This is a genomic window from Mycobacterium sp. pUA109, assembly GCF_041287095.1.
GTDB lineage: Bacteria > Actinomycetota > Actinomycetes > Mycobacteriales > Mycobacteriaceae > Mycobacterium.
This window is the reverse complement of record NZ_JBGGKS010000004.1, coordinates 225,669-329,113: the sequence shown is the minus strand read 5'-3', so window position 1 is coordinate 329,113 and position 103,445 is coordinate 225,669. Positions and strand designations below refer to the sequence as shown.

The 103,445-nt window shown below is 69.0% G+C and carries 105 protein-coding genes, 1 tRNA gene, 1 other RNA gene and 1 pseudogene (1 of these 108 only partly in view); 56 read left to right on the top strand and 52 right to left on the bottom strand.

What is annotated here, in order from left to right; translation table 11 throughout:
• Positions 1 to 429 precede the first annotated feature (429 nt).
• From ACAG26_RS07275 to ACAG26_RS07240, 8 genes are all read left to right on the top strand, one after another.
• Positions 430 to 1,281: a restriction endonuclease gene (locus ACAG26_RS07275; RefSeq protein ID WP_370480755.1), complete on the top strand. Its 852-nt coding sequence runs from the start codon at positions 430 to 432 to the stop codon at positions 1,279 to 1,281.
• A gap of 345 nt (positions 1,282 to 1,626) precedes the next feature.
• The gene (locus ACAG26_RS07270) at positions 1,627 to 1,854 is read left to right on the top strand and encodes a hypothetical protein (protein WP_370480701.1); all 228 of its coding nucleotides are present in this window, start codon (positions 1,627 to 1,629) and stop codon (positions 1,852 to 1,854) included.
• On the top strand, positions 1,845 to 2,258 hold the full coding sequence (locus ACAG26_RS07265) for a PIN domain-containing protein (protein ID WP_370480700.1): 414 nt from the start codon (positions 1,845 to 1,847) through the stop codon (positions 2,256 to 2,258). Before ACAG26_RS07270 ends, ACAG26_RS07265 begins: the two co-directional genes overlap by 10 nt.
• Before the next feature lie 208 nt (positions 2,259 to 2,466).
• A complete protein-coding gene (locus tag ACAG26_RS07260) occupies positions 2,467 to 3,408 on the top strand; it encodes a hypothetical protein (protein WP_370480698.1) in 942 nt (313 codons plus the stop codon).
• 171 nt (positions 3,409 to 3,579) lie between these two features.
• Positions 3,580 to 3,786, top strand: a complete 207-nt coding sequence (locus tag ACAG26_RS07255) for an excalibur calcium-binding domain-containing protein (RefSeq protein ID WP_370480697.1) — start codon at positions 3,580 to 3,582, stop codon at positions 3,784 to 3,786.
• Positions 3,787 to 3,823: 37 nt separating this feature from the next.
• Positions 3,824 to 4,672 carry a formyltetrahydrofolate deformylase gene (purU, locus tag ACAG26_RS07250; RefSeq protein WP_370480696.1) on the top strand — a complete coding sequence of 283 codons (849 nt, stop codon included), beginning with the start codon at positions 3,824 to 3,826 and terminating at the stop codon, positions 4,670 to 4,672.
• Positions 4,673 to 4,762: 90 nt separating this feature from the next.
• Complete coding sequence (locus tag ACAG26_RS07245) at positions 4,763 to 5,491, top strand: DUF2652 domain-containing protein (RefSeq protein ID WP_370480695.1); 729 nt, start codon at positions 4,763 to 4,765, stop codon at positions 5,489 to 5,491.
• Positions 5,492 to 5,530: 39 nt separating this feature from the next.
• On the top strand, positions 5,531 to 7,141 hold the full coding sequence (locus tag ACAG26_RS07240) for an AMP-binding protein (RefSeq protein ID WP_370480694.1): 1,611 nt from the start codon (positions 5,531 to 5,533) through the stop codon (positions 7,139 to 7,141).
• Here the strand turns inward: ACAG26_RS07240 and ACAG26_RS07235 are convergent.
• A complete protein-coding gene (locus tag ACAG26_RS07235) occupies positions 7,122 to 8,009 on the bottom strand; it encodes an SAM-dependent methyltransferase (protein WP_370480693.1) in 888 nt (295 codons plus the stop codon). The genes ACAG26_RS07240 and ACAG26_RS07235 overlap by 20 nt on opposite strands.
• A 198-nt stretch (positions 8,010 to 8,207) precedes the next feature.
• On the opposite strand from ACAG26_RS07235, the gene ACAG26_RS07230 reads away from it, so the two are divergent.
• On the top strand, positions 8,208 to 8,642 hold the full coding sequence (locus ACAG26_RS07230; RefSeq protein WP_370480691.1) for an SRPBCC family protein: 435 nt from the start codon (positions 8,208 to 8,210) through the stop codon (positions 8,640 to 8,642).
• A 9-nt stretch (positions 8,643 to 8,651) separates the two neighbouring features.
• Here the strand turns inward: ACAG26_RS07230 and ACAG26_RS07225 are convergent, their stop codons facing one another.
• From ACAG26_RS07225 to ACAG26_RS07210, 4 genes are all read right to left on the bottom strand, one after another.
• Positions 8,652 to 10,244: a Na+/H+ antiporter gene (locus ACAG26_RS07225; RefSeq protein ID WP_370480689.1), complete on the bottom strand. Its 1,593-nt coding sequence runs from the start codon at positions 10,242 to 10,244 to the stop codon at positions 8,652 to 8,654.
• A 23-nt stretch (positions 10,245 to 10,267) separates the two neighbouring features.
• Positions 10,268 to 12,064 (bottom strand): serine/threonine-protein kinase PknD, encoded by a 1,797-nt coding sequence (locus tag ACAG26_RS07220; protein WP_370480686.1) that lies wholly within the window; start codon positions 12,062 to 12,064, stop codon positions 10,268 to 10,270.
• Between the two features lie 143 nt (positions 12,065 to 12,207).
• Positions 12,208 to 13,647, bottom strand: a complete 1,440-nt coding sequence (locus ACAG26_RS07215) for a 13E12 repeat family protein (RefSeq protein ID WP_370480684.1) — start codon at positions 13,645 to 13,647, stop codon at positions 12,208 to 12,210.
• Between the two features lie 149 nt (positions 13,648 to 13,796).
• Positions 13,797 to 14,300 carry a DinB family protein gene (locus ACAG26_RS07210; protein WP_370480682.1) on the bottom strand — a complete coding sequence of 168 codons (504 nt, stop codon included), beginning with the start codon at positions 14,298 to 14,300 and terminating at the stop codon, positions 13,797 to 13,799.
• Positions 14,301 to 14,561: 261 nt separating this feature from the next.
• On the opposite strand from ACAG26_RS07210, the gene ACAG26_RS07205 reads away from it, so the two are divergent.
• Positions 14,562 to 16,028, top strand: coding sequence for a peptidase (locus ACAG26_RS07205; protein WP_370480681.1), 1,467 nt, complete (start codon positions 14,562 to 14,564; stop codon positions 16,026 to 16,028).
• Positions 16,029 to 16,032: 4 nt separating this feature from the next.
• On the opposite strand, the gene ACAG26_RS07200 is transcribed toward ACAG26_RS07205, so the two are convergent.
• From ACAG26_RS07200 to ACAG26_RS07170, 7 genes are all read right to left on the bottom strand, one after another.
• A complete protein-coding gene (locus ACAG26_RS07200) occupies positions 16,033 to 16,722 on the bottom strand; it encodes a cutinase family protein (RefSeq protein ID WP_370480680.1) in 690 nt (229 codons plus the stop codon).
• A gap of 243 nt (positions 16,723 to 16,965) precedes the next feature.
• Entirely contained in the window at positions 16,966 to 17,241 is a 276-nt protein-coding gene (locus ACAG26_RS07195; protein ID WP_370480678.1) for a cytochrome C oxidase subunit IV family protein, read from the bottom strand.
• A gap of 1 nt (position 17,242) precedes the next feature.
• Positions 17,243 to 17,827: a cytochrome c oxidase subunit 3 gene (locus ACAG26_RS07190; protein ID WP_370480675.1), complete on the bottom strand. Its 585-nt coding sequence runs from the start codon at positions 17,825 to 17,827 to the stop codon at positions 17,243 to 17,245.
• 2 nt (positions 17,828 to 17,829) lie between these two features.
• A complete protein-coding gene (locus ACAG26_RS07185; RefSeq protein ID WP_370480673.1) occupies positions 17,830 to 18,570 on the bottom strand; it encodes a hypothetical protein in 741 nt (246 codons plus the stop codon).
• Positions 18,567 to 19,310: a hypothetical protein gene (locus ACAG26_RS07180; protein ID WP_370480671.1), complete on the bottom strand. Its 744-nt coding sequence runs from the start codon at positions 19,308 to 19,310 to the stop codon at positions 18,567 to 18,569. The genes ACAG26_RS07185 and ACAG26_RS07180 overlap by 4 nt, the downstream gene beginning before the upstream one ends.
• Positions 19,311 to 19,364: 54 nt before the next feature.
• A complete protein-coding gene (locus ACAG26_RS07175; RefSeq protein WP_370480670.1) occupies positions 19,365 to 19,976 on the bottom strand; it encodes a TetR/AcrR family transcriptional regulator in 612 nt (203 codons plus the stop codon).
• 87 nt (positions 19,977 to 20,063) lie between these two features.
• Complete coding sequence (locus ACAG26_RS07170) at positions 20,064 to 21,296, bottom strand: MFS transporter (protein ID WP_370480668.1); 1,233 nt, start codon at positions 21,294 to 21,296, stop codon at positions 20,064 to 20,066.
• A gap of 71 nt (positions 21,297 to 21,367) precedes the next feature.
• Here ACAG26_RS07170 and ACAG26_RS07165 point away from each other — a divergent pair, with 71 nt between their 5' ends.
• A complete protein-coding gene (locus tag ACAG26_RS07165; RefSeq protein WP_370480667.1) occupies positions 21,368 to 22,450 on the top strand; it encodes a dihydrodipicolinate reductase in 1,083 nt (360 codons plus the stop codon).
• Between the two features lie 55 nt (positions 22,451 to 22,505).
• Positions 22,506 to 24,182: an Hsp70 family protein gene (locus ACAG26_RS07160; RefSeq protein WP_370480666.1), complete on the top strand. Its 1,677-nt coding sequence runs from the start codon at positions 22,506 to 22,508 to the stop codon at positions 24,180 to 24,182.
• A gap of 6 nt (positions 24,183 to 24,188) precedes the next feature.
• Here ACAG26_RS07160 and ACAG26_RS07155 read toward each other — a convergent pair whose 3' ends face one another.
• The 3 genes from ACAG26_RS07155 to ACAG26_RS07145 all read right to left on the bottom strand — a co-directional run bounded on the left by ACAG26_RS07155 (position 24,189) and on the right by ACAG26_RS07145 (position 27,100).
• Positions 24,189 to 25,244: an SAM-dependent methyltransferase gene (locus ACAG26_RS07155; protein WP_370480665.1), complete on the bottom strand. Its 1,056-nt coding sequence runs from the start codon at positions 25,242 to 25,244 to the stop codon at positions 24,189 to 24,191.
• 147 nt (positions 25,245 to 25,391) lie between these two features.
• Positions 25,392 to 26,015 carry an MBL fold metallo-hydrolase gene (locus ACAG26_RS07150; RefSeq protein WP_370480663.1) on the bottom strand — a complete coding sequence of 208 codons (624 nt, stop codon included), beginning with the start codon at positions 26,013 to 26,015 and terminating at the stop codon, positions 25,392 to 25,394.
• Positions 26,015 to 27,100: an S-(hydroxymethyl)mycothiol dehydrogenase gene (locus ACAG26_RS07145; protein WP_370480661.1), complete on the bottom strand. Its 1,086-nt coding sequence runs from the start codon at positions 27,098 to 27,100 to the stop codon at positions 26,015 to 26,017. The genes ACAG26_RS07150 and ACAG26_RS07145 overlap by 1 nt, the downstream gene beginning before the upstream one ends.
• Positions 27,101 to 27,178: 78 nt before the next feature.
• Here ACAG26_RS07145 and ACAG26_RS07140 point away from each other — a divergent pair, with 78 nt between their 5' ends.
• The 3 genes from ACAG26_RS07140 (at position 27,179) to ACAG26_RS07130 (ending at position 29,741) form a co-directional block, all read left to right on the top strand.
• A complete protein-coding gene (locus ACAG26_RS07140) occupies positions 27,179 to 28,255 on the top strand; it encodes an alpha/beta hydrolase (protein ID WP_370480660.1) in 1,077 nt (358 codons plus the stop codon).
• Positions 28,256 to 28,266: 11 nt separating this feature from the next.
• Positions 28,267 to 29,091, top strand: a complete 825-nt coding sequence (locus ACAG26_RS07135) for a serine hydrolase domain-containing protein (RefSeq protein WP_370480659.1) — start codon at positions 28,267 to 28,269, stop codon at positions 29,089 to 29,091.
• A gap of 137 nt (positions 29,092 to 29,228) precedes the next feature.
• Positions 29,229 to 29,741: a DUF3145 domain-containing protein gene (locus tag ACAG26_RS07130; RefSeq protein WP_071030269.1), complete on the top strand. Its 513-nt coding sequence runs from the start codon at positions 29,229 to 29,231 to the stop codon at positions 29,739 to 29,741.
• An 82-nt stretch (positions 29,742 to 29,823) separates the two neighbouring features.
• Here ACAG26_RS07130 and ACAG26_RS07125 read toward each other — a convergent pair whose 3' ends face one another.
• Positions 29,824 to 30,747 (bottom strand): diacylglycerol kinase, encoded by a 924-nt coding sequence (locus ACAG26_RS07125; RefSeq protein ID WP_370480656.1) that lies wholly within the window; start codon positions 30,745 to 30,747, stop codon positions 29,824 to 29,826.
• A complete protein-coding gene (locus ACAG26_RS07120) occupies positions 30,744 to 32,333 on the bottom strand; it encodes an FAD-binding oxidoreductase (RefSeq protein WP_370480753.1) in 1,590 nt (529 codons plus the stop codon). The genes ACAG26_RS07125 and ACAG26_RS07120 overlap by 4 nt, the downstream gene beginning before the upstream one ends.
• Before the next feature lie 41 nt (positions 32,334 to 32,374).
• Between ACAG26_RS07120 and ACAG26_RS07115 the strand changes: the two genes are divergently transcribed.
• From ACAG26_RS07115 to ACAG26_RS07090, 6 genes are all read left to right on the top strand, one after another.
• Positions 32,375 to 32,953, top strand: a complete 579-nt coding sequence (locus tag ACAG26_RS07115) for a TetR/AcrR family transcriptional regulator (RefSeq protein WP_370480655.1) — start codon at positions 32,375 to 32,377, stop codon at positions 32,951 to 32,953.
• Positions 32,953 to 34,482, top strand: coding sequence for a glycerol-3-phosphate dehydrogenase/oxidase (locus ACAG26_RS07110; RefSeq protein ID WP_370480654.1), 1,530 nt, complete (start codon positions 32,953 to 32,955; stop codon positions 34,480 to 34,482). The genes ACAG26_RS07115 and ACAG26_RS07110 overlap by 1 nt, the downstream gene beginning before the upstream one ends.
• Positions 34,483 to 34,618: 136 nt before the next feature.
• Positions 34,619 to 35,245: a TetR/AcrR family transcriptional regulator gene (locus tag ACAG26_RS07105; protein ID WP_370480653.1), complete on the top strand. Its 627-nt coding sequence runs from the start codon at positions 34,619 to 34,621 to the stop codon at positions 35,243 to 35,245.
• 93 nt (positions 35,246 to 35,338) lie between these two features.
• A complete protein-coding gene (locus ACAG26_RS07100; protein WP_370480652.1) occupies positions 35,339 to 36,949 on the top strand; it encodes an FAD-dependent monooxygenase in 1,611 nt (536 codons plus the stop codon).
• A 120-nt stretch (positions 36,950 to 37,069) separates the two neighbouring features.
• Positions 37,070 to 37,768, top strand: coding sequence for a TetR/AcrR family transcriptional regulator (locus ACAG26_RS07095; RefSeq protein ID WP_370480651.1), 699 nt, complete (start codon positions 37,070 to 37,072; stop codon positions 37,766 to 37,768).
• The gene (locus ACAG26_RS07090; protein ID WP_370480650.1) at positions 37,761 to 38,534 is read left to right on the top strand and encodes a class I SAM-dependent methyltransferase; all 774 of its coding nucleotides are present in this window, start codon (positions 37,761 to 37,763) and stop codon (positions 38,532 to 38,534) included. Before ACAG26_RS07095 ends, ACAG26_RS07090 begins: the two co-directional genes overlap by 8 nt.
• Before the next feature lie 105 nt (positions 38,535 to 38,639).
• On the opposite strand, the gene ACAG26_RS07085 is transcribed toward ACAG26_RS07090, so the two are convergent.
• Positions 38,640 to 39,509 carry a LysR family transcriptional regulator gene (locus ACAG26_RS07085; RefSeq protein WP_370480649.1) on the bottom strand — a complete coding sequence of 290 codons (870 nt, stop codon included), beginning with the start codon at positions 39,507 to 39,509 and terminating at the stop codon, positions 38,640 to 38,642.
• Between the two features lie 106 nt (positions 39,510 to 39,615).
• Between ACAG26_RS07085 and ACAG26_RS07080 the strand changes: the two genes are divergently transcribed.
• The gene (locus tag ACAG26_RS07080) at positions 39,616 to 40,365 is read left to right on the top strand and encodes an SDR family oxidoreductase (protein ID WP_370480648.1); all 750 of its coding nucleotides are present in this window, start codon (positions 39,616 to 39,618) and stop codon (positions 40,363 to 40,365) included.
• A gap of 83 nt (positions 40,366 to 40,448) precedes the next feature.
• Here ACAG26_RS07080 and ACAG26_RS07075 read toward each other — a convergent pair whose 3' ends face one another.
• From ACAG26_RS07075 to ACAG26_RS07045, 7 genes are all read right to left on the bottom strand, one after another.
• Positions 40,449 to 42,953 (bottom strand): arylsulfatase, encoded by a 2,505-nt coding sequence (locus ACAG26_RS07075; protein WP_370480647.1) that lies wholly within the window; start codon positions 42,951 to 42,953, stop codon positions 40,449 to 40,451.
• Between the two features lie 260 nt (positions 42,954 to 43,213).
• Positions 43,214 to 44,635, bottom strand: a complete 1,422-nt coding sequence (locus ACAG26_RS07070) for an acyl-CoA carboxylase subunit beta (protein ID WP_370480646.1) — start codon at positions 44,633 to 44,635, stop codon at positions 43,214 to 43,216.
• 32 nt (positions 44,636 to 44,667) lie between these two features.
• Positions 44,668 to 45,930 (bottom strand): 3-oxoacyl-ACP synthase KasB, encoded by a 1,263-nt coding sequence (gene kasB / locus ACAG26_RS07065; RefSeq protein ID WP_370480645.1) that lies wholly within the window; start codon positions 45,928 to 45,930, stop codon positions 44,668 to 44,670.
• Between the two features lie 55 nt (positions 45,931 to 45,985).
• The gene (gene kasA, locus ACAG26_RS07060; RefSeq protein WP_370480644.1) at positions 45,986 to 47,236 is read right to left on the bottom strand and encodes a 3-oxoacyl-ACP synthase KasA; all 1,251 of its coding nucleotides are present in this window, start codon (positions 47,234 to 47,236) and stop codon (positions 45,986 to 45,988) included.
• Complete coding sequence (gene acpM / locus ACAG26_RS07055) at positions 47,233 to 47,535, bottom strand: meromycolate extension acyl carrier protein AcpM (protein ID WP_071027743.1); 303 nt, start codon at positions 47,533 to 47,535, stop codon at positions 47,233 to 47,235. The genes kasA and acpM overlap by 4 nt, the downstream gene beginning before the upstream one ends.
• 78 nt (positions 47,536 to 47,613) lie before the next feature.
• A complete protein-coding gene (locus ACAG26_RS07050; RefSeq protein WP_370480643.1) occupies positions 47,614 to 48,522 on the bottom strand; it encodes an ACP S-malonyltransferase in 909 nt (302 codons plus the stop codon).
• Positions 48,523 to 48,651: 129 nt separating this feature from the next.
• A complete protein-coding gene (locus tag ACAG26_RS07045; protein ID WP_370480642.1) occupies positions 48,652 to 49,947 on the bottom strand; it encodes a PucR family transcriptional regulator in 1,296 nt (431 codons plus the stop codon).
• 95 nt (positions 49,948 to 50,042) lie between these two features.
• Between ACAG26_RS07045 and ACAG26_RS07040 the strand changes: the two genes are divergently transcribed.
• Together ACAG26_RS07040 and ACAG26_RS07035 are read left to right on the top strand one after the other, a co-directional pair.
• Positions 50,043 to 50,273: a type II toxin-antitoxin system Phd/YefM family antitoxin gene (locus tag ACAG26_RS07040; protein WP_370480641.1), complete on the top strand. Its 231-nt coding sequence runs from the start codon at positions 50,043 to 50,045 to the stop codon at positions 50,271 to 50,273.
• Positions 50,270 to 50,653, top strand: coding sequence for a type II toxin-antitoxin system VapC family toxin (locus ACAG26_RS07035; RefSeq protein ID WP_370480640.1), 384 nt, complete (start codon positions 50,270 to 50,272; stop codon positions 50,651 to 50,653). Before ACAG26_RS07040 ends, ACAG26_RS07035 begins: the two co-directional genes overlap by 4 nt.
• Positions 50,654 to 50,879: 226 nt before the next feature.
• Here the strand turns inward: ACAG26_RS07035 and aceE are convergent, their stop codons facing one another.
• Complete coding sequence (gene aceE / locus ACAG26_RS07030) at positions 50,880 to 53,669, bottom strand: pyruvate dehydrogenase (acetyl-transferring), homodimeric type (protein ID WP_370480639.1); 2,790 nt, start codon at positions 53,667 to 53,669, stop codon at positions 50,880 to 50,882.
• A 185-nt stretch (positions 53,670 to 53,854) separates the two neighbouring features.
• Here aceE and ACAG26_RS07025 point away from each other — a divergent pair, with 185 nt between their 5' ends.
• The 4 genes from ACAG26_RS07025 to ACAG26_RS07010 all read left to right on the top strand — a co-directional run bounded on the left by ACAG26_RS07025 (position 53,855) and on the right by ACAG26_RS07010 (position 55,643).
• Positions 53,855 to 54,478, top strand: a complete 624-nt coding sequence (locus tag ACAG26_RS07025; RefSeq protein WP_370480638.1) for a hypothetical protein — start codon at positions 53,855 to 53,857, stop codon at positions 54,476 to 54,478.
• 77 nt (positions 54,479 to 54,555) lie between these two features.
• The gene (locus ACAG26_RS07020; RefSeq protein WP_370480637.1) at positions 54,556 to 54,978 is read left to right on the top strand and encodes a DUF3052 domain-containing protein; all 423 of its coding nucleotides are present in this window, start codon (positions 54,556 to 54,558) and stop codon (positions 54,976 to 54,978) included.
• A complete protein-coding gene (locus tag ACAG26_RS07015) occupies positions 54,978 to 55,439 on the top strand; it encodes a peroxiredoxin (RefSeq protein WP_370480636.1) in 462 nt (153 codons plus the stop codon). The genes ACAG26_RS07020 and ACAG26_RS07015 overlap by 1 nt, the downstream gene beginning before the upstream one ends.
• A 129-nt stretch (positions 55,440 to 55,568) precedes the next feature.
• Positions 55,569 to 55,643, top strand: a tRNA-Val gene (locus ACAG26_RS07010).
• 62 nt (positions 55,644 to 55,705) lie between these two features.
• On the opposite strand, the gene ACAG26_RS07005 is transcribed toward ACAG26_RS07010, so the two are convergent.
• A complete protein-coding gene (locus ACAG26_RS07005; protein WP_370480635.1) occupies positions 55,706 to 56,782 on the bottom strand; it encodes a phosphotransferase in 1,077 nt (358 codons plus the stop codon).
• A 116-nt stretch (positions 56,783 to 56,898) separates the two neighbouring features.
• On the opposite strand from ACAG26_RS07005, the gene ACAG26_RS07000 reads away from it, so the two are divergent.
• Entirely contained in the window at positions 56,899 to 57,534 is a 636-nt protein-coding gene (locus ACAG26_RS07000; RefSeq protein WP_370480634.1) for a TetR/AcrR family transcriptional regulator, read from the top strand.
• 10 nt (positions 57,535 to 57,544) lie between these two features.
• On the opposite strand, the gene ACAG26_RS06995 is transcribed toward ACAG26_RS07000, so the two are convergent.
• The 3 genes from ACAG26_RS06995 to ACAG26_RS06985 are packed head-to-tail and all read right to left on the bottom strand — an operon-like array spanning position 57,545 to position 59,646.
• On the bottom strand, positions 57,545 to 58,108 hold the full coding sequence (locus ACAG26_RS06995; RefSeq protein ID WP_370480633.1) for a hypothetical protein: 564 nt from the start codon (positions 58,106 to 58,108) through the stop codon (positions 57,545 to 57,547).
• Positions 58,109 to 58,112: 4 nt separating this feature from the next.
• On the bottom strand, positions 58,113 to 58,823 hold the full coding sequence (locus ACAG26_RS06990; RefSeq protein WP_370480632.1) for an adenosylcobinamide amidohydrolase: 711 nt from the start codon (positions 58,821 to 58,823) through the stop codon (positions 58,113 to 58,115).
• 10 nt (positions 58,824 to 58,833) lie between these two features.
• Positions 58,834 to 59,646, bottom strand: a complete 813-nt coding sequence (locus ACAG26_RS06985; protein ID WP_370480631.1) for an oxygenase MpaB family protein — start codon at positions 59,644 to 59,646, stop codon at positions 58,834 to 58,836.
• A gap of 35 nt (positions 59,647 to 59,681) precedes the next feature.
• Between ACAG26_RS06985 and ACAG26_RS06980 the strand changes: the two genes are divergently transcribed.
• Positions 59,682 to 60,638 carry a cobalamin biosynthesis protein gene (locus tag ACAG26_RS06980; RefSeq protein WP_370480630.1) on the top strand — a complete coding sequence of 319 codons (957 nt, stop codon included), beginning with the start codon at positions 59,682 to 59,684 and terminating at the stop codon, positions 60,636 to 60,638.
• Here the strand turns inward: ACAG26_RS06980 and ACAG26_RS06975 are convergent.
• From ACAG26_RS06975 to ACAG26_RS06965, 3 genes are read right to left on the bottom strand one after another with little or no spacing between them, the layout of a single operon-like run.
• Complete coding sequence (locus tag ACAG26_RS06975; RefSeq protein WP_370480629.1) at positions 60,620 to 61,429, bottom strand: SURF1 family protein; 810 nt, start codon at positions 61,427 to 61,429, stop codon at positions 60,620 to 60,622. The two genes, ACAG26_RS06980 and ACAG26_RS06975, sit on opposite strands and share 19 nt — an antisense overlap.
• Positions 61,429 to 61,920 (bottom strand): low molecular weight protein-tyrosine-phosphatase, encoded by a 492-nt coding sequence (locus tag ACAG26_RS06970; protein ID WP_370480628.1) that lies wholly within the window; start codon positions 61,918 to 61,920, stop codon positions 61,429 to 61,431. Before ACAG26_RS06970 ends, ACAG26_RS06975 begins: the two co-directional genes overlap by 1 nt.
• Entirely contained in the window at positions 61,913 to 62,563 is a 651-nt protein-coding gene (locus ACAG26_RS06965; protein ID WP_370480627.1) for an HAD-IA family hydrolase, read from the bottom strand. The genes ACAG26_RS06970 and ACAG26_RS06965 overlap by 8 nt, the downstream gene beginning before the upstream one ends.
• Before the next feature lie 60 nt (positions 62,564 to 62,623).
• Here ACAG26_RS06965 and cobC point away from each other — a divergent pair, with 60 nt between their 5' ends.
• The 4 genes from cobC to ACAG26_RS06945 are packed head-to-tail and all read left to right on the top strand — an operon-like array spanning position 62,624 to position 66,597.
• Entirely contained in the window at positions 62,624 to 63,661 is a 1,038-nt protein-coding gene (gene cobC / locus ACAG26_RS06960) for an Rv2231c family pyridoxal phosphate-dependent protein CobC (protein WP_370480626.1), read from the top strand.
• Complete coding sequence (locus ACAG26_RS06955) at positions 63,658 to 64,788, top strand: Nif3-like dinuclear metal center hexameric protein (RefSeq protein ID WP_370480625.1); 1,131 nt, start codon at positions 63,658 to 63,660, stop codon at positions 64,786 to 64,788. The genes cobC and ACAG26_RS06955 overlap by 4 nt, the downstream gene beginning before the upstream one ends.
• Positions 64,778 to 65,515 carry a zinc ribbon domain-containing protein gene (locus tag ACAG26_RS06950; protein ID WP_370480624.1) on the top strand — a complete coding sequence of 246 codons (738 nt, stop codon included), beginning with the start codon at positions 64,778 to 64,780 and terminating at the stop codon, positions 65,513 to 65,515. Before ACAG26_RS06955 ends, ACAG26_RS06950 begins: the two co-directional genes overlap by 11 nt.
• Positions 65,512 to 66,597, top strand: a complete 1,086-nt coding sequence (locus ACAG26_RS06945; protein ID WP_370480623.1) for a bifunctional RNase H/acid phosphatase — start codon at positions 65,512 to 65,514, stop codon at positions 66,595 to 66,597. Before ACAG26_RS06950 ends, ACAG26_RS06945 begins: the two co-directional genes overlap by 4 nt.
• A gap of 6 nt (positions 66,598 to 66,603) precedes the next feature.
• Here ACAG26_RS06945 and ACAG26_RS06940 read toward each other — a convergent pair whose 3' ends face one another.
• Positions 66,604 to 67,182 (bottom strand): helix-turn-helix domain-containing protein, encoded by a 579-nt coding sequence (locus ACAG26_RS06940; RefSeq protein ID WP_370480622.1) that lies wholly within the window; start codon positions 67,180 to 67,182, stop codon positions 66,604 to 66,606.
• Positions 67,183 to 67,282: 100 nt separating this feature from the next.
• Between ACAG26_RS06940 and ACAG26_RS06935 the strand changes: the two genes are divergently transcribed.
• On the top strand, positions 67,283 to 67,954 hold the full coding sequence (locus ACAG26_RS06935; protein WP_370480621.1) for a class I SAM-dependent methyltransferase: 672 nt from the start codon (positions 67,283 to 67,285) through the stop codon (positions 67,952 to 67,954).
• On the opposite strand, the gene ACAG26_RS06930 is transcribed toward ACAG26_RS06935, so the two are convergent.
• Together ACAG26_RS06930 and ACAG26_RS06925 are read right to left on the bottom strand one after the other, a co-directional pair.
• On the bottom strand, positions 67,920 to 68,630 hold the full coding sequence (locus ACAG26_RS06930; RefSeq protein WP_370480620.1) for a 2OG-Fe(II) oxygenase: 711 nt from the start codon (positions 68,628 to 68,630) through the stop codon (positions 67,920 to 67,922). The genes ACAG26_RS06935 and ACAG26_RS06930 overlap by 35 nt on opposite strands.
• A gap of 5 nt (positions 68,631 to 68,635) precedes the next feature.
• Positions 68,636 to 69,151 carry a TM2 domain-containing protein gene (locus ACAG26_RS06925; protein WP_370480619.1) on the bottom strand — a complete coding sequence of 172 codons (516 nt, stop codon included), beginning with the start codon at positions 69,149 to 69,151 and terminating at the stop codon, positions 68,636 to 68,638.
• A gap of 51 nt (positions 69,152 to 69,202) precedes the next feature.
• Between ACAG26_RS06925 and rnpB the strand changes: the two genes are divergently transcribed.
• Positions 69,203 to 69,612, top strand: an RNA gene (rnpB, locus tag ACAG26_RS06920) — RNase P RNA component class A.
• A gap of 23 nt (positions 69,613 to 69,635) precedes the next feature.
• Here the strand turns inward: rnpB and ACAG26_RS06915 are convergent.
• Positions 69,636 to 70,829 carry a tyrosine-type recombinase/integrase gene (locus ACAG26_RS06915; protein ID WP_370480618.1) on the bottom strand — a complete coding sequence of 398 codons (1,194 nt, stop codon included), beginning with the start codon at positions 70,827 to 70,829 and terminating at the stop codon, positions 69,636 to 69,638.
• Positions 70,830 to 71,026: 197 nt separating this feature from the next.
• On the opposite strand from ACAG26_RS06915, the gene ACAG26_RS06910 reads away from it, so the two are divergent.
• The 7 genes from ACAG26_RS06910 to ACAG26_RS06880 all read left to right on the top strand — a co-directional run bounded on the left by ACAG26_RS06910 (position 71,027) and on the right by ACAG26_RS06880 (position 78,196).
• Entirely contained in the window at positions 71,027 to 71,227 is a 201-nt protein-coding gene (locus ACAG26_RS06910; RefSeq protein WP_370480617.1) for a helix-turn-helix transcriptional regulator, read from the top strand.
• Positions 71,224 to 71,691, top strand: coding sequence for a hypothetical protein (locus ACAG26_RS06905; protein ID WP_370480616.1), 468 nt, complete (start codon positions 71,224 to 71,226; stop codon positions 71,689 to 71,691). Before ACAG26_RS06910 ends, ACAG26_RS06905 begins: the two co-directional genes overlap by 4 nt.
• Before the next feature lie 261 nt (positions 71,692 to 71,952).
• Complete coding sequence (locus ACAG26_RS06900) at positions 71,953 to 74,181, top strand: AAA family ATPase (RefSeq protein WP_370480615.1); 2,229 nt, start codon at positions 71,953 to 71,955, stop codon at positions 74,179 to 74,181.
• Positions 74,182 to 75,786: 1,605 nt separating this feature from the next.
• A complete protein-coding gene (locus tag ACAG26_RS06895) occupies positions 75,787 to 75,987 on the top strand; it encodes a hypothetical protein (RefSeq protein ID WP_370480614.1) in 201 nt (66 codons plus the stop codon).
• A gap of 70 nt (positions 75,988 to 76,057) precedes the next feature.
• Positions 76,058 to 76,843 (top strand): hypothetical protein, encoded by a 786-nt coding sequence (locus ACAG26_RS06890; RefSeq protein ID WP_370480613.1) that lies wholly within the window; start codon positions 76,058 to 76,060, stop codon positions 76,841 to 76,843.
• 700 nt (positions 76,844 to 77,543) lie between these two features.
• Entirely contained in the window at positions 77,544 to 78,014 is a 471-nt protein-coding gene (locus ACAG26_RS06885; RefSeq protein ID WP_370480612.1) for a hypothetical protein, read from the top strand.
• A complete protein-coding gene (locus tag ACAG26_RS06880; protein WP_370480611.1) occupies positions 78,011 to 78,196 on the top strand; it encodes a hypothetical protein in 186 nt (61 codons plus the stop codon). The genes ACAG26_RS06885 and ACAG26_RS06880 overlap by 4 nt, the downstream gene beginning before the upstream one ends.
• On the opposite strand, the gene ACAG26_RS06875 is transcribed toward ACAG26_RS06880, so the two are convergent.
• The 4 genes from ACAG26_RS06875 to ACAG26_RS06860 all read right to left on the bottom strand — a co-directional run bounded on the left by ACAG26_RS06875 (position 78,183) and on the right by ACAG26_RS06860 (position 80,692).
• Complete coding sequence (locus ACAG26_RS06875) at positions 78,183 to 78,827, bottom strand: PIN domain-containing protein (protein ID WP_370480610.1); 645 nt, start codon at positions 78,825 to 78,827, stop codon at positions 78,183 to 78,185. The two genes, ACAG26_RS06880 and ACAG26_RS06875, sit on opposite strands and share 14 nt — an antisense overlap.
• A 46-nt stretch (positions 78,828 to 78,873) precedes the next feature.
• Positions 78,874 to 79,338 carry a helix-turn-helix domain-containing protein gene (locus ACAG26_RS06870; RefSeq protein ID WP_370480609.1) on the bottom strand — a complete coding sequence of 155 codons (465 nt, stop codon included), beginning with the start codon at positions 79,336 to 79,338 and terminating at the stop codon, positions 78,874 to 78,876.
• A 168-nt stretch (positions 79,339 to 79,506) separates the two neighbouring features.
• Positions 79,507 to 80,241: a hypothetical protein gene (locus ACAG26_RS06865; RefSeq protein WP_370480608.1), complete on the bottom strand. Its 735-nt coding sequence runs from the start codon at positions 80,239 to 80,241 to the stop codon at positions 79,507 to 79,509.
• 184 nt (positions 80,242 to 80,425) lie between these two features.
• Positions 80,426 to 80,692, bottom strand: coding sequence for a DUF3761 domain-containing protein (locus ACAG26_RS06860; protein WP_370480607.1), 267 nt, complete (start codon positions 80,690 to 80,692; stop codon positions 80,426 to 80,428).
• A 363-nt stretch (positions 80,693 to 81,055) separates the two neighbouring features.
• Between ACAG26_RS06860 and ACAG26_RS06855 the strand changes: the two genes are divergently transcribed.
• The 3 genes from ACAG26_RS06855 (at position 81,056) to ACAG26_RS06845 (ending at position 83,279) form a co-directional block, all read left to right on the top strand.
• The gene (locus ACAG26_RS06855; protein WP_370480606.1) at positions 81,056 to 81,385 is read left to right on the top strand and encodes a type VII secretion target; all 330 of its coding nucleotides are present in this window, start codon (positions 81,056 to 81,058) and stop codon (positions 81,383 to 81,385) included.
• Positions 81,382 to 82,725 carry an NlpC/P60 family protein gene (locus ACAG26_RS06850; protein WP_370480605.1) on the top strand — a complete coding sequence of 448 codons (1,344 nt, stop codon included), beginning with the start codon at positions 81,382 to 81,384 and terminating at the stop codon, positions 82,723 to 82,725. Before ACAG26_RS06855 ends, ACAG26_RS06850 begins: the two co-directional genes overlap by 4 nt.
• Before the next feature lie 215 nt (positions 82,726 to 82,940).
• The gene (locus tag ACAG26_RS06845) at positions 82,941 to 83,279 is read left to right on the top strand and encodes a hypothetical protein (RefSeq protein ID WP_370480604.1); all 339 of its coding nucleotides are present in this window, start codon (positions 82,941 to 82,943) and stop codon (positions 83,277 to 83,279) included.
• A 298-nt stretch (positions 83,280 to 83,577) separates the two neighbouring features.
• Here the strand turns inward: ACAG26_RS06845 and ACAG26_RS06840 are convergent, their stop codons facing one another.
• The 3 genes from ACAG26_RS06840 to panB form a co-directional block, all read right to left on the bottom strand.
• Positions 83,578 to 83,829, bottom strand: coding sequence for a hypothetical protein (locus tag ACAG26_RS06840; protein WP_370480603.1), 252 nt, complete (start codon positions 83,827 to 83,829; stop codon positions 83,578 to 83,580).
• 498 nt (positions 83,830 to 84,327) lie between these two features.
• A complete protein-coding gene (locus tag ACAG26_RS06835) occupies positions 84,328 to 85,752 on the bottom strand; it encodes a CHAD domain-containing protein (RefSeq protein ID WP_370480750.1) in 1,425 nt (474 codons plus the stop codon).
• Positions 85,753 to 85,844: 92 nt separating this feature from the next.
• Positions 85,845 to 86,681 (bottom strand): 3-methyl-2-oxobutanoate hydroxymethyltransferase, encoded by an 837-nt coding sequence (panB, locus tag ACAG26_RS06830; protein WP_370480602.1) that lies wholly within the window; start codon positions 86,679 to 86,681, stop codon positions 85,845 to 85,847.
• Positions 86,682 to 86,875: 194 nt separating this feature from the next.
• Between panB and ACAG26_RS06825 the strand changes: the two genes are divergently transcribed.
• The 7 genes from ACAG26_RS06825 to ACAG26_RS06795 all read left to right on the top strand — a co-directional run bounded on the left by ACAG26_RS06825 (position 86,876) and on the right by ACAG26_RS06795 (position 97,449).
• Positions 86,876 to 88,270 carry a wax ester/triacylglycerol synthase family O-acyltransferase gene (locus ACAG26_RS06825; RefSeq protein WP_370480601.1) on the top strand — a complete coding sequence of 465 codons (1,395 nt, stop codon included), beginning with the start codon at positions 86,876 to 86,878 and terminating at the stop codon, positions 88,268 to 88,270.
• Positions 88,271 to 88,319: 49 nt separating this feature from the next.
• Positions 88,320 to 89,864 carry an alpha/beta hydrolase gene (locus ACAG26_RS06820; protein ID WP_370480600.1) on the top strand — a complete coding sequence of 515 codons (1,545 nt, stop codon included), beginning with the start codon at positions 88,320 to 88,322 and terminating at the stop codon, positions 89,862 to 89,864.
• Positions 89,865 to 89,970: 106 nt separating this feature from the next.
• Positions 89,971 to 91,497, top strand: a complete 1,527-nt coding sequence (locus tag ACAG26_RS06815) for an alpha/beta hydrolase (protein ID WP_370480599.1) — start codon at positions 89,971 to 89,973, stop codon at positions 91,495 to 91,497.
• A 20-nt stretch (positions 91,498 to 91,517) separates the two neighbouring features.
• Positions 91,518 to 92,858, top strand: a complete 1,341-nt coding sequence (glnA, locus tag ACAG26_RS06810; protein ID WP_071027263.1) for a type I glutamate--ammonia ligase — start codon at positions 91,518 to 91,520, stop codon at positions 92,856 to 92,858.
• Positions 92,859 to 92,887: 29 nt separating this feature from the next.
• Entirely contained in the window at positions 92,888 to 95,851 is a 2,964-nt protein-coding gene (locus ACAG26_RS06805; protein ID WP_370480598.1) for a bifunctional [glutamine synthetase] adenylyltransferase/[glutamine synthetase]-adenylyl-L-tyrosine phosphorylase, read from the top strand.
• 114 nt (positions 95,852 to 95,965) lie between these two features.
• Positions 95,966 to 96,595, top strand: a complete 630-nt coding sequence (locus ACAG26_RS06800; protein WP_370480597.1) for a PaaI family thioesterase — start codon at positions 95,966 to 95,968, stop codon at positions 96,593 to 96,595.
• Positions 96,592 to 97,449: a TIGR03619 family F420-dependent LLM class oxidoreductase gene (locus tag ACAG26_RS06795; RefSeq protein ID WP_370480596.1), complete on the top strand. Its 858-nt coding sequence runs from the start codon at positions 96,592 to 96,594 to the stop codon at positions 97,447 to 97,449. The genes ACAG26_RS06800 and ACAG26_RS06795 overlap by 4 nt, the downstream gene beginning before the upstream one ends.
• 69 nt (positions 97,450 to 97,518) lie before the next feature.
• Here the strand turns inward: ACAG26_RS06795 and ACAG26_RS06790 are convergent, their stop codons facing one another.
• The 6 genes and pseudogenes from ACAG26_RS06790 to ACAG26_RS06765 form a co-directional block, all read right to left on the bottom strand.
• The gene (locus ACAG26_RS06790; protein ID WP_370480595.1) at positions 97,519 to 98,670 is read right to left on the bottom strand and encodes an acyl-CoA dehydrogenase family protein; all 1,152 of its coding nucleotides are present in this window, start codon (positions 98,668 to 98,670) and stop codon (positions 97,519 to 97,521) included.
• Positions 98,671 to 98,679: 9 nt separating this feature from the next.
• Positions 98,680 to 99,102, bottom strand: a complete 423-nt coding sequence (locus ACAG26_RS06785; protein WP_370480594.1) for a DoxX family protein — start codon at positions 99,100 to 99,102, stop codon at positions 98,680 to 98,682.
• A gap of 9 nt (positions 99,103 to 99,111) precedes the next feature.
• Positions 99,112 to 99,669 (bottom strand): DUF732 domain-containing protein, encoded by a 558-nt coding sequence (locus tag ACAG26_RS06780; protein WP_370480593.1) that lies wholly within the window; start codon positions 99,667 to 99,669, stop codon positions 99,112 to 99,114.
• 308 nt (positions 99,670 to 99,977) lie between these two features.
• A pseudogene (locus ACAG26_RS06775) lies at positions 99,978 to 100,373 on the bottom strand (GNAT family N-acetyltransferase); the annotation flags it as partial.
• Positions 100,374 to 100,391: 18 nt separating this feature from the next.
• Positions 100,392 to 100,547 carry a hypothetical protein gene (locus ACAG26_RS06770; protein WP_370480592.1) on the bottom strand — a complete coding sequence of 52 codons (156 nt, stop codon included), beginning with the start codon at positions 100,545 to 100,547 and terminating at the stop codon, positions 100,392 to 100,394.
• Between the two features lie 146 nt (positions 100,548 to 100,693).
• Positions 100,694 to 100,849: a hypothetical protein gene (locus ACAG26_RS06765; protein ID WP_370480591.1), complete on the bottom strand. Its 156-nt coding sequence runs from the start codon at positions 100,847 to 100,849 to the stop codon at positions 100,694 to 100,696.
• Positions 100,850 to 101,790: 941 nt separating this feature from the next.
• On the opposite strand from ACAG26_RS06765, the gene ACAG26_RS06760 reads away from it, so the two are divergent.
• Both ACAG26_RS06760 and ACAG26_RS06755 read left to right on the top strand, forming a co-directional pair.
• Complete coding sequence (locus ACAG26_RS06760) at positions 101,791 to 102,129, top strand: hypothetical protein (RefSeq protein WP_370480590.1); 339 nt, start codon at positions 101,791 to 101,793, stop codon at positions 102,127 to 102,129.
• On the top strand, positions 102,126 to 102,356 hold the full coding sequence (locus tag ACAG26_RS06755; protein WP_370480589.1) for a hypothetical protein: 231 nt from the start codon (positions 102,126 to 102,128) through the stop codon (positions 102,354 to 102,356). Before ACAG26_RS06760 ends, ACAG26_RS06755 begins: the two co-directional genes overlap by 4 nt.
• A gap of 70 nt (positions 102,357 to 102,426) precedes the next feature.
• Here the strand turns inward: ACAG26_RS06755 and ACAG26_RS06750 are convergent, their stop codons facing one another.
• Positions 102,427 to 102,609: a YegP family protein gene (locus tag ACAG26_RS06750; protein ID WP_370480588.1), complete on the bottom strand. Its 183-nt coding sequence runs from the start codon at positions 102,607 to 102,609 to the stop codon at positions 102,427 to 102,429.
• A 257-nt stretch (positions 102,610 to 102,866) separates the two neighbouring features.
• On the opposite strand from ACAG26_RS06750, the gene ACAG26_RS06745 reads away from it, so the two are divergent.
• Positions 102,867 to 103,244: a hypothetical protein gene (locus tag ACAG26_RS06745; protein ID WP_370480587.1), complete on the top strand. Its 378-nt coding sequence runs from the start codon at positions 102,867 to 102,869 to the stop codon at positions 103,242 to 103,244.
• A 149-nt stretch (positions 103,245 to 103,393) separates the two neighbouring features.
• Here the strand turns inward: ACAG26_RS06745 and ACAG26_RS06740 are convergent, their stop codons facing one another.
• Positions 103,394 to 103,445, bottom strand: the 3' end of a protein-coding gene (locus ACAG26_RS06740) for a hypothetical protein (RefSeq protein ID WP_370480586.1). 152 nt of this gene lie beyond the right edge of the window; the window shows 52 of its 204 coding nt (coding positions 153-204); its start codon lies off the right edge, out of view — the gene reads right to left on this strand; its stop codon occupies positions 103,394 to 103,396.

The following is a 103,445-nucleotide window of genomic DNA, read 5'->3' as shown; positions in this document are numbered from 1 at the left end:
CGAATTCGCCCTACAGTGGACCACGACCCACCAACCCCAAGCCGCATAACGACTGGACCACCAAACGGGTCCCCCTCAGCGTATTTAGGGCGTACTACACTGTACCGGAGACGTACTGGCAACGCCCAGATTTGGCGCCTTGCAGGCGATATGGGGCGATTCAGCTAACCGTTTACGCTGGTCGCCGGGGCGGTGAAAAGGGACTCATAATCCGTTGGTCGCGGGTTCGAGCCCCGCCTGCCCCATCATGAAGCCTCACCATAAAGCACCTGTTCATTGCCGGTACATCGGCGGCCAGCGACCCGATTAGGGCCGCTTACCCCGGCGCATGGCGGGCCGGCGGCAGCGATGTCGGCGAGTTAGCTAGCTACTGCCTCGTACTCTGAGATGCTCTAACCCGTGACTACGACCGTGCCTCCGTATACCGACATGCTCTGGCCGACACTTCAGGCCGCCATCTCGCTCGGCGGTTCGGCGTCTATCGCGGAGTTAGATGAGGCGGTCATCGACCGCGAGCAGTTCTCACCCGAGCTGCAAGACGTATTACACGGCGATGGCCCGTCCACGGAGATCCAGTACCGGCTCGCGTGGGCCCGCACCTATCTCAAAGGGATGGGCTTGCTCACGAATAGCAAGCGTGGCGTTTGGACTGTGACCGAGGCTGGTCAAACCGCAACGCAAAACCAAATGATCCCACTGCATGCGGAGTTTGTCGCGGCCAGCAGGAGCAGGTCCAAGAGGTCGAAAAAACCGACCGCCGAGGTAGGTGCCTCCGCGGCGTTCGACAGGGCGGAGGCTGAGGTCGAGGACAAGTGGAAGGATGAGTTGCTAGAGACGCTCCTAGCGCTGTCGCCTGCTGCTTTCGAGAGGCTGGCTCAGCGTCTGCTTCGGGAGTCTGGGTTTTCTAGCACGGTCGTAACTGGTCGCAGCGGTGACGGTGGCATCGACGGCTTAGGTGTGTACCAGATTTCGCTTCTGAGTTTTCCGGTGTTCTTCCAGTGCAAGCGCTACAAGGGCAGCGTTACTGCCTCGGCGGTCCGCGACTTCCGAGGAGCGATGGCTGGGCGAGGTGACAAAGGGCTGCTCATCACCACAGGCACGTTCACGAACGACGCCAGGAATGAGGCAAAGCGCGATGGTGCTCCGCCGATTGACCTGATCGACGGAAATCGTCTTTGCGATTTGCTTAAGGAGTACGCAGTCGGTGTCACCACAAGTCAGCGTGTCGTCGAGGATGTGAAAGTTGAAGCCGACTACTTCGGATCCCTAGAACCCAAGTAGCGGGCGGCGGGTGATGCCAACAGTCTTCGGTTGAATGGTGCAACAGCCCTGGCAGCGGTAGGGCTACCGGCGAGCACGCCGGCCACGACCCTAGCGGACGGTAGGCCCATCCAAGAAAGAAACCGCGTGCCTTGCGTTTCAGCGGCCTAAGCCGGCCGGTCCGGCCAACTTTCCTAACCGCTGCTGTGCTGTCTGGAGTCGTGCCGAGCGTAACCGCGATCGCGGTCCAGGGACTCCCCGCGCGGTTGGGCCATAGCCTGCCTCGCGGATCGTCGATGTACATCAGCGGCTCGACAGAGGTAGCATCTGACCAGCCGATATCGTAGATATCAGGAGGTCGCGGGTATGGCTGATGTGTTGATTAGGGGACTATCGGATGCCGCCGTGGCGCACATCGACGCGGCGGCCGCGGCAAGGGGATTGTCGCGGCAGGAGTATTTGCGGCGGCGGTTCGAGACGGAGCGATCAGAGGGGCAGCCTGAGGGCAGGCTCACGCTCGAGGATATGCGGCGCGCGGCCGACGCAGCTGCCGATCTCGACAACCCGGAGGTGATGGAGGGTGCGTGGCGGTGAGCACGTGGCTGATCGATAAATCGGCCTACACCCGCATACCCGGCTCACTTGATGCCGAACTCTGGATCGACCGTATAGAACGCGGTCTGGTGCGAATCAGCACTGTGACTCGCCTGGAGATCGGATATTCTTTTCGCACCGCGGCGCAAGCTCGCCTTGAGGTGGTATCACCGCCATTGTCCCTGATGCCGGTGGAGTACCTAACGCCCGCCGCAGAAGACCGCGCCGTCGAATTACAGCTGCTGCTGGCCGATCGCGGCCAGCACCGTGCACCGTCGATCCCGGACCTTCTCGTGGCTGCCGCTGCCGAAACCGCGGCACTCACAATTCTCGCTGTTGACAAGGACTTCGACTTGATCGCGCAGATTTCTGGGCAACCCATCGAATGGCTGCGTCTGAACTAGGGAGGCCGCAGAGCCTTGGCCGCAACTCGGCGACCGCGTCGGGATCCCGTGCCATTGCCCGAAACCCAATTCCTGACAGATCCCGTGACTGCATGCCGAGCCGCGGCAGCTGCGCAAAGTTGATAAGTTCAATTCGCAGTCTGACCAGGTGATCAACTTGGGAAGCGGTATGCCCACGGCAACCACACCTGATCTTGGTGACCGTGTCATGATCACCGCTGTGGTTGACACACCTCGCACGCCGCCGCGCCCAGTGGATGTGACGGCGCTGCTGCCGGAACTGGCTGGCTATGCCCGGTTCACCACGCGGCTGCATCCGCGGCGTGGGGTGCCCACATGCCGGCAGAGTTCGATCGGTGGCCCGATGCTGTGGCCCGAGAACGAGCCATGGCCCACATGTGTAAACCCGTGGCAGTTCTGGGATATCACTGTCAGCGGTTCAGAGCCTGACGATTATCATCCGCATAGCGTCCCCAACCCGCTGGTTCCGGTATTGCAGCTGTTCGCCGATGACGCACCCACGATCCAGTTCCCGCACGGGACCGACCTGCTGCAAGTGCTGTGGTGCCCGGTCGATCACATCCACGTGCCGGGCCAAGAAGAAGTCTACGGCCCTGCGGTAACCGTGATCTGGCGAAATTCCGCCGACCTGCCCGATAGGGCTATCGACCCGCCAGCCCCGGCCGACTTCGAGAAGTTATTGATAGCCGTGCCGTGCGTCCTACACCCCGAAGAGGTCCTCGAGTATCCGCTAGACCTGCCTGAAGACCTCTGGAAGCGGCTCTACAGCCTTGAGGAGGCGAACTGGAACGACCCAGAAGAGTGCAGCGCCGACGTTAACCCGCTGTCCTATCAATGCGATCTATCGGTCGCACCGGGCAGCAAAGTGGGCGGATGGGCCCGCTGGCACGCCTCTGACCCGTACCCGATGCCGTGCGCCAGCTGCGGCCAGCACCTCGACCTGCTTGCCTCATTTGGTACTTACGAACGCGATGCCGGAAACGGCCACTGGAACGCCAACGATCTCGCCGCCACAGACAGCGGCTACGGCAGTGTCACGGGCATGATCCTGGGGCGGGGCGGCGACCTGCAAATCTTCTACTGCACGCGCAATCCCGGGCACCCAATCCACGTCCTCGTCCAGGGATAAAGCCGTCTTCGATCAGACCTGCCCGCCGCCGGCCGGCGGATCGACGCAGCCGTGACGGCGTCGCCGCGGCGACCCGCTAGCCCACAGATAGGCAAATTTGCTGAACCGCCGTGGTGACTACACGGCTCGGCTAATGTGCAACCGTCACTACGGCATCGAACAGGACCCCGCATGATTCGCGCATTGCTGATCGCTGCCGGCATCGTCGCCGGCGCGGCCATCGCCCCGCCGCCGTCGGCCGTCGCCGGCCCGCCCTATAGGAACTGCACCGAGGCGCACAACGACGGTCGCTACAACATCCCCCGGGACGACCCGGCCTACTCGCCCAAGCTCGACCGCGACGGCGACGGCTATGCCTGCGAGCCCAAGCCCAGGTGACACACCGTAGGCCCACCAGCTGACTAACGTGGCCCGCATGACTGACGCGTTCGTGCTGGCGTTCCGCTGCGACGACCGGCCCGGCATCGTCAGCGCGGTCTCCACCGCGCTGTACGAGCTGCAGTGCAATATCACCGACGCCCAGCAGTTCAGCGACCCGTTCGCGCAGCGGTTCTTTGCCCGGATCGAATTCACCACCGGCCAACGCGACGTGGACGCGGCGGCGCTCGCGCCGGTGCTGGACGCCTTGGACGCGGAGTGGACGTTGCGTGGCCGCGACGACCGGATGCGGGTGCTGATCCTGGTGTCCAAGCAGGACCACTGCCTGGTCGACTTGCTCTACCACTGGCGCACCGGTGACCTGACCATGGACGTCGTCGCGGTGGCGTCCAATCACCCCCGCGAGACGTTTCCGCGGGTCGACTTCGGCGATGTGCCGTTCCACCACCTGCCGATCACGCCGGCCACCAAACGCGAGCAGGAAGCCGAGATCCTCGGCCTGGTCAACGAGTATCGCGTCGACCTGGTGGTGCTGGCCCGCTACATGCAGATCCTGTCCCCGGAGCTGTGCGCCGCGTTGGCCGGCCGGGCGATCAACATTCACCACTCCTTCCTGCCCGGGTTCACCGGGGCCCGGCCCTACCACCAAGCCCACGACCGGGGCGTGAAAATCATTGGTGCGACGGCCCATTACGTCACCGCCGAACTCGACGAGGGGCCGATCATCGCCCAGGATGTCGAGGCCGTCTCGCACCGCGACACCCCCGCCGACCTGGTCCGCAAGGGCCGCGACATCGAACGCCGGGTGCTCGCCGAGGCGGTCGGGCATCACCTGACCGGGCGGGTGTTCCCCAACGGCCGCACCACCGTGGTGTTCCGGGACTGAGCCAGGGGAGCCGACCGGCCACACCCGTCGTCGGCCGGTGCGCCGTAACCCGCGGCGACCACGCCGGATCAGGACTACACTGCCGAGTTCATGGCCATCCGGCACGCGGTCCTCGTTATCGCCGATATCGGTGGATACACCCGCTACATGAATTGGAACCGGATGCATCTGGTGCATGCACAGCTGACAGTGGCGCTGCTGCTGGAGTCGGTCATCGACGCCGCCAAAGGCCTGAAGTTGGCGAAACTGGAGGGCGACGCCGCGTTTTTCTGGGCACCCAACGGTGACGCCAAAGTCATCGTCGGCGAGCGGCTGTCGCGGATGCACCAGGCGTTCCGCAACCGGCGCGAACAGATCAACCGGAACTACGACTGCGACTGCGCCAGCTGCGCGCAGCTGGAAAATTTGTCGCTCAAGTTCGTCGCCCACGCCGGTGAAGTGGCCGAGCAACGGGTGAAACGCCACACCGAACTCGCCGGCGTCGACGTCATCCTGGTGCATCGCATGCTGAAAAACCAAGTCCCCGTGCCGGAATACGTGCTGATGACCGATCCCGTGGCGCAGTGCCTCGACGACCGGTTTCGCCAGCGTTGCCTGCCGCTGGATCACGACTTCGAGGGCATCGGACAAACGCCCACCCACTACGTCGACCTCGCCGTCTCCGCCGCGGCGGTCGTCGCGCCCCCGAGCAGCGCCGCCACCCGGCTGGGGGACAAGCTCAAGCTGCGGTTCAACGCGGTGCCGTACCTGCTGGGAATCAAGGAGGCCTGTGCGGGCTTCCGCAACCTCGGCCGCGGCACCACCGAACTGCCGATCTGACCACGCCGGGCCAACCGGGGCGTCGCTATCATCCGACCCATGAGCACCGGCGGTCCAAGCGCAGCGGACTCGCCGGCCTTCACCGCCGAGGAGGTGGCCCGCTACCACGCCGCCGGCTGGTGGACCGACACCACACTGTCGCAGGTGGTGCACCGCAACGCGCAACGGACCCCGGATCGCATCGCCTATCTCGACCATACCGACGCCGCGCTGAGCTGGCGGGAATTCGACGACGCCGCCAACGCGCTGGCCGCCCAGCTGGCCGGGGCGGGGGTGCGCCGCGGTGATCGGGTGGCGGTGTGGCACGGCGACTCCGCCGCCATCCACGTGCTGTTCGTCGCGATCGAACGCTGCGGCGCGGTCGTCGTCGGCATCGGCGCCCGCGCCGGCACCCGGGAGGTCACCGCCATCCTGCGCGGCGCGCGCCCGACCATCCTGATCACCGATCCACCGCGGCATGAGCCCGCGGCGCAGGCCGCCGACCTACCGGTGCTGGTGCTGCGACCCGGCCCGACCCTGAACGTGGCCCCCGCGGCGCTGCCGCCGTACGCCGGCATCCGGCCCGACGAGGTCTTCCTGATCAACTCCACCTCCGGCACCACGGGGCTACCCAAGTGCGTCGTGCACACCCAAAACCGGTGGTACTACTTCCACCAGAAGGCCGTCGCCCACGGACGGCTCACCGCCGACGACATCTTCTTGCCGGTCATCCCCACGCCGTTCGGGTTCGGGCTCTGGACCAGCCACGCCACCCCGATCCACCTGGGCGCCACCGCGGTGCTGCTGGACCGCTTCAGCACCGCGGCGACCTGCCAGGCCATCGCCCAACACCGGGTGACCGTGCTGTGCTGCGTCAGCACCCAATTGACCATGCTGATGGCCGATCCCGCCCGCCGCGACTACGACCTGAGCTCGTTGCGCATCGTCTACACCGGCGGTGAAGCGTTGCCGTACCGGCCGGCGCGAGAGTTCGAAAACCTCACCGGCGCAACGATTCTGCAGTTCTACGGCTCGAATGAAACCGGGCTGCTCAGCGGTACCACGGTGCATGATCCGCCGCAGCGCCGCCTGCGCACCGCCGGCCGGATCGTGCCGGAGATGGCGGTGCGGCTGTTCGACGGCGACCAGGACGTCACCCCCACCGGGCGCGGCCAGCCCGCCTGCCGCGGCCCGGCCACCAGCCTGGGCTACCTCGATGGCACCGACCACGACCAGTTGTTTACCGCCGACGGCTGGATGCGCATGGGCGACCTCTGCGAGATCGACGCCGAGGGCTATTTGACCGTGACCGGCCGCACCTCCGACTTCATCCTGCGCGGCGGCAAGAACATCAGCGCCACCCAGGTCGAGGACGCCGCCACCACCCATCCGGCGATCGCGGTGGCCGCCGCGGTGGCGATGCCCGACCCGGTGTTCGGCGAAAAGGTGTGCCTGTACGCCGAGCGCACCGGGCCGCACACCCTCGAACTGGCAGACCTGATCGAGCATCTGCTGGGGCTGGGGGTGTCCAAGGAGCTGCTGCCCGAACGCCTGATCCTGGTCGACGAACTGCCCCGATCTTCCGGCGGCAAGATCGCGAAAAGTCAGCTCCGCGACGACATCCGGGCCCGGATACAGAAGGAATCCACCGCTAGCCGCGGACGGCCGTGAAGAATTTCTGCCGCAACAGCCGCTCGAAGGCCGGCGGCAGGTCGTGGAACGGACGGCCGTAGCCGTTGGCGGCCGCGGCCACCAAGTCAACCCCGGTGACCTCCCAACCCCGTTCGGCCAGCCACGCTTTCGTGTCGCGGCGCGGATCGTCGTACCAGAGGTCGGCGACGGCGGGCTGGGTGGAGTCTTGGCTGATCGTGACGATGCTGTCGGCGAACTCCCGCAGCTCGCCGGGCGCCGGCCCCAGCTCGGCGGCCACCCAGCTGCCGGCGACCGACAACTCGTGCAGCTTCGCGAACAGCGCGTCTTGGGCGGCGCCGGGCAAATAGGGCAGTAGGCCCTCCAGCGCCCAGGCCGTCGGCTGGGTCGGGTCGAAGCCGGCCGCGATCAGCGCGGCCGCCCAGTCGTCGCGCAGGTCGGTGGCGACGGTGACCCGGCGCGCGGACGGGACGGCGCCGCGTTCGTCGAGCACCCGCTGCTTGAACTCCAGCACCCGCGGTTGATCGACCTCGAACACGGCCGTCCCGGTCGGCCATCCCAACCGGTAGGCGCGGGAATCCAATCCGGCCGCCAGGATGACCGCCTGCCGCACGCCGCCGCGCCCGGCCTGGCGGAAGTAGTCGTCGAAGAACCGGGTGCGCACCCCGACCCACTGCGCATTGAACGCGGCGGCGCTGCTCAGGTCGGTGCCCGCCACGGCGGCGGCGAGGTTCGGCTCACCGGCGGCGGCCACGAAGCCGGCGGCGAACTCGTCGTGGGCCAGCGGCGGCTGCAGCGCGGCGTCCAGCGCCCGCGCCGCGCACACCGCCAACGCGGTGAAGCCGACGCTGGTCACGATGTCCCAGGTATCACCGTCAGTTCGCGCCACCACAGTCTCCTCATCCTTGGCGCACGGCCGCGTCGAGCCCCCATCGCCACATTGCGGGGGAAGCGCCAACGGCCATGAATTAGCGAGATCGTCTAACTAACCCTACGCTTCCGTCGCGAGTTCGGCACCTCGGCGCCACCGGCCCCCGGCGTTTAGCATGGGCGTGGACACCGCGGCTACCGCCAGGCAGGAGATCTGATGGTCGAGCTTCACGTCGAACGGACAATCGCTGCCGCCCCGGAACACGTCTTCGACTGGCTGGCCGACCCGGCCAGTTTGACCGCCGCCCCGCTGGTTTTCCGGGCGCGGTGGGCCAACGGCGTGGCGGGGCCCGGCGAGGGCGCGCTGCGGGAGGTGACCGGGCTGGGCGTCTGGTTCCGCGAACAGATCACCGCCTACGAGCCGCCGCGGTCCTACTCCTATCTGATCCTGCGGTCGTTCCCGCCGTTCGAGCACGAGGGCGGCACCTTGACCTTCACCCCGCGCGGCGACGGCACGCACGTCGACTGGCAGACCCACTACACCCATCCCCGCTACTCCGGCGGCCGGCTGCTCGAGCCGGTCAGCGCCCCGCTGCTGCGGTCGAGTTTCTCGGCGATCCTCGCCGGCTGCGCCAAGGCGCTGGAGACCTGAGGCCGGCCGCTAGTCGGTGTCGGCGGGGTCGAGCAGCCGGACTTCCTCCAGGTCCATCGCCGCCTGCAGCTCCCGTAACACGATGTCGTCGATGTGGTTTCGGTCGCGCAGCTCGGTGACCGCCCGGCGCTTGTGCTCCAGCACGCCCAGCCGCACCCGCCGCACCAACTCGTTGCGCTCAGCCACGTCGTTGGGTGTGGCGTCGTCGGAGTTGGCTGCCACCAGCGCGGCCTGATCCTCGTATTCCTTCTGCAAGCGGCGCAACAGTTCTGGGCCGACATCAAGTTCAGCGGCCACCTGCGGCAACGCGTCGAGGGCGGCCTCCACGGCGCGGGTGCGCGCCAACTGCAATTCGTCCGCGTGCGTGGCGTCCTCGGGTAGCCGGGCCCACCGCACCACCGCGGGCAGGGTGCTGCCCTGGACTAGGACGGTCACCAAAATCACCACGGATACCACGAAGATGATCAGGTTGCGGTCCGGGAACGGGGCGCCGCTGCGGGTGGTGAGCGGGACGGCCAGCGCCGCGGCCAGCGACACCGCACCGCGGAATCCGGCCCAGCTGGTCACGCTGCGTTGCCGCCAGTTGACCCGGCGGGTGCGCTGCACCGCGCGCCGGTCCACCGCGCGGATCAGCCCGGTGGTGATCTCGACCCAGGCGATCCGGCTGACGATCACCACACCCGTGACGGCCAGCGCCACCAGCACCGCGTGGCGCAGCCCGTCACCGACGTCGGCGATGCCGCGCACCGCGCCGGGGATCTGCACCCCAACGAACACCCACAGCGAGCCGTTGATCAGAAACGTCGCGATGTCCCAGAACGCGAATGACTGCAGCCGCGACCGCGCCCGGATCACCCGCGGCCCCACGTAGGTGAGGACCAGCGCGGACACCAGCACCGCGACCACCCCGCTGCAGTGCAGGGTTTGGGCGAGCAGGAACGCCGCGAACGGCGTCAGCACGCTCAGCGCACCCTCCTCCAGCGGCGCGTCAATGCGGCGGCGCAGCAGCGTCACCACCCAGCCGACCAGCAGCCCGGCGGCGATGCCGCCGAGATAGGAACCGACAAACCGTCCGACCAGGGCCGCCGGGCCGATCGCGGGGCTGCCGGTGGCCACGGCGACGGTCACCGCGAACAGCACCAGCGCGGTCCCGTCGTTGATGATGCTCTCGGCGCGCAGCACCGTCAGCGGCCGGCGCGGCAATTGTTTGGCCAGACCGGCCACCGCGGCGGCGTCGGTGGGGGACAGCACCGCGCCCAGCACCGCCGCCGCGTGCGGCTCCATGCCCAACGCCCGCGCCGTCCAGGACACCGCCACCGCGGTGGCGATCACCAGCCCGACACTGGACAACACGATCACGCGCAGGTTCGCGCGGATCTCGCGGAAGCTGGTGTTCATGCTTTCCCAGTACAAGATGGCCGGCAAGAACAGCAGCAGCACGATCTCGCCGTCGAGCCGGGTTTGGCCGAAGCGCGGGATCAGACCCAGCAGCGACCCGAGCACGATGAGCAAAACCGGTGGACCGACCCGATAGCGCTTGCCCAGCACGGTGCCCAGCACCACGGCGGCCACCAGCGCAACAACGACGACAAGACCAAACACGGGTCACATTCTCCCGTGGGCGGTCACTGCTGGCGCAGCGCCACCACTTCGTTGCTGTGGCCGGCGATGTAGACCGTGCCCAGATTGTCGACCGCTAACCCCCAGGGGTAGTCCAGCCCGGTGAAGGGCAGCGCGACTTGGGTGGTGGAGTCGGCGGGAAGTTTCAGCGCGCGGTTGTTGCCGCTGTCGGTGACGTACACCGCGCCCCGGTTGTCCACCGTCACACCGCCGGGCTCCTTGAGACCGGTGAAGGGCAACTCGGTGGGCGCGTTGGAGCCGGTGCGCAGCGACAGGACCCGATTGTTGCCGCCGTCGGCGACGTAGATGGTGCCGTTGTCCACCACCACACCGGTGGGCGCGTTGAGACCGATGAGCGGTAGCACCGTCTGCTGGTTGGAGTCGGTGTCCAGCGACACCACCCGATCGTTGTCGGTGTCGGTCACATACACGATGCGGCTGCTGTCCACCGTGATCCCGGTCGGGTTGCCGAGACCGCTGAAAGCCAGCTGGGTTTGGGTTGTCGAGCCGGCGCGCAGCATCACCACCCGTTTGTTGCCGGCGTCGCTGACGTAGACGTTGCCGCTGTTGTCGGCGGTCACCCCGGTGGGGTAGTTGAGGTCGGTGAACGGCAACGCCGCCGGGGTGCTCGAGCCCCCCGACAATGCCAGCACCCGATTGTGCAGGGTGTCGGCGACGTACACCGTCCCGCCGAAATCGACTGACAGGCCTTGTGGTTCACGCAGGCCGGTGAACGGCAGCGTGGTTTGGCGCTTCGCCGCCTCGCGATGGCCCATCGCGATGCTGACGACGGTGACGATGACCGCGATGGTGAGCACCGCGGCGCTGCTCAGGATCGCGGTTCGGCGGCGCCACCACGGCTGCGTCGGTGGCGGCGTGGGCGGGGTGAATGACTCCGGCAGCGGTTCCGCCGCTGACACCGCATGCCCGGCGCTGTGGTTGGGCAGTGGCTGCGGTGCGGACACCGGTGGTGGTGCCGCCGTCGGGGTGTCGACGGCGTCCAGCACGGCGCGCGCCAATTCCACGGCGCTGCCGTAGCGTTCGGCGGGGTTTTTCGCCATGCCCCGGGCGATCACCGCGTCAAAGCCGACCGGCAGCGCCGGATTGACGCTGGACGGTCGGGGCGGCGGGGTGGTCAGGTGGCTGCTGATCTGATGCTCGACACGGTCACCGGCAAACGGATGCTGGGCGGTCAAGCATTCGTACAGCACACAGGTCAGCGAGTAGACGTCCGAACGCGCGTCGATGGTGCGCTGGTCGGGACTGAACCGCTCCGGAGCCATGTAATGAAAGGTTCCGACGACCCCGCCGGCCGCGGTCAGGCCCAGTTCCCCTGCCGCGCGGGCGATCCCGAAATCGATGAGGTAGGCGAAGTCGTCGGTGTCCAGCAAAATGTTGGACGGCTTGACATCCCGGTGCAACAGCCCGGCCCGGTGGGTGGCGTGCAAGGCCTTGGCGACCTGGTCGATGATGTGGGCGGCACGCCGCGGGGGCAGCGGCCCACGGTCCAGGATGGACTGCAAGTCGCGGCCGTCGACCAGCCGCATGTCCACGAACAGGCGCCCGTTGACTTCCCCGTGGGTGTGGATCGGGATGACGTGGGGGCTGCTCAACCGGGCGGCGGCTTGCGCCTCGCGGCGAAACCGCTGCTGAAACAGGGGGTCCCGGGAAATCTCGGCGGGCAGGATCTTGAGCGCGACGATCCGGTCGATGACGGTGTCACGTGCCCGCCACACCTCGCCCATGCCGCCGCGGCCCAGCAACTCGATCAGCCGGTATTTCCCGAACTGGGATCCTTCCAACGAGTCCTCCAGCAACGACGGGCCGGCAACGATCCGTCCACCATAGCGGGTGCGCTGCGGCCGGTCTGGGGAGCGTACGCCGACGCGCCGGGTACAGCTAGTTGGATCGCCCACATTGAGCGCCCTATCTGCGCTGCAGCCAGCTAGGGGTCTTCGTCTTCGTCCCTGTTTTCATCGGCGTCGGTGTTGTTGAGGATTTCGTCCGGGTGGTGCAGGTGGTTGATTTGGGGTGGTGTGGTGCCGTCGGTCCAGGCCAGGCGGCCGGTGTCGGTGATGATGGTTTTCCAGTGGCCGTTGGTGGCGCCGCCGTGGTCGCCGCCGCAGGCGAAGCCGAGTTTGTCGGCGTCGGTGCGGCCGCCTTTGCTCCACTCCTCGGAATGGTGAACCTCACAGTGGTACCCGGGTTGGGTGCAGTTGGGCCGCGTGCACCCGCGGTCCCGCGCGTAGCAGATGATGCGCTGGTCGAGCGTGGCGATGCGGCGGCTGCGCCCGAGGTACAGCGGCCGTTCGGAGTGGTTGTCGAAGACGGCGAGGTAGTGAACGGAGTTGGCGGCCATCCGGATCAGGTCGCGCATGGGCAGCCGGGAGCCGCCGCCGGTGCGGGCGGGTGGCGGCATCGGGACGTCGGGGTCGGTCATGGCGTGCAGGGCTTGTTCGAGGTCGGCGAGTTTGGCCATGGCGATGACGGTGACCGGCACGCCGCGGTGGGTGCCGATCTTGCCGGATTCGATGGCGTGGCGCAGCGCGAGTTTGAGGGCGTCATGGTCGCGTTGGGGGCGCGAACGTAGATCGGGCTGGGCCGGGTCGGGTTGCTGTTGGTCGGGGGTGTGGTCGGGTCGACGGTGGCCGGGGCGCACGGCGGCGCAGATGGCTTCCAGATAGGCGCGGGTTTCCGGGTCGAGGCAGCCGGTCAGCCGGCTCATCCCATCGGGGCCTTGGCGGCCCAGGGTCAGGCTGCGACGCCGGGCGCGGTCGTCGTCGGTGAAATCACCGTCCGGATTGATGCACTCGGCGATTTTGAGCCCGGCGATGGCGACGAATTGGGAGTCCTGCTTTTGGGCGTAGCCGACCAGGCGGTGTTGGGCGGCGTCGCGCTCGGCGGCGGTGGTTTTGGCCGGCAGGTGGTCGAGGGCTTTGATGATTTCGCTGATGTGGTCGTCGCCGAGGTGGCCGGCTGCCACGGCAGCGGCGACGTCGGGGAGTTGGGCGGGCAGTGGAGGTCCGGTGAGGCTGCGGCGCGCGCAGATGCGGGCGGCCAGGCGGAAGCGGCGGCGGACTTCGCCGCGGGTGATGCGCAGCCGCTGCCACAACAGGTCCTGGACTTTGAGGTCCGGGGGTAGGGCGGGGTCGTCGAAACCATCGGCGGGGTCGGCGATTTCACCGAACATCCGGTATGACAGGGCCCGGTTGACGCGCTGCTGGGTTTCCAGGCGGTCGGCCATCTCGATCCGAAAAGCATTGCCCACCAGATCGGTGTCGGCGGCACGCAACCGGGCTTGGGCGGCGTCAATCAGGTCGAGGTCCGCGCGGACTTGGGCGCGTTGGGCTTCGGTGGGAAGCAGCACCTGGTCCGTGTGAGCCATACCACAAACCTACTCGAACAATCGTTCGAGCGCCACCCCAAGGCCGAGATTTGTGGAGAAACTTTTGCCGATGACCGATGGCCAAACCGTAACTGCCACAACGATATCGCCGGTGATATCGGCTCACGGCCACCGCGCGGCCCCTCGCGCTACGTGGCTCTCGGGCGGCTGATCTGCTCGGCGAGGATGTCGGCGTGACCGGCGTGCCGGGCGACTTCGGCGATCATGCCCAGATAGATGAACCGCAGGCTCACCGCGCCGACAAGGTGATGTTCGACGGTGTCGTCCAGGCTGTGGTCCGCGGCCAATTCATCCGACCGTCGGCATGCTGCAACGTATTCGGTGATCACGTCGGCCAGGGTTTCGTCGTCGCCGACGTAGAAGCTACCGTCGCCACCGGTGGCGTGGCCGTCGCACTCGTCGATGCTCAGGCCCGCCAGGGTTCGTTGGAACCAGATCCGCTCGGCTGCGGCGCAATGCTTGATCAGGGAAATGGGTGTGGTCAACGAGGAGACGAGTTTCTGGCGGGCTTGAGTGTCGGAGAGCTGCTGGACGGCGCGCACCAGCTCGGTCCGGTTGAGTTCGAGGGTGTTCTCCAGCAGTTCGCGTTCGCTGCCGGTGAACGGGCGACCAGGGTCGAGTGCGGCGGTCATGGTGGCGCCTCCTTGTGGTGGGTTTCTTTGTGGCGAAGCGATGGGGGTTTCCGTGTGAAGTAGTGCTCCGACGCGCCGACACCAGATTTGCGTCCGCTTCGCGCCGTGTGCTATACCGCCCGGGGTTGCGGCGTCCGGCCGCACGATGGACGTCATTGCGAGGTCGGGGTTGCTAGCTGTTGCCGGCGGGGTGCAGGCGAATGCGCCCCGATGTGGTCGCGCGTGCTCGCGGCCTGCGCGTGCCACGAAAACGGTGGCCGCGTGACGCGGCGACTTCCCCGTCGGCCCTGGGCCAAGCGGTTCGGCGTAGCGGCGGCGGTGGTCGGTGCCTGCGCGGCGCTGACGCTCAGCGGCTGTTCCAGCACCGTCGACGGGCGGGCGGTGTCGGTCCTCGACGATCCGTGGCGCGTCGGCGGGCTGCCGGTGACCGACGGGCACACCGGCCCCGTCGAGCATGCGTTGGCCCCGATCGGCACCGTGCAAAACACCGACGGCGGGGCCATCGACCGGCTGGCGCTGCTGTCGATCAATGACATCCAGGACTACTGGAAGCAAAACTACGCCGGCTTCACCGGCAGCTTCGCCCCGGTCGACACGCTCATCTCGTACGGCTCCAAAAACCCGACCGGGATGACGATCTGCGGTGTCAACACCTACCAGTACGTCAACGCGTTCTACTGCTATGGCCGCAACATGATCGCCTGGGATCGCGGCGTGTTGTTGCCGGCGGTCAAGGACTATTTCGGTGAGATGTCGGTCACCGCGGCGCTGGCGCACGAATACGGGCACGCGGTGGAAGACATGGCCCGGCTGGTCACCAAGTCCACCCCGATGCTGGTGGCCGAACAGCAGGCCGACTGCTTCACCGGGGCGTATCTGCGCTGGGTCGCCGAAGGCAAGTCGTCGCGGTTCACCCTGAACACCGCCGACGGGCTCGACGAGATCCTGGCCGGGCTGATCACGTTGCGCGACCCGCTGCTGGGGCCCCACGACAAGGCGATCGTCGGCGAGGCGCACGGCACCGCGCTGGACCGGATCAGCGCGCTGCAGCTGGGCTTCGACACCGGCGTCGGCCGGTGCGCCGCGATCGACACCGACGAGATCACCCAGCGCCGCGGCGACATGCCGATGTCGTTGCAGCGCGAACTCACCGGCGGCGTGCAGACCGGCGAAGTCGCGATCACCAAGGCCACCCTGGCGACGTTGATCGAGGCGCTCAACGCGACGTTCGACCCCGCCCGGCCGCCCAGGCTCGCCTACACCGACAGGACCTGCGCCGCCGGTCCCGCCGCGTACTGCCCGGCCACCAACACCATCGGCGTCGACCTGCCGGCGCTGCAGCACCTGGCGGTGGCCGCCGACGAGCTGGAGGACCGGCTGCTGCCGCAGGGCGACAACACGGCGTTGTCGGTGGTCATGTCCCGCTACATGCTGGCGCTGCAGCACCAGCGCGGCCTCGACCTCACCTCCGCCGAGGCGGCGCTGCGCACCGCCTGCCTGACCGGGGTGGGGCAGCGCAGCATGTTCGCCCCCGTCGCGCTACCGGACGGCGCCAGCCTGCGGCTCACCGCCGGAGACCTCGACGAGGCCGTCACCGGGCTGTTGATGAACGGGCTGGCCGCCAGCGATGTGGGCGGTGCCACCGTGCCGGCCGGCTTCACCCGCATCCAGGCGTTTCGGGCCGGGCTGGCCGGCGACGCCGAGCGCTGCTACCAGCGCTTCGGATGAGTGGTTACAGGTGGTTAGCGGCGTAGGCCGCGCCCCGTTCCACCAACCCGTCAGCCGCGTAGGAGTCGTGCGCGGCGAATTCCAGGCCGTCCGAGCACACCGGGTCGTTGGCCGCGCACAACTGCAGGGTCTTGCCCGCATACAGCGGCCCGATCACGACCGGCGGCTCGTTGAGGAAGTTCATCGCCCGGGCGTTCGGGGTGCCGAACAGCACGACGGCGGCGACGTGGGAGGCCACGTCGGGCTGCAGCGGCTTGGGCACGGTGGCCGGGTCGACCCCATCCGGGACCGCGTCGGAGGTGACGAAACCCATCACCGCCGCGCCCTGGGAAAATCCGCCGAGCACCATCTTGGTGTCGGGACAATCCGCGGCCATGGACTGCACGTGCGCGCCCGCATCCCGGACGCCGTCGACGCCGGTGGGCCAGTCGTTGGTGGCGGGGTAGTTCACCGCGTACACCCCGAGCGACTTGCCACCCAGCTTCGGGCGCAGCGCGTTGATGAACGCGTCCCCGGTCGGGCCGACACCCGGGTCCTCGCCGGTGCCCCTGGCAAACGTCACCTCCACGTTGGGGCACTCCGCGGCGGACGCCGACGGTGTCAACGGGCCGAGCAGCGCCCACGTCGCGCCCACGGCAGCGACGGTAAATCGGGCGATGTGGCGGGGTAACCCTGAGTGCGCGCGGCGGGTCATTGGTCGTCCTCCTGTTCCACGGTGCTAAACCCCAAGTCGCAGCCGCCAAACTGCGAGGGGAAAGCGCGCTATCGCGGTCGTCGCGACAACCCTGGCCGTAACCGCCGGCCGGCGGTTCATGAGTTGTCCGACGCCGCAAACACGTTGAGCGCGCCCACGGCGATTTACGTTACCGCTAGTTTCGGCGATGCGCTGCGCTTATGGGCCCGTGTTGCTGCACACAGTTGTACAAACCGGTGAACTTCACACCATATAAATCACCAGCACCACCGCCCACAGCACCGCGAGCCAGCCGTCGGTGGCCAGCCGCAACCACCGCGGCGCGCGGTGCACCTCCATGAAGTAGCGGATGACGAGTCGCCCCTTGACGGCGGCGAGCACCACCACGGCGATCGTGATCGGCACGCTGGCAGCAACCGTGCCGGTGCTCGCGTGACCGGGGGACAGCCACCAGGAGATCAGGGTGATCGCCGACAGCACGATCCAGGTGGCGGTGATGGTCCGCGTCGAGGCCGTCATGTCAGCGCATCACGTACAGCAGGCCGAAGATGACGATCCACAGCAGGTCGACCATGTGCCAGTAGGTGGCGCCGGATTCCACCAGCGACGCGCGGCGGCGTCGCGGGTTGCGCAATTCGCGCACCACGACGCCCAGGATCAGCAAGCCGAGCGCCACGTGGAACAGGTGCACGCCGGTGAGCATGTAGTAGAAGCTGAAGAAGGTGTTGCTGGTCAGGGTGTAGCCGTGCCGGATCTCCGAGGTCCACTCGTAGGCCTTGACCAGCATGAACAGCACCCCGCAGGCGCCGCCGAGGTAGGTCAGGGCGATCGCGCGTCGATGGTCGCCGGCCCGGGCGGCCAGCACGCTACGCGCCACGAACCACGAACTGGTCAACAGCACCAGCGTGTTGAGCACGCCGGCGTTGATGCTCAGCTGCTGTTGGGCGGCCAGGAACTCGTGGGGCCGCATCGCCCGGTACACCATGAAGATGACGAAGTAGGCGCCGAAGATGATGAGGTCGCCCAGCACCATCACCCACATGTGGCCGTCGCCGGGCAGGTGCGCGGTGTCCCGGCGGTCCGGGGCGGACTCGGTGCGGGTCATCGTCACTCCAGCGGCGCTTCGTGGAGGGGCTGGCGTTCGGTGGCCTTCTTGAGGAAGGCGATCACGCACATCAGCCAGCAGCCGAACACCACGGTGCCCATCCAAAACGAGATGGACCCGTTCCACGCGAACGGTCCGGCCTTGCAGGCAAACACCGGTACGGCCATGATCTCGGTGACGATCTGCCAGACGGTCACGTAGGCCAGCCATTTGGGGAAGATCTCGTTGCGGTCGTAGAGGATCGCGACGGCAAACGCGAAATACGCCGCCGAAAAGCAGCCCAGCGACCCCACATAGGACAGCAACCCCAGGTCGTAGAGCAGGGCCTGCAGCTGCGGGTCGCGGTCGGGGCGGTACACCGCGGTCAGGAAGCAAAACGCGACCAGCAGGCAGCCGGGCAGCGCGCCGACGCCCATCGCGCCGAGGTAGGTGTAGGACAGCACCGAGCCGACCGTCATGCGCTTCATGTGGTAGGCCACGATGCCGTTGGCCACCCCGGCGCCGCCCACGATCAGCACCAAGGCCGCGAAACCGATTTTGATGGTGGTGGCGTGCGCGTGGAAGAAGTCGACCATCTGGGTGGCGGTGACGTCGGGCCGCGGCGGGGGCATCACCCGCGCCAACGCGAAGAAGATCACCCCGAACGCGGTGTAGAACGCCGGCACGATCCAAAACACCAGCCACACATCGCGCTTACCGGCCGGGGCGGCGGTCGTCGACTCCGGGGTGACGGTGCGGGTCACGCGGCGACACCCGCGCGCACGGCTTGTCGGCGGACCGCGTCGCGCAGCACGAAGAACATCACGGCCACGAACACCACCAGCGCCCCGTTGCGCAGCCAGAACGACACCGCGCCGTTCCAGGCCAGCGGCCCGCTGGTGACGACGGCGGCGCCGACGGCCGGTGCCATGGCCGCCGCGGTGGCCACCGCGAAATGCCCCACCCAGCGGGCGAACACCGGGTCGGGCCCGTCATCGAAGTAGACCGCGGCCGCCAGCAGCAGGTTCTGGGCGACCAGGGCGCCGACCGGGGCGATCAGCAACATCCACGCCAGGTCGTTGAGCAGCAGCACCAGGTCCGGGTTGCGTTCGGGCCGGAACGCGGCGACCAGGAACACGATGTTGGACAACGCGAACAGCGTCGCCCCGCTGACCGCGGCGGTCAGGTAGCAGTAGGCGAACACGTGACTCTGGGTGGCCATCCGCTTCATCTGGACCACGATGACCATGAAGAACGGCAACAGCATCACCCCGCACAGGTCATAGGTGACCATCGAGAACCGGATCGCGCCGGTGTGCGCGCCGTAGAAGTCGGCGACCTGCGGGGCGGTCAGCTGCGGCGACATCGGCGGGACGAAACCCGGAAACGCCAGGAAGGCGATCAGGTACACCACACCGAACACCGGCGCCGTCCACACGCTGATCAACTGGGTCTTGACGTCGGCGGTCTGGGGCAGGTCTTCGGCCTCGGCAAGGATCTGCATGTCACCTCGCTGGCGGTTGTGGCGAACGGGCCAGGACCCAGGCTAGCCGATCGGCTAGTTGCCCACAATGGGGGCGTTGACCGGCAACTGCATCATGCGTTCGATCAGCGGGATCAGCACCGCGCACAACGTGGCGTCGTCGACGTCGTCGACCAGCGGATTGACCACGGTGCCCCCGATCGCCCCGGACAGCAGCGCCGCCGCGATCCGCGCCTCGGTGTCGTCCGGGGTGCCCAGCAGGATCCCGTACAGCCGGCTGATGAACTGCCGGAACGGCTCGTGCTCACCCAGCAGTCGCACGATGACCGGATCGCTTTGCAGGGTCCGCACCCAGCGCCGGCGCCGCACCGCCATCTCGACGACGTCGGTCAGCAGCGCCTTGCGCGCCGCCAGCGGCTCCGGTTGGGCTTCGGCGGCGGCCAGCGCCTCCTCCAGCGTGCCCAGTTCCCGGTCGGTGACCGCGATGACGATCTCTTCTTTGGTCTTGAACTGGTGGTAGACCGCGGCCTTGGTCACCCCGACGGCGTCGGCGATCATCTGCAGCGAGGTGCCGCTGACCCCGTGGTCGGCGATCAAATCCAGCGCGGCGTTCAGGATTCGGGTTTGGGCCGCAGAATAGGGGACACCGCCCAGCCGTTTCCGGTGCTCCGGCTTCTCGATGGGCATCGGCTCAGGGTAGCCCCGGCGTGCTGCCGTGCTTGAGATTGCGTCCCGGGCGGTAGATTCGCCACCGCCACGACCCTGGCCGCAGTCTCACCGGGCGGTGGCGGCGCGTCGGATCCGCAGCACGACCACGCCCCCGGCCAGCGCGAGCACCTGGATCGCGGCCACCGCCGCCACCACCGCGGCCGGGGACACGTCATAGAGCCACCCGGTCAGCGCGCCGCCGACCGCGGTGGCCACACCCAGCGCCGCCGCGAACACCCCGTAGGCGGTGGCCCGTCGCGGCGCCGGAACCAGGTCGGCGACCACCGCGCGCAGCGTCGACTCGGCGATCCCGACCGCCGCCCCCCACAGCAGCGCCCCGATGAGCACCGACCACACGGCGCCGGTGAACGCGAACACCGGCACCAGACCCGACACGACCGGCAGCGCGGCAAGGGTTTTGGCGCCGAACCGGTCGTAACCCCAGCCCGACACCAGGGCGGTCAGCGCGTCGACGCCCATCGCGGCGGCGTAGATCAGCGGCACCGCGGCGGCCGGCAGCACGCCGCGGATGACCATGTGAAACGACAGCAACCCGAAGGTGGCGAAGCCCGCCATGGTGACGGCGGTGAATCCGCAGTACCCCCAGAACACGGCGGGCAGCCCGTCGCGGAGCGCCGGCGGCGCAGCGGGGTCGGCGCCGGCCGGTTCGTAGCGGGCCGGATCCGGCACCCGCAGCCGCAGCCACACCAGCAGCGCCAGCGTCGCCGCGCCGGGCGCGGCCAGCGCCCCCAGCGCCGGCGCGTACTCGCCGCCGGTGACGGCCAGCACCGCGGCGACGGTGAGCGGACCGATCACCGCCCCCACCTGGTCGAGCGCTTCATGCACGGCGAAACCGCGACCCCGCCCGGTGACGCTGGCGGCGTGCGACAGCAGGGTGTCCTTGGCCGGGCTGCGCACCGCCTTGCCGACCCGCTCGGCGATCACCAACGCGGCGGCCACCCACAGCGTGCCCGCCACCCCCAGCAGCGGCACGGCGACCACGGTGAGCGCGTAGCCGGCGATGGTCCACGCCCAAAACCGTTGGGTGCGGTCGGTCAACGGCCCCGACACCAGCCGCAGCCCCAGCGCGGCGGCCTCCCCGACCCCGGTGACCACCCCGACCAGCAGTCCGCTGGCCCCCAGCGACGCCAACAGCGGCCCGGTGATCGAGCGGGCGCCCTCGTAGACGAAATCGGCGAGCAGGCTGACGACGCCGAACACCGTGACGAACCGCCACGCGCTCAACGCGGGGCCCGCGGCTGCGACCCGGCTCACCGGCGTCCGACCATGTGCACGCATTGATCGTAGAAGCCGCACCGCCCGCTTAAGGTGAAGCGCGAGCCGGGGGCCGCGACAACGGAAGGTGACGGATGTCCAACCGAATCCCCAAACGCATTGTGGTGTGGGGCACCGGCTTTGTCGGCAAGCTGGTGATCCCCGAGATCGTCAAACATCCGGAGTTCGACCTGGTGGGCGTCGGGGTGTCCAACCCGGACAAGGTCGGCCGCGACGTGGGCGAGATCTGCGGGCTGGCGCCGGTGGGCCTTGCCGCCACCGACGACGTCGACGCGCTGATCGCGCTGGAGCCGGACGCGCTGGTGCACTACGGCCCGACCGCCGCGCACGCCGAGGACAACATCGCGCTGATCACCCGGTTCCTGCGGGCGGGCATCGACGTGTGCTCGACGGCGATGACGCCGTGGGTGTGGCCGACGATGCACCTGAACCCGCCGCATTGGATCGAGCCGATCACGGCGGCCTGCGAGCTGGGCGAGTCGTCGTGCTTCACCACCGGCATCGACCCCGGCTTCGCCAACGACCTGTTCCCGATGACGCTGATGGGGGTGTGCGCCGAGGTGCAGCGGGTGCGCGCCTCCGAACTGCTGGACTACACCAACTACACCGGCGACTACGAAACCGAGATGGGCATCGGCCGCGCACCCGAATTCCGGGCGGTGCTGGAACACCCCGACGTGCTGATCTTCGCGTGGGGTGCGACGGTGCCGATGATCGCGCACGCCGCCGGCATCATGCTCGACGAGATCACCACCACCTGGGACAAATGGGTGACGCCCACCGAGCGCACCACCGCCAAAGGGGTCATCGCGCCGGGACAGGTCGCCGCGGTGCGGTTCACCATCAACGGCGTCTATCGGGGCCAGACCCGCATCCAGCTCGAGCACGTCAACCGGATCGGGCACGACGCCGCCCCGGACTGGCCGTCGGGCAACCAGGACGACGTGTACCGCGTTGAGATCGACGGCACCCCCAGCATCGTCCAGGAGACCGCGTTCCGGTTCACCGACGGCTCCGGGCGTGACGCCGCCACCGCCGGCTGCCTGGCCACCGGGATGCGGGCGCTCAATGCGGTGCCCGCGGTCAACGCCCTGTCACCGGGCTGGGTCACCGCCCTCGACCTGCCGCTGATCGCCGGTAGCGGCACAATTCGCTGAACACCGGTGCCGCTACATTGAGCACCGCAGCACGACGGCTGGGGGAGTACACGAGATGGCGCAGCCAGCACGGCCGGGGCTCGGCCTGTCGGTGGGGGCCACCAACCTGGCCGCCGTCACCGCCGACAGCACGCTGACCCGTCGCCCGGTGCTGACCCTGTATCGGCACCGCCGCTCCGAGGTGGGGGTGCCGGCCGAAAACCCCGGGCTGGCCGAGCCCGGTTTGGTGATCACCGATTTCGTCAACCGGGTCGGCGACCCAGCCGGGGTGGTGGCCACCGACGGGTCGGTGCACCGGGCCCAGGATCTGCTGGCCGACGGGCTGCGCGCGCTCGGCTACGCCGCGACCGGGGGACGCCCGCCGCCGGACGCGGTGGCGGTGACCCATCCGGCGCACTGGTCGGCGGCGGCGTCCGACGCGCTACGCCAGGCGCTGCGCCGGGTGCCGGAATGGTCGCGCGGTCCGCTGCTGGTCTCCGATGCGGCCGCGGCGCTGACCGCGCTACAGGCCAGCCCGGGGGTGCCGACGCGGGGGGTGGTCGCGGTGTGCGATTTCGGCGGCACCGGCAGCAGCATCACCCTGGCCGACGCCGCCAACGGGTATCAGCCGATCGGTGCCACCGTGCGTCACACCGATTTCTCCGGCGACCTCATCGACCAGGCGCTGCTGACCCACGTGCTGACCGAGCTGAACGCCAGTGGCTCGTTCGGGGTGTCGGCCACCTCGTCGATCGGGTCGCTGGCCCGGCTGCGGGCCCAGTGCCGCGCGGCCAAAGAGCAGCTCTCGGTGCACACCACCAACGGGCTGGGCGTCGACTTGTCCGGGTTCCGCGGCGAGATCCCGCTGACCCGGGACACGCTCGACGACGTGATCCGCCAACCGCTGGACATGTTCCTGGCCTCGATGCGAGGCGCGTTGGACGGCAACGGGGTTGGCGCCGACCTGGTGGCCGTCGCCGCGGTCGGCGGCGGGGCGAACATCCCGGGCATCGCCAGCCGGCTCTCGCAGCAGTTCGGGGTGCCGGTCATCACCACGCCGCGGCCGCACCTGGCGGCGGCGCTGGGCGCGGCGTTGCTGGCCGGCCGCGGTGCGACCGACGACGGGCAGACCACGTTGGCTCCGACCGTGGCCGGGGTGGCGCCGGTCGCCCCCACCGCGGCGGCGGAGCTGCCGCCGCCGCCCGGCGTCCCGCCCGCGCTGGCGTGGTCGGAGTCCGACGACGCCGCCGAAGCCGTGCCGGTCGATGATGCGTCTCCCGCGCCGGAGGTCGCAGACGCCGCCGTCGCCGCACCGGCCACCGAGCCCCGGCCGCCGCGGCGGCGCCGGGTGGCCATGGTGGCCGGCGCGGGTCTGGCCGTTTTGGCCGTCGGCGCCGCGATCATGCTGCTGATCCGGCACGGCTCCCTGGAAGGACCCGTGACGCCCAGCGTGACGACGCCGGCGCTCACCACGACGCGGGAAACCACCACGGCGCCAACCACACCCGCCGCACCGACGACCACGGCGACGCAGGCGCCGCCGGCGGTGACCACCACGACCGTCGAACCGACCACCACCACCACGACCACGACCACGACCACCACCACGACCACGACCACGACCACGCCGCCCACGACCACCACGACGCCGCCGATGACCACGACCACGACGGTCACCGAGTCGACATCGAGTCAGCCCGCCGAGATTCCGCACATCCCGGGGTTTCCGGGGCCGGGGCCGGGGCTTCCGTAACCGGGATCAGGCCGGCCCGCCGCGCTTGACCAGCACCACCACCGCCAACGGAATCCGCATCGGTTCGGGCTTGCTGGCCAGGTGCGCCGCGACGCCGCCCTCCAGGTGGGCGGCGAAATCCTCGGCGCGCGGATCGGTCCGCCCGCCGTCGAGCGCGCCGGCCAGGGTCGGGAACGCCGAGAGCCGGGTGAACGCCGCCCACCGCGCGCCGAACCTGGCGGCGTCGTGATCGGCCGCATAGTCGGCCCAGAACGGATCGTCGGCCTCGAAAATCTCCAGCTGCTCGATCGAGCAGCCCTCGAACCGATCGCTCGGGGCGAACGGGGCGCGAAAGTCCTTCTCGCTGCGGGCGAAAATCGGGATCGTCATCCGCCGCGCCTCCTCGGCGCCCAGCAGCCCGTCGCGGACCTGATCACCCAGCGTCGCGGCGATCGCGTCGAACAACGGCCGGTAGCCGAACTCGCCGTCTTCACCGACCGCCATGGTCAACACCGTCAGCCGCCCGCCCGGACCTAACTCGCGGCCGCGAAACGCCACGAAATCATGCCAGTCCTGGGCGGCCTGCCGGGCGTAGGCCGCCCGGGCGGTGTCGTCGGCGCTGTAGGCGCTCAGCACGTGGTCGGGGATCTCCGGCAGCTCGGCGGCGGGCCGGCTCAGCCACATGGTCGCCCACGACGTCCAGCCCAGCGTGACGCTTTTCGACGGCAGAATCTGCCCGTAGAACGACCGGCCGATCGCGGCGGGAAAGCTGGCCGAATCGGTGTGCAGGTAGCTGTCCGGGTCGTCGGCCAGCGTGCTGAACAGGTCGGTGAAGTCGTTGTGCGGCGCGTCGGTGTGGGCCACCAGCACCGCGTGCTCGTGGCGGGTGCGCCGGCGGATCACCGTGATCGCCGCGCCCAGCGGCAACAACGCGTTGCGCCCGTCGGCCGCACCGTAGTCGGCCAGCACGATCGGCTGCGGCGGGTCGGGCAGCGGCACCGCCTCGGCGGCCCGCTCGAACGCCGCGATGGCCCGCCGCAGGCCGGGGGGCTGCGGTCGGACCACGATGCTCGATTCCCCCATGTGCATCTCCCCAGCGGCGGACGGTGCGTGTCGGATCCGACGCTAGTACGCGACCGGTCCCGCCGCGAGCGTGCGCAGTTGTACGCCGAAACCGCCGCAAACTGGCATTCTGCGCACGCTCGCGGCGAAGGAAGGCCGGCTAAAAGGCTAGTGGCCGCGGGCTACCCAGTCGTCGTAGTGCACGATCTCGTCGCCGATCTTGGTGGTGTCGCCGTGGCCGGTGTAGACCACGGTGTCGGCCGGCAGCTTGCCCAGCCGCTGCGAGATCGACGCCAGGATCGTCGGGAAATCCGAATACGAGCGTCCGGTGGCGCCGGGCCCGCCCTGGAAAAGGGTGTCGCCGCTGAACACCGCGCCCAACTCGGGGGCGTACCAGCACACCGAGCCGGGGGAGTGTCCCGGCGTGTGCAGCGCCTGCAGCTCCAGGCCGCCGACGGCCAGCGTGTCGCCGTCGTCGACGGCCCGAAAGTCCTTGTCCGGATGGGTCATCCGCCACAGTACGTCGTCACCCGGGTGCAGCAGCACCGGCGCGTCCAGCTGGGCGGCTAATTGCGGGGCCACCGTGACGTGGTCGTTGTGGCCGTGGGTACATACCACCGCCACCACGTTGCGTCCGCGCACCGCGGCCACGATCGGGGCCGCGTCGTGGGCGGCGTCGAACACCACCACGTCGGAGTCGTCGCCGACGACCCAGATGTTGTTGTCGACTTCCCAACTGCCGCCGTCGAGTTCGAAGGTGCCGTGGGTGACCACCCGTTCGATCGCGGCCATTACAGCACCACCACCGAGCGCAGCACCTGCCCGCCGTGCATCTTTGAAAAGGCGTCCTCGATCGCGTCGAGCCCGATGCGTTCGGTGACGAAGCGCTCCAGCGGCAGCCGGCCCTGCAGATACAGGCTGATCAGGGTGGGGAAGTCGCGTTCGGGCAGGCAGTCGCCGTACCACGACGACTTCAGCGCCCCGCCGCGGGAGAAGAAGTCGATCAGCGGCATGTCGAGGCGCATGTCCGGGGTGGGCACCCCGACCAGCACCACGGTGCCGGCCAGATCCCGGGCGTAGAACGCCTGCTGCCAGGTTTCCGGGCGGCCGACCGCGTCGATCACCACGTCGGCGCCGAAGCCGTCGGTGAGGTCCTGGATCGTCTCGACCGGGTCGAGGTCGCGGGCGTTGATGGTGTGGGTGGCGCCAAAGTCGCGGGCCCAGTTCAGTTTCGTGTTGTCGGTGTCGACGGCGATGATCCGCTTGGCGCCGACCAGCGCCGCACCGGCGATCGCGGCGTCCCCGACGCCGCCGCAGCCGATCACCGCCACGGTGTCGTCCCGGGTGACGCCGCCGGTGTTGATCGCCGCGCCGAGGCCGGCCATCACCCCGCAGCCCAGCAGCCCGGCGACCGCCGGGTCGGCGTCCGGGTCGACCTTGGTGCACTGGCCCTCGTGCACCAGCGTCTTGTCGGCGAACGCGCCGATGCCCAGCGCCGGGGTCAGCGCGGTGCCGTCGGTCAGCGTCATCGGTGTCGACGCGTTGAAGGTGTCGAAGCAGTACTGCGGCCGGCCGCGTTTGCAGGCCCGGCACTGCCCGCACACCGCGCGCCAGTTCAGCACCACGAAATCGCCGGGGGCCACGGCGGTGACCGCCGACCCCACCGTTTCGACGGTGCCGGCGGCCTCATGGCCGAGCAAAAACGGGTATTCGTCGTTGATGCCGCCCTCGCGGTAGGTCAGGTCGGTGTGGCACACCCCGCAGGCGGTCACCTTGACCACGACGTCGTTGGGGCCCGGATCGGGGATGATGATGTCCACCAGTTCGACCGGGTCGCCTTTTTTCCGGGAAATCACGCCGCGCACTGTCTGACTCATGGGTTACAACCTAGCGCTTGCTTGGCACGTGCGGGCGTTAGGCTGCACCGCAATGGCTCCTATGTCGCGGCGGCCCCGATGAGACCGCGGCGGCCGCTGCCGAGGCTGCTGGAGACGGTGCTGCTCGCAACGGTCATCGCGGGCTGCAGCGCGCCGGTCCCGGAGCCCTCGCGCCCGGCGGCGTCGTGGACCGAGGATCCGGTCACGTTCGGAGTGGGGGACATGACGGTGTACGGCACGTGGCGGCACCCGGTCGGGCCCGGCGCGGCGGTGCCGGCGGCGCTGCTGATCGCCGGCAGCGGACCCACCGACCGCGACGGCAACTCCGCGGTGCTGCCGGGCGCCCTGGACACGCTGCGCAACACCGCGCAGGCGTTGTCCGACGACGGGGTGGCCAGCCTGCGCTACGACAAACTCGGCACCGGACAGACCGGCCTGGGCCGCTACGCCCGCGACCCGGCGGCCATCGACATGGCGGTGTTCGACGACGAGGCCAGCGCCGCGCTGACCTTCCTGGCTCACCGCCCCGGCGTCGACCCGACCCGGGTGATGGTGCTGGGCCACAGCGAGGGCGCCCTGTACGCGCTGCGGCTGGCCACCGCGGCGCCGGGCAGCGCGCCACCGGTGCGGGCGCTGGCCCTGGTGGAGCCGGCCAGCCTCCGCATCCTGGACCAGGTGTCCGCGCAGGCCCACGCCCAGGCTGACGCCGCCGTGCGGGCCGGCCAGCTCACCGCGGAGCAGGCCGCCGCCAGCGCCGCGGCCATCGACCGGGCGATCCAGCAGTTCCGCGCCACCGGGCAGGTCCCGCCCGACCTGCCGGCCGGCCTGCGGCCGGTGATCAATCCGGTCAACGCTCGGGCGCTGGCCCAAGAAGACGCCGTCGACCCGGCGGCGCTGGCCGCCGCGTTGCCTCGGGGCATGCCGGTGCTGGTCAGCTGCAGCGACGCCGACATCCAGATCAGCTGCGGTGACGTCGACCGGCTGATGGCCGGGCTGACCCGCGCCGGCGCCCGAACCGACCACGTGCGGCTGACCGGCGTGGATCACGTCCTCAAGGAGGACCCCGGCAAGACGATGGCCAACTACGCGCAGCCGCTGCCGTTTTCGGCCGAGTTCACCGCCGCCCTGGCGGCGTTTTGCCGCGGCGCGCTCTAAGCTCGTCGGCGATGACTGCCCTGGACCTGCTTGGTGAGTGGCCGGTGCCCCACGCGGCGGCCGCCGTCATCGGAACCGACGGCGTGTTGGCCCGCCACGGCGACACCGACCGGCCGTTCCCGCTGGCGTCGGTGACCAAACCGCTGGTGGCGCGGGCGGTGCAGGTCGCCGTCGAGGAGGGCGCGATCGAGCTGGCCGAGGAGGCCGGCCCGCCCGGCGCGACCGTGCGGCACCTGCTGGCGCACACCTCCGGGCTGGCCATGCTCTCCGCTCAGGTGTTGGCCAAACCCGGCACCCGGCGGATCTACTCCAACTACGGGTTCGCGGTGCTGGCGCAGGCGGTGCAGGAGGCGTCGGGCATCGCGTTCGAGCGGTATCTGACCGAGGCGATCTGCGAACCGCTGGGCATGACCGCCACCCGGCTCGACGGCGGCGCGCCGGCGGCCGGGTTTGGGGTGACCTCGACGGTGGCCGACCTGGCGGTGTTCGCCGCCGACCTGCTGCGCCCGGTGACGGTGTCGGCGCCGATGCACGCCGAGGCGATCACCGTGCAATTCCCCGGCCTGGCCGGGGTGCTGCCCGGCTACGGGGTGCAACGGCCCAACGACTGGGGGCTGGGCTTCGAGATCAAGGGCGGCAAAGCGCCGCACTGGACCGGGTCGAGAAACTCGCCGCGCACCTTCGGGCATTTCGGCCAGTCGGGCACCCTGATCTGGGCCGATCCGGACCGGGCGCTGGCCCTGGTGGTGCTCACCGACCGCGATTTCGGCGACTGGGCGGTGCCGCTGTGGCCCGCGCTGGCCGACGCGGTGATTTCCGAGCACCGCGCAGACTAGCGCAACAGGGGTATCACAAGGCACAATAGACACGCACGACTCACAACTTGACATGAGCGCACGGCAGCATCAGCGCTGTACTCCGGTTCACCAGGCCGTTGGGGAAGACGTCCCTCGTGGAGCCGAAGGAGCAGCAGATGCGTGCGTCGAACCAATTCGCCGACGCGGCCACCGGCGTGGTGTATGTCCACGCCTCACCCGCGGCGGTGTGCCCACACGTCGAGTGGGCGTTGTCGTCGACCCTGCAAGCGACGGCGAACCTCAAGTGGACCCCGCAGCCGGCGATGCCCGGGCAGCTGCGGGCGGTGACCAACTGGGTCGGGCCGGTGGGCACCGGCGCCCGGCTGGCCAACGCGCTGCGGTCCTGGTCGGTGCTGCGGTTTGAGATCACCGAGGACCCCAGCGCCGGCGTCGACGGCCAGCGGTTCTGCCACACCCCGCAGCTGGGGCTGTGGCACGGGGCGATGAGCGCCAACGGCGACACCATGGTCGGCGAGATGCGGCTGCGCGCGATGATGGCCGCCGGCGCCGACGCGTTGGCCGCCGAACTGGATTCGGTGCTGGGCACCGCCTGGGATGACGCGCTGGAAGCCTTCCGCGACGGCGGCGACGGCGCCGAAGTCTCCTGGCTCAGCCGCGGGGTGGGCTAGTACCTGGCCGCTCCGCGCGTTCGTGACTGTGCGATCTCATACGCCCGGGCGGCGTAAAGCGTATGACATTGCACAGTCGGCGTCAGTGCGGGCGCAGCACCCGCAGGGCGGCCGGCACCGCGGCGATCTCCGCGGGCAGCGCGCAGGCGTATTCGCCGTCGGCGTAGGCGGTGATGCCCGGAGAGTCCACCGCCACCGTGTGCGCCCGGGCGGTGGTCACCTCGTCCAGGTCGACGTGGCTGCCGGTGAACACGGTGGGGAACAGCCGGATCAGCTTGGTGCGCGACGCCGAATGCACCATGGTGATGTCGAGTAGCCCGTCGGCGTGGTCGGCGTGCGGGCAGATCCGCATGCCGCCGCCGTAGCTGCGGGTGTTGCCGAACGCCGCCAGGGTGAGGTCGGTGACGATCTCATCGCGCCCGTCGAGCACCAGCCGAAACGGCAGCAGCCGCAGCTGCGACAGCTCGGCCAGGATCGCCAGGTTGTAGCGCATCCGCCCACGCGGCCAACGCATCCGGTTGGTGCGGTCGCTGACCAGGGAGTCGAATCCGGTGGCCACCACGGTGCCGAACCATTTCCGGGTGCCGTCGGCGGCGGTAATCCGGCCCAGGTCCACCGTTTCGGTCCAGCCGTCGGCGACGATATCGGCGGCGGCCGCCGGAGCGCCGGTGGGCAGCCCGAATTCGCGGGCGTGGTCGTTGCCGGTGCCGGCCGCCACGATGCCCAGCGGAACGTCGGTGCCCGCCAACGCCTGCAGCGCCTCGGAGATCACCCCGTCGCCGCCGGCCACCACCAGGGCGTCGGTGCCCTTGTCGAGTTCGGCGTCCAGCAGCCGACGGGCGTGCTGCGCGTCGGCGCCGACGATTTCGACGGTGTCCACACCGCGGCGCTGCAATTGGGCGATCGCGGCTTGGGCGGCGTGCGGCGCGTTGCCGTGCCCGGAGGCCGGGTTGGTCAGCACGGTGACCCGGCCGATCTCGCGGCGGTGCAGCGGCCCAGGTGTCACGGGATCAGCTTGCCGGGGTTGAGGATTCCGGCCGGATCCAGCGTCGCCTTGACCGCCCGCAGCACCTGCACCCCCAGCTCGCCGATCTCGGCGCCCATCCAGGGCCGGTGGTCGACGCCGACCGCGTGGTGGTGGGTAATCGTGCCGCCGGCGGCCATGATCGCCTCCGACGCCGCGGTTTTGGCGGCGCGCCACTGCGCGATCGGGTTGCCGCGCTGCCCGGCGACGACGGTGAAATACAGCGACGCGCCGGTGGGGTAGACGTGCGAGATGTGGCACAGCACCAGCGCCGGGGTGCCCGATGCGCCCAGCTCGGCGGTCAGCGCCTCGGTCACCGCGGCCTTGAGCGCGGGGATGTTGGACCAGTCGGTGGCGGTCTCCAGCGTCTCGCACAGCGCGCCGGCGGCCAGCAGCGAATCCCGCAGGTACGGCGCGGAAAACCGGCCGTGCTCCCAGGCCCGGGCCGGGTCTTCGCCCAGCGAGGTGCCGCCGTGGGCGGCCAGCACCGCCCGGGTCTCGGCGTGCCGGGTCTCGGCGTGCGCGGCGGTGCCCTCGAACACCGTGATCGCCAGGCAGCCGCCGGTGATCTGTTGTTCGCCGATCGCGCCGGTGGTGGCCAGGTTCACGCCGGTCTCGGCCTCATCGGAGAGCCGGATGACCGTCGGGCCGGTGCCGGTCTGGGTGACCGCGCGCAGCGCCGCGGCGCCGGTGGCGAAATCCGGGAACGACCACGCCTCATAGCGGGTGGCCTCCGGGGCGGGATGCACCCGCAGCCGCACCCGGGTGATGACGCCGAAGACGCCTTCGGACCCGATCAGCAGCTCCCGCAGGTCCGGGCCGGCCGCCGAGGCCGGGGCGCGGCCCACGTCGAGCACACCGGCCGGGGTGATCGCGCGCAGCCCGCGGATCATGTCGTCGAACCGGCCGTAGCCGGCCGAATCCTGGCCCGAGGAGCGGGTGGCGGCGAACCCGCCCAGGGTGGCGAACTGGAAGCTCTGCGGGAAATGGCCCAGCGAGAGGCCGTGCTCGGCCAGCAGCCGTTCGGCGGCCGGCCCGGTGACGCCGGCGCCGAACTCGGCCACCCGCGACACCGCGTCGACGGCCAGCAGCTGGTCGAAGCGGCGCAGGTCCAACGCGACCACGGCGTCGAACGCGCCGCGCACCGGGTCAAGCCCGCCGACCACGCTGGTGCCGCCGCCGAACGGGATGACGGCGATGCGGTGCCGACCGCAGTAGTCCAGGATCGCCGCGACCTGGTCCTCGCCATCAGGGCCGCCGGGCAGCAGCACCACGTCGGGGGCGTCCTGCACGCCGGGGTCCTTGCGCCGCAACAGATCCAGGGTGGATTTGCCGCCGGCGTGCAGCAGCCGGTCGCGGTCGTCGACCCGGCACTGCCCGGCGCCGACGATCGCGGCCAGCGCCTGGCGGTCGGGGTCGGCCAGCGTGCTGGGGCGCAGCCGCACCTGGTCGGGGCCGCGCTCGACCGCGGCGGCTTCCGACACGCCGAGCGCCTGTTTGAGCAGCGACCGGATGCCGTCGGACAGGGGGGTGGCCTCGGCCGGGTCGCCCCAGGCGTCCCACTTCATCGGCGGCAGCAGCGCATCAGACATGCGTTACAGTATTACACGTGGTGTCAATCAGTAATGACCCGTCGGTGGATATCGGCGACCGGATCCTGGCCGCCGCCGCCAGCTGCGTGACCGCCTTCGGGGTCGAGCGGGTCACGCTGGCCGAGATCGCGCGGCGGGCCGGGGTCAGCCGACCCACCGTCTACCGCCGCTGGCCGGACACCCGCTCGGTGCTGGCGGCGCTGCTGACGGCGCGGATCACCGGGGTGCTCGACGAGGTGCCGGCCCGCGGGGAAGACCGGGAGGCGCTGGTGGACCGGGTGGTGGCGCTGGCCCAGCGGTTGCGAGCCGACGACCTGATCTCGGCGGTGCTGCGCTCGGCCCCGGAGCTGGCGATGGTCTACATCGCCGACCGGCTGGGCACCAGCCAGCAGATCCTGATCGACGCGCTAGCCGCCGATCTGCGGGTGGCGCAGCGGCACGGCAGCGTGCGCGCCGGCGACCCGCGCCGGCTGGCCGCGATGTGCCTGCTGATCACCCAGTCCACCATCCAGTCGGCCCAGATCGTCGCCCCGATCCTCGACGGCGACGCGCTGGCCGCCGAACTGCAGTACGCGTTGAACGGATACCTGTCCTGATGTCGGATGCCAACGCGCTCAACGCCACCCGCCGCACCGTCGAACTGATGGCGCTGGCCGACCGCGACCCGGTCGATGTGGTGGTGATCGGCGGCGGCATCACCGGCGCCGGGGTGGCCCTGGACGCGGTGACCCGCGGCCTGCGGGTGGTGTTGGTGGAAAAGCACGACCTGGCGTTCGGCACCAGCCGGTGGAGTTCGAAGCTGGTGCACGGCGGCCTGCGCTACCTGGCCACCGGCAATGTCGGCATCGCCCGGCGCAGCGCCGTGGAACGCGGCCTGCTGATGACCCGCAACGCCCCGCACCTGGTGCGCGCCATGCCGCAACTGGTGCCGCTGCTGGCGTCGATGGGCCGCGGGCAGCGGGCGCTGGTGCGCGCCGGGTTCGTCGCCGGCGACGTGCTGCGCCGGCTGGCCGGTACGCCGAGCGCGATCTTGCCCGGCTCGCGCCGGATCCCGCCGGACCGCGTCGTGGACCTGGCGCCCACCGTGCGCTGCGACGGCCTCGACGGCGGGCTGCTGGCCTACGACGGCCAACTGATCGACGACGCCCGGCTGGTCGCCGCGGTCGCGCGGACCGCGGCGTCCTACGGCGCCCGGATCCTGACCTACGTGGCGGCCTCGCAGGTCACCGGCACGTCGGTGCGGCTGACCGACCAGCGGTCCGGGGAGTCCTTCGACGTGTCGGCGCGCGCGGTGATCAACGCGACCGGGGTGTGGGCCGGCGAGATCGACCCGGCGCTGATGTTGCGGCCCAGCCGCGGAACCCATCTGGTGTTCGCCGCCGAGGCGTTCGGCAATCCCACCGCGGCGCTGACCGTGCCGATCCCCGGGGAGCTCAACCGGTTCGTGTTCGCCATGCCCGAACAGCTCGGCCGGGTGTACCTGGGCCTCACCGACGAGGAAGCGCCTGGACCGATTCCCGATGTGCCGCAACCATCTTCGGCGGAGACCGCGTTCCTGCTGGACACGGTGAACACCGCGCTGGGCACCGCGCTGAGCGCGGCCGACGTGATCGGGTCCTACGCGGGGCTGCGGCCGCTGATCGACACCGGGGAGGGCCGCACCGCCGATGTGTCCCGCGAGCATGCCGTGGTCGAGTCGGAGTCGGGGGTGCTCAGCGTGATCGGCGGCAAGCTGACCGAATACCGGTACATGGCCGAGGATGTGCTGGACCGGGCGGTGGCGGCGCGGGGGCTGAGCGCCGGCGGCTGCCGCACCCGGGATCTGCCGCTGGTGGGCGCCCTGTCCAATCCGGGCACCGGCACACCGTTGACGACCGGTCTGCCCGCGTCGCTGGTGGCGCGCTACGGCGCGGAGGCGGGCAATGTGGTGGCCACCGCCACGTGTGAGCGCCCGAGTGACCCGGTGGCCGAGGGGATCGACGTGATCCGGGCCGAGTTCGAGTACGCGGTCACCCACGAGGGCGCACTGGACGTCGACGACATCCTGGATCGCCGCACCCGGATCGGGCTGGTGCCCGCCGACCGCGACCGGGTAGTGGCGGTGGCCCAGGAGTTCCTGAGCTAGGTCACCTTTCTGCCGCGAGCGTGCGTGTCCCCGGTCGACACACCGGGCCGGTAGCCGTTTCTACGCACGCTCGCGGGGGACGACCACGTACATTAGAACGGAACTATATCGTGTCGTTGGGACGGATGGGCAGGCCTTGGCGAAAGAGAACACAGCGGCCGGGCCGCGCCGCAGCCGCGGGCGGCTGGATCGGTCCCGCGACGCGGTCATCCTCGACGCGGCGCTGGCCGGGGTGGCCGAGCACGGCTATGACCGGGTGAGCATGGACGACATCGCGTCGCGGGCTCGGGTCGGGAAGGCGGCGATCTATCGGCGCTGGTCCTCGAAGGCCGAGGTGGTCGCCGATGCGATCGCGCACTGGCGGCGGGGGTTGGGGCCGGTGGAGGCGCCGAACACCGGCAGCCTGCGCGGCGATCTCGACGCCGTGGTCGACATGGTCCCTGACCTGGACGAAGCCGATCTGGGCACCATGGCGGTGATCGTCGGCGTGGCGACGGCGGCCATGCACAACCCGGTGTTGGCGGCCGCCTTGGATGACCTTGTTTTGTCCCGGCCCCGCCACACGATCCGGGTGATCCTGGACCGCGCTGTCGCGCGCGGGGAGGTGCCCGCGGATCGCGACCTGACGCTGGTTCCCGACGTCGCCTTGGGCCTCAACGTGCTGCGGATCATGACTGGGCGCCCGCTGGATCGGGTCTTCGTGCGGCGCGTCCTCGAGGACGTCATCGTGCCGCTAGCGACCGCTCCGGGTCGGTCTGACTGAACTCCTTGTGCAAACCCCCGTTCGGTGCCAAGCTGGCAACCAAACGGAACTAGATAGTTCCGTATCGGCACCGGTACGGCAAGGGAGGTCACCATGAGCGTCAATCGTGTCCCAGTGCTCATCGTCGGCGCGGGCGCCGCCGGCCTGGCCACCTCCGCGCTGCTCGCCCAGCACGGCGTGCGGTCGCTGCTGGTGGAGAAGCGACGCGAGGTGTTCATCTACCCCAAAGCCCGCAACCTGAGTTTTCGTAGCCTGGAGATCCTGCGCGGGCTGGGGCTGCGCGACGACGTCCACGCGGTCGCCGAACACGTCAGCGACCTGGTGGTCAAGCCCGCACTCAACAGCCCCGACGAAAAACCGGCGCTGGATGTGGACGCCATCTTCGCCGGATTGGCCGGGCTGAGCCCCGAACCGGCCGCCAGCTACTGCCCCCAGAGCAAGCTGGAGCCGATCCTGCTGGCCGACACCCGACGGCGCGGCAGCCAGGTGCGTTACGGGTGGGAGGTGATTTCGCTCGAGCAGGACGACACCGGTGTCACTGCGGTCATCCGGGAGCAGGCGACGGGCAACACCGAGACGCACCGCGCCGACTACCTCGTCGCCGCCGACGGCGTGCACAGCCCGACCCGCGCCACGCTGGGCATCACCACCGCCGGGTCCGGTGCCTGGCCGCTGTTTGTGGTCTTCGTCTACTTTCGGGCGCCGTGGCGAAAATTCGTGCCGCACTTGGGCGACGGCGACGCCGTGCAGGTCAAGAACCCAGAGGTGGACGGCTTGTTTCTGGTCGCCCAGGGTGATCTTGGGATGTTCGCCACCACCTACTTCCCCCGCCACGGCGAGACCGCCGCACAATTCACCCCGCAGCGGTGCCGCGAGCTGATCCGCGCCGCCGTCGGCGAGCCGATCGACGTGGAGATCATCGAAGTGGCGCCCTGGCAGCCCTATGAGCAGGTGGCCGACCAATTGCGGTGCGGGCGGGTCTTTTTCGTTGGCGACGCGGCGCACACCATGCCCCCGTTCAAAGCCGGGGGAGCCAATGTCGCCATCCAGAGCGCGCACAACTTGGCCTGGAAGCTGGCGGCGGTCCTGAACGGGACGGCCCAACCGGCGCTGCTTTCGACGTACCATGCCGAGCGGCACCCGGTCGGTCGGTTTTCCGCGCGGCAGTCGTGTACCGGTCCGCAATTGGACCTGCTGCGCTTCGACGACGCCAGCGTGCGGTTGCCAGCCGAGGAGGAGTGCGCCATCTTCGCGCTGCTGCTCGGCTACCGATACCGCTCGGCGGCGGTGCTGACCGACGACCCGGTCCCGGCCGACCCGGACGCCGTGGCCCTGGTGGACGAACTGCGCGGCCAGCCCGGTACCCGGGTGCCGCACGCCTGGGTGCAGCGCGTGGGGAAGCGCGTGTCGACCCTCGATCTCGTCGGTCCCGGCTTCACCGTGCTCACCGGGAGGGGCGGGGAGCGGTGGCGCGATGCCGCGACGTCGGTGTCGGCCGCGTTGGGCGTGCCGATCACCGTGCACGGCATCGGCGTCGACGTCGCCGACCCCGACGGCGGGTGGGCCGCGGTCACCGGGCTGGCACCCGGCGGGGCGCTGTTGGTCCGCCCCGACGATTTCGTCGGCTGGCGGGCCGACGCGCTGCCGGCCGACCCCGACGGGGAACTGCACCGGGCCCTGTCGGCCATCCTGGCCCGAACCTGACCGGCCGGCGGCCCGATGTCTGGGGCGGCCCCACATCCCGGTTGATGACCAATGACCAAAAGTGTACTTTGGTCATCACCTGTGGATCGGATCGGGGTGGCGATGGTGGAACGTGCTGGGATGGACCGGGCGCAACGGGCCGATCGAATCCTGGACACCGCGCGGGACCTGTTGCTGCGCTGGGGCTATCGGCGCGTGACGATCGACGAGGTGGCCCGTCGTGCCGGCGTCGGCAAGGGCACCATCTACCTGCACTGGCGTTCACGCGAGGAGCTGTTCTTTGCGGTCAGCGCCCGCGAGGCGGCGGCGATGACCGATGGCATCGTGGCTGGGCTCGAATACGACCCGGGTGAGGTCGCGCTGCACCGCTACCTGCGGCGGCTGTTCGTCGAGGCGATGAGCCGTCCGGTGCTGCGGGCGCTGTACACCCGCGACGCCGACACCCTCGACACGTTTCTGGCCCGGGCGGAGCATCGCCAGCTCGAGGAAGCCAAGCTGGGCGTCAACCGCGACTATTTGGCGGTGCTGGCCGCGGAAGAAATGCTGCGGTCGGACCTGCGCCCGAGCGACCTCGACTACACCTTGCCGGTTCTGGTGTTCGGCTTCTTCGCGGCCGAGCCGTTGCTGTCGCCGAGCCTGGGGTTGAGCCTCGAGCAGAAGGCCGACCAGCTCGCCGACACCGTGCACCGGGCGTTCGAGCCCGCCGACGCCCCGCGCGGCGAGACGCTGAAACGCGCTGCGGCGAAGGCCATCCCGATTTTCGAACGACTCGCCCGGGACTACCGGACCGTTACCTACGGAGGCGATCACGATGACTGAGCCGACAACCGACCTCGCCCGCCCGCGCGGGCAATACGGGGTCGACGGCGACTACCGGCTGATTCCCGCGCCGGTCGTCTTCGGCGGGTACGCATTGTTGTGCCTCGCGGCCGTGGCGGGTGCCGCGATCTGGCTGGACGCCGGACGGCTATTGCCCGGGATTGGGGCCACCGTGCTCGCCGTCGTTCTGGTCGCCGCTGGCGCCGGCATCGCGCGGTTCAGCCGGCGCGGCAAGTTCGAGGTGTGGGCACGGCTGCTGACCGGGCTGGGACTCCGCGGCGACGAACGCATACTCGACCTCGGCTGCGGCCGCGGCGCGGTGTTGTTGGCCGCCGCCAAACTGGTGCCGCGCGGAACCGCTGTCGGGGTGGACATCTGGCGCCCAGACCAGACCGGAAACTCCCTGCAGGCGACACTGGCGAACGCCGCAGCCGAAGGCGTCGCCGATCGGATAGAGCTGCACACCCGGGACATGACCGCTCTGCAGTTCCCCGACGGGTCCTTCGATCTCATCGTGAGCAGCCTGGCCATCCACAATCTGCCCGGCAATAACGCGCGGCGCTCGGCGATCGATGAGGCGGTCCGGGTGCTGCGGCCCGGGGGTCGAGTGGTGATCGTCGATATCGGTTTCACCCGGTTGTATGCCACCCGGCTGCGGCACTGCGGCATGGCCGAGGTCACGCGCCGGGATCTCGGCTGGCGCGGCTGGTGGGGGCTACCGCTGATCCGCACCCACGCCGTCACCGCCACCAAACCCGCGCACTAGGCGTGACGAGCAATACGGAAATGGGTGTTGAGATTGCGTCTGCGGTCGTGCATTTTCGAAATCCACGACCCTCGACGCATTCTCATCGTCACCCCGGGCGCAAGGTCACGCCACGATCAGGTCCCGCACCGCCGAGGTGGTGTGCGGCTGCCACAGCGCCTGCATCGGTACCAGCAGCGGCCCGTCGAGATCGATCACCATGACGGCGCCGTGGGCGGCCGGACCCGGCGGCGCGGTGACGAACGCGGCGGCGTCCTCAGTCAACGCGGCGACCTCCGGTGGGCAGCCCTGCACCCGGCTCACCCGGTACTGCGGTTCGAAGCCGGCGCGTCGGCAGGCGTTGACCAGGAAGTCGCTGTAGTAGGACGCCCCGGGCGGCGCCCACAGCGCAATGAATTCGTCCGCCAGCTCGGCGACAGCCAGGTGGGTGCGGGCGGCCAGCCGGTGATCGCTGCGCAGCGCCACCCGCAGCGTGTCGTAGCGGACCACCGCGCTGGCGAGACGTTCTTGCGGCGACACCCCGCGGCGTAACCCCAGATGTATGGTGCCGTCGTGCACCCCGGTGACCAGCTGGTCGGGGAAGACCTGCCGGACCGTGAACGAGGTGCCCGGCGACGCGAGGACCGCCGGTGTGATCAGCGCATACACGTCATGGTTGCTGATCGCCGGGGTGTGGGCGATGACGAACTCGTCGGGCTGGGTGGTGGCTGCCGCCCGGGTGTGCTGGGTGACGGTTTGGGCCGCGGCCAGCAAGGAGCGACCCTCGTCGTACAGCGTCTGCCCGGCCGGGGTCACGGTGATCCGACGGCCGGCGCGCATCAGCAGCGTCGCCCCGATTTCTTTTTCCAGCTGCTGGACCGAATTCGACAGCGCCTGTTGGGACAGGTGCAGTTGCCGGGCGGCGCGAGTGAACCCGGAGGCCTCCACCACCGCGATGAAATGAGCCAAGCGGCGTAGATCGGGGACCGGCGACATCGGCCCACCCTATCCACAAACGGTGGTTGTTAGAAGTTCACGAATGATTGTTTCTGCTTTGTGCTACTGGGGGCTAGGTTCGTTCCTGAGGCAGGAGGGGACAACCATGAGCAACCTGGCGGGGAAATCAGCGGTGGTGGCGGCCGGGGCTAAGAACCTGGGCGGCTTGATCTCGACGACGTTGGCCGCCAGCGGCGTCAACGTCGCGGTGCACTACAACAGCGCCGGCACCGAACCCGACGCCGACAAGACCGTCGCCGCGGTGCGGGCCGCCGGCGCCCAGGCGATCAAGGTGCAGGGCGATCTCACCGTGCCCGCCAACGTGACCGCGCTGTTCGACGCGGCCGTCGACGCGTTCGGCGGGGTCGACATCGCGATCAACACCGTCGGCAAGGTGCTGCGCAAGCCGATCGTGGAAACCACTGAGGCCGAATACGATTCGATGTTCGACATCAACGCCAAGGCGGCCTACTTCTTCCTGCAGGAAGCCGGTAAGCGGCTCAACGACAACGGCTCGGTGGTGACGATCGTGACCGCGCTGCTGGGCGCGTTCACCGACGGCTACTCCACCTACGCCGGCTCCAAGAGCCCGGTCGAGCACTTCACCCGGGCGGCGGCCAAGGAGTTCGGGGTGCGCGGCATCAACGTCAACAGCGTCGCGCCCGGCCCGATGGACACCCCGTTCTTCTACCCGCAGGAAACGCCGGAGCGGGTCGAGTTCCACAAGTCGCAGGGCATGGGCAACCGGCTGACCCAGATCGAGGACATCGTGCCGCTGGTGACGTTCCTGGTCGACGGTGGGCACTGGATCACCGGGCAGACCGTCTTCGCCAACGGCGGCTACACCACGCGCTAAGGGGGGCGCTTGGGGGGTGGGCAGACGCAAAAGCCCTCAAAGCCAGGGGTTTTGGGGTGCTTTTGCGTCTGCTCGCGCGGGGGTTAGTCGCGGGCTAGGGCGGCGGCGGCTTCCTTCTGCAGGTCGATGAAGGCCTCCTTGCTGATGTCGATCGCGACGCCTTGAATCGTGCCGCCGGTAAACGTGCCCGGGTTCTGGTATTGGCCGGACACGTTGTCGCCGCTGTCGAAGCCGACGCACAGCCCGTCGCCGGCCAGGGTGAACTTGCCGATCTGCGCGCGCATCGGCCCCTTGGTCACGGCCTTGTCGTCGACGTACAGCGTGGTGGTGCCCAGGGATTCACCGTATTTGCCGGAGCTTTCGCGGGTGAACTCCATCCCCAGCGAGTGTTTGCCGGGGGTCAGCCGCGGCGAGACGAAGTCCTGTTCGGGTTTGATGCCCAGGAAGTTGTACACGTAGTGCAGCTTGCCGTCCTTGATGAACAGGGCGTGCCCGCCGAAACGGGAACCGTGCGCGAAGATCACGCCTTGGGCGTCGTTGCTGAGGTCGACGTTGGCGATGATCTTGTAGGACCGGCCGCGGATGTTGACCGCCACCCCTTCGGGGACCGGTGAGGTGTCGGGGTAGTACAGGTAGCGCTCCCGCGGGGGCTCGAACTGCGGTCGCGCGATGGTGATCATTTCGGTCGCCGAGCGGTCATCCAGGGGCAGGACGTAGTTGTTCTTGGCTTCCTCGTTCCACGCGTCGATCAACTCCTTGAGCTTGTCGGGGTGCTGATCGGCGAGGTTCGTCGACTCGGAGCGGTCCTCGTCGACGTGGAAGAGTTCCCACTTGTCCTGGTCGAAATGCCCCTTGCCGCCCAGCGGTGCGTGCAGCGAGGACGCCTTCCACCCGTCGGCCCAGATGCCGCGGGTGCCGAGCATGGCGTAGTACTGCCGTTTCTTGGTGGTGGGCGCCTTGGCGTCCTCGAAGCTGTACTGCATCGAGGTCCCGTTGAGCGGATACTGCTTGACGCCGCGGTGTTCCTCCGGCATCTTGATGCCCGCCACGTCCAGGATGGTGGGCACGATGTCGGTGACGTGGTGATACTGGTGGCGGATTTGGCCTTTCGTCTTGATGCCCTTCGGCCAGTGGATCACCAGCGGGTCACAGGTGCCGCCGGAGAACTGCGAGTAACGCTTGAACATCTGAAACGGTGTGGAGAACGCGACCGCCCACCCGGTCGGGTAGTGGTTGTAGGTGTCGGGAGTGCCGAGGCGGTCCAGATACTGCATGTTCTCGGCCAAGTCGTCGGGGTAGCCGTTGAAGAACTTGTTTTCGTTCACCGACCCGTTCGGCGAGCCTTCGCCGGACGCTCCGTTGTCCGCGCAGTAGAAGATGATGGTGTTGTCCAACTGCCCGGTCTGTTCCAGGTAGTCGATGATCCGGCCGACCTGGGCGTCGGTGTACTCGGAGAACCCGGCGAACACCTCGGCCATCCGGGAGAACAGCCGCTTCTCGTCGGGGCTCAGCGAATTCCACGGCCGCACCGAATCCGTTTCCACCGCCACGTCGGCGGGCAGCGGATTGAGCGGGGTCAGCTTGGTGCCCTTGGGCATGATGCCCTTGTCGATCATGCGACCCAGTACCCACTCGCGGTAGGCCTCGTAGCCGTCGTCGAATTGCCCTTTGTATTTGGCGGCGTAGTCGGCGGGGCTGTGGTGCGGGGCGTGGTTGGCGCCCGGGCAAAACCACATGTACCAGGGTTTGGACGGGTTGCTGGACCGCTGGTCGCGCAGCATCCGCAGCGCCTGATCGGCGAGGTCTTTCGACAGGTGATAACCGGCGTCGGGGTTATACGGCTGTTCGATGAACCGGTTGTCCTCCACCAGATCCGGGTACCACTGGTTGGTTTCCCCGCCGAGGAACCCGTAGAACCGGTCGAAGCCCTTCTGCAGCGGCCACTCCGACTTGCTGCCGCCGCTGGAGACGTCCTCCTCGGGCACGTTGTGGTCTTTGCCGACCCAGAACGTGCTGTACCCGTTTTCCTGCAGCACCTGGCCGACCGTCGCGCACTGGGCGGGCAGCCGCGCCGCCGCACCGGGGAATCCGTCGGAGCCTTCGGTGATCGAGGCGAAGCGGTTGACGTGGTGGTTGCGGCCGGTCAGCATGCAGGACCGGGTGGGCGAGCACAACGCGGTGGTGTGCCATTGCGTGTAGGTCAGCCCATTGTCGGCCAGGCGCTGCATGGTCGGCATGTTGATGCGCCCGCCGTACGGCGACCACGACGCCATCCCGGTGTCGTCGAACAGCACCACCAGCACGTTGGGTGCGTCCTTGGGGGCGTGTTTGAGTTCGAACGGCGTCCAGTCGGGTGTGGAGTCGCGCACGTCGAGGGCGATCTTGCCGTTGAAGCCCTCGTTGATCCCGGTCCCGTAACTGGGGGGACCGTCGGCGCCGGCGGCATGGGTGGAGTCGCGACACCCGGCGACCAGCGCGGAAACCCCTGCGCTGCCCACGCCTAGGGCCGCGAGGCCGCCTAACACCTGGCGTCGTGGCAGGTGCCCGGGGGTGTGGCCATCGGTTGCAGGTTCATCCGAAGCGTCCATATATCCGGATGTTAGGGCGCTACGCCGTGGCGGTCAGCGGTTCGGGTCGATCCGCGACGGGATCGTGACCGGTCCCCGCGCTAGCCATGGCCGCGCTAGCCATGGCCGCGAGCGTGCGCAGATGTACGGTCCGAGTGGGGTTTTAGCGTACAACTGCGCACGTTCGCGCAGGGGGAGGTGACCCGCCGGCGAGCGTGCGCAAATCCGGTGATTTGCGCGGCGTGTCGACCGGGGACACGCACGCTCGCGGCAAAAAGCCCCTACAGCGGGATGTTTTTGTGGCGGCCGCGGCGCGCCGGCGCCTCGGCCAGCGCCTCGGTGATCTTGCCGCGGGTGTGCGCCGGGTCGATCTTCTCGTCGACCACCCCGATCTCGATCGCGGAATCCACCCCGCCGGCGATCCGCTCGTGCTCGTCGGCCAGCTCGTCGTGCAGCGCGTCGCGCTCGTGGTCGGCGGCGGCGGCCAGCTTCTTTTTGTGCAGGATGCCGACGGCGGCCTTGGCGCCCATCACCGCGACCTCGGCGTCCGGCCAGGCGAACACCTTGGTGGCGTTCAGCGCCCGGGAGTTCATCGCGATGTAGGCGCCGCCGTAGGTCTTGCGGGTGACCAGGGTGACCCGCGGCACGGTGGCTTCGCCGAACGCGTGCAGCAGTTTGGCGCCGCGGCGCACCACGCCGCCCCACTCCTGCCCGACACCGGGCAGATAGCCGGGCACGTCGACGATCACCACCAGCGGAATGCCGAACGCGTCGCACAGCCGCACGAAACGTGCCGCCTTCTCCGCGCTTTCGGAGTTCAGGCAGCCGCCCAACCGCAGCGGGTTGTTGGCCAGCACCCCGATGGTGCGCCCGGACAGCCGGCCCAGGCCGACCACCATCGACGGCGCCCACTTGGCCTGGAACTCGTCGAACGGGGCGTCGTCATCGAGCAGGCCGTGCACCAGCGGGTGCACGTCGTAGGCGCGCCGCGGCGATTCGGGCAGCAGCGCGTGCAGGTCGATCTCGCCGGCCTCGGCCTTGTTGCGGTCGAAATGCCCCTGCTGGCAGAACAAGCCGACCAGGCGACGGCCGCGAGCGTAGGCGTCGAGCTCGTCGTCGGCGACGATGTGGCACACCCCGGACTTCTTGTGGTGGGTGTCCGGGCCGCCCAGGGCGGCCATGTCGACGTCCTCGCCGGTGACGCTGCGCACCACGTCGGGCCCGGTGACGAACACCCGGGAATCCGGCGCCATCACGATCACGTCGGTCAGCGCCGGGCCGTAGGCCGCGCCGCCGGCGGCGAAACCGACCACCACCGAGATCTGCGGCACGTAGCCGGACGCCCGGATCATCGCCTCGAACACCAACCCGACCGCGTGCAGCGCCTTAACGCCTTCGGCCAGCCGGGCGCCACCGGAGTGCCAGATGCCCACGATCGGGGCCTGTTCGGCGATCGCGGTGTCGTAGGCGTTGACGATGTGGGTGCAGCCTTCGATGCCCATGGCGCCGCCCATCACGGTGCCGTCGGTGCAGAACGCGACGGTGCGCACCCCGTTGACGGTGCCCGCCGCGGCCAGCACGCCGGAGCGGTCCCGCTCGTGCAACAGCTCCACGCTGTCGTCGTCGAAGAATGTGCGCAGCCGCAGCAGCGGATCGCGGGGGTCGAGCGATTCGTCGACCGTCTCGGGGGCCATGATCGTCATCGCGACTCTCCTTCTGCAGTGCGCCGGGGCCGTCAGTACCGACCGAAGACGGTTGCGACGTTGTGTCCGCCGAACCCGAACGAATTGTTGATGGCGTACTTGAAATCCCCCTGGCGCGGCTTGTCGGCCACCACGTCCAGGTCGATCTCGGGGTCGAGGTTGACCAGGTTCAGCGTCGGCGGGATGACCTGATCCCGCAGCGCCAGCACGGTCAGGATGGATTCCACCGCGCCGACCGCGCCGACCGAGTGGCCCAGCGCCGATTTGGGCGCGTAGACCGCGGCCTTGTGGCCGCCCAAGGCGTGGTTGATGGCCTGGCCTTCGGCGACGTCGCCGACCACGGTTCCGGTGGCATGCGCGTTGACGTGGTCGATGTCGTCGGGGGTCAGCCCGGCCAGCTGCACCGCGCGGCTCATCGCGTGACCGGCCTGCTCCCCGTTGGGGTCCGGGGCCACGATGTGGTAGCCGTCGGAGGTGATCGAGGCCCCCATGATGCGGGCCAAGATGGTGGCGCCGCGGGCCTTGGCGTGTTCCTCGGTCTCGATGACCATCAGCGCCCCGGCCTCGCCGAACACGAACCCGTTGCGGTCGCGGTCAAACGGGCGGCACGCCCCGGCGGGGTTGTCGTTGGTGGTGGACAACACGATGCGCATCTGGGCGAAGCCGGCGATCGGCACCGCCTCGATGCGGGTCTCCACCCCGCCGCAGATCGCCATGTCGGCCTCACCGAGCACGATCTGCTGCCAGGCGTGGGCGATGCCCTCGGAGCCCGACGCGCACGCCGAGACCGGGGTGATCACCCCGGCCTTGGCGTGCCGGTCCAGCCCGACGGCCGCGGCCGCCCCATTGGGCATGTACTTCTGCACGACCAGCGGCGACACCGCCTTCAGGCCGCGTTCCCGCATGCCGTCATAAGCCCACACCAGTTCTTCGGTGGAGCCCATCCCGGTGCCGATGGACACCATCAGCCGCCGGGTGTCGACCTCGGGGGAGCCGGCGTTGGCCCAGGCCCGCCGGCCCAGCACGGTGGACATCTTCTGCAAGTACGACAACCGACGCAGCTCGGTGCGGCTGAGCCCCTCATCGAAGGACTCCGGCGCCTCCACCAAGTGCCCACCGATCCGCACCGGCAGGTCGTACTCCTCGACGAACGGGTCGTCGAGCTTACGGATCCCGCTTTGGCCGTCCAGCAACGCCTTCCACGTGCCTTCCGCATCCGCCGCCAGAGCCGTCGTCATGGCGATCCCAGTCACCACGACGTCGGGGAAGCCGTTCCCCGTACACAGCGATGTCATGACTGAACTGTCCTCCGACAATCCTTACTTACGTTTTCCGTGCCGCGGTACCGCTTTAGTACCGCCCGAAGGCGAGCGCGACGTTGTGCCCGCCGAATCCGAACGAGTTGTTGATCGCGTACTGGTAGTCGCCGTACCGGGGTTCGCCCGCGACAACGTCGAGGTTGATCTCCGGGTCCGGTGTCTCGTAGTTCAACGTGGGCGGGATGACCCCGTCACGCAGCGAGAGCACCGTGAGCACCGACTCCAGCGCACCGACCGCGCCGATCGAGTGACCCAGCGCCGACTTCGGCGCGTACACCGCGGCGTTTTCGCACCCGGCGACCCGGATCGCGTTGGCCTCGGCGGTGTCCCCGATCGGGGTGGCCGTGCCGTGGGCGTTGACGTGGTCAACGTCCTTGGCGGACAGCCCGGCCAACTCCAGGGCCCGGGTCATCGCCCGGCCGGCCCGCAGGCCGTCGGGTGCGGGCGCCACCATGTGGTAGGCGTCCGAGGTGATGCCGGCGCCCATCAACCGAGCCAGCGGTGTGGCCCCGCGGGCCTTGGCGTGCTCCTCGGTCTCGATGATCATCAGCGCACCGGCCTCGCCGAACACGAACCCGTCGCGGTTCTTGTCGAACGGCCGCGACGCCTTCTCGGGTTCGTCGTTGCGGGTCGACATGGCGCGCATCATCGAGAACGCCGCGATCGGCAGCGCCTCGATGCCGCCTTCCACACCACCGCAGACGACGATGTCGGCGTCGCCCATGACGATCTGCCGCCAGGCGTGCGCGATCGCCTCCGAGCCCGACGAACAGGCCGACACCGGGGTGATGACCCCGGCGCGGGCACCGAGCTGCAGACCGGCGACCGCGGCCGCACCGTTGGGCATGATCATCTGCACGGCCAGCGGCGACACCTTACGGGGGCCGCCCTCGTTCATCAGGTCATAGGTCTCGACGATCTTCTCGCCGCCACCCAGGCCGGTGCCGATGACGACGCCGAACCGGTCCGGGTCGACCTCCGGGGTGCCGGCGTTCTCCCACAGCCGGCCGGACAGCAGCTTGGACATCCGCTGCACATACGACATGCGGCGCAGATCCAGCCGGCCCATGTGCTCGTCGACCGGGTCCTTGAGCTGGCCGCCGATCTTGACCGCCAGGTCCCACTTTTCGGTGAACTCGCCCTTGAGGACGTGGATGCCGCTCTCGCCGGCCAACAAACCCTTCCACGTGCCGTCGATGTCCGCCGCGATCGATGTGGTGGCCTCGACGGCGGTTACCACAACGCTGGGGTAACCGCCGTTGGCCGTGGACGGCTTGGTCATGCGCGGTCGGCTTCGATCTTCTCGCGCAGGGCCGCGGCGGCCTCGGGGTTCTCTTCTTCGAGCTTCTGGATGTAGTTCACGACGTCACCGACGGTGCGCAGGCCGGCGAGGTCCTCATCCGGGATCTTCACCCCGTACTTGTCCTCGGTCTGCACCGCGATCTCCACCATCGACAGCGAGTCGATGTCCAGGTCGTCGACGAACGACTTCTCCGGCGTGACCTCCGACGGCTCGATACCGGTCACCTCTTCGATGATCTCGGCGATACCGGCGATGATTTCTTCCTGGCTGACGGCCACCGTGTGGCCTCCCTTCGATGTTGTTTCTTGTTGGTGTTACTTGGAACTGACGTGCATTTATCTGGTTGTCCTGGCGGGCTACAGCTCCGTTAACCCGTCCAGGTCTGCGGGCGACTTGACGGCATGCGTCGGAACCCCCCGAAGTTCGCGCTTGGCGATGCCGGTGAGCGTCCCCGCGGGCGGGAACTCCACGATCGCCGTGACATTGCGTTGACGCAGCGTGTCGACGCACAAATCCCAGCGCACCGGCCGGGTCAGCTGGGCGACCAGCGTGCTCATCGCGGCCGTCGCGGACGCCACCGGCTGCCCGTCGGCGTTGGACAGCAGCGTGGTGACCGGTTCGGCGGTGGCGGTGGCGGCGGCCGCGGCGGCGTACCCGTCCAGCGCGGGCGCCATGAAGTGGGTGTGGAACGCCCCGGCGGTGGCCAGCCGGCGGACCCGGGCCTTGGCCGGCGGGTCCTCGGCGAGCTTGTCCAGCGCGTCCAGGCGACCGGCGGCCACGATCTGGCCGGCGGCGTTGCGGTTGGCCGGCACCAGGTCCAGCTGCTCGAGCCGGGCCAGCACCTCGGCCTCGTCGCCGCCGAGCACCGCGGCCATGCCGGTCGGTTCGGCCGCGCAGGCCTTGGCCATTTCGGCGCCGCGGGTGGCGGCCAGCCGGACGGCGTCATCGGCGCTGATCACCCCGGCGATCGCGTAGGCGGCGATCTCACCGACCGAGTGGCCGGCGACCACGGCGTCGGCGTCGGCCAGCAGCCCGCGGCGGCGCAGCTCCTGGTGGGCCAGCAAGGTGGTGGTGACGATCAGCGGCTGGGCGACCGCGGTGTCGGTGATCTCGTCGGCCTCCGCGGTGGTGCCGAGCCGGGCCAGGTCCAGGCCGGTGAGCTGGGACCACGACGCAATCTGGTCGGCGGCGCCGGGCAGCTCCAGCCACGACGACAGCATGCCGGGCGTCTGGGTTCCCTGTCCGGGAGCGAGCAACGCAATCACGTGTTTAAGAGAACACTGTGAACCCGGTTTTGCGGGGTGTATCAGATTATGAACCTTGTCTTAAGTTCTTGTGGAGATCCTACAAAAGGGGTGGTGGCCGCGATGTCTTCGATACCGTCCTGAGATGTGTCACCCGGTGTGATGCAGACCCGATCCCGCGGGTGGGATCGCGGTGACGGTGGTAGGCGGCTGGACAACAGCACTGTTGGCTTGCGCCTGGTAGGTCAGCCGGCCCACGGTGGCCGCCACCCGCAGCACGTAGGCGTCGCGCGGCTGGGTGGGATCGCGGCCGGTGAAGTCGGCGATGCGCTTGAGCCGGTACCGGACGGTGTTTGGATGAACGAACAACTTGCGGGCACACGCTTCGATGGCGCCGCCGCAATCCAGATAGGCGTCCAGCGTCTCGGTGAGCGCCGGGCCGGCGTCGGCCAACGGCCGCATCACGTCGGTGTGCAGCGCCGCGATGGCCGATTTGTCGCCCATCAGGGCGCGTTCGGGCAGCAGTTCGCGCGCCAGCGCCGGACGCGGTGCCCCGGTCCACCCGCCGACGGCGTTCATCCCGGAGATGGCTTCGCTGGCGCTGTGGTACGCCGCGGTCAGCATGGGGGCGGTCGGGCCGATCACCACCGGACCGTCGGAGAACGCGCTGAGCAGGTCGCCGAAGAATTTCTGGGTGGGCGACAGCTGACCGGACACGATCGCCACCAGCCAGGTGCCGTGCACGTCGGTCAGGGCGGCGCGACCGTGCCGGGTGGCGACATCGCGGACATCCTGGCTGGCGTGGGCCTCCCGGCCGGCGGCCGGGGTGCCCACCACCACGGTGGCCGGGGCGGTGGTGTCCCAGTTCAGGGCCGCCGCGCGGGACAGCAGCTCGGGGCCGCTGTCGCCGCGCACCACCGCGTCCACCACGCTGGCCTCCATCCGGGAATCCCAGGTGCCCCGGGCCTCCGCCGCGTCGGCGTACGCCGAGGCCGCGGTGAAGGCCAGGTCGCGGCTGTATTTGAGGATGCCCGCGGTCAGCGCGGTGACCTGCTCTTGGGAGCGGGCCACCATCGGCACCGCCTCTTCGAAGAACTCCATGGTGACCCGCACCATGTCGACGGTCTGGCGCAGCGAGATGTGCCGGGCGAGGTCCTGGGGCACCAGTTCGAACGCGCGCGCGGTGTGGCCGACGTTGCCGCGCGGGTCGTGGATCCACTCGGTGAAGTTGACGATGGCGGTCTGCACCACCAGCGCCACGCTGGCGCGCTGGGAGGCCTCCAGTTCGGCGAAGAACGGCAACCGGTCGCCGATGGCGGACACCGCTTCGGTGGCCAGCCGGCCGGAGTACTGCTTGAGCCGCCGCAACAGCGACTCCGGCACCGCCTCCAATTGGTCCAGCGTCGAGCGCGGCAGGACAAACCCGGTGTCGGAACTGTCGGCCATCCCTAAAAGCTACGCGGTTTTTCTGGATGTATCCGCCAACGGGCACCTGGCCGGTGGATCTAGTCAGACTAAACTAAGTTCAGTAAAGTCGTGCTATGTCGACTGTCAACACCCATGAGGCGAAGACCCACCTGTCGCACTTGCTGACTCGCGTCGAGAACGGCGAGACGATCACCATCGCGCGCGCCGGCAAGCCCGTCGCCGACCTCGTCCCGCACCGGCGGGCCGAGGTTGTTTTCGGCGCGTTGGCCGGGCGGCTCGACTACGACGCCGACCACTTCGACGACACCGACAGCGACCTGAACGCCCTGTTCGGCATCGCGTGAGCGGCGTCCTGCTCGACACCCACGTCGCGCTGTGGCTGCTCGACGACAGTCCGCGGCTGGGCAGCCAGGCGCGGACTCGGATCCGGGCGAGCGCCGCGGTGTACCTGTCGGCGGCGAGCACCTGGGAACTCGCCATCAAGGCGGCGATCGGCAAGATCACGTTGCCGGACGACCTGGATGCCGCGCTCGATCGGTCGGGCCTGCACGACCTTCCGGTCACCCGTCGCCACACGCTGGCCTCGGATCACGCCGGGCTGCCGCACCGGGATCCCTTCGACGCCATGCTGGTAGCTCAGGCGAGCGTGGAACGGCTCACGTTGCTGACCGCCGACGCGAAGCTGCTCAAGGCCCTGCCCGACGCCGTCGACGCCCGACGGTGACCTTTGGAGTTGGCGGCTAGGGAAGTACGGCCAGGGCATCGAGGCTGCGCTAGCGGCGTCGAACCTGCGGTAGTGGCATCGAAACTGCATCCACGGCGCCGAGCCTGCGGTAGCGCCCAGTATCGGTGCGAAAACACGGTCTCACCGCAGGGTCGACGCCCTCAGCGCAGGCTCGACGCCGTGACTTCAGTCTCGACGCCCTCAGCGCAGGCCCGAGGCCGCGGCTTTAGGCGACCCCGGGGTCGGAGGTTTGCTCCGGCGCGGCGGCCACGTCGTCGATCCGGTACTGGCGGGCGGCCGCGATCGCCACCGACGGGTCGATCTCGCCGTCGCGGGCCAGCGCCTCCAGCACCGCCACCACCACCGATTCGGCGTCGGTGTTGAAGTAGCGCCGCGCCGCCGGGCGGGTGTCGGAGAAGCCGAACCCGTCGGTGCCCAGCGTGACGTAGGTGCCGGGCACCCACGGCCGGATCTGCTCGGGCACCGCCCGCATCCAGTCCGACACCGCGACCACCGGCCCGCGCGCATCGGCCAGCGCCTGCGTCACGTACGGCACCCCGGCCGGCCGGTCCGGGTGGCGCAGCGCCTCGCGTTCGATGGCCAGCCCGTCGCGGTTGAGCTCACCCCAGCTGGTCACCGACCACACGTCGGCGGCCACATCCCAGTCGGCGGCCAGCAGCTCGGCGGCCCGCAGCGCCTCGGGCATCGCCACCCCGGAGGCCAGCACCTGGGCGGTGCTGGTGCGGCGCTCGGTAGCCGTCCGATAGCGGTAGATGCCGCGCAGCACCCCCTCCACGTCGAGGTTGTCCGGTTCGGCCGGCTGCACGTAGGGCTCGTTGTAGATGGTCAGGTAGAAGAACACGTTCTCCGGGTTCTCGCCGTACATCCGGGCCAGGCCGCTTTCGATGATGTGCGCGATCTCGTAGGCGAACGCCGGATCGTAGGTGACCACCGCCGGATTCGTGGACGCCAGCAGCAGCGAATGACCGTCGGCGTGCTGCAGGCCCTCCCCGGTCAAGGTGGTGCGCCCGGCGGTGGCGCCCAGCAAAAAGCCGCGGGCCATCTGGTCGCCGGCCGCCCACAGGCCGTCGCCGGTGCGCTGGAACCCGAACATCGAATAGAAGATGTACAGCGGGATCATCGGCACGTTGTGGGTGGCATACGAGGTGCCCACCGCGGTGAAGCAGGCCGTCGAGCCGGCCTCGTTGATGCCCTCGTGCAGGATCTGGCCGACTTCGCTTTCCTTGTAGGCCAGCATCAGTTCGGCGTCCACCGAGGTGTACAGCTGCCCGTTGCGGTTGTAGATCTTCAACGACGGGAACCACGAGTCCATCCCGAAGGTGCGGGCCTCGTCGGGAATGATCGGCACCAGCCGCGGGCCGATCTCCTTGTCCCGCAACAGTTCCTTGAAGATCCGCACGGTGGCCATGGTGGTGGCCACCTCCTGGTGGCCGGAGCCCTTCTTCACCGCCGCGTAGGCGTCGCGGCCGGGCAGGGTCAGCGCCTTGGACTTGGTGCGCCGCTCCGGCACGAAACCGCCCAGGGTGCGGCGGCGGTCGAGCAGGTAGCGGATTTCCGGCGCGTCCGGGCCGGGGTGGTAGTACGGCGGCAGGTACGGGTCGTCGTCCAACTGCTTGTCGGAGACCGGGATTCGCATGGAATCCCGGAAGTCCTTGAGGTCTTGCAGCCGGAACTTCTTCATCTGGTGGGTGGCGTTGCGGCCGGCGAAGTAGGAGCCCAACCCGTAACCCTTGATGGTCTTGGCCAGGATCACCGTCGGCTGACCCTTGTGCTCGCTGGCCGCCCGGTAGGCCGCATACAGCTTGCGGTAGTCGTGGCCGCCGCGCTTGAGGTTCCAGATCTGCTGATCGGACAGGTCGGCGACCAGCGCCTTGGTGCGCGGGTCGCGACCGAAGAAGTGGTCCCGCACATAGGTGCCGTCGTTGGCCTTATAGGTCTGGTAGTCCCCGTCTGGGGTGACGTTCATCAGATTGACCAGCGCGCCGTCCTTGTCGGCGTGCAGCAGCGCGTCCCATTCCCGGCCCCACACCACCTTGATGACGTTCCAGCCCGCGCCGCGGAAGAACGACTCCAGCTCCTGGATGATCTTGCCGTTGCCGCGCACCGGACCGTCCAGGCGCTGCAGGTTGCAGTTGATCACGAAGGTCAGGTTGTCCAACGCGTCCAGCGCGGCGATGTGCGCCAGCCCGCGGCTTTCCGGCTCGTCCATCTCGCCGTCGCCCAGGAAGCACCACACGTGTTGATCGGAGGTGTCCTTGATGCCGCGGTCGTGCAGGTAGTGGTTGAACCGGGCCTGGTAGATGGCGTTCATCGGGCCCAGGCCCATCGACACGGTGGGGAACTCCCAGAAGTCGGGCATCAGCCGCGGGTGCGGGTAGGACGGCAGCCCGCCGCCGGGGTGGCTGTGCTCCTGACGGAAGCCATCGAGTTGATCTGCGCCGAGTCGTCCCTCCAAAAAGGCGCGCGCGTAGATGCCGGGGGAGGCGTGGCCCTGGATGAACACCTGGTCGCCGCCGCCGGGATGGGATTTGCCGCGGAAGAAGTGGTTGAAGCCGACCTCGTACAGCGACGCCGACGAGGCGTAGGTGGAGATGTGCCCGCCCACGCCCACCCCGGGCCGCTGCGCGCGGTGCACCATGACCGCGGCGTTCCAGCGGATCCAGGCCCGGTACCGGCGTTCGACGTCCTCGTCGCCGGGGAACCAGGGTTCCAGCTCGGTGGGGATGGTGTTGACGTAGTCGGTGGACGTCAACGCCGGGATCGCCACCCGCTGCTCGCCGGCGCGTTCCAGCAGCCGCAACATCAGGTAGCGGGCTCGTGCCGGACCCGACCGCTCCCGCAGTTCGTCGAAGGATTCCAGCCATTCGGCGGTTTCTTCGGGGTCGATGTCGGGCAGATACGAGGCGACGCCCTCGCGGATCACCCGAACCCGGTCGGATTCGCTTGCGCTGCTTGAGTTTTTCGCCAGATCGTGGCGCTCGAACTCGGTGGTCAACTTCCGCTCCTTGGTAGGCGGTTCACTTGTCGGCAACGGCTTGTCGGCTTGTGGCCGAAGGAATGCTGTTGCTGTCTGACATGGTCCCCTATCGGCGCGACCGGCTGCGCCGCGGGGCCGTGCCGGCGGGCAAAATTTGGCCCACCCGGCCGAACAGGGCCCGCTACCCGGTAACGTCTCAGCTTGTGCTGATCGGAGGGCGTACCGCAGTGCGAGGTGGATCGGGGGATTCCGCGGCTGGGTCACCGGTTCGGTTCCGGTGGTCGCGCCGGCGCGGTGCCCTGGCGCTCGGGTCGGTCGCGGCGCTGGCGATGGGCATCGTCGGATGCACCAGCATCATCACCGGGACGGCGACGGTGGACACCTCCGCGGCCCCCGCGTATCGGACCTCGATGTCCAAGTCGTTGTCGGCGTCGGCCGCCACCTCCAGCAGCCGCGAGTCGCAGCGCCAGCAGTCGCTGACCACCCAGGCGATCAGCGGCGCCTGCGGGACGTTTCGCAGCAGCAGCGAGGACGCCGTCACCGCGACGAACAACTGGGTCGACGCCTACAACAAGGGCGGGGACACCGGCGGCACGTCGGGACCGGCGGTGGACGCGCTCAACCGCAGCGCCGACGCGGTCGCCGGCGCCATGACCGACGCGATGCCGCAGGGGATGCGCGACACGTTCAACTCCTACATCGCCGCGGCCCGGTCGGTGGCCGACGCGATCGCCACCCACGCAGCGATCTCGGTGTACAACTCGCGCAAAGATCAGCTGAACCAAATCAAAGGTCAGGGCTTCGAGCAGTGCCGCCCGTTTCCTTGAGCCCGGGACGTGCGCGGGTTATGCAACGATAATGCCGATCACACGATGTGTTGACGGTTGAAGGAGGAGGTCCCACGGTGGTGGCGGCGGATGACGCCCCGAACTACGCCCGCAAACTGGGCATCGGCAAAGAGCAGGTTGTCCAGGAGTGGGGCTGGGACGAGGACACCGACGATGACATCCGCGCCGACGTCGAGGACGCCTGCGGCGGTGAACTGCTCGACGAGGACACCGACGAGGTGGTCGACGTGGTGCTGCTGTGGTGGCGCGACGGCGACGGCGACCTGGTGGACACCCTGATGGACGCCATCACGGCGCTGGCCGACGACGGGGTGATCTGGGTGCTGACCCCCAAGACCGGCCGGCCCGGCCACGTGCAGCCCGCCGAGATCGCCGAGGCGGCGCCCACCGCGGGCCTGATGCCGACCTCCTCGGTCAACCTCGGCGACTGGAGCGCCAGCCGACTGGTGCAGCCCAAGGCGCGGGCGGCCAAGCGCTGATGCTGACCGTCGGAACCCAAGCCCCCGACTTCACCCTGCGCGACCAGAATCAGCAGCCGGTCACGCTGTCGGACTACCGTGGCGACAAGAACGTGCTGGTGGTGTTCTTCCCGTTGGCGTTCACCGGGATCTGCCAGGGCGAGCTGGACCAGTTGCGCGATCACCTGCCCGACTACGAGAACGACGACAGCGTCGCGCTGGCGATCTCGGTGGGTCCGCCGCCGACGCACAAGATCTGGGCCATCGAGAGCGGGTTTTTGTTCCCGGTGCTGTCGGATTTCTGGCCGCACGGCGCGGTCAGCCAGGCCTACGGCGTGTTCAACGACGACACCGGCTTCTCCAACCGCGGCACCTTCGTGATCGATCGGTCCGGGGTGATCCAATTCGCCGAGATGAAGCAGCCCGGCGAGGCCCGCGACCAAAAGCTGTGGCTCAACGCCCTCGCCGCCCTGCAGGGTTGAGGTCTTCTTGCGCGAGCGTGCGTGTCCCCGGCCGACGCGCCGGGTGAAAACCCGTTTCTGCGCACGCTCGTCGCGGCACCTCGACGGTTTGGGGGCTAGAGACCCAGCCGGGTAACCTGCCCCAGGCAGGGGCGCGTAGCTCAGTGGTAGAGCTCTGGTTTTACACACCAGCGGTCGGCGGTTCGATACCGTCCGCGCCCACCATTAAAACTCCAGTTCAGGGCGTTGCGAGGTTTCAGACGTCCCCGAAGCCAGGTGCGGCGCCATCATCCGGTGATCGCGGCGATCGCCGAGGCCGAGTCCAAATCGCCGAAGGCGTAGGCGTAGCGCTGGGCCAGTGCCGCGGCGACCTCGACGCGCTGCCACAGACCACCGGAAGCGCTTGCGGTGCACAGCCACAGGGCCAAACCGTGGGCAACGGAGGCGCGGTAGCGCAGCCAGATGTCCTCGGAGCTCGGCAGTTCGGCGGCCGGCAAGGCCAACGCGTCGCGGTACTGCTCAAGCAAGGCTCGTTCATGGTTGCGCCGGTCCTCGGTGGTCAGCGCGCCCTGCAGGAAGTACCCGAGGTCCAGCGAGAAATTGCCGCGACGGGTGACCTGCCAGTCCAAGAACCCCAGTTCACCGTCCACGGTGACGTAGGTGTTGCCGATGTGCGGATCACCGTGCAGCAGCGTGGTGGGTGCGGCCGTCAGCGTCGAGATGTAGGGCTTCCACACCGCTTCCACGAGCTGGTCGATGGTCAGCGATAACACCTCGGCGCAGGTGTCGGGCTGCAGATGCTCCAACGCCGAGGGCAACGGCGCGTACTGCAGGCCGTCGAAGGCCACGAACGGTTCCAGCCACGTCAGGTGCGGGTGGGTGCGGCTGCGGTAATCCCAGAACCGGCCGTGCAACCGGCCGAGTGCGCGCACACCGGAAGCCGCCTGCTCCACGGTCAGCGGGCGCAGCGCGTCGCGGGGGTCGGCGCCGCGCGCGGCCAGGTCTTCCATCACCAGGATGAAGTCGTAGGCCTCCTCGTCGATGACCGCGGCATAAACCTTGGGGTGTTCGATGCCCAGTTCGAGGTTCCCGGAGAACAGCCGGGGCTCGTGGAACATCCCACTGGTCATCCGGATGTAGTCCTTATGGGCGGGATCGGCGGCCTTGACGAAAACCGTGGCCGGACCGCTGCCGGCGGAGTACGTCAGGGCCAGCCGGGCCCGCCGGTTGGTGCCGTCGTCGCGGAAGTCGACGACAACCGAGTCGACGATCGCACCCGGATGATCGGTGGCGAGCACGCTCGACACCCATGCCGGGCCGATGTCATCGATGGTTGTTGGCGCGGCAATCGGGTCAGCGTTCACCAGGGTCCTTTCAGCTCTGACCTCAGCAGTTACGACACGGACCGTGTCATATCTCAAGTGGACGGTACCGGCCGCGCCGCCCCCGCGGGTCCGATTGCCTGAATTAGGCTCGGCTCATGGCGTCTGGACGCGGCGGCAGGCCACGCGATGCGCACCTGCACGCGACGATCCTGGCCGCTGCACGTGAGCTGGTCGTCGGTGGCGGGTATGCCGAGTTGGCCATGGAGAGCGTGGCTGCTCGCGCCGGCGTGAGCAAAAAGACGCTCTATCGCCGGTGGCCGTCGAAGGCGGACTTGGTCGCCGAGGCGGTTCTGGATGCGTATGGCCGCGGCGGATCGTTCGCCGTCGCCGACACCGGTGATCTGCGCGCGGACCTGAAGGTGTGGCTGACCGAGCACGCCGAGTTCATCGCCGACCCGGTGAACGCCGGCCTGATCCGGGCGCTGATCGCCGCCGCCGCGGCCAGCCCGATGGACACCGAAGCGCTGTATGAACAGTTGAGCGCACCGCAGCAAGCCGGCCTGGTGACCCGACTGCGCCAGGCCATCGCCGCGGGGCATATCGGCGCGGGCACTGACTGCGTTGCGGTCGCCGACGCGATGATCGGCAGTCTGCTGTTACAGGTCTTGGCCCGCACGACACACCCTGCGGGAAGCCAGATTTCCGTGGGCACCGTGGTGGATGTCCTGTTGGACGGTGTCGCAACACCGCTATCGGCGCCCGACAACGGCACCGCCGCGCGCACCCGCTGAGTCCGCGGCGTTACGCACCAGCGGTCGGCGGTCCGATACCGTCCGCGCGCACTTCCGGTTCGATCGCCAGCACGGCGGCATCGACCGGCTTGGACCGGTATCGTCGTCCGCCGCCGCCCACCACGAAGCGGATCTGCTGCGGCTGCTCAATCTGGGCAACCAGCGTCCGCACCGTGTCCAGATCGGTGAGGAACGTGCAGGTTTCACCGGCCGGCACCTCGCACGGCGCCGGCACCGGGCTCAGCTCCGCCGACCCGGCCGGCTGCACCGAGATGTCCGACGGGTCGGCGCGCACCGTCCACTGCGACACCCGCAACGGGGCCCGGCCCGCGTTGGTGACCTCGACCCCGATCACCAGTTGTCCGGGCAGTTCGGCGGCCGCGTCGACCATGGCCTTGATGCTCGGCTCGCTGATCTGGCCCCCGAAATACAGCCCCGATTCGGTGCGGACACCGACCAGCGGCGCCAGCTTGGGTCGGGCGTTCTGCCGCAGGAACGCCACGATGTGCCAGGTCAGCGCCGCCACGGCCAAGACCGTGCCGATGATGCCGAGGACCAGGCCGGCGACGCTCACCGGCTCACCGTAACGGTGCGCCCCGATGCGTGGCGATCCAGCACCGGCTGCCGGCCAACACCGCGGTGTGCACGGCGCGCGCGATCCGGGCACCGAACATCGAACGCGGCCCGCCGTAGGGTTCGGCCGCCCCCGGCGTCGGGCAGTGCACGACGACGGCGTCCGAGGCGGTTCCGGTGGCGGCCACCCCGGCCTGGTGCAGCGCCTGCACTTTGGCTTCGGTGGCGGTGGCCACCGCGTTGACCAGCGCCGCGTCCGATAGCCGCATCGGCACTGCTACCACGATGTTGATCGTGCCCACCGGGTAGTCGACGGCCCGGTAGTCGGCGAACACCGTCGTCGCCGTGCCGGACGGCAGTTCCCGGCGGAAATGCCCGTCGGGGGCGGCCGCCCAGGCCGGGCTGGACAGCCCGACGGTGGCGGCGGCATGCACCCCGTCGTCGGCGGACAGGTGATGGCGGGTGACGTCGACCGCGGTGAGCAGACCGGTGCCGTCACCGGGCAGGCCCAGTGCGGCGCCGATCTCGCGCAGGTGGCGGTCGGGGTCGCGCCGGTCGTAATCCAGCGGCACCGTGGCGTTGAGCACCCAGTCCCGCGCGCCGATGCCGCCGCCCAGTGGGCCCGACGCGATGCACAGCCGCGGCTCGCCAAAACGCCAGGCCAGCACCGGCAGCCGGCGGGCGCGTTCGGTCCGCGCGGTCACGATTGGGTCCATACCGCGCCGTTTACACCACCCGGAGGCCGCGTCGGGCCCGGAACCGCATGTCCCACAGGTAAACCCGATAACCCAGGATCCAGGCCTGGTGCGGGATCAGCCGGTCGGCCAGCCGCAACCCGGTCAGCAGCCATTCGAAGCGGCGCTGCTGGGCGGGCGACCAGTCCAGCAGCATCAGCGCACGGAACTGCGGGGACAAAAAGCCGGTGGTGGCGAACAGGTTGAAGCCGCCGGCCAGCCGCAGCGGCCAGGGCAGGAACACCATCGACGCCACCCCACGCAGATGTTCGCGCACCGGCGGGTCGATGCGCAGCTCGTCGAGTATGCGTTTCCAGTACTCGTCGAACGCCACCCGGTCCGCCGGCCACATGTCGTCGCGCACCTGCAGCGTGGTGCCCAGCCGTTTGGCGTCGGTGTACACGGCGTCGGCGGCGGCGTCATCCAGCGGGCCGTGCAGAAACTCCTGCTGGTCGAGGAAATACCGGTACAGGCAGGCCGCCACCCACAGCTGCAGCTTGGGGTCGAAGGCGTTGTAGGACACCGGGCTTTCTCGGGTGGAGCGCACCTGCCGATGCGCGGTGTCCACCGCGGCGCGGAACAGCGCCCGGTCGGCGTCGGTGCCGATGGTCGCCACCGCCAGGTAGGTGCCGGTGGTGCGGGCCCGTTTGAACGGATGCTTGTAGACGTTGCCGCTGTCCACCCGGCTTTCCTGCACCCCGTAGCCGACCCCGGGCAACGCCAGCTGCATGATCACGTTGGCCGCCGGCAGCAACGCCGCCGCCGGGTTCAGCAGGTCGACTACCCGGGTGGCGGGCCGCGTCATCGAGGCTGCTCCATGGATGCGAGTATGCCGGAGTGTTGGGGCCGACGCGGAGCACTCGGGGCACTCGGGCGGCAGGCGTGCTGGTCGGCTACCTGGCCGACCTCGCCTGGGGCGATCCGGCCCGCGGCCACCCGGTCGCCGGGTTCGGCACCGCGGCCGCGGCCCTGGAGAACCTCAGCTACCGCGACACCCGGCTGGCCGGTGCGGTGCACACCGGGGTGCTGGTCGCCGCGGTGGGCGCGCTGGGCGCGCTGGCCCAGCGCGGCGCCAGACGGGCCGGTCCGCTGGGCGCGGCCGCCGCCACCGGTGCGGCGACCTGGGTGGTGCTGGGCGGCAGCTCGCTGACCCGCACCGGGGCGGACATGGCGCAGCTGTTGGGCCGCGACGACCTGGCGGCGGCCCGCGCGCTGCTGCCGTCGCTGTGCGGCCGCGACCCGGCGGCACTGGACCAGGTCGGGCTGATTCGGGCGGCGCTGGAATCGGTGGCGGAGAACACCTCCGACGCGCAGGTGGCGCCGCTGCTGTGGGCGGCGGCCGGCGGGCCGCCGGCCGCGCTGGCCTACCGGGCCATCAACACGCTGGACGCGATGATCGGCCACCGGTCCCCGCGGTATGCCCGATTCGGGTGGGCGGCAGCACGATTGGATGACCTGGCCAACTACGCGGCGGCGCGGCTGACCGCGGCGCTGGTGGTGGCCTGCGCCCCGACGGTGGGCGGATCGGCGACCCGGGCGGTGCGGGCGTGGCGCCGCGACGCCGCGGGCCATCCCAGCCCCAACGCCGGGGTGGTGGAGGCGGCGTTCGCCGGCGCGCTGGGCGTGACGGTGGGCGGGCCGACCGCCTACCGGCACGAGGTGCAGGCGCGACCCACCCTGGGTGACGGGCCCGCCCCGGCGGTGGCCGATCTGCGCCGCGCGGTGCGGCTGTCCCGAGTGGTGCAGGCGGTGGCCGCCGCGCTGGCGGTGGCGGTGGCTTACCGGCGCCGGCCGTAGCGGTCGGCGAGTTTCTCCTCGACGGTCATCGGCGCGGCGGGCGCGGCCTCGGCCGCTCGTTCCAGTCGGCGGGCGCGGACCTCGGAGAACACGAAGTAGCCCAACCCCAGCGGCGCGATGATCCCGAACGCGATCCACTGAATGCCGTAGGACAGGAACGGCCCGGAGTCCAGGTGCGGCAACCCGATCACGCCCAGCCCGCCGGGCTGATCGTCGACCAGCTGCAGGTACGACCCGGCCAGCGGCACCCCGGTCAGCGCGGCCACCTGCCCGACGTTGAGGGAATACACCTGGGTGAAGCCGTCGGCGACGAGCGGGTCCTTGCCGGGCGCCTCGGAGTCGCGCAGCCGCGCGGTGAGCGTCACCGTCCCGGCCGGCGGCGGCGGGATCGGCGGCACCCGCGACCCCTGCTCGGGCCGCACGTAGCCGCGGTTGACCAGCACCGTCGGGCCGTGATCGACAGCGAACGGGGCCAGCACCTTAAACGCCGGGTTGCCGTCGACCGGCTGCAGCCGCACCAACACCTGTTTGTCGGTCAGGTAGTGCCCGACGGCGGTGACCCGTTGCCACTGCGCGTCCGGCGCCGACGAATCCTGGTGCGGCAGCAGCGCTGTCACCGGCACCGGGTCGGCGGTCAGGGAATGCTCGATCTGGCTGTTCTCCCGGGAGGTCCGGGTGTTCTTGCCCAGCTGCCACGGCGCCAGCACGGTGAAACACAGGTAGGCGAACGCGGCCACCACCACGGCCAGGGCCAGCCAGCCCGGCCGCAGCAGAAAAGCCCAGCGCCGCATCAGCGTTGCCCGTTCCCCGACAATCGTTCATCGACCCAGGCGTGCAGGCCGGGCAGGGCGGCGTCGATGACGGTGAACACCTCTTCGAAATCGGCCTGATCGCCGTAGTAGGGGTCCTCGACGTCGAGGGCGTGCGCGCCGGAGCGGGGATCGAAGGAACGCAGCATCCGCACCCGGTCGGCGTCGACACCCAACTGGTGCAGCAGCCGAACGTGGTTGCGGCCCAACGCCACCACCAAATCGGCGGACAGGTGCTCGGCGCTGACCTGGGCGGCGTGGTGATCGGGGCGGTAGCCGTGGGCGCGCAGCACCCGGGCGGCGCGCTCGTCGGCGCAGCTGCCGACGTGCCAGTCGCCGGTGCCCGCGCTGGTGACCCGCACCGCGTCGCCCAGCCCGCGGTCGGCGATCTGGGCGGCGAACATCTTCTCCGCCATCGGCGAGCGGCAGATGTTGCCGGTGCACACGAAGGTGATGTGCAGCCGTTCAGACACCGAGCACCTCCCGCAGTTCGGCGACGCTGGCCACGTGGGTCACCGCGTGGTGCCCCCCGTCGGCGAAATCGGCCTGCCCGTATCCCCAGCCGACCACCACCGTGTCGATGCCGTGGCAGGCGGCGCCGGCCACGTCGTGGGCGCGGTCACCGACCATCAGCACCCGCTCGGGCAGCGGGGCCAGCTGGGCCAGCGCGTGCGCCAGCACGTCGGCCTTGGCCGCGCGGGCCCCGTCGACGCTGGCCCCGGCGACCACCTCGAAATGGTCGTCCAGCCCGAAATGGGCCAGGATGCGCCGCGCGGTCGGCTCGGCTTTGGAGGTGGCCACCGCCAGCCGCACCCCGGCGGCCCGCAGATCGGCCAGCAGCGGCGCGATCCCGTCGAACACGCTGTTCATCGCCCAGCCGCGGCTGGTGTAGTCGGCTCGGTAGGCGGCGACCGCGGCCTCGGTGCGCTCACCCAACCCCAGGCCGGCCAGGGTGTGATGCATCGGCGGGCCGACCAGGGTGGCGGCCAGGTCACCGTCGGGCACGGCGGCGCCGACGTGCTGCAGGGCGTGGCGGAAGCTGGCCACGATCCCGGACGCCGAATCGGTCAAGGTGCCGTCCAGGTCGAAGATCACCAGCTGCGGGGTGCGGCTCACGGTCCCATTGTTCCCGATGTGCCCACTGGTGCGCCGCGGTGGCGCACTACTGTTTGACGGGTGGCGAGTCTGGATCCGAGCGGGCCGATCCCGCGGGCGGCGGCGCGCTACCACGGTGATCAGGCCGCGCAACCCGGCATGCTGGACTTCGCGGTCAACGTCCGCCACCGCCGACCGCCGGACTGGCTGCTGGAAGCGCTGGCGGCCCGGCTGCCCGACCTGGCCCGCTATCCCAGCGGCGACGACGAGCGGGCCGCCGCGCAGGCGGTCGCCGACCGGCACGCCCGGCCCCGCGCCGAGGTGGCGCCGCTGGCCGGGGCCAGCGAGGGCTTCGCGCTGCTGCCCAACCTGGGCCCGAGGCTGGCGGCGCTGATCGCGCCGTCGTTCACCGAACCGGAAGCCGCGCTGACCGCGGCCGGGGTGCCGGTGCGCCACGTGGTGCTGCCGGCGCCGTTTGCGCTGGCCGGCGCGGCGGTGCCCGACGCGGCCGACCTGGTGGTGGTCGGGAACCCGACCAATCCGACCGGGGTGCTGCACCGCCGCGACCAGATCCTGGCGTTGCGCCGCCCGGGTCGCATCCTGGTGGTCGACGAGGCGTTCGCCGACGCGGTGCCCGGCGAGCCGGAGTCGCTGGCCGGCCTGTCGCTGCCGGATGTGGTGGTGCTGCGCAGCCTGACCAAGACCTGGTCGCTGGCCGGGCTGCGGGTCGGGTACGCGCTGGGCGCCCCCGAATTGCTCGCCCGGTTGACCGCGCGGCGGGCGCACTGGCCGCTGGGCACCTTGCAGCTGGCGGCGATCGCGGCCTGTTGCGCGCCGGCCGCGGTGACCCAGGCCGCCGCCGACGCGCAGCGGTTGGCGGCGCTGCGCGCGCAGCTGGTGGCCGGCCTGCAATCGGTGGGGGTCGAGGTGGTCGACGGCCGTGCGCCGTTTGTGCTGTGCCGGGTCCCGGACGCGGAGCTGATGCGAAAACACCTGCAGGTGAAGGAGATTGCGGTGCGCCGCTGTGACACGTTCATCGGCCTGGACGGGCAGTATCTGCGGGTCGCGGTGCGCCCCGAGTGGCCGGTGCTGGTGGATGCCATCGCGGAGGTGCTGTGAGCGTCCGCCTGGCCGAGGTGATCGGTGTGCTGGAGGCGGCCTACCCGCCGGGGCTGGCGCAACCGTGGGATTCGGTGGGCCTGGTGTGCGGGGACCCCGACGAGCCGGTGGACTCGGTGACCGTCGCGGTGGACGCCACCGGGGCGGTGGTCGACGAGGTGCCCGAGCGCGGCCTGCTGCTGGCGCATCATCCGCTGCTGTTGCGGGGTGTCGACACCGTCGCCACCAGTACCCCCAAGGGGGCGCTGGTGCACCGGCTGATCCGGTCCGGGCGTTCGCTGTTCACCGCCCACACCAACGCCGACTCGGCGCGCCCCGGGGTGTCCGACGCGCTGGCCGACGCGCTGGGGCTGACCGTGCAGGCGGTGCTGGAGCCGCGGCCGGCGACCCCCGAGCTGGACAAGTGGGTGATCTACGTGCCGGTCGAGCACGCCGACGCGGTGCGGGCCGGGGTGTTCGCCGCCGGGGCCGGGCACATCGGCGACTATGCGCAGTGCAGCTGGAGCGTCACCGGCGTCGGGCAGTTCCTGCCGGGCGACGCGGCGTCGCCGGCCATCGGGCGGCGCGGCGCCGTCGAGCAGGTGACCGAGGACCGGGTGGAGGTGGTCGCGCCGGCGGCGTCACGGGCAGCGGTGTTGGCGGCGCTGCGGGCCGCGCACCCCTACGAGGAGCCGGCCTTCGACGTCTTCGCGTTGCAGCCCCCGCCCGCCGACGTCGGGTTGGGCCGCGTCGGCGCCCTGCCGCGGCCCGAGCCGCTGCGCGACTTCGTCGCCCGGGTGGCCGCCGGGCTGCCGGCCACCGCGTGGGGGGTGCGCGCCGCCGGCGATCCGGACCGGCCGGTGTCGCGGGTGGCGGTGTGCGGCGGTGCCGGTGATTCGCTGCTGGCCGCCGCGGCCGGCGCCGACGTGCAGGCCTACGTGACCGCCGACCTGCGTCACCACCCGGCCGACGAGCACCGCCGGGCCTCGCCGGTAGCGTTGGTGGACGTCGCGCACTGGGCCAGCGAGTTCCCGTGGTGCCACCAGGCGGCGGAGGTGGTGCGCTCCGAGTTCGGCGCAGCGCTTCCGGTGCGGGTCTGCACCATCCGTACCGATCCGTGGAATCTGGAGGGCAGCCATGAAAGCTGAAGTGGCACAACAACGGTCACTGCTCGATCTGGCGGAGCTGGACGCGGAGCTGTCCCGGCTGGCGCACCGGGCCGCGCATCTGGCCGAGCAGCAGGACTTCGAGCGGATCCAGGCCGAGCACCTGGCCGCCAGCGACCGGCTGGGGGCGGTGCGGATCGCGTTGGAGGACTTGGACACCCAGGTGTCGCGGTTCGAGTCGGAGATCGACGCGGTGCGGCAGCGGGAGAACCGGGACACCGCGCTGCTGGAATCGGGGGCCACCAACGCCAAGCAGCTGTCGGATCTGCAGCACGAGCTGGAGACGCTGCGCCGCCGCCAAGGCGCGCTGGAGGACTCGCTGCTGGAGGTGATGGAGCGTCGCGAAGAGCTGCAGGACCTGCAGGCCGCCGAGCTGGCGGCCGTCGACGGGCTGCAGGTCGAACTGACCGCGGCGCAGCAGGCCCGTGACACCGCGGCGGCCGAGATCGAAGCGACCCGCGGGCAGCGGCTGGCGCGCCGCGACGAGCTGACCGCCGCCCTGGACGCCGACCTGGTCGCGCTGTATGAGCGGCAGCGCGCCGCCGGTGGCCCGGGCGCCGGCCCGCTGCAAGGGCAGCGGTGCGGGGCGTGCCGGATCGAGATCGACCGCGGTGAGCTGGCCCGGATCTCGGCGGCCGCCGAGGACGACGTGCTGCGCTGCCCGGAGTGCGGCGCGATCCTGTTGCGGGTCAAGGGGTCCGGCCGGTGAAGGTGATCGTCGAGGCCGACGGCGGGTCGCGGGGCAACCCGGGGCCGGCCGGGTACGGGTCGGTGGTGTGGTCGGCCGACCGGGCCACGGTGCTGGCCGAAAGCAAGCAGGCGATCGGCCGGGCCACCAACAACGTCGCCGAATATCGGGGGCTGATCGCGGGTCTGGCCGAGGCCGCGCGGCTGGGCGCCACCGAGGTCGCGGTGTCGATGGACTCCAAGCTGGTCGTCGAACAGATGTCGGGCCGGTGGAAGGTCAAACACCCCGACCTGGTGACGCTGCACGGGCAGGCAAGGGAGTTGGCCGCGGGATTCGAGCGGATCAGCTACCGCTGGATTCCGCGGGAACGCAACTCCTACGCCGACCGGTTGGCCAACGAGGCGATGGACGCCGCCGCCGAGGTCGCCGAGCCGACCGCGGCCGCGAAAAAGCCGTCCAGCCCCGCCGCGCCGGGCTGGACCGGCGCGCAGGGCACCCCGACCCGGCTGCTGCTGTTGCGGCACGGGCAGACCGAGCTGTCGGTGCAGCGCCGTTATTCCGGGCGCGGCAACCCGGCGCTGACCGAACTGGGTTGGCGGCAGGCCGATGCGGCGGCCCGGTATTTGGCGCAGCGCGGCGGCATCGCCGCGGTGATCAGTTCCCCGCTGCAGCGCTGCTATGACACCGCGACGGCGGCGGCCAAGGCGCTGAGCCTGGACGTGACCGTCGACGAGGACCTGACCGAGACCGATTTCGGCGCCTGGGAGGGGTTGACGTTCGCCGAAGCCGCCGAACGGGATCCGGAGCTGCATGGGCGCTGGCTGCGCGACACCGCCACCACGCCGCCGGGCGGGGAGAGTTTCGATGCCGTGCAGCGCCGGGTGCGTCGGGCCCGCAACCGGATCATCACCGAACACGGCGGATCCACCGTGCTGGTGGTGTCGCACGTGACGCCGATCAAGACGGTGCTGCGGCTGGCGTTGGACGCCGGGCCGGGCATTTTGTACCGGCTGCATTTGGATTTGGCGTCGCTGAGCATCGCCGAGTTCTACCCGGACGGGGGATCGTCGGTGCGGCTGGTGAACCAGACGGCCTACCTGTAACCGCGTTCAGTCGTGCAGGTGCAGGCGTTCGCCGTGCGCGCCGAAGATCACGATGGCCTCGGCCGCGGCGCCGACGGCGCCGAACCAGTGCGGGGTCCAGGTGGAAAACTCCACCGCCTCCCCGGGGTGGATGAGGAAATCCTTGTCGCCCAGCACCAGTCGCAGCCGGCCGGACAGCAGATACAGCCACTCCTGGCCTTCGTGCACGGGCAGCTCGTCGGGGCGCCGGCGCCGGGCGCTGATCCGGATCTTGAAGGCGTGCAACCCGCCGGCGGGACCGTGCCGGGTCAGCGGCCAGTAGGTGATGCCGTGATGGGTGTGCGCGGTGCCGCGGACCCGCGGGTCGAGCTGCTCGGGCGCGCGCAACAGGTCGTCGGTGCTGACCGACAGCGCCTCGGCCAGCCGGGGCAGGTGGTCTAACGCCAAGCGGCGCTTGCCCGATTCCAGCCGGCTCAACGTCGACACGTCGATGCCGGCGCGGCCGGCGATGTCCTCCAGGGTCAGACCCTGCTGGGTGCGTAACTCGCGCAGCCGTCGCCGTACCCGCTGGTCGACGCCGTCGTCCTCGGGGGTTTTTGCCTGCATAGCAAAAAAGCTTGCCAGCGTTTCGGGGGTGGCGGCAAGCTCGGGTGCAGGGACGATTACGGCCCGCCGTGTGCGCGGGGCGTCGAAGGAGTGAAGGTCGATGGCTGAGCCTGGGCAGGACGCCCGCGAATTCTGGGAACAGTTCTACGCCGAGCACGAACGGGTGTGGAGCGGGCGGGCCAACGCCCGGCTGGTCGAGGTCGCCGCCGCGCTGCCGCCCGGCCGCGCCCTCGACCTGGGGTGCGGGGAGGGCGGCGACGCCGTCTGGCTGGCCGAGCAGGGCTGGCAGGTGCTCGCCGTCGACGTCTCGACCCGGGCGCTGCAGCGGGCCCGCGCGGCCGCGGTGGAGCGGAACGTCCTCGCGCGCATCGACTTTGCGCGCCACGACCTATCCGACAGCTTCCCGGCGGGCCGCTTCGATCTGGTGTCGGCGCAGTTCCTGCATTCCACGGCGCGCCTGGACCGCGCGACGGTGCTGCGCCGGGCCGCCGACGCGGTGACGGTGGGCGGGACGCTGCTGATCGTCGATCATGCGGCCGCGCCGCCCTGGGCCGCAGACCACGCCCGGGATCACGAATTCCCCACCATCGACGGCGTGCTGGCGGCGTTGCGGCTGGACGATGCGCACTGGACTCGGCTGCGGGCCGAACGCGCCGACCGCCAGGCCGTCGGACCCGACGGGCAGGTGGGCACGTTGGCCGACAACGTGTTCGTGTTGCGGCGCAACCGCTCAGCGGCTACGCGGCGTCGTGGAAGATCAGGCCCAGCGTGAAGCGCTCCCCGGAATGCACGGTGGACACCCCGTGGCGCACCGCGGCGGCTGACCAGCCGCGCGTCGAACGCACCGGACGGTCCCGGGTGGTGAACAGGTAGCCGTGGCCGTGCGGGATCTGGGTGGCGGTGCCGCGGGATTGGGCCCGGGCCCGCTGCTCGACCAGCAGGAACTCGCCGCCGGTGTAGTCGGTGTCCGGCTCGCTCAGGTTGATCACCACCTGCAGCGGAAACACCAACTCGCCGTAGAGGTCTCGGTGCAGCGCGTTCCAGTCGCCGGCGCCGTAGTGCAGCATCAGGGCGGTGGATTTGTGCTGGCCGGCGGCGTGGCAGTGGGCCAGCCAGTCCTCGAGGCTGTCCGGCCACGGGGCGTGGCGGCCCAGCTTGGTCCACCAGTCCCGGGCGATCGGCAGCAGCCGCGGATACAGCGCGCGTTTGAGCTGATCGATCGGATCCGGGTTCGGCGCGGCGAAGTACCGGTACTGCCCGGCGCCGTAGCGGTGCCGCTCCATGTCCACGGTGGCCCGGAACTTGGTGTCGTCGGTGTAGAGCCGGCGCAGCCGCGCCGACTCGGCGGCGGTGAGCAGCCGGGGCAGCAGCGTCCCGCCGTGCGCGCCGATATCGGCGGCGATGGTGTCCCAGTCCCCGGCGTCGACGCGCTCTTGCCAGCGGGTCACGGCGGTTAGGAGCGTAGCGGCCGGCCGTACTGGTCGCGCACCGAACCGGTGAAAATCATGATGGCGTCGACCAGCGCCCAAATCCCCAGGCCGGCCCACACCAGGAGGCCGATGCCGAAGAGGAACATCAACACGAAGCCGAGGAACCAGGTGATCAACTGGCCGATGGCGATTGCATTGGAGCCCAGGTAGAACCGGCCGGCGCCGAACCCGCCCAGGAACAGCTGCAGCAGGCCCGCGGTGACCTTGGACTTGTCCGACAGCGGCTGGCCGCTGACCGGGTCGCGTCCGTAGGGGGCGCTGGGGTCGACCGGGGCACCGTAGTAGGGCTGCGCCGGGTACCCGCCCGGGTAGCCGCCGGGGGCCGGATAGCCGGGCGCCGCGTACCCGCCGGGCGTCGGGTAACCGCCCGGTGCCGGGTAGCCACTCGGCGTCGGGTAGCCAGCGGGGGGCGGGGGATAGCCGCCGGGAATGCCGTCCGGGGGCGGGTAGCCGCCCTCGAGCGGTGGGTACTCGGTCATCCCGGCAGTATGACACGGGCACCGAGCAGCGGGTACGGTGAGCAGCGCGGACGAGTTGGCCGGGCGGCCGCGGCGCACGGGCCGATCCGATGGGGGATCGGGTCGGGGCGGGCGTCGAGGAAAGTCCGGACTTCACAGAGCGGGGTGATTGTTAACAGCAATCCGAGGTGACTCGCGGGATAGTGCCACAGAAAACAGACCGCCACTTCGGTGGTAAGGGTGAAACGGTGCGGTAAGAGCGCACCAGCATCCCGGGTGACCGGGATGGCTTGGTAAACCCCACCCGAAGCAAGGCCAAGAAGACCGCAGTGGGGGTGTGGTCGCGCAGGCGTTCGAGGGCTGCTCGCCCGAGCCTGCGGGTAGGCCGCTTGAGGCACCCGGTGACGGTGTGTCCAGATGGATGGTCGCCGCCGCGCCGTCTCGGCGCGGAACAGAATCCGGCTTACAGGCCAGCTCGTCCGCCCTGAGTCGTTGACCTGCAAGTTCAGGTGGTCGCGGCGCCCCCGGTACGCAGCGGGTACGCAGCAGAACCGAGCACCGAGTCGATAGCGTCGCGGGTCCGGTCGTCGGAATCCGGCCACAGGTGGCTGTAGGTGTCGAGCGTTTCGACGGCGCTGGCGTGGCCGAGCCTGGACTGCACGGTCTTGACGCTTTCGCCGTGCCGGATCAACAAGCTGGCGTAGTAGTGACGGAGCAGATGCAGACCGGAGCGGGGCGGCAACTTTAGCTTCGCCGTCGCCGCCCGCCATCGGTGGCCGAACACCGCTCGCGTGATCGGCTTACCGGCCAAGGTGAACACCAGCTCGACTGGCTCGGCGCCCTCGGTGAAGGCGACGGCGGGGAACTCAGCCAGATGGGCAGCCAGCGCGTCAACCACCACTTGCGGCAGTGGAATGATCCGGTTGCTGGCGGCCGTCTTAGGTGGCGCCAGCTTCGATCCATGCCCAGACACAGTGACAAGTTGACGGTCCACATTCACGGTGCGCTCCAGAAAACGCACTCGATCGACGGTGAGACCGAAACATTCGCCTTGTCGCATCCCGGTACCGGCCGCGAGTGTGATCAGTGCGCGCAGCTCCGGGGGCATCGCGTCGTGGATCGCGGCGACCTGCTCGGTAGGCAGCGGAATGACCTTCTTGCGCTCGGCCTTGGGCAGTTTCGTGCCGTCGCATGGGTTGCCGATGATGCGCCGGTCGCGGATCGCCGCTTTCATCACCGTGGACACCAGGCCGTGGACGACGCCGACCGTGGCTGGTGCCAGCTTCAACCCTTTCACCCACGCCTGCACATCGCTGGGCAGGATCTCCGAAAGCCGCCGATCGCCGAGAGTCGGGTAGGCGTGCCGGCGCAGCATCGTCTCGACGTGCGCGACCGAGTTGCGTCGATGCACTTGCATCTTGCGCCAGCGTTCCGCGTAGTCGCGGAACGTGATCTGGCCGGCGCCGGGGTCGACGTACTGGCCGGTGACGACCGCGGCTGTAACCTCGTCGATCCACCGCTGCGCGTCGGTTTTACGGGCGAACGCCTTGGTGTGTTCCTGGCCGGTGTCGTCGACATATCGTGCGCGCCACCGCTTGCCGCGGCCAGCGCGGGCGCTGTCTACCTTCTGCGTGGCGCCGTTGGTGGTGACGGTGCGGGTCCAGAGGTCTTCGACACCGGCCCGGCGGTTGCGTGTCATGGCCGAAGTATACGAGCGGAAACGGCCGGCAAACGGGCATCAGGCGACACCTAAAGGGCGGTGTCGGCACATCTGCGCACATCTGCGCACATATTCGCACTACCCTAGGCGACACTAGTTGCTGTCAGCTAAAAATGCCTGGTAGACAACAAACAGAACGTTTGCTGTGGCCAACAGCGCTGGTTAATATTGATTGCATGAGCGAATATCTGACCGCCGCCGACCTCGAGGCAAAAACCGGCACATCACAAGCCACCTGGCGCTACTGGGCACACATCGGCTCCGGGCCGCCATCATTCAAAATCGGACGCCGCCGCGTCTGGAAACGCACCGTCATAGAAGCATGGTTGGCCGAGCTTGAAACCGGCCACGCGGCGCCCGCCGGCGGTGCAGCGTGAGCGTCGAAACATTCGCCGGCACACACGCATTCCACCCGACAGTGCTCTCCGATACCGACGCCGATGAGCAGGGCAACGCCGACGCCATCGTCGAGGACATCGAGTGCGGACGCTGCCCACGCTGCCAGGGGCCGCTTCCGACCATGCCGGAGTGGCCCGCCGGGTCGCGTATCACTGAGTGCCGGTCTATCCCGATCTGTGGCAGATGCGGGATGGACGAGACATTCGAACTACTCGACGATGCAACGGGTATCGGATTCGGACTTTCCGCCGCTGGGGAGTGGCCTGTCGACGTCGACGAAATCGAGGAACGTCATGCCCGATGGATGGACAAGGCCAGGGCCACGATCATCACCGGCGACGGGCGCTTAATCACCGATGACGGCGTCGGCCAAATCATCAACCCGTGCAACACCGGCGGGTGGGCACAGTACAGCACTTGCACAGGGCAAGGGGACGCATGACCACCTAGACCGCAGCGCAATTCATCACATCGAACCAGCTCCGCGGGACCAATTCAGGTCATTGACGGGCCGCGGCATCAACCACCCGAAGGAGCTGATGCGCCCCATGAGCGCACACAAAAAAGAACGCCCCAGCCGGAACTGGGGCGCCCAACACATCGAAGCAGCTAGAAACCATTATGCCACAGGCGCCAACGCGCAAGCCAACTTTGAACGGCTAGCGCAACGCGCCGGCCAGATCCGCGCGGCGGGCGGTGCGGCATGAGCGAGATAGCAGCCTACGCACGCATCCTGAACTACCAGCCGGGCGAACGCGTTTCGGTCAATCATCAGGTACGCCCAGGCGGGGAATTCACATCCCGAATCATCGACACCCGCAACCTCGGCGCCGCCGTCGACAATGCAACCAACCAAGCCTGCTACTGGATCGGCGTTAACCCGACAAATGCCACAACGGGGCGCGGCAAAGAGAAGGACGCGTCCCGCCTCGCGGCGCTCTACTGCGAGCTAGACGACAAAAACACCACCGAGGCGCAGCAGACCGCCATCATCGCTAACCTCGGCGACTTATTCGGGTCGCCGTCAATGATCGTCCACTCGGGACACGGCGTGCACCTGTACTGGCCCATCCGCGGCGGTGACATCAACGACTGGTTCACACCTAAAGACGCCACCCAACTGCTCAAACGGTTCGGTCGGATCGTCACCGAGGTCGCGGCCAAACACGGCGCCGGAGAACCCGACCCCGTATGGGACTTGGTGCGGGTGCTCCGCCTACCTGGCACAGTGAACTACAAAAACATCGACGAGCCGATCCCTGTACGACTCACTGTCAACGAGGCGGGGCACGACCTGACTGTGGCCGAGGCCGCGACCCACCTCGACGCCGCCGATGCGCTGCACCCGCCGCCAGCACCCAAACCGGCCATCGCCAACGTGGTGCAGTTCCCCAGGCCCGACTACGACGGCGAGTCGATAGCCGAACGGTACAAAGCCGAACACACCTGGGCGGATATCCTCGAGCCTCACGGATGGCGATGCCGCACCGCCGACCCGGACGCCGATGGCGCCATTTGGCTGCACCCCACCCACACGTCGGACTGCTCGGCAACAATCAAAAACGGCTGCCTGTTCGTATACAGCCCAAACACGCCTTTCGAGGTCACGACATCGGGATCCCCGCACGGCTATACCAAGTTCCACGCCTACGCCGTTCTCAACCACGGCGGCGACATGTCGGCTGCCGCGAAAGCGTTAATGCCGCCGCCCGACTACGGCCGCACCGACTTCGACCCCGATGTACTCATGGAAACAGACGACGCGGGGCAGCCCACCGAGGACGCGAAAGACGCACTCGACGCCGCTATCCGCAACCGCGCCCTACAGCTACGCATCGACAAGGCGGCGAAAAAGCTGGTCGACGCCGAAGATCGCCCGAAGGTCGAACACCCTCCTGTTCGTTCATTGACTGCGCTGCTTGCCCAGCCGTGCCCGCCGACGCGGTGGCGCATTGAGCAGGTAGCGCCGATCGAAGCGCGGACGATCCTGGCGGCGCAATTCAAAGCCGGGAAAACGACGCTGACGGGCAACCTGATCCGATCACTCGTCGACCGTGAGGATTTTCTTGGCCGGTTCGCCATTGCAAAACCGGCCGATAACGTTGTGTTGATCGACGACGAGCTGTCTGAGTACATGGTGCAGGACTGGCTCGGGCGCCAGAATATTCGCAACACAGACGCACTCGCCGACGTCGTAACGCTCCGCGGCAAGCTGGCATCGTTCGATCTGTTCGACGACGACTGCCGGGCAGAGTGGGCGCAACGGTTCCGCAACCTCGGCTGCGACTACCTAATCCTGGACTGCCTACGCCCGATCCTCGACGCATTCGGGCTCGATGAGAACCGCGACGTCGGCCGGTTCCTAGTCCAGTTCGACGCGATGCTCGAGGCAGCCGGGATCCGCGATGCGCTGCTCATACACCACATGGGGCACCAAGGGGAGCGTTCGCGCGGCGACTCGCGGCTGCTGGACTGGCCCGACGTGAATTGGCGGATCATTCGGGAGGACGCCGACGACCCCAGTTCCCCCCGCTTCTTCTCCGCGTACGGCCGCGACGTCACCGTCCCAGAAGGGCGCCTGTCCTTCAACGAGACCACCCGCCACCTGACCTATGTGGACGGCTCCCGCGGTGACGCGAAAACCGAGGCAGCGTTGCAGGCCGTGCTCACGGTCCTTGCCGCGGACGCGCGGTCAGGCGGTAAAGGTTTGAGTGGGCGCGCCGTCGAGTTCGCGGTATCCGACGAACATACGCAGAAGGCGACCCGTGCCGCGCTCAAACTTGCCGCTCGCCGGGAATTGACAGCAAAGGCGCCGGGGGAGCGCAACGCCACCCTTCACCGGATCGCGCAGCCGTGCTCGATGTGCGGGCACCCGTTGGCCGCAGGGCAGGGGACACGACACGAGGAGTGCGCGAGGGAGGTCGCGGCATGACTGTCAACGCCACCCAGTGCGTCAGTGCGTTGCACCGCGTTGCCAGCGCGTTAACGCAGTGGCGTCAGTGCGTCAGTGCGTTTATAGGACGCACACGCGCTCGCACTAAACCAACCGAGCAGTGCGTTAAGCCTTCAAAGTTGGAATCACCCGCAGCCGCAGTCCGGAGCGACGCGTGAACCGCGCTGAGCGTCGCCGCGCGGAACAGCAGCGGCGGGCCGGGGAACGGATCTTGGCCGCGATCGAAGCCGGCCGCCCGGTCGTTGGACTCGTCGGCGCGTGTAGCGATTGTCCGGCTACCGGGTCGTTGACGCCGTTGCCGGGCGGCGCGGTGCTCGGCGAGGTGTGGCACGCCCCAGGCTGCCCGGCGGCGTCGGGAGTAGTCGAGTGGCGGCCGGTCGCATGAGCGGTAAGGATGCTGCGCCGACCGGTTGGGTTGCGCTGTTGGCTGCGGTGCTCGATGGCGTGCCGGCGTTGCCCGGTGCGGCCTGTCGCGGCCGCCCGGAGTGGCATGAGCCGGCGGCACCGGGTGAGCCTGCGGCCGTGGTGGCGGAACGTCACGAAGGTGCGATGCTGCGATGTCTGTCGTCGTGTTCCGCGTTGCGACACTGCAGGGCTTGGGTCGACGCCTTGCCACCAGCCCAACGTCCGGCCGGTGTGGTGGGTGGCTACTTACCTGGCGAGACGCCCGCCCAGCGGCAACAGGGCGGGACGAAACCGCCCCTGCTGGTACCGGAACGCCCCGACAATGCCACAGCGGCGGCTAGGCCGGTAACTGGGGCGCGGCGCCGTGACGCGCTGCTGGCGGCGGCCGCCGCACCGAGCGGTTGCACTGTCGATGAGGCTGCGGCTGCGCTGCATGGCGACCAGGTGACGGCAACGCTGCGTGAGGCCACGAGGCAGAGTTTGGCGCGCATGGCCGCCCGCGGGCTGTTGCGTCGTATGGGCAGCGACGGCGGTGGGCGGGGCAACGTGGCGAGGTATGTCACGGTGGACCGCGAGGAGGCGGCGTCGTGACCGGGGCGACTGCTGCTCGCGAGGGCGACGCCGGCGACGCTATCCCACACCAGAAACGCATCCTGCGTGGTGCGGCACTGGTGAACAGTAAACGCACCCATTGTGTCCACCTGCACCCGCTGTCGGGTGCGAATTTATATGTGTACTACGACCATTTGGGCCGGCGGAAGCGCATGTGTCGCCGCTGTAATGCTGATCGGGCAGCGGCGCGAAAAGCGCGGCCCGCACCAGGCGGTGGGTGATGCCCGGCGCCGGGTTGACGCCCGCGGAGTTGTCGTGGGCGCGTGCAGCGGTCGCGGAGGTGGTGGTGCGCCGGCGCCGGACCGGCGAGCTGGTGCCGCACGCTTACGGTGCGTTGTTGCGGCGTATCGACAGTTTGCTGTCTGCTGGTGCCCTTTGCGGCACTAGCGGTGAGAGTGATTCGGTAAGTTTGGATTCAATGATAGATACGGCCGAGGCTGCGCGTTTGCTTGGGTGCCGACCCGAGTATGTGCGGCGCATCGCGGAACGGCTGGACGGCCGCCGCGTCGGGCGCAGGTGGGTTTATCCGAGAACAGCAGTTCAACAGCACCGAGAAGGGATGAGGCGGTGACCGCTAACGACATTGTGCAGCTCGCAATCGAAACCTATGTGCGTGAGCTGCCCGAAGAAGACTTCGCCCGCCTGCTTGCTGTTGCCCGCCCGACCGGGGCGGCGGCGCTGCACCATGCAGCCGCAACGACGATGAACCGCGCTTCGCGTGACTGTGAGCCACACGAAGACTCAAGCGAAACAGGGTGGCGCGCATAGCCGCTCACGACAAATTTAGGAACACACCATGACCACCTCATACGATGCCAGCCTAGCCGCAGACCGCGCCGTGTCCGCCTACGGCTCAGCGCATTACAGCGCCAGCGCGGCGCGGGGCGACACGTACAACGCGGCGCCTAAGCCGCAGCCGGCGACGTTGCAGCTGCCGATAGCCACGGCGATGACCCACCCGGCCGGCGCCACTGCCGCCCAAAAGGCTTGGGCTGACGCGCAGCACGCGGCGACGAAGCTGGACGAGTACGTGAACGGGCTGCGCGCAGCGGCGGCCGACCCGAAATACACCAGCGACAACGTCCGTGAGCACATCGCGGCGTTCGCCGACACCGAAGCGGGGCGGGCCGTTACACGCAGCGTTGAGACCGTGCGCGCTACCGCTGAAGCCGCCCAGTTGGCCGCTCAGCGTGCGCTGGGCCGAATCGTTGGGCAGGAGGGCGACACGGCCGCGGAGTTGCGTAATAGCAGGTTCTGGGCGCGCACTGAGCGGCTGCTGGACGCCATCGACAACGGCGCCTACCTCGGCAAGGTCAGTGACCTGGTACGCAACGCCAACCCCAACGAACTGGGCGTGCTGGCACAGGAACTCCCGGCGTATCTCGAATCGAAGGGCGCCGATGCGGGGTTCGTGGACACCCTGCTAGCTGAAGCGGCACCCGAGTACGGCGCTGCCAAACGCCGCGTGACCGCCGCCAACCAGGCGCTGCTCATCGCCGAGGCCAACCAGCGCCACCTGCAGCGGCGATACGCGCAGGCTTACCCGACACCAGCCGGCCACCAGCCGCTGCCCACCACGCCGTTGGCCGGGTGGGACGCCAAGTTCGATCCCGAGTTGATCTAGTGGAGCAACCGCAGCCGCTAGTGCTCAACCTGCCGCCGCTTCTACCTCGTGTGGAGCGGCTGCGGGTTTCAGGTGAGCACTGGCCCACGCATGTCAGTAAATGGCGTGCGCGTCGGCGGCGTGATGGGCAACGACGTGGCCGGCGGTGACGGTGCAGTGTTGGGCGGGAGTCGAGGCTTACCCGCCCGGCGCTATGAGGCGGCCCATACGGTGCGATGCGCTGCCCTGCCGTGTGCTGCGCTGGCTGCTGCGCTGCGATGTGCTAGGTCAGCCTGCCGCGCTGCTGCGCCGGCCGCCTGCGCTGCCGTGGTGACGCCGGCCTGCCGTGTGGCGTGCGGCTGCCGTGGCGGTGGACGCCGTGATGCGGGGTGGTGGCCGCGGCTGCGACAGAGTGCCTCGCTGCCAGCCTGCCCTGCCAGCAAATTCGATAAGCTAACCATTCCGACGCGGGGGCAATGTGTATCGAACATGCGTTCACCCTGCAACGTGCTGACCTGCGGTTATGCGGCGGGCGCAAATAACGCCCTGACCTGCGGTTATAGGGGTGGCGGGGAACCCGTACCCCCTGGTCAAATGCCCATCGGCCGCCGCCTCGGACGCATCTGCGTACGTTTCCCCCAGCTTTTTGGTGCGCTTTGGAGGCAATATTCGAAGAAACGTTCGAATATGCCCAACGGTCCAGCAAACGAAAGGCCAGACCATGCCCCGGCCGCTAAAGCATCCGTCGGCGCGAGCCCGCCGCAACAAAGCTAGCACCCGCGCCACCCTGACCGCCGACCACGACATAGAGGCGCCGCCGCTGCCCGATTCGTTCGTGTGGCACCCGTTGACCCAACGGTGGTGGGCCGATTTGTGGCGGTCCCCGATGGCACCGGAGTACGTGGCAATGGACATTAACGGCCTGTACCGGGTGGCTATGTTGATGAACGACTTTTGGTGTGCCGAATCCCCGAAAGCCCGCGCCGAAGCGCAGGTGCGACTGGAGAAGGCGGACAGCGACTACGGCGCCAACCCGCTGGCCCGCCGCCGGCTGGAGTGGCAGATCGAAGTCACGGAGGACTCGAAGCGCCGCGGCCGCAAACGCCGCGCAGACGACGCCGGCGACCAGCCGGCCGATGGTGCAGCGTCGGGCACGGATCCACGGGCGCTATTCCTGGTGTCGTCAACGTGACCGCCAATAGCCGGCGGCGCCTGCGGGTGCGGCGAACCCGGTTGATCGCGTCGCTTCTGCTGCGCGTGGTGGCTTTGGAGCGGCGGGTGGCCGACCTCGAGGCGCAGCGGCCGCGGATTGTGCGCGTGGGCAGCGGCGAACGCAGCCAGCCTGGTTTCAACGCGACGGTTACGCCCGTTTAACGAATGGCCAGCTCATGTCGATGGTGGTTTTCCGTGGACGCTGTGGCTGCTGCGTGCCCGCCTGGCAGGCTTGCAGGTGGCCGCGCACTCTTTCGGCAAACTGCGGAGCGCCGGCCTGCTGAAGCTGCGTGCAGAGGTTGAACTGTTCGCGTTTTGCTTTCCAATAGTCGAGCTGCTTTTGGCTGACCACCTTTATCGCGTTCGGGGACGAGTCGTCGAGCAGACAGAAGAAGCTGTCCGGGCTATGCACTTCGTAGAGGAGATCGTCGAGTTGGTCGGCTAGTTGCTCAAAGTCGTTGTCGGCTGTTAGCAGGAAATCGACCCTTGCGTGGACCGCGGCGGCGTGGACATGCGCGTCGAAAATATCTGGGTACGGCACGTCGGCATCGATCACATAGCCGGCGACCCTGCCCGTGCTAAATGTCTCGACTAGCTGGTCACGTACGCCGCCGATGTGCCGATCGGAGGCTGTCGGATACCGCTTGCGGAGGTGGTAGATGAACTCGGCCATGATGTCTTCGGTCCACATGACCTCAAACCACCCGTCCACTTCCAGGTAGCACAGCGCCAACCAATCGCGCAGGGTTCGCGAGTAGAAGACATTGGCATCAACGAGGACCGTCGTCGTCAACGCTCCTATTGCCATAGGGTCACATACTACGTTGTGGCACTGTGATCTACGGCTCTATGCCGACCTCGTCGTCCAGCTTCCGCAACTCTTCGAACGCACGCCGTTGGTCCGCGCGCCGCTTCTCGTGAAAAGAGGTCACGTCACTGGTTAGCAAGCGCGTGTGCGTGCCAACCTTATGGGCTGGCAGCTTTTCTTCGGCGATCAGTTTCATGAGCGTTGGCCTTGAGATGCCGAGCATCTTCGCTGCGGTAGTTGTGGTCAACTCCCTCGGCAGGGAGTGAATGGTTACAGTCGCGCCTCTGCTCACACCTTCGATGACGGACTGTATTAGCCCCGCGAGTGCAGCCGGTATTGGCACCATCCGGCGCCCCGGTGAGCCGATTTCGAACTCGATTTTCGCAGTAGTCCGCCGCACCTCCGCGAGGGAGGTGCTCACCGTACGCGCTTCATCGATCTCCGTCGCGTCGACAGTTAGCACCGTTCTGTCATCGCGCGCTTGTAGGACGCTCATTGTTCACCGCTCCTTGTGAATGAGTCACCACTAGCATAGGCACTTGCACTTATAAGTGCAAACAGGGTTGACCTGTGCAAATGCTCACATGCTTGTTGCTCATTGCCCGGTGCTGTCCTACGTGAGCCGAAGCCGAACTGGGGGCGCGCCACGCGACGGTTCGGTGCCCTAACCTACCGGAGTTGCGGGGGCCGGCGGTTTGGGGCGCCAGATTCCGGCGAGGTCAAGTATGACGGGTACGTGGTCGCCGTGCTTGAACAGCGTGAACGGATAAACCACCGTTGGGTCTGTCGGCAAGCCCGCTAGATGCTCCTCGATCGCGCGCCTAACAGAATCGTGCATCGGCTCGGATTGCGCGACGATCCACAGGCATCGCCCATGCCTTAGCGGCATCTGGCACACATCGCCGATGTGGTTGCTCAAAGTCAGCTGGGCGTGTTCGGGATCCCCAACGTACACATGGAAAGCCAGTTGTTCAGGGTGTGGCGGCGGCGCCCACCACTGGATCGTGTCACCACACGGTTTTTCGTCGAAGGCGCCGAAGGTTGTGGTGGGTGTCGCGATCGTGAGTTCGTGGCGCCATCCCAACGCCACAGTGGGCATCGGTTCCCAATGCTCGATTAGCCGCTTAGCCAGTTTCTTGTCTTTGGCGTACTCCTGCGTGAACGCAAGGCGCGTCGTGGCCGGTAGCCCTCTAACCGGGTCGGCGTCATGCAGGCTGATTTTGACGGAACCCATCGTGTGCTGCGTGCTGATGTAGATGTCGTCGCAGCCGCGCTGGTTGCTGCAACCTCGTGCCATCCACGTGTGCGATCGTGGACCTGTTGGGCTGCCCACGGCCCAGCGGACGGCTTCGGGGCCGTCGAACATCGCCGGTGCGGGAGCCAGTAGTTCATCGTTCATAGTTCTATTGTCGTCCCGTTTGCGGGTTCGCTAATGCAGGCGCGATCCGCTGGGCGCAAACAGGCGACAAGGGGAGCACCCGACCTCTAGATGCCGGTCCGATTCAGGGGTTGCGACAAGGAGAGGCGTGGTCGGGGGCTCCGGTCAGGTCAGCATAGCCCCGCAGGCCGGCATCGGGGCGGGGTTACGGCAGTAGTTGCGCGACGCCGCCGTGTCCGTGGCATGTGCCGCCGGACAGGGGGTGTTCGCTGAACGAGTAGTCGCCGTCTACGCATATGGCGGTAGCGCCGCGTGGCGGTGAGGATGCCGGTTCCGGGTCGTGGACGCAGTCGCCGTCGGAGCTGATGTAGTCCGGCCCCGCGCATTCCGGGGCGAAGCTCGCCGCCGGCGCCGCACTAATTCCGGCTGCTGCGATCGCGGTCGCAATGAGGGGTGCGATACGGATGGACATGGTGCGCCTGGTTTCCTCGGGGTTATCGCGTCACCCGAATGGACAGCAGGGTACGCGCATGGCCGGGTGGGTGCGGCGCAATGACCGGGGGAGCGCAAAGAAAACCGCTCCCATCCTTGCTTTGGGAAGTGACCGGCGGCCGCGGTTTGCCGCGGGATGAAGTGCCCGGCGATTGGCGTCCACGGTGGCATGACGATGCTGTGACGGCCGGCGAGGCGCAGCCGTGACCGCCGATCGGCAGCGGTGATACGACACCACGGGCGAGGCGGATCTAGCGCGGACCGCGCCAGTCGGGGATGATAGTGCCCTGAAAAACGACAGCGAGAGGCAAGTTACTTGCCTGATCAGCGGGGGTGTCGAATCGTGGCCGATAAACTGCAAGTAAATCCCGCGGCCCTGCATCAGGGTAGTGAGCACGTCGCCGACACGGCCTACGAGGCGGGTAGGGCTTTCTCGGATCACGACGACGGTATCGGCAACGCCGGGCGGCGTGGATGGATTGGCGCCTCCCAGCAGGCGCTACAAGAGGTATCCGAAGCGTGGGCGGCGCGGCACGCCCAACTTCAGGAACGGCTCGCGGAGCTGAGCCGGAACATGGCCGACGCGGCGTTGCGCTACGCCGCCGCCGACGGAGGCGAGACGGGTCCGGGGCCAAGCCAGGCGACCGATCCCGGCCAGGATTTGAGGCTGTGACCGCCGACCTGACATTCGACGAAGTCCGGTTGTGGTGGGATCCGGCAATGATCAACGAAGTGTTTCGCATCGCGCACCAACGCGCCGCCACCATGGCGAAACTCGGCGACAACCTGGTAACCGCCCAGCGGTTCGCGCTGGAACACTGGGGCGGCGAAGCCGCAGAAGCGTTCCACGCCGAGGCGGGCAAACATCGCAGCGATATTGAAGCCGACGGGCAAGAATCGAAACGGGTGGCTGCGGCAATCGGGCAAGCTGAGAACGACATCCGCAAATGCCAAACCGAAGCCGAAAGCATCTACCAAACAGCCAAGGATTACGGCTGGACCGTCACCCCCAGCTGGAAAATCGACACCGGCGACGTCGGAACAATCGGATTCGACGACTCGATGGCAGTGCAGGAACAGCTACTACAGGACCGCCTAAACACGCTCAACGCCGACGCTCACACCGCCGACCATGAACTTGCCACCGCGCTCCGCGCAGCAGTCGGCGAAGTGCAACTCGACGAACAGGGGCATGAGGTCGGCGCGCCACCGCAGCCACACCAACCGGACCAGAATCCCGGCGCCCCGGTTGCCGGGCCGGACGGGCACCCGCCTTACGCGAACGGGGCGCAGCCTACGATGATTCCGGGCGCAAAAACCATCCCGCTCGCAGATAACCCGCCCGGCTTCCCGCCCGTCGGTCCCGGCGCGCAGCGTGATCACAACTGGCAGCAATACCTAAACGGCTTCAACGCCGACGGGTCGCGCCGCGTCCAGGTAGGGACACCACCGGCCGCATTGCCGAAACCGGAAGCTGTGCAAGACCGCGGGTTGCGGGCCATCGGGGCGGCGGGACGCCAGCAAGGTGTTTCCTATGCCTGGGGCGCCAACCACAGTGTGCAAGGCCCATCGAAAGGAACGCTGGCCGGTGACCCGCCCGACGGCGGCGCGCATCAGTACCACGACGACCAACGCATCGGGTTCGACTGCGGCGGGCTAGTGCGCTTCTCGGAGTTTCAGGCCACCGGCCACGATGTGTTTCAACGAAGCGACGGACTCGACTCGGGGGCGGGCACAGACCGAATCGACAAAAGCGCATCGCTTAGCCACGTCGACGGGGGCGACGGTATCCCGTCGGCCAGAATATCTAGCGTCGCCCAACCCGGCGACGTCCTCGTGTTCGAGATACCCGGCAGCGGACACGAACCGTACAGTGGCACGAATACCCAACACACCGGAATCTACGTCGGAAACGGATTCATGATCAACGCCCCCGAATCCGGCGAGCCGATCCGGCTCGACAATGCGGACCGCGACGGACGCCGAACCGACATCCTTAGGCCCAAACCATGATTAAACGATTCGCCGCAGTGCTCGGGTTTGCGCTCACGGCGTGCACGACTACGACCACACCAGCCACGAGCACCGCGCCCCCGGCCGCATCCCCAGTTGTCCGCACATCGGTGCCCGACACCGATGGGGTGATCACCCGATTCACCAACGACATCTGGCCCGCCGTGGAGGGATACAGATCCCCTGGAGAGGGCGGCCCTCAGTACAAACGGTATGTGGCAATCGTGGACAAGGGACTCAGCCCGGAGCAGTGGGGCGCCTTGCGGGAGGCCACGTCCCACCTGGGCAACGTCGGCGACAGATTGGCTCCGCAAAGCTTCCCTGACGAAAATGGCCTGCACCTGAGCCGCGCGTCGGTGTCTGCTCTCAACGGCGCAGATGCGACCGTCATCGCCTGCTACACGTTCACCTCACTACGCGCAGCCGCGCCGACCGATCCGGGGGTGCCCACAACGTCAGAAGCTACTTTCGGGCTGCACAAAACCGACAACTGGTACCTGCATGACATCACCGACGACCACGTGGTGCCAGGCTGCCAGTCCGACGCCGCCTAGCTAGGCGATTCCCCGCAGGCTTCATTGAACAAACAGACCGCCCCCAACCGTTGCGGCTGGGGGCGGTCTGTTGGGTGCGGCTCAGCAGGCGGGTGCCCGGCAGCCAGTCTCGATCCGCCAGCCGCTGCCCGTCCAGTAGGGGACGCACGAATAGCCCGGTGTGATCCCAAGCCTGGCGCCATGTCGCACTCGTAGCCGACGCGGGGGGACAAGGTCGCCGCTAGTCACGTCGGCGCCGCCGCTGCGGTCGGGGTGGTCACAACGGCCGCCGCAAACGCCAACGCCACCGCGAGGCGGGTCACTGCCCGACCTTCCGTTGCGCGTCGGCCAGCGCCATCGAGGCGCGGCGCAGGACGCTGCCCAGCGCCATCAGGTCGTCGGGGTTGGCGCAGGCGGCGAGGTCGACGCCGTGGCGGTCAACGAACACGTCGAACCGGGCAGGTTCGCCGGGCATGTCGTGGCGTTGCACGATGGCGCGGAACTTGCCGCCGCCCGCGGACTTGATGACCTCGACGTCGGTGGTGGCGATTCTAGCCATTGGTGCGTTCATGGGTGTTCCTTTCGGGTTGCGTGCTAAGTGGTGCCGACAGTAGCCCGGTCCGGGGGTGTTGGCACGAAGTTGATTTTTGTCAAACACCGTTTGACGCAGGGCTATTCGTGGTTGGGACGTAGAGCGGCCGGTAAAACAACGCGGTAGCGGGCGAGGCACCGGACGCCGTTTGCCGGCCATGTGCGGATCCGGGCGGTGGTTGTCGGCTGTGGCCGCCTCGCAGGGGTGTCGCAGGTCGCGGTAAACCGGCCCTGAGTCGCGTACTCCGCCGGCGGCCGGTACGCAGTGGGTACGCAGCAGATTCGATAGCGGCAAACGGAACCAACTGTTACCAACGCGCTGACCTGCACGTTTCTCTAGCGGCCAACGCGGCAAGCGACAGCAAACGCCCAGATAACAGAATCCGGCTTACAGGCCAGCTCGTCCGCCCGCGAGAAGACGCTAAAGTCCCCGATAACCAGCGGTTTGGGGGACTTTAGCGTCTTCTCGCCAGAGGTGTCAGCGCGCCTTACGCATCGCCTTGTCCAGCTTGCGCAGCTTGCGCCCCAGATTGGCCCGGCAGCGGCGGGCGAGCGCGTCCTCCCGCAGGTACAGCACGCCGTAGCTGAACGTGTCTTCGCCGGCCGCCACCGCCGCGTCGGCCTGCTGCAGCAGATGCGCCCGGCTCACCACGCTGTCCTGATGTTCCCCGAGCAGCGATTGAACCGCTTTGGCGCGCTTGGCCACCCGCGGCGCCTTCGTCGCCGCCGCGGTGTAGCGGAGACGCTTGGCGCGCTTGCGGATCCGGTGCAGGGCATCATCGCGGTAATCGGCGGCCTTGGCGGCCTTGACGGCCTTGCGCACCCGCCGGTACGCGTCGGCGACGGTGGCCTTTGCGGCGTGATCCCGCGCCCCGGCCAACAGGTCGTCGAGCCCGTCCAGCAGCCGAAAGTAGCGCGGTGACCGCATCGCGGCCAGCGCCCGGCGCCGCCCGGCCTGATACCGCTGGGCGGCGCCGTCGACCAGGCGTTCGCGCACCGGGCCGCGCACCAACTCCGGCGGCAGCGCATCGAGGGCCCGCCGGTAGCGCTGGGCGAGCACCTCGGCGTCGCGGGCCACCCCCAGCACCGCGGCCAACTCCCGCAACTCGTCGAGAATGTCCGCCGACCCGATCGCCGCGGAGTCGCGCAGCAGGCTGCGGATCTTGCGGGTGACCACCCGCATCTGGTGCACCGCGTCCTCGGCGTCGGCCCGCACCGCGCGGTCCCACACCAGCAGCTGGTCGACCTGCTCGGCCACCGCGCGGTGGATCGGGTCGGGCGGCGGCGTCGGCGGCTGGTCCGGGCCGGTGGCCAGCACCCGGGCCAGCTTGGAGCCGAACCCGGCCGGGGTGGCCCCGGCGTCGCGCAGCCGGGTGCTCAACTGGTCCAGCAGCGCGACGTCGGCCTGCCCGAGCTCCAGTTCCCATTCCCGCCAGCGCTGTTCGGCGCCGTCGTCGGCCCAGGCGCTGACCCGGTCGTCGCAGAACTCGGCCAGCACCGCCCCGTCGGCGTCGTGCAGCAGCGCGACCCGGCGGGCGGTGCTGATCCGCGCGACCGGGGCTAGCGGCCGGTCCCGCACGATCGCCAACACCACATCGCGCAGCTCGGCGGGCACCTCGTCGCCGGCGGACAGCGGCACCCGCACCTCGGTGCGGGCGTCGGGGCCGGCCGGCAACTTCAGGTGCCAGCCGGCGTCGGCGCCGCCGGTGCGGCGGCGCAACGTGATGTGCCGGGCCGCCAGATCCCGTGTCGGCGTGTCGAAATACACCGCGTCCAGGGTGTCCGGCGGCGACGGGTCGATGCGGGCCACCGCCGCGATGCCGTCAAACGACGGGGACATGGTGGCATCGTTGACGTCGAACTTGCGCTCTACCTCCAGATGACGCGCAGGCACGCCGTCCAGCCTGCCACATCCTCCGGTCGCGTCGAGCCCGTACGGAGAGCGTATTTTTCCTCGCGCAGCCGCGGCCGGTTACCGGCTCGGCGCGAAAACGCCTAGAAGCTGTGCTCCTCGGCCGGGAACACCCCGTCGGCGACCTCGGCAGCGTATTGCGCGGCCGCACTGCGCAATTCGTCGCCGAGGTGGCCGAACCGCTTGACGAAGCGGGCGGTTTTGCCGCTGGTCAGCCCGGCCATGTCCTGCCACACCAGCACCTGGGCGTCGCAGTTGGGGCCGGCCCCGATCCCGACGGTGGGGATGGTCAGTTTGCCGGTGATCTGGGTGGCCAGTTCGGCGGGCACCATCTCCATCACCACCGCGAACGCGCCGGCTTCGGCGACGGCGATCGCGTCGGCGATGGTCTGTTCGGCGGCGTCGCCGCGGCCCTGCACCCGGAAACCGCCCAGGGTGTTGACGCTTTGCGGGGTGAAGCCGATGTGCGCCATCACCGGGATCCCGGCGGCGGTCAAGGTGGCGATCTGCTCGGCGACCCGCTCGCCGCCTTCCAGCTTGATCGCGTGCACCCCGGCCTCCTTCATGAACCGGGTGGCGGCGGCCAGCGCCGCGGCCGGGCCGGCCTCGTAGCTGCCGAACGGCAAGTCGGCCACCACCAGCGCGTGCGGGGCGCCGCGCACCACCGCGCGCGCCAGCGGGATCAGCTCGTCGATCGAGATCGGCACGGTGGTGTCGTAGCCGTAGACGACGTTGGCGGCGGAATCACCGACCAGCAGCACCGGGATGCCGGCGTCGTCGAAGATGCGGGCGGTGGAGTAGTCGTAGGCCGTCAGCATGGCCCACTTGTGGCCTTCGGCCTTCATCTGCTGCAGGTGCGGGATGCGGGTCTGGGTGCGGCGCGCGGGGGCACCGGACCCGTAAACGGTGTGTTCAGACATCACTGTCCTTGGTGGTCGGGTCGATCCTCGTGGCCCTAGCGGGTCCCCGGGTTCGTCTGACTCTGCCAGTGTGCCACCCGAGCCGACGCGGGTGAACTCCGCCGCGCAGTGGATTTGCTCACACTGCCGTGCCACCCGGCGCTGGTTAGGCGATTCCGGCGCCGCCGCGGGGTTGCCCACCTAACATCGGCGCCATGCAGCGGCTCAGCGGTCTCGACGCCAGCTTTCTCTACTTGGAAACCCCTTCCCAGCCCCTCCACGTGTGCTCGATCCTGGACCTGGATGCCTCCACCATGCCCGGCGGCTACAGCTTCGACCGGCTCCGCGAGGCGCTGGCGGTGCGGATGAAGGCGATGCCGTCGTTCCGGGAGAAGCTCGCCGACCACCCGCTGAACCTCGACCACCCGGTGTGGGTGGAAGACACCAGCTTCGACGTCGACCGGCACGTGCACCGGATCGGGTTGCCGCCGCCGGGCGGCCGGTTCGAGCTGGCCGAGATCTGCGGGCACATCGCGTCGTTGCCGCTGGACCGCAGCCGACCGCTGTGGGAGACCTGGGTGATCGAGGGCCTCGACGGCGCCGACGCCCAGCAGGGGGGACGGCTGGCGGTGATGACCAAGGTGCATCACGCCGGCGTGGACGGGGTGACCGGCGCTAACTTGATGTCGCAGCTGTGCAGCACCGAAGCCGACGCCCCCGAACCCGAACCGGTGGACGGGGTCGGTGAGGCCAGCGGCCTTCAGATCGCGGCCAGCGGGCTGGCCCGTTTCGCCACCCGGCCGGTGCACCTGGCCACCAACGTGTTGCCCACCACGGTGTCCTCGGTGGTCAAAACGTTGCAGCGGGTCCGCGCCGGTTCGACGATGGCGGCCCCGTTCGCCGCGCCGCGCACCGTGTTCAACGACACGGTCACCGGGCATCGCAACGTCGCCTACGCCCAGCTGGATCTGGGCGCCATTAAAAAGGTCAAGGACCATTTCGGGGTGAAGGTCAACGACGTGGTGATGGCGCTGGTGTCCGGGGTGCTGCGGCAATTCCTGATCGACCGGGAAGAATTGCCGGAGTCGTCGCTGGTGGCGATGGTGCCGGTGTCGGTGCACGGCCGCTCCGACCGGCCCGGACGCAACCAGGTGTCGGGCATGTTCTCTCGGCTGGAAACCCAGATCGCCGACCCGGCCGAGCGGCTGCAAGCCATCGCCGCGGCGAATGCGGTTGCCAAGCAGCACAGTTCGGCGATCGGTGCCACCCTGCTGCAGGATTGGAGCCAGTTCGCCGCGCCGGCGGTGTTCGGGGTGGCGATGCGGCTGTACGCCAAGACCCGGCTGACCTCCAGCCGGCCGGTGCACAACCTGGTGATCTCCAACGTGCCCGGACCGCAAATGCCGCTGTACTTTTTGGGCTGCGCGATCGACGCCATGTATCCGCTGGGCCCGGTGTTTCACGGCTCGGGCCTGAACATCACCGTGATGTCGCTCAACGGCAAACTCGACGTCGGGCTGATCGCGTGCCCGGAATTGGTGCCGGACCTGTGGGACCTGGCCGACGGCTTCGGCGTCGGGATGGAAGAACTGCTGGCGGCCGCGCGGTAGCCGCCCGGTTGCCCGGGGCGGGGATGCGCGCATGGCAGCATAGGGCGGCATGGGCCTGCCTCGCCGCGACGCGCTTGCGCGCACCACGCTGATCTGCCTGGTTTTGACCGTGACCGCCGCGCTGGTGTTCATCATCACCAAGGACCGCGTGGTCGCCGGGCGCGCGGTGATGCCCGGCCCCTCGCTCAACCAGGCGCTGCAGTGGGGCGGCTGCCACGTTTCGGCCGGTAGCACGGTGAAACTGCCCAAGGATGCCCAGTGCGGTGCGGTGGCGGTGCCGGTGGACTACGACCATCTGGACGGCGAGACCGCGAAACTGGCCGTGATCCGTTTCCCGGCCACCGGAGCCCGGATCGGTTCGCTGGTGATCAACCCCGGCGGGCCCGGCGAGTCGGGCATCGAGGCCGCGGTCAACATCGTCAAGAGCCTGCCGACGCAGGTGCGGGAGCGGTTCGACCTGGTCGGGTTCGATCCGCGCGGGGTGGCGTCGTCGCGGCCGGCGGTGTGGTGCAACTCCGACGCCGACAACGACCGGCTGCGCGCCGACCCGCAGGTCGACTACAGCCCCGCCGGTGTGGAGCACATCGAAAACGAGACCAAGGCCTACGTGCAGCGCTGCATCGAGAAGACCGGCATCAAGTTTTTGGCCAACATCGGGACGGTCAACGTGGCCCGGGATTTGGATACGCTGCGCGCCGCGCTGGGCGACGACAAACTGACCTACCTGGGCTACTCGTACGGCACCCGGATCGGCTCGGCCTACGCCGAGGCCTACCCGCAGAACGTGCGGGCGATGATCCTCGACGGCGCCATCGACCCCAACGCCGACCCGATCGAGGAGGACCTGCGGCAGGCCGCGTCGTTCCAGGACGCGTTCGACAACTACGCCGCCGACTGCGCCAAGACGCCGAGCTGCCCGCTGGGCACCGACCCCGCCAAGGCCGTCGACGTCTACCACAGCCTGGTCAACCCGCTGGTCGAGAAACCCGCGCCGACCAAGGATCCGCGCGGGCTGAGCTACAGCGACGCCATCGTGGGCACCATCATGGCGCTGTACTCGCCGTCGTTCTGGTCGCATCTGACCGACGGGTTGACCGATCTGGCGCACGGCCACGGCGACACCATGCTGCTGCTGGCCGACATTTACATGCAACGGGATTCCAAGGGGCACTACACCAATGCCACCGACGCCCGGGTGGCGGTCAACTGTGTGGACCAGCCCCCGGTCCGCGACCGCGCGAAGGTGATCGAGGAAGACCGCCGCTCCCGTGAGGTGGCCCCGTTTTTGAGCTACGGCGAGTTCACCGGCGACGCGCCGCTGAGCACCTGCGCGTTTTGGCCGGTGCCGCCGACCAGCGAGCCGCACACCATCTCCGCGCCCGGCCTGCCGCCGACCATGGTCGTCTCGACCACCCACGACCCCGCCACGCCGTATCAGGCCGGGGTCGATCTGGCCCACCAGTTGCACGCGGCGCTGCTGACCTTCGAGGGCACCCAGCACACCGTGGTGTTCGAGGGCAACGACTGCGTCGACAAGTTCGCCGGCGCCTACCTGATCGACGGCGCCGTGCCGTCGGACGGCGCCAAGTGCTGAGCTGAACGGCCTCTGGCCACTCGGCGACGAACGGCGGCGCGGGGCGCCGATTAGAGATCGACGCGTGACGTTTCCGAGACCCATTGGCGCCCCCGGCCATGCGACGATGACACGCGTGTGGCGCATGAGACTGTTGAGCTCTGCGCTGCTCTCTTTTGCGCTGGCGGCGGCGCCGATTACCCACGCCGCCCCGGATTCCGGCCAGGCGGCCGAGCCGGGGGCCGCGGCGCCGCAGCCCGGGTGGGGCAGCTGCGCGCCGTTCGTCGGCGCCACCGACAAGGTGCCCACCGCGCGGTGCACCCGGGTGGCGGTGCCGATCGACTACGACCAGCCCAACGGGCAGCAGGCCCAGCTGGCGATGATCCGGATCCCGGCGACCGGCCAGCGGATCGGGACGCTGCTGATCAACCCAGGCGGGCCGGGCGCCTCGGCCGTCGACACCGTGGCCGCGATGGGCGCGTCGCTGGCCAAGACCCCGGTCGGCAGCCACTTCGATCTGGTCGGCTTCGACCCGCGCGGCGTCGGGCATTCCACCCCGGAGCTGCGGTGCCGCACCGACGCCGAGTTCGACGCGTTCCGCCGCGAACCGATGGTGGACTACAGCCCGGCCGGGGTCGCCCATATCGAGGGCATCTACCAGCAGCTGGCCCAGGAGTGCGCGAACCGGATGGGGCTGAACTTCCTGCGCAACGTGGGCACCGTCGCCGCCGCGCGGGATATGGACATGGTGCGTCAGGCGTTGGGCGAGCAGCAGATCAACTACCTGGGCTACAGCTACGGCACCGAGTTGGGCACCGCCTACCTGGAGCGGTTCGCCGAGCACGCCCGGGCCATGGTGCTCGACGGCGCCATCGACCCCAGCGTCGACCCGGTGACCGAAAACATCAACCAGATGGCCGGTTTCCAGGTGGCGTTCAATGACTACGCCGCCGACTGCGCGAAATCCGCGGCCTGCCCGCTGGGCACCGACCCGGCCCAGGCCGTCACCCGGTATCACCAGCTGGTCGACCCGCTGGCGCTGCGGCCGGCGGCCACCAAGGATCCGCGCGGCCTGAGCTACGCCGACGCGATCACCGGCACCATCAACGCGCTGTACACCCCGCAGTACTGGAAGTATTTGAGCCTGGGGCTGCTCGGGCTGGCCCGCGGCACCGACCCGGGTGCGCTGCTGGCGCTGGCCGACGACTACCAGGGCCGCAACCCCGCCGGGCACTACACCAACATCCAGGACGCGTTCAACGCGATTCGCTGCGTCGACGCGCCGGCCCCCACCGACGCGGCGGCCTGGGTCGACGCCGACCGCCAGATCCGTCAGGTGGCGCCGTTTTTGTCCTACGGGTCGTTCACCGGCCACGCGCCGCGGGATCTGTGCGGGCTGTGGCCGGTGCCGGCCACCTCGACGCCCGGTCCGGCCGCGGCGGTGGCGCCGGGCAAGGCCGTCGTGGTGTCCACCACCCACGACCCGGCCACCCCGTACCAGGCGGGGGTGAACCTGGCCGCTCAACTCGGCGCCCCGCTGATCACCTTCGACGGCACCCAGCACACCGTGGTGTTCAACGGGGACCGCTGCGTGGACACCGCCGTGGTGCGGTATTTCGTCGAGGGGACCTCGCCGGGCAACATCCGGTGTTAGGACGCGATACGCTTCGCAGCATGGATCGACAAAAGGAATTCGTGCTGCGCACGCTGGAAGAACGAGACATCCGGTTCGTCCGGCTCTGGTTCACCGACGTGCTCGGTTACCTCAAGTCGGTCGCGATCGCCCCGGCCGAACTGGAGGGCGCCTTCGAGGAAGGGGTCGGCTTCGACGGCTCCTCGATCGAGGGGTTCGCCCGGGTGTCGGAGGCCGATACCGTGGCCCGCCCCGACCCGTCGACCTTCCAGGTGCTGCCCTGGACCACCAGCTCGGGTCACAACCACTCGGCGCGGATGTTCTGCGACATCACCATGCCCGACGGGTCCCCGGCCTGGGCGGACTCGCGGCATGTGCTGCGCCGGCAGCTCAACAAGGCCGGTGACCTGGGATTCACCTGCTATGTGCATCCCGAGATCGAGTTCTTCTTGCTGGAACCGGGCCCCTACGACGGCTCCGAACCCATCCCGACCGACGACGCCGGCTACTTCGACCAGGCCGTGCACGATTCGGCGGCCAACTTCCGCCGGCACGCGATCGAAGCGCTGGAGTCGATGGGGATCTCGGTGGAGTACAGCCACCACGAAAACGCCCCCGGGCAGCAGGAGATCGACCTGCGCTTCGCCGACGCGCTGTCGATGGCCGACAACGTGATGACCTTCCGCTACGTGATCAAGGAGATCGCGCTGAACGAGGGGGTGCGGGCGACGTTCATGCCCAAGCCGTTCGGGCAGCACCCGGGCTCGGCGATGCACACCCACATGAGCCTGTTCGAGGGGGAAGTCAACGCCTTCCACAGCCCCGACGACCCGCTGCAACTGTCCGACATCGCCAAGTCGTTCATCGCCGGAATCCTCGAGCACGCCCCGGAGATCAGCGCGGTCACCAACCAATGGGTCAACTCCTACAAGCGGCTGGTGCACGGCGGTGAGGCCCCCACCGCGGCGTCGTGGGGGGCGTCCAACCGGTCGGCGCTGGTGCGGGTGCCGATGTACAGCCCGCACAAGACGTCGTCGCGGCGCATCGAGGTGCGCAGCCCCGACTCGGCCTGCAACCCCTACCTGGCGTTCGCGGTGCTGCTGGCCGCCGGGCTGCGCGGGGTGGAAAAGAACTACGTGCTGGGCCCGGAGGCCGAGGACAACGTGTGGGACCTCACCCCCGAGGAGCGCCGCGCGATGGGCTACCGCGAGCTGCCGTCCAGCCTGGACGGCGCGCTGCGCGCCATGGAAAGCTCCGAGCTGGTCGCAGAAGCGTTGGGGGAGCAGGTGTTTGACTTCTTCCTGCGCAACAAGCGGACCGAGTGGGCGAACTACCGCAGCCACGTCACCCCGTATGAGCTGAAGACGTATCTGTCGCTGTAGCGCCCGCCCGGTGCGCTACCGTCAAGGTCGTGGCCAAACCGACGACGCAGCGGTCGAAGCTTCCCAGTGTCGGGCGCCTGGGGCTGGTCGACCCGAACGCCGGCGCCGACCTGGCCGCGCTGGGCTGGGACACCGACGCGCACGTCGACGTGCTGTGGGCGCTGTCCCGGGCGCCGGACGCCGACGGCGCGCTGCGCGCCCTGGTCCGGTTGTCCGAAACCCCCGACGCCGACTGGGCTGAGCTCAACGAGCTGCTGCAAACCGACACCAGCCTGCGCGGTCGGCTGTTCGCGGTGCTGGGTTCCTCGCTGGCGTTGGGGGAGCATCTGGCCGCCCACCCGCAGTCCTGGCGGCTGCTGCACGGCGAGATCCGGCTGCCCGACGCCGACGAATTGCGGCTGCTGCTCGCCGATTCGGTGGCCGACCTGCCCGAGATCGCCGACGCCATCCCGCGGCTGCGGACCCGCTACCGGGACCGGCTGCTGGTGCTGGCCGCGCTGGATACCGCACCCACCGTCGAGGACGAGCCGGTGCTGCCGTTCGCCGCGGTCGGCGCCCACCTGTCGGATCTGGCCGACGCCGCGCTGGGCGCGGCGCTGACGGTGGCCGCCGCGGCGGTGTGCGGTGCGGACCCCGCGCCGCGGCTGGCGGTGATCGCGATGGGCAAATGCGGTGCCCGGGAACTGAACTACGTCTCCGACGTCGACGTCATCTTCGTCGCCGAGAACGCCGACGCGGTCAGCACCCGGGTCGCCGGGGAGATGATGCGGATCGCCTCGGAGGCGTTCTTCGAAGTGGACGCCGGGCTGCGTCCGGAGGGCCGGCACGGGCAGCTGGTGCGCACCCTGGACTCGCACATCGCCTACTACCAGCGCTGGGCGAAAACCTGGGAGTTCCAAGCGCTGCTGAAGGCCCGGCCGGCCGTCGGCGACCCGGACCTGGGCCGCGGCTACCTGGACGCGTTGATGCCGATGGTGTGGACCGCCTGCGAGCGGGAGGGGTTCGTCGCCGACGTGCAGGCGATGCGGCGCCGGGTGGAGGAGCTGGTGCCCGCCGACGTTCGCGACCGCGAACTCAAACTGGGCACCGGCGGGCTGCGCGACGTGGAGTTCGCGGTGCAGCTGCTGCAGCTGGTGCACGGCCGCAGCGACGACGCGCTGCACGTGGCGTCCACGCTGGATGCGTTGGCGGCGTTGGGCGCCGGCGGCTACATCGGCCGCGACGACGCCGCCAACCTGACCGCCTCCTACGAGTTCCTGCGGCTGCTCGAACACCGGCTGCAGCTGCAGCGGCTCAAGCGGACCCACCTGCTGCCGGCGTTCGACGACGATGAGGGGCTGCGCTGGCTGGCCCGCGCCGCCCACATCCGCGCCGACGGCCGGCACGACGCGCTGGGGGTGCTGCGCGAGGAGCTCAAACGCCAAACCGTGCGGGTGTCCCGGCTGCACGTCAAACTGTTCTACCAACCGCTGCTGGAGGCCGTCGGCGCCGATCTGGGCCTGTCGGAAGGCCTGAGCCACGAGGCCGCCGAACGCCAGATCGAGGCGTTCGGCTATCAGGCCCCACAGACCGCGCTGACCCACCTGGCGGCGTTGACCAACCAGAGCGGGCGCCGCGGGCGGGTGCAGTCGGTGCTGCTGCCCACGCTGCTGTACTGGCTGTCGGACACCCCGGACCCCGACGGCGGGCTGCTGGCCTACCGTCGGCTCAGCGAGGCGATGAGCGGCCAGCACTGGTACCTGCGCACCCTGCGCGACAAGCCCGCGGTGGCCAAGCGGCTGATGCGGGTGCTGGGCACCTCGGCCTACATCCCGGAGCTGCTGATGCGGGCCCCCGACGTCATCCAGTCCTACAGCGACGGCCCGTCCGGGCCGAAGCTGCTGGACACCGAACCCGACGCGGTGGCCGGGGCGTTGATCGCCTCGGCGGGCCGCTACGCCGACCCGGTGCGCGCGATCGCCGCCGCGCGCAGCCTGCGGCGCTACGAGCTGGCCCGGGTGGCCTCGGCCGACCTGCTCGGCATGCTTGAGGTCCGCGACGTGTGCACCGCGCTGACCTCGGTGTGGGTGGCGGTGCTGCAGGCCGCGCTGGAGGCGATCATCCGGGTCAACCTGCCCGAGGACGGGGTCGCCCCGGCGCGCATCGCGGTGATCGGGATGGGCCGGCTGGGCGGACGGGAGCTGGGTTATGGCTCCGACGCCGACGTGATGTTCGTCTGCGAGCCGAGCGACGGGGTCGCGGATTCGGAGGCGGTGCGGTTCGCGGGGTCGGTCGCCGAGCAGCTCCGGGCGCTGCTGGGCACCGCCAGCGTCGACCCGCCGCTGCAGGTCGACACCAACCTGCGCCCGGAGGGCCGCAACGGCCCGCTGGTGCGCACCCTGGCCTCCTACGCCACCTACTACGAGCAGTGGGCCGAGCCGTGGGAGATTCAGGCGCTGCTGCGGGCGCACCGGGTCGCCGGGGATCTTGAGCTGGGCCAGCGGTTTTTGCTGATGGTCGATAAGACGCGGTATCCGGCCGGCGGGGTGTCGGCCGAGGCGGTGCGCGAAATCCGCCGGGTCAAGGCCCGGGTGGACGCCGAGCGGCTGCCGCGCGGCGCGGACCCCAACACCCACACCAAGCTGGGCCGCGGCGGGCTGGCCGATGTCGAGTGGACGGTGCAGCTGCTGCAGCTGCGGCACGCCCACGAGATCCCCGCCCTGCACAACACCTCGACGCTGGAGTCGCTGGACGCCATCGAGGCGGCCGCGCTGCTGGACCCCGAGGACGTGGACCTGCTGCGCCAGGCCTGGTTGACGGCGACCCGGGCCCGCAACGCGCTGGTGCTGGTCCGCGGCAAACCCACCGATCAGCTGCCCGGGCCCGGCCGCCAGCTCAACGCGGTGGCGGTGGCCGCCGGCTGGCCCGACGACGACGGCGGCGAATTCCTGGACAACTACCTGCGGGTGACCCGGCGGGCAAAGGCCGTGGTGCGCAAGGTGTTCGGCGACTAGTTTCGTTGCGTTGTCGGCGCCGAGATCGACGCCAGCGTGCGGTCCACTCGCAGTTTTCCGCGCCGGCGTCGACCTCGACGGTGCCCCGCGCCGGGGTGGTGCTAGTAAGGTTAGATGGACTTCACGTTCGACGTCATCGCCGCCGACGAGCACGACCGGCAGCAGGCGCTGTACTCACCGCTGACCCAGGCCATTCGTGAGCTGATCGACGCCAGCATCCGCACCGGGGTGGACGAAGCCACCATCCGCGGGGCGCAGGCCGCGATCGATGCGGTGACCGCGACCCTGGAACGCACCCAGCACGACGCCGCGGGGCCGCTGCGGCACGCCGACACCGGCCGCCCGGTGGTGTGGGCCAACCCGGTCGTCGGGCAGCGCAACGCGCTGGCCCCGCCGCTGACCGTCCACCACGACGGTGACGGGCGGTGCTGGAGCGAGTTTGAGTTGGGTGCCGTCTACGAGGGGCCGCCGGGCTGGGTGCACGGCGGTATCTGCGCGCTGGTGCTCGACCACGTGCTGGGGGAGGCGGCCAGCTCCGGGCTGTCCAAGCCGCTGTTCACCGGGACCATCACCTGCAAATACCTGCGCGGCACTCCGCTGGGCCCGCTGCGGGTGGAGGCGTTCGCCGAACGCGTGGAAGGGGTGAAAACCTTTGCCCGCGGCTATCTCAGCGACGCCGAGGGGGTCACCGTCGAAGCCGACGGCGTGTTCATCATGCCGGCCTGGGCGCGAGACGCCGGATGAAGTTCTACATTTCCAGCGCGTTCCTGGACACCGGCGAGATCGTCGAAATCGCCAAGGCCGCCGACGAACTGGGTTATGACGGGATGGCGATCCCGGATCATGTCGTCAACCTGGAGACGCTGGACACCCCGTACCCCTACACCCGCGACGGGCAGCGGCGCTGGCCGCCGTTCACCGACTGGCCCGACCCGTGGGTGCTGGTCGGGTCGCTGGCGCAGGCCACCACCCGGCTGCGGTTCGTCACCACCGTCTACATCCCGGCCATGCGGGATCCCTATTCGGCGGCCAAAGCCATTGGGACCGCGGCGTATCTGTCCGGCGGCCGGGTCGAACTCGGTGTCGGCGTCGGGTGGTGCGCCGAGGAATTCGCGCTGATGGGGCAGCGGTTCGACGCGCGTGGCCGGCGCACCGACGAGATGCTGGAGCTGATGCGGGCGCTGTGGGCGCCGGGGTGGACGGAGTTTTCCGGCGAGTTCTACACCACCCCGAAGCTGGAGATGACGCCGACCCCGCCGCCGATCCCGATCTACGTCGGCGGGCTGTCCGAGATCGCGTTGCGCCGCGCCGCGGCCAACGACGGCTGGATCGGGGATCTGATCAAAACCGACCGCGCCATCGAGGTGGCCGGTGCGCTGCGCGCGCTGCGCGCCGAGAACGGGTTGTCGATGGAGGATTTCACCATCCTGTCGCCGTTGACCGATGCGTTCACCGCCGAGGATTATCAGCGCGCCGAAGCCGCCGGTATCACCGGGGTGCTGACCATGCCGTGGATGTTCTACACCGGGCCGCAGGCCAGCCTGGCCGAGAAGGTCGACGGGATGCGGCGCTTCCGCAAGGATCTCGGGCTGGGGTAGGTGCGCGAGCAGACGCAAAAGCCCCCTTCTGGGGCCAGAATTGGGGGCTTTTGCGTCTGCTCGCGGTGGTTACAGCGAGCGGGCGATGATGTCCTTCATCACCTCGTTGGCCCCGGCGTAGATGCGCTGCACCCGGGCGTCCTCATACATCCGCGCGATCAGGTATTCGCGCATGTAGCCGTAGCCGCCGTGCAACTGCACGCAGCGGTCGATGACCGCGCACTGCTGGTCGGTCAGCCAGTATTTCGCCATCGCCGCGTCGGTGACGTCCAGTCGGCCGGCCAGGTGGGATTGGATGCAGTGGTCCAAGAAGGTGCGGCAGGTCCGGGCGATGGTGGCGCACTCGGCCAACTCGAACGCGGTGTTTTGGAACTGGAACAGGCTGTGCCCGAATGCTTCCCGGGATTTGGTGTAGGCGATGGTCTCGTCGACGGCGCGCTCCATGCCGCCGACCGCCTGCGCGCCGACGATCAGCCGTTCCTGGGCCAGCTGGGCGATCATCTGCCCGAAACCTTGGCCCTCGGCGGGCCCCAGCAGGTTCGACACCGGAACGGCGACATCGGTGAAAGACAGCTCGGCGGTGTCCGCGCCGTGCTGGCCGACCTTGTCCAGCACCCGGGTCACCTGATAGCCGGGGGTGTCGCGCAGGTCGACGATCAGCAGCGAGATGCCGCGGGCGCCGGCCTTGGGATCGGTTTTGACCGCCAGCACCGCCATATCGGCCGAACCGCCGTTGGTGATGAACGTCTTGGACCCGTTGACCACGTAGGTGTCGCCGTGGCGGACCGCGGTGGTGCGGATGGCTTTCAGGTCGGAGCCGGCGCCGGGTTCGCTCATCCCGATGGCGCCGAGCACCTCGCCGCTGGCCATCGGCGGCAGCCACTGCTGCTTTTGTTCTTCGGTGCCGTACTCCACCAGGTAGTGCGGCACGATGCCGCTGTGCACGGCGATGCCCAGCGACAGGTCACCGGCGTAGCCCTGCGCGTCGAACACCGCCAGATCGTGGGCGAAGGTGCCGCCCCCGCCGCCGTATTCGGCTGGAACCGAGCACAGCAGCAGGCCGAGCTTGCCGGCCTCCAGCCACACCGACCGGTCGATGTGGCGCTGGGCGTCCCACTTGTCGATGTGGGCGACGACCTCGCGCTCGAAGAACCCGCGGGCCAGGTCGAATAGGGCCTGCACCTCATCGTCGTACCAGGACGGGGTGTGCTTGATGCTCATGGCGGAAGACTACCGCCGCCGGTGCCGCCGGGTGTCCAGCGCGTAGCCGCCGGGTCCGGTGAACACCAGCAGGAAGAACGCGAAGCAGTACAGCACCGAGGGTTCACCGCCGCCGTGGCCGCCCTGGGCGGGGTCGATCGGCCACAATGCGTGCGGCTGATGCTCCCAGAAGTAGGCGACCGCCATCTGCCCGGAGGCCAGGAAAGCCGCTGGGCGGGTGAACAACCCGACCAGAATCAGCAGCCCGGCGCCGAACTCGATCACGCCGGCCCACCAGAACGGCCAGATGCCGACCGGCACCCGGGTCGACACCGGGTAGCCGAACAGCAGCGACGCGCCGTGCGCGGCGTAGAGCAGCCCGAACACCGCCCGGAACAGGCTCAACACGGTGGGGGAGTAGCGGGTCAGCCGGGCGTCCAGGTTGGGGGCCATGAGGTGAGGTTACGGGCGCCAAGCACCTCCGCCCGCACCGGTAGCGCCCGGCATCATCGGGTTGGTGCCCGGCGGCTGGAACGCGATGGGCGGCGCGGGACTACCGCCCGCTAATTGCAGAGGAAATGGTGCGTCGCCGTTGGCGAGCGATGTCATGACGCCCGGGCATTCCATCTGTATCGCCATACCGGTGACAAATCCGGCGATGGCCGGAGACAGTCCGGTGTTACCGGCCAGTTGCGAGGCCACCGAGGCGAAAGTCGCGCCCGGCTGCACCAGCATCGGGCAAATGGACTGGCCGATACCGGCAACGGCGGTGCTGAGCGGGCCGTTGTTGCCGATGCCGACGCTGGTCAACACGTTGGTGCTCGAGTCGCCGGGCGGGTCGGCCTGCGCGGGCGCCGCGCCCGTGGCCGCCGCGGTGATGACCGCGATCGACACCACCAGTGGACGAAGCGCCGATCCGGCCGCACCGAGCAGATCCCCCCGCAGCACCCGTGGGTGAACCACGGTGGCGGGCCGCAGCGTTGGCGCGATCCCTGGTCCGTGCATGGTCGGTGTTGGCATCGCGGCGCTCCTCGATCGTCGTGGAGCGCCCTCGTGGCACCCATTTCACTTTGGTCACGATGCATGACAACTGTCTCGTTTATAACACGATTGGATAAAGGTTTGTGATCTGCGCGTTTCCTTACCGTTGCCTTAGCGATGCTGGTGCGACACTGCGCGACCCGCGTGACGGCGCCGCTCGCCGGCGCCGAAAATGCGGTCAGGGCTGTGCTCAAGCCAAAAGCACAGCCCTGACGGCAATCTCGAGGCGGTCGATCACCTGCGCCAGCTGGGTGGGCGCCTGCGGGATGTTGTAGCGTCGCGTTGCGTCAGGGTGCTTCCTTGATCCAGCACAGTGCCGTCCCGGAATCAGCGGGTGCGGCGCGCGGTCGCTCATAGCGCCGGGCCAACCGGTAACCCAGCCGGCGAGGCACCGCTGCGCTGCGCACATTCGCCGCATCACAACGGATTTCGACACGATCGATCAGCGGGGAGCGCAGCGCGAGCTCGGTCAGCATTCCGACGGCGCGGGTGATGATTCCTCTGCCGGTGTTGCTGGTGCGACACCAGTACCCGATTTCCACCGCCCGAGGGCCAATCGAGTCGTGCAGGGCGACCGTGCCCAGCACGGCGTCGGCGGTGTCGAAGATCCCGTAGGTAAATGAGCCGTCCGGGTCCGGCCAGCACAGTTGGTAGCGCTCTATGAGCTCCCGGAGACCGTCGAGCGTGGGTGGCTGCGTGCATCAGTCCATCCACTGATGTAGCTTCCGGTAGGACTCCTCGATGGCCTCCAGCAATGCGGACACATTGTTCATGGCCCACCGCTGCAGCACGACCTCGCTGAGCTCGATGCGCTCGGGGGCGGTGAAGTCGGGGATGTAGCGGGTCGTCTCGGCCACCAAACCATGAGAGCACGTGCGCGGCATTGCGGGTCGCACCAGTTGCTTTTCCCGTTGCCCTGGTTGAAAGACAGCTGTCGCCTGGTGAAGCTGCGCCTGTACCGCTGATTTGACCGATGCGAACGCCGCCGGCGGCGACGATGTTGCTACGACTGTTTACCTTCGGCGATGGCGACAATGCGAGGGTCGGTCTTCTTACCGTTTGCCGTGTTCGCGGCGACCACCAGCCTCGCGGCGGCGCGCCGAACCTCGATGGGCCGACGGCGGCGCGCCGGTGTGCTCTCGCGCTCGGTGGTGGTCATTTGTCCTCCTTGTCCCTAGTATCCACCGCGTCATCACCCATGTCTTCGCTAATGGCCAGGGCCACGGGTGTGGCCCACTCAACGAACAAATCACGGTCGGATCGGGTAGCCAGCCGGGACGATTGGAGTTTGACCAGGACGTCGAACCCAACTATTTGAGCATCCACGTCCTCAGAGAGGGTGTGATCGACTGCCCAGGTGGCGCGACGCCACCACTCAGCCCGCCGGTCAGCGTACGTCCGCTGCATGATCCCTGCGATGACACCGGCGAACCCGACCGCTCCGACGACCAGGGTGATCCAGGCCTGAGCAGGCATAACGCCCCCAATCGGATGAACTCGCAGAAGGCACCCCTGGGCCTCCACCGTGCCGTCCACGGCAGCGGATGTCGGGTTTCGTCGGCAATTCTGGGTTCACGCGTCGTCTCCTTGTCTGACGAAGCAGACGGACCGGCGGGCTCCACCGAAATGGAGGCGATCTGATCCGCTAAACCTGGTGGTCAGCTCGACGAAGCGGACGGCGCTGCCGTTCAGCGGTCACAACCAAGCCAGTAGTTTTGGCGGTGGATGGTGCCGGCAACGTCGGCGCGCCGACCAGTACAACCGTCGCGTGGTGGAGCTGCCAGCGGAGTCGCCGCCGCCGAAAATGCCGTCAGGGCTGTGCTCAAACCAAAAGCACAGCCCTGACGGCAATCTCGACGAGAAGAAACCCCGACTTACACGTCGTAGTACAGGGCGTACTACCTACTCGACGTTTGTACAGCTTAGCTGCGTTGGCGCCGTTGCGAAACTGCAGGTCACAGCGTTGGCTTTGTTGGTCGACGCGAGCTGTCGCCAGACCTGCTGCGGACGCACTGCGGACGCGCGCTCGCCACCGAGCGTTTCTGGCCGATCCCGTCCCATGTCCAAAACAACCAAGTAGATCGCGAAAGGAATTCAGCCATGACCACACCAACCATCCCCAACGTCCCGTTGCCTCCCGGCGCCGTGCACGCCGACGACTGGCAGCCTTACGAGCCGCCTTACCGCATCGTGACCGGCCCGACCCGCGTCATCGGCAGCTACGGCGTCTGGGCTGCGGCGGCGCAGTTCGCCGACGGCAGTATTGACGACGGCAGCCAGGTCGAACACCCGACCGTGCACGTCACCCTGACAGGCGGCCGGGACGACCTGACGACCGCGGAGGCGCGTCAGTTGGCGCGAGCGCTCATCGCTGCGGCTGACCAATTCGATGAGGCCCTCAACGCCGAGGGCGGCGACAACACGGGGGTGACGCGATGAAGCGCCTACTGCTTGCCGCGCTGCTGGGGTTGACGGCTTCCACGCTGGTGGCCGCTGCACCTGCCCATGCTGACCCGACGACCGACGCGGCCTGTGCGGCGCTGAATCTGGGCATGCCGCCGGGCCAGATCCTCACGCAGATGCGCCACGCCGACCCGCGCTTGAGGGGGCCGCAAGGGGCACTCCGGGTCACTTGGCCAATCATCTCCGGGGAATGCGGCGGCTAGCCTCCACAGGACCCAAAGACGGCCCCTAGCTCACGCTGGGGGCCGTTTCTCGTACACCCCAGAACTCTGGCTACCCGGTCAGGTCGACGACGCTGGCGCCGGGGGCGTTCTTTTGCACCGACTCAATGCCGTTCTTCGCGCTGGCCTTGCTCTCGTAGGCTTCACCGCTAGCGATGATTTCGCCGTTGCCGGCCTTGAGTCGGAACCGGTACTTACCAGCCTTGTCGGTATAGATTTCGAACTTGCCCGCCATGTTTGTGCCTCCCCTTTCGCAAAGTGCCAAACTAACCGTCCCCGGCCCCCGGTGGTGCAAGGAGAATGGGAAACACCACTGGGAGCCAGGGCGCGGCCTGGTGTCCAGCATGCGCCCACGTCCGGCGGTTTGTCTTGGAAACAAACCGGGCGCTTAGACGTGCTGGGGCCGCTTTTCGCCTGAACCGTGCCCACCACCGGCGATGTGTGGCTCAATGAGAAAGCCCATCGTTCGTGTAACGGAAAAGGGGAGCCGAAATGCCTGAGCCGGTGAATGATGATGCTGCCCACCAGACACGGGAGGCGCAGGACGCGGCTTGCGCAGGCAAGGAAGTTCCCGACTTGGAGAACATAGCGGCGTTCGGGGCCGCCATCAAAGGAACGCCGATCGTCGCCGCATCTAAGGACGTGTGGGGCGCGCTGCTGGCGATGGCACAACCTTCCGGCGCACAAACCACACAAACCGCCTTCAACAACCTGTTAAACCAGCTGATCGAGAGCGCCGAACCCATCCCCGAAGAAAAGTCGGCCTACGGCCCAACGTACGAGTCGACGGTCCGGGATCTGCGCGTCAGGATTGACCCGTTCTACAGCGCCGTTAACTACAAGCTGTACTACCGCCTAATCACGGCCTAAACCCGCCCGATAGCGGCTAGTGGTTTGGGTGGCCGGCCCGGCTCAGAAAAGGGATCCAAAAAGACCGCCAGGCCGGCCACCACGGGCGGCGGGAGAACCCCTCGGGGAGCTTTCCAGGGGGTTGGCACTCTCGACCGCCGCCACGCTTTTTAGGTCCAGCCAGCCACCTTCGCCGGCTGGACCAACACGTCACCCCAGCCG

Excerpts from the sequence above, each read along its gene's own strand:
- ACAG26_RS06975 (WP_370480629.1), bottom strand. The coding sequence starts at position 61,429 with ATGCGGCGCTGGGCTTTTCTGCTGCGGCCGGGCTGGCTGGCCCTGGCC.
- ACAG26_RS06785 (WP_370480594.1), bottom strand. The coding sequence starts at position 99,102 with ATGGCCCCCAACCTGGACGCCCGGCTGACCCGCTACTCCCCCACCGTG.
- ACAG26_RS06755 (WP_370480589.1), top strand. The coding sequence starts at position 102,126 with ATGAAGCGCCTACTGCTTGCCGCGCTGCTGGGGTTGACGGCTTCCACG.
- ACAG26_RS07040 (WP_370480641.1), top strand. The coding sequence starts at position 50,043 with ATGTCGACTGTCAACACCCATGAGGCGAAGACCCACCTGTCGCACTTG.
- ACAG26_RS06950 (WP_370480624.1), top strand. The coding sequence starts at position 64,778 with ATGAAAGCTGAAGTGGCACAACAACGGTCACTGCTCGATCTGGCGGAG.
- ACAG26_RS07085 (WP_370480649.1), bottom strand. The coding sequence starts at position 39,509 with ATGTCGCCGGTCCCCGATCTACGCCGCTTGGCTCATTTCATCGCGGTG.
- ACAG26_RS07045 (WP_370480642.1), bottom strand. The coding sequence starts at position 49,947 with ATGGCCGACAGTTCCGACACCGGGTTTGTCCTGCCGCGCTCGACGCTG.
- ACAG26_RS06915 (WP_370480618.1), bottom strand. The coding sequence starts at position 70,829 with ATGACACGCAACCGCCGGGCCGGTGTCGAAGACCTCTGGACCCGCACC.
- ACAG26_RS07210 (WP_370480682.1), bottom strand. The coding sequence starts at position 14,300 with ATGACCGCCGCACTCGACCCTGGTCGCCCGTTCACCGGCAGCGAACGC.
- ACAG26_RS06925 (WP_370480619.1), bottom strand. The coding sequence starts at position 69,151 with ATGACCGAGTACCCACCGCTCGAGGGCGGCTACCCGCCCCCGGACGGC.
- glnA (WP_071027263.1), top strand. The coding sequence starts at position 91,518 with ATGGATCGACAAAAGGAATTCGTGCTGCGCACGCTGGAAGAACGAGAC.
- ACAG26_RS06815 (WP_370480599.1), top strand. The coding sequence starts at position 89,971 with ATGACACGCGTGTGGCGCATGAGACTGTTGAGCTCTGCGCTGCTCTCT.
- ACAG26_RS07180 (WP_370480671.1), bottom strand. The coding sequence starts at position 19,310 with ATGCAGATCCTTGCCGAGGCCGAAGACCTGCCCCAGACCGCCGACGTC.
- ACAG26_RS06990 (WP_370480632.1), bottom strand. The coding sequence starts at position 58,823 with ATGGACCCAATCGTGACCGCGCGGACCGAACGCGCCCGCCGGCTGCCG.
- ACAG26_RS07120 (WP_370480753.1), bottom strand. The coding sequence starts at position 32,333 with ATGAAGTGGGACGCCTGGGGCGACCCGGCCGAGGCCACCCCCCTGTCC.
- ACAG26_RS07230 (WP_370480691.1), top strand. The coding sequence starts at position 8,208 with ATGGTCGAGCTTCACGTCGAACGGACAATCGCTGCCGCCCCGGAACAC.
- ACAG26_RS07275 (WP_370480755.1), top strand. The coding sequence starts at position 430 with ATGCTCTGGCCGACACTTCAGGCCGCCATCTCGCTCGGCGGTTCGGCG.
- ACAG26_RS07260 (WP_370480698.1), top strand. The coding sequence starts at position 2,467 with ATGATCACCGCTGTGGTTGACACACCTCGCACGCCGCCGCGCCCAGTG.
- ACAG26_RS07155 (WP_370480665.1), bottom strand. The coding sequence starts at position 25,244 with ATGGGGGAATCGAGCATCGTGGTCCGACCGCAGCCCCCCGGCCTGCGG.
- ACAG26_RS07075 (WP_370480647.1), bottom strand. The coding sequence starts at position 42,953 with ATGGACGCTTCGGATGAACCTGCAACCGATGGCCACACCCCCGGGCAC.
- ACAG26_RS07200 (WP_370480680.1), bottom strand. The coding sequence starts at position 16,722 with ATGACCCGCCGCGCGCACTCAGGGTTACCCCGCCACATCGCCCGATTT.
- ACAG26_RS06795 (WP_370480596.1), top strand. The coding sequence starts at position 96,592 with ATGAAGTTCTACATTTCCAGCGCGTTCCTGGACACCGGCGAGATCGTC.
- ACAG26_RS07190 (WP_370480675.1), bottom strand. The coding sequence starts at position 17,827 with ATGACCCGCACCGAGTCCGCCCCGGACCGCCGGGACACCGCGCACCTG.
- panB (WP_370480602.1), bottom strand. The coding sequence starts at position 86,681 with ATGTCTGAACACACCGTTTACGGGTCCGGTGCCCCCGCGCGCCGCACC.
- ACAG26_RS07240 (WP_370480694.1), top strand. The coding sequence starts at position 5,531 with ATGAGCACCGGCGGTCCAAGCGCAGCGGACTCGCCGGCCTTCACCGCC.
- ACAG26_RS07150 (WP_370480663.1), bottom strand. The coding sequence starts at position 26,015 with ATGGCCGCGATCGAACGGGTGGTCACCCACGGCACCTTCGAACTCGAC.
- ACAG26_RS07095 (WP_370480651.1), top strand. The coding sequence starts at position 37,070 with ATGGACCGGGCGCAACGGGCCGATCGAATCCTGGACACCGCGCGGGAC.
- ACAG26_RS06910 (WP_370480617.1), top strand. The coding sequence starts at position 71,027 with ATGAGCGAATATCTGACCGCCGCCGACCTCGAGGCAAAAACCGGCACA.
- ACAG26_RS06940 (WP_370480622.1), bottom strand. The coding sequence starts at position 67,182 with ATGCAGGCAAAAACCCCCGAGGACGACGGCGTCGACCAGCGGGTACGG.
- ACAG26_RS07245 (WP_370480695.1), top strand. The coding sequence starts at position 4,763 with ATGGCCATCCGGCACGCGGTCCTCGTTATCGCCGATATCGGTGGATAC.
- ACAG26_RS06800 (WP_370480597.1), top strand. The coding sequence starts at position 95,966 with ATGGACTTCACGTTCGACGTCATCGCCGCCGACGAGCACGACCGGCAG.
- ACAG26_RS07135 (WP_370480659.1), top strand. The coding sequence starts at position 28,267 with ATGACTGCCCTGGACCTGCTTGGTGAGTGGCCGGTGCCCCACGCGGCG.
- ACAG26_RS06860 (WP_370480607.1), bottom strand. The coding sequence starts at position 80,692 with ATGTCCATCCGTATCGCACCCCTCATTGCGACCGCGATCGCAGCAGCC.
- ACAG26_RS06825 (WP_370480601.1), top strand. The coding sequence starts at position 86,876 with ATGCAGCGGCTCAGCGGTCTCGACGCCAGCTTTCTCTACTTGGAAACC.
- ACAG26_RS07170 (WP_370480668.1), bottom strand. The coding sequence starts at position 21,296 with ATGCGTGCACATGGTCGGACGCCGGTGAGCCGGGTCGCAGCCGCGGGC.
- ACAG26_RS07195 (WP_370480678.1), bottom strand. The coding sequence starts at position 17,241 with ATGACGGCCTCGACGCGGACCATCACCGCCACCTGGATCGTGCTGTCG.
- ACAG26_RS07270 (WP_370480701.1), top strand. The coding sequence starts at position 1,627 with ATGGCTGATGTGTTGATTAGGGGACTATCGGATGCCGCCGTGGCGCAC.
- ACAG26_RS06760 (WP_370480590.1), top strand. The coding sequence starts at position 101,791 with ATGACCACACCAACCATCCCCAACGTCCCGTTGCCTCCCGGCGCCGTG.
- ACAG26_RS07015 (WP_370480636.1), top strand. The coding sequence starts at position 54,978 with ATGCTGACCGTCGGAACCCAAGCCCCCGACTTCACCCTGCGCGACCAG.
- ACAG26_RS06985 (WP_370480631.1), bottom strand. The coding sequence starts at position 59,646 with ATGACGCGGCCCGCCACCCGGGTAGTCGACCTGCTGAACCCGGCGGCG.
- ACAG26_RS06885 (WP_370480612.1), top strand. The coding sequence starts at position 77,544 with ATGCCCCGGCCGCTAAAGCATCCGTCGGCGCGAGCCCGCCGCAACAAA.
- ACAG26_RS07140 (WP_370480660.1), top strand. The coding sequence starts at position 27,179 with ATGAGACCGCGGCGGCCGCTGCCGAGGCTGCTGGAGACGGTGCTGCTC.
- ACAG26_RS07255 (WP_370480697.1), top strand. The coding sequence starts at position 3,580 with ATGATTCGCGCATTGCTGATCGCTGCCGGCATCGTCGCCGGCGCGGCC.
- kasA (WP_370480644.1), bottom strand. The coding sequence starts at position 47,236 with ATGACCAAGCCGTCCACGGCCAACGGCGGTTACCCCAGCGTTGTGGTA.
- ACAG26_RS07145 (WP_370480661.1), bottom strand. The coding sequence starts at position 27,100 with ATGAGTCAGACAGTGCGCGGCGTGATTTCCCGGAAAAAAGGCGACCCG.
- ACAG26_RS06820 (WP_370480600.1), top strand. The coding sequence starts at position 88,320 with ATGGGCCTGCCTCGCCGCGACGCGCTTGCGCGCACCACGCTGATCTGC.
- ACAG26_RS06780 (WP_370480593.1), bottom strand. The coding sequence starts at position 99,669 with ATGCCAACACCGACCATGCACGGACCAGGGATCGCGCCAACGCTGCGG.
- ACAG26_RS07000 (WP_370480634.1), top strand. The coding sequence starts at position 56,899 with ATGGCGTCTGGACGCGGCGGCAGGCCACGCGATGCGCACCTGCACGCG.
- ACAG26_RS07090 (WP_370480650.1), top strand. The coding sequence starts at position 37,761 with ATGACTGAGCCGACAACCGACCTCGCCCGCCCGCGCGGGCAATACGGG.
- ACAG26_RS06840 (WP_370480603.1), bottom strand. The coding sequence starts at position 83,829 with ATGAACGCACCAATGGCTAGAATCGCCACCACCGACGTCGAGGTCATC.
- ACAG26_RS07175 (WP_370480670.1), bottom strand. The coding sequence starts at position 19,976 with ATGCCCATCGAGAAGCCGGAGCACCGGAAACGGCTGGGCGGTGTCCCC.
- ACAG26_RS07070 (WP_370480646.1), bottom strand. The coding sequence starts at position 44,635 with ATGACGATCATGGCCCCCGAGACGGTCGACGAATCGCTCGACCCCCGC.
- ACAG26_RS07165 (WP_370480667.1), top strand. The coding sequence starts at position 21,368 with ATGTCCAACCGAATCCCCAAACGCATTGTGGTGTGGGGCACCGGCTTT.
- ACAG26_RS07130 (WP_071030269.1), top strand. The coding sequence starts at position 29,229 with ATGCGTGCGTCGAACCAATTCGCCGACGCGGCCACCGGCGTGGTGTAT.
- ACAG26_RS07080 (WP_370480648.1), top strand. The coding sequence starts at position 39,616 with ATGAGCAACCTGGCGGGGAAATCAGCGGTGGTGGCGGCCGGGGCTAAG.
- ACAG26_RS06750 (WP_370480588.1), bottom strand. The coding sequence starts at position 102,609 with ATGGCGGGCAAGTTCGAAATCTATACCGACAAGGCTGGTAAGTACCGG.
- kasB (WP_370480645.1), bottom strand. The coding sequence starts at position 45,930 with ATGACATCGCTGTGTACGGGGAACGGCTTCCCCGACGTCGTGGTGACT.
- ACAG26_RS07110 (WP_370480654.1), top strand. The coding sequence starts at position 32,953 with ATGTCGGATGCCAACGCGCTCAACGCCACCCGCCGCACCGTCGAACTG.
- ACAG26_RS06870 (WP_370480609.1), bottom strand. The coding sequence starts at position 79,338 with ATGAGCGTCCTACAAGCGCGCGATGACAGAACGGTGCTAACTGTCGAC.
- ACAG26_RS07160 (WP_370480666.1), top strand. The coding sequence starts at position 22,506 with ATGGCGCAGCCAGCACGGCCGGGGCTCGGCCTGTCGGTGGGGGCCACC.
- purU (WP_370480696.1), top strand. The coding sequence starts at position 3,824 with ATGACTGACGCGTTCGTGCTGGCGTTCCGCTGCGACGACCGGCCCGGC.
- ACAG26_RS06765 (WP_370480591.1), bottom strand. The coding sequence starts at position 100,849 with ATGACCACCACCGAGCGCGAGAGCACACCGGCGCGCCGCCGTCGGCCC.
- ACAG26_RS06900 (WP_370480615.1), top strand. The coding sequence starts at position 71,953 with ATGAGCGAGATAGCAGCCTACGCACGCATCCTGAACTACCAGCCGGGC.
- ACAG26_RS07100 (WP_370480652.1), top strand. The coding sequence starts at position 35,339 with ATGAGCGTCAATCGTGTCCCAGTGCTCATCGTCGGCGCGGGCGCCGCC.
- ACAG26_RS06790 (WP_370480595.1), bottom strand. The coding sequence starts at position 98,670 with ATGAGCATCAAGCACACCCCGTCCTGGTACGACGATGAGGTGCAGGCC.
- ACAG26_RS06745 (WP_370480587.1), top strand. The coding sequence starts at position 102,867 with ATGCCTGAGCCGGTGAATGATGATGCTGCCCACCAGACACGGGAGGCG.
- ACAG26_RS06865 (WP_370480608.1), bottom strand. The coding sequence starts at position 80,241 with ATGAACGATGAACTACTGGCTCCCGCACCGGCGATGTTCGACGGCCCC.
- ACAG26_RS07215 (WP_370480684.1), bottom strand. The coding sequence starts at position 13,647 with ATGGCTCACACGGACCAGGTGCTGCTTCCCACCGAAGCCCAACGCGCC.
- ACAG26_RS06935 (WP_370480621.1), top strand. The coding sequence starts at position 67,283 with ATGGCTGAGCCTGGGCAGGACGCCCGCGAATTCTGGGAACAGTTCTAC.